At 62.9% G+C, this 112,772-nt stretch carries 110 protein-coding genes, 2 tRNA genes and 1 pseudogene (1 of these 113 running past the window's edge); 54 read left to right on the top strand and 59 right to left on the bottom strand.

Annotated features, from left to right (window positions below):
- A protein-coding gene (locus J1C56_RS00560) for an NAD-dependent succinate-semialdehyde dehydrogenase (RefSeq protein ID WP_214385085.1) crosses the window boundary here: on the bottom strand, positions 1–8 show its start. 1,426 nt of this gene lie to the left of the window's left edge; the window shows 8 of its 1,434 coding nt (coding positions 1–8); it begins with the start codon at positions 6–8; its stop codon lies beyond the left edge, outside the window.
- Positions 9–201: 193 nt separating this feature from the next.
- On the opposite strand from J1C56_RS00560, the gene J1C56_RS00555 reads away from it, so the two are divergent.
- Positions 202–1,113: a LysR family transcriptional regulator gene (locus J1C56_RS00555; protein ID WP_214385084.1), complete on the top strand. Its 912-nt coding sequence runs from the start codon at positions 202–204 to the stop codon at positions 1,111–1,113.
- 3 nt (positions 1,114–1,116) lie between these two features.
- Here J1C56_RS00555 and J1C56_RS00550 read toward each other — a convergent pair whose 3' ends face one another.
- From J1C56_RS00550 to J1C56_RS00540, 3 genes are read right to left on the bottom strand one after another with little or no spacing between them, the layout of a single operon-like run.
- Complete coding sequence (locus J1C56_RS00550) at positions 1,117–1,986, bottom strand: alpha/beta hydrolase (protein WP_214385083.1); 870 nt, start codon at positions 1,984–1,986, stop codon at positions 1,117–1,119.
- A 17-nt stretch (positions 1,987–2,003) separates the two neighbouring features.
- Positions 2,004–2,792, bottom strand: coding sequence for an alpha/beta fold hydrolase (locus J1C56_RS00545; RefSeq protein WP_214385082.1), 789 nt, complete (start codon positions 2,790–2,792; stop codon positions 2,004–2,006).
- Between the two features lie 46 nt (positions 2,793–2,838).
- A complete protein-coding gene (locus J1C56_RS00540) occupies positions 2,839–3,996 on the bottom strand; it encodes an FAD-dependent oxidoreductase (protein WP_214385081.1) in 1,158 nt (385 codons plus the stop codon).
- 229 nt (positions 3,997–4,225) lie between these two features.
- Here J1C56_RS00540 and J1C56_RS00535 point away from each other — a divergent pair, with 229 nt between their 5' ends.
- From J1C56_RS00535 to panD, 12 genes are all read left to right on the top strand, one after another.
- Positions 4,226–5,161, top strand: a complete 936-nt coding sequence (locus tag J1C56_RS00535; RefSeq protein WP_115732409.1) for a LysR family transcriptional regulator — start codon at positions 4,226–4,228, stop codon at positions 5,159–5,161.
- Between the two features lie 310 nt (positions 5,162–5,471).
- Positions 5,472–6,647 carry an ABC transporter substrate-binding protein gene (locus J1C56_RS00530; RefSeq protein WP_214385080.1) on the top strand — a complete coding sequence of 392 codons (1,176 nt, stop codon included), beginning with the start codon at positions 5,472–5,474 and terminating at the stop codon, positions 6,645–6,647.
- A 284-nt stretch (positions 6,648–6,931) separates the two neighbouring features.
- Positions 6,932–7,876, top strand: coding sequence for an NUDIX hydrolase (locus J1C56_RS00525; protein ID WP_214385079.1), 945 nt, complete (start codon positions 6,932–6,934; stop codon positions 7,874–7,876).
- Between the two features lie 51 nt (positions 7,877–7,927).
- Entirely contained in the window at positions 7,928–8,902 is a 975-nt protein-coding gene (nadA, locus tag J1C56_RS00520; protein WP_214385078.1) for a quinolinate synthase NadA, read from the top strand.
- Complete coding sequence (locus J1C56_RS00515; protein ID WP_214385077.1) at positions 8,899–10,437, top strand: L-aspartate oxidase; 1,539 nt, start codon at positions 8,899–8,901, stop codon at positions 10,435–10,437. The genes nadA and J1C56_RS00515 overlap by 4 nt, the downstream gene beginning before the upstream one ends.
- 3 nt (positions 10,438–10,440) lie before the next feature.
- Complete coding sequence (nadC, locus tag J1C56_RS00510) at positions 10,441–11,292, top strand: carboxylating nicotinate-nucleotide diphosphorylase (RefSeq protein WP_214385076.1); 852 nt, start codon at positions 10,441–10,443, stop codon at positions 11,290–11,292.
- Between the two features lie 62 nt (positions 11,293–11,354).
- Positions 11,355–12,353 (top strand): biotin synthase BioB, encoded by a 999-nt coding sequence (gene bioB, locus J1C56_RS00505; protein WP_214385075.1) that lies wholly within the window; start codon positions 11,355–11,357, stop codon positions 12,351–12,353.
- Positions 12,350–13,486, top strand: a complete 1,137-nt coding sequence (locus J1C56_RS00500; RefSeq protein WP_214385074.1) for an 8-amino-7-oxononanoate synthase — start codon at positions 12,350–12,352, stop codon at positions 13,484–13,486. Before bioB ends, J1C56_RS00500 begins: the two co-directional genes overlap by 4 nt.
- Positions 13,483–14,121 (top strand): dethiobiotin synthase, encoded by a 639-nt coding sequence (bioD, locus tag J1C56_RS00495; RefSeq protein WP_214385073.1) that lies wholly within the window; start codon positions 13,483–13,485, stop codon positions 14,119–14,121. The genes J1C56_RS00500 and bioD overlap by 4 nt, the downstream gene beginning before the upstream one ends.
- Complete coding sequence (locus J1C56_RS00490) at positions 14,118–15,383, top strand: adenosylmethionine--8-amino-7-oxononanoate transaminase (RefSeq protein WP_214385072.1); 1,266 nt, start codon at positions 14,118–14,120, stop codon at positions 15,381–15,383. The genes bioD and J1C56_RS00490 overlap by 4 nt, the downstream gene beginning before the upstream one ends.
- A complete protein-coding gene (locus J1C56_RS00485) occupies positions 15,380–16,363 on the top strand; it encodes a beta-ketoacyl-ACP synthase III (protein ID WP_214385071.1) in 984 nt (327 codons plus the stop codon). Before J1C56_RS00490 ends, J1C56_RS00485 begins: the two co-directional genes overlap by 4 nt.
- A 31-nt stretch (positions 16,364–16,394) precedes the next feature.
- On the top strand, positions 16,395–16,847 hold the full coding sequence (gene panD, locus J1C56_RS00480) for an aspartate 1-decarboxylase (protein ID WP_214385070.1): 453 nt from the start codon (positions 16,395–16,397) through the stop codon (positions 16,845–16,847).
- 35 nt (positions 16,848–16,882) lie between these two features.
- Here the strand turns inward: panD and J1C56_RS00475 are convergent, their stop codons facing one another.
- The 5 genes from J1C56_RS00475 to J1C56_RS00455 are packed head-to-tail and all read right to left on the bottom strand — an operon-like array spanning position 16,883 to position 20,868.
- The gene (locus J1C56_RS00475; protein WP_214385069.1) at positions 16,883–17,389 is read right to left on the bottom strand and encodes a GAF domain-containing protein; all 507 of its coding nucleotides are present in this window, start codon (positions 17,387–17,389) and stop codon (positions 16,883–16,885) included.
- A 14-nt stretch (positions 17,390–17,403) separates the two neighbouring features.
- The gene (locus tag J1C56_RS00470) at positions 17,404–18,147 is read right to left on the bottom strand and encodes an ABC transporter ATP-binding protein (RefSeq protein ID WP_214385068.1); all 744 of its coding nucleotides are present in this window, start codon (positions 18,145–18,147) and stop codon (positions 17,404–17,406) included.
- Positions 18,144–18,974: an ABC transporter ATP-binding protein gene (locus J1C56_RS00465; protein WP_214385067.1), complete on the bottom strand. Its 831-nt coding sequence runs from the start codon at positions 18,972–18,974 to the stop codon at positions 18,144–18,146. Before J1C56_RS00465 ends, J1C56_RS00470 begins: the two co-directional genes overlap by 4 nt.
- Entirely contained in the window at positions 18,971–19,876 is a 906-nt protein-coding gene (locus J1C56_RS00460; RefSeq protein ID WP_214385066.1) for an ABC transporter permease, read from the bottom strand. Before J1C56_RS00460 ends, J1C56_RS00465 begins: the two co-directional genes overlap by 4 nt.
- Positions 19,876–20,868: an ABC transporter permease gene (locus J1C56_RS00455; RefSeq protein ID WP_214386595.1), complete on the bottom strand. Its 993-nt coding sequence runs from the start codon at positions 20,866–20,868 to the stop codon at positions 19,876–19,878. The genes J1C56_RS00460 and J1C56_RS00455 overlap by 1 nt, the downstream gene beginning before the upstream one ends.
- Positions 20,869–21,095: 227 nt before the next feature.
- On the opposite strand from J1C56_RS00455, the gene J1C56_RS00450 reads away from it, so the two are divergent.
- From J1C56_RS00450 to J1C56_RS00440, 3 genes are all read left to right on the top strand, one after another.
- Positions 21,096–21,749, top strand: a complete 654-nt coding sequence (locus J1C56_RS00450; RefSeq protein ID WP_214385065.1) for a helix-turn-helix domain-containing protein — start codon at positions 21,096–21,098, stop codon at positions 21,747–21,749.
- Positions 21,749–23,341 carry an ABC transporter substrate-binding protein gene (locus J1C56_RS00445; protein ID WP_214385064.1) on the top strand — a complete coding sequence of 531 codons (1,593 nt, stop codon included), beginning with the start codon at positions 21,749–21,751 and terminating at the stop codon, positions 23,339–23,341. The genes J1C56_RS00450 and J1C56_RS00445 overlap by 1 nt, the downstream gene beginning before the upstream one ends.
- Before the next feature lie 91 nt (positions 23,342–23,432).
- Positions 23,433–24,527, top strand: coding sequence for a M24 family metallopeptidase (locus J1C56_RS00440; RefSeq protein ID WP_214385063.1), 1,095 nt, complete (start codon positions 23,433–23,435; stop codon positions 24,525–24,527).
- A 195-nt stretch (positions 24,528–24,722) separates the two neighbouring features.
- Here the strand turns inward: J1C56_RS00440 and J1C56_RS00435 are convergent, their stop codons facing one another.
- The 4 genes from J1C56_RS00435 to J1C56_RS00420 all read right to left on the bottom strand — a co-directional run bounded on the left by J1C56_RS00435 (position 24,723) and on the right by J1C56_RS00420 (position 30,070).
- Positions 24,723–24,995, bottom strand: coding sequence for an HU family DNA-binding protein (locus J1C56_RS00435; protein ID WP_214385062.1), 273 nt, complete (start codon positions 24,993–24,995; stop codon positions 24,723–24,725).
- A gap of 183 nt (positions 24,996–25,178) precedes the next feature.
- The gene (lon, locus tag J1C56_RS00430; RefSeq protein ID WP_214385061.1) at positions 25,179–27,593 is read right to left on the bottom strand and encodes an endopeptidase La; all 2,415 of its coding nucleotides are present in this window, start codon (positions 27,591–27,593) and stop codon (positions 25,179–25,181) included.
- A gap of 268 nt (positions 27,594–27,861) precedes the next feature.
- Positions 27,862–29,136 carry an ATP-dependent Clp protease ATP-binding subunit ClpX gene (gene clpX / locus J1C56_RS00425; protein ID WP_115733862.1) on the bottom strand — a complete coding sequence of 425 codons (1,275 nt, stop codon included), beginning with the start codon at positions 29,134–29,136 and terminating at the stop codon, positions 27,862–27,864.
- Between the two features lie 301 nt (positions 29,137–29,437).
- A complete protein-coding gene (locus J1C56_RS00420; protein ID WP_214385060.1) occupies positions 29,438–30,070 on the bottom strand; it encodes an ATP-dependent Clp protease proteolytic subunit in 633 nt (210 codons plus the stop codon).
- A gap of 319 nt (positions 30,071–30,389) precedes the next feature.
- Here J1C56_RS00420 and J1C56_RS00415 point away from each other — a divergent pair, with 319 nt between their 5' ends.
- The gene (locus tag J1C56_RS00415) at positions 30,390–31,037 is read left to right on the top strand and encodes a CatB-related O-acetyltransferase (protein ID WP_214385059.1); all 648 of its coding nucleotides are present in this window, start codon (positions 30,390–30,392) and stop codon (positions 31,035–31,037) included.
- Between the two features lie 3 nt (positions 31,038–31,040).
- On the opposite strand, the gene J1C56_RS00410 is transcribed toward J1C56_RS00415, so the two are convergent.
- The 5 genes from J1C56_RS00410 to J1C56_RS00390 all read right to left on the bottom strand — a co-directional run bounded on the left by J1C56_RS00410 (position 31,041) and on the right by J1C56_RS00390 (position 34,713).
- Positions 31,041–31,385, bottom strand: coding sequence for a cupin domain-containing protein (locus tag J1C56_RS00410; RefSeq protein ID WP_214385058.1), 345 nt, complete (start codon positions 31,383–31,385; stop codon positions 31,041–31,043).
- 68 nt (positions 31,386–31,453) lie between these two features.
- Positions 31,454–32,737: an O-acetylhomoserine aminocarboxypropyltransferase gene (locus J1C56_RS00405; RefSeq protein WP_214385057.1), complete on the bottom strand. Its 1,284-nt coding sequence runs from the start codon at positions 32,735–32,737 to the stop codon at positions 31,454–31,456.
- A gap of 145 nt (positions 32,738–32,882) precedes the next feature.
- Entirely contained in the window at positions 32,883–33,404 is a 522-nt protein-coding gene (locus tag J1C56_RS00400; protein ID WP_214385056.1) for a CoA-binding protein, read from the bottom strand.
- Positions 33,405–33,466: 62 nt separating this feature from the next.
- Positions 33,467–33,889, bottom strand: a complete 423-nt coding sequence (locus tag J1C56_RS00395) for a VOC family protein (RefSeq protein ID WP_214385055.1) — start codon at positions 33,887–33,889, stop codon at positions 33,467–33,469.
- Between the two features lie 2 nt (positions 33,890–33,891).
- Positions 33,892–34,713 (bottom strand): enoyl-CoA hydratase, encoded by an 822-nt coding sequence (locus J1C56_RS00390; RefSeq protein WP_214386593.1) that lies wholly within the window; start codon positions 34,711–34,713, stop codon positions 33,892–33,894.
- A gap of 191 nt (positions 34,714–34,904) precedes the next feature.
- On the opposite strand from J1C56_RS00390, the gene J1C56_RS00385 reads away from it, so the two are divergent.
- Entirely contained in the window at positions 34,905–35,351 is a 447-nt protein-coding gene (locus J1C56_RS00385; RefSeq protein WP_214385054.1) for a PaaI family thioesterase, read from the top strand.
- A 30-nt stretch (positions 35,352–35,381) separates the two neighbouring features.
- Here the strand turns inward: J1C56_RS00385 and J1C56_RS00380 are convergent, their stop codons facing one another.
- Positions 35,382–36,227, bottom strand: coding sequence for an SDR family oxidoreductase (locus J1C56_RS00380; protein WP_246591035.1), 846 nt, complete (start codon positions 36,225–36,227; stop codon positions 35,382–35,384).
- 145 nt (positions 36,228–36,372) lie between these two features.
- On the opposite strand from J1C56_RS00380, the gene J1C56_RS00375 reads away from it, so the two are divergent.
- From J1C56_RS00375 to J1C56_RS00360, 4 genes are all read left to right on the top strand, one after another.
- Positions 36,373–36,810 (top strand): winged helix-turn-helix transcriptional regulator, encoded by a 438-nt coding sequence (locus tag J1C56_RS00375; RefSeq protein WP_338001390.1) that lies wholly within the window; start codon positions 36,373–36,375, stop codon positions 36,808–36,810.
- Positions 36,811–37,029: 219 nt separating this feature from the next.
- Entirely contained in the window at positions 37,030–37,494 is a 465-nt protein-coding gene (gene rplM / locus J1C56_RS00370) for a 50S ribosomal protein L13 (protein ID WP_184768877.1), read from the top strand.
- 2 nt (positions 37,495–37,496) lie between these two features.
- Positions 37,497–37,973: a 30S ribosomal protein S9 gene (gene rpsI / locus J1C56_RS00365; protein WP_184768876.1), complete on the top strand. Its 477-nt coding sequence runs from the start codon at positions 37,497–37,499 to the stop codon at positions 37,971–37,973.
- Between the two features lie 115 nt (positions 37,974–38,088).
- Entirely contained in the window at positions 38,089–38,370 is a 282-nt protein-coding gene (locus J1C56_RS00360) for a hypothetical protein (RefSeq protein ID WP_214385052.1), read from the top strand.
- An 18-nt stretch (positions 38,371–38,388) separates the two neighbouring features.
- Here J1C56_RS00360 and J1C56_RS00355 read toward each other — a convergent pair whose 3' ends face one another.
- The gene (locus tag J1C56_RS00355) at positions 38,389–39,462 is read right to left on the bottom strand and encodes a glycerophosphodiester phosphodiesterase family protein (RefSeq protein WP_214385051.1); all 1,074 of its coding nucleotides are present in this window, start codon (positions 39,460–39,462) and stop codon (positions 38,389–38,391) included.
- Positions 39,463–39,651: 189 nt separating this feature from the next.
- Between J1C56_RS00355 and speB the strand changes: the two genes are divergently transcribed.
- The 3 genes from speB (at position 39,652) to J1C56_RS00340 (ending at position 42,501) form a co-directional block, all read left to right on the top strand.
- Positions 39,652–40,608 carry an agmatinase gene (speB, locus tag J1C56_RS00350; protein WP_214385050.1) on the top strand — a complete coding sequence of 319 codons (957 nt, stop codon included), beginning with the start codon at positions 39,652–39,654 and terminating at the stop codon, positions 40,606–40,608.
- A gap of 85 nt (positions 40,609–40,693) precedes the next feature.
- Positions 40,694–41,632, top strand: a complete 939-nt coding sequence (gene argC, locus J1C56_RS00345) for an N-acetyl-gamma-glutamyl-phosphate reductase (RefSeq protein ID WP_214385049.1) — start codon at positions 40,694–40,696, stop codon at positions 41,630–41,632.
- A 2-nt stretch (positions 41,633–41,634) separates the two neighbouring features.
- Entirely contained in the window at positions 41,635–42,501 is an 867-nt protein-coding gene (locus J1C56_RS00340) for an aminoglycoside phosphotransferase family protein (RefSeq protein WP_214385048.1), read from the top strand.
- On the opposite strand, the gene J1C56_RS00335 is transcribed toward J1C56_RS00340, so the two are convergent.
- Positions 42,491–43,585 (bottom strand): COX15/CtaA family protein, encoded by a 1,095-nt coding sequence (locus J1C56_RS00335; RefSeq protein ID WP_246591033.1) that lies wholly within the window; start codon positions 43,583–43,585, stop codon positions 42,491–42,493. The genes J1C56_RS00340 and J1C56_RS00335 overlap by 11 nt on opposite strands.
- A 155-nt stretch (positions 43,586–43,740) precedes the next feature.
- On the opposite strand from J1C56_RS00335, the gene J1C56_RS00330 reads away from it, so the two are divergent.
- Positions 43,741–43,959, top strand: coding sequence for a DUF2842 domain-containing protein (locus tag J1C56_RS00330; RefSeq protein WP_214385046.1), 219 nt, complete (start codon positions 43,741–43,743; stop codon positions 43,957–43,959).
- A gap of 4 nt (positions 43,960–43,963) precedes the next feature.
- On the opposite strand, the gene J1C56_RS00325 is transcribed toward J1C56_RS00330, so the two are convergent.
- Positions 43,964–45,013: a polysaccharide deacetylase family protein gene (locus J1C56_RS00325; protein WP_214385045.1), complete on the bottom strand. Its 1,050-nt coding sequence runs from the start codon at positions 45,011–45,013 to the stop codon at positions 43,964–43,966.
- A gap of 90 nt (positions 45,014–45,103) precedes the next feature.
- Here J1C56_RS00325 and J1C56_RS00320 point away from each other — a divergent pair, with 90 nt between their 5' ends.
- A complete protein-coding gene (locus J1C56_RS00320; RefSeq protein ID WP_214385044.1) occupies positions 45,104–46,312 on the top strand; it encodes a GNAT family N-acetyltransferase in 1,209 nt (402 codons plus the stop codon).
- A gap of 1 nt (position 46,313) precedes the next feature.
- Here J1C56_RS00320 and J1C56_RS00315 read toward each other — a convergent pair whose 3' ends face one another.
- Positions 46,314–48,533: a GumC family protein gene (locus tag J1C56_RS00315; RefSeq protein WP_214385043.1), complete on the bottom strand. Its 2,220-nt coding sequence runs from the start codon at positions 48,531–48,533 to the stop codon at positions 46,314–46,316.
- A 201-nt stretch (positions 48,534–48,734) separates the two neighbouring features.
- Between J1C56_RS00315 and J1C56_RS00310 the strand changes: the two genes are divergently transcribed.
- The 8 genes from J1C56_RS00310 to J1C56_RS00275 all read left to right on the top strand — a co-directional run bounded on the left by J1C56_RS00310 (position 48,735) and on the right by J1C56_RS00275 (position 55,610).
- A complete protein-coding gene (locus J1C56_RS00310; protein ID WP_214385042.1) occupies positions 48,735–49,301 on the top strand; it encodes a polysaccharide biosynthesis/export family protein in 567 nt (188 codons plus the stop codon).
- Positions 49,302–49,307: 6 nt separating this feature from the next.
- Positions 49,308–50,459: a glycosyltransferase family 4 protein gene (locus J1C56_RS00305; protein ID WP_214385041.1), complete on the top strand. Its 1,152-nt coding sequence runs from the start codon at positions 49,308–49,310 to the stop codon at positions 50,457–50,459.
- 97 nt (positions 50,460–50,556) lie between these two features.
- Positions 50,557–52,092: an undecaprenyl-phosphate glucose phosphotransferase gene (locus tag J1C56_RS00300; protein ID WP_214385040.1), complete on the top strand. Its 1,536-nt coding sequence runs from the start codon at positions 50,557–50,559 to the stop codon at positions 52,090–52,092.
- Positions 52,089–53,327: an O-antigen ligase family protein gene (locus J1C56_RS00295; RefSeq protein WP_214385039.1), complete on the top strand. Its 1,239-nt coding sequence runs from the start codon at positions 52,089–52,091 to the stop codon at positions 53,325–53,327. The genes J1C56_RS00300 and J1C56_RS00295 overlap by 4 nt, the downstream gene beginning before the upstream one ends.
- 214 nt (positions 53,328–53,541) lie before the next feature.
- Positions 53,542–53,778 (top strand): DUF1344 domain-containing protein, encoded by a 237-nt coding sequence (locus tag J1C56_RS00290; RefSeq protein ID WP_214385038.1) that lies wholly within the window; start codon positions 53,542–53,544, stop codon positions 53,776–53,778.
- A 512-nt stretch (positions 53,779–54,290) separates the two neighbouring features.
- Positions 54,291–54,527, top strand: a complete 237-nt coding sequence (locus J1C56_RS00285) for a DUF1344 domain-containing protein (RefSeq protein ID WP_214385037.1) — start codon at positions 54,291–54,293, stop codon at positions 54,525–54,527.
- 303 nt (positions 54,528–54,830) lie between these two features.
- Complete coding sequence (locus J1C56_RS00280; RefSeq protein WP_214385036.1) at positions 54,831–55,082, top strand: DUF1344 domain-containing protein; 252 nt, start codon at positions 54,831–54,833, stop codon at positions 55,080–55,082.
- A gap of 276 nt (positions 55,083–55,358) precedes the next feature.
- Complete coding sequence (locus tag J1C56_RS00275) at positions 55,359–55,610, top strand: hypothetical protein (RefSeq protein WP_214385035.1); 252 nt, start codon at positions 55,359–55,361, stop codon at positions 55,608–55,610.
- Positions 55,611–55,788: 178 nt separating this feature from the next.
- Here J1C56_RS00275 and J1C56_RS00270 read toward each other — a convergent pair.
- From J1C56_RS00270 to J1C56_RS00240, 7 genes are all read right to left on the bottom strand, one after another.
- Positions 55,789–55,865: transfer RNA gene (locus J1C56_RS00270), tRNA-Pro, on the bottom strand.
- A gap of 109 nt (positions 55,866–55,974) precedes the next feature.
- On the bottom strand, positions 55,975–56,514 hold the full coding sequence (locus tag J1C56_RS00265) for a MerR family transcriptional regulator (protein WP_214386590.1): 540 nt from the start codon (positions 56,512–56,514) through the stop codon (positions 55,975–55,977).
- A 116-nt stretch (positions 56,515–56,630) separates the two neighbouring features.
- Complete coding sequence (locus J1C56_RS00260; RefSeq protein WP_055971437.1) at positions 56,631–56,954, bottom strand: integration host factor subunit alpha; 324 nt, start codon at positions 56,952–56,954, stop codon at positions 56,631–56,633.
- A 129-nt stretch (positions 56,955–57,083) separates the two neighbouring features.
- The gene (locus J1C56_RS00255; protein ID WP_214385034.1) at positions 57,084–58,055 is read right to left on the bottom strand and encodes a beta-ketoacyl-ACP synthase III; all 972 of its coding nucleotides are present in this window, start codon (positions 58,053–58,055) and stop codon (positions 57,084–57,086) included.
- A gap of 12 nt (positions 58,056–58,067) precedes the next feature.
- Complete coding sequence (gene plsX / locus J1C56_RS00250; RefSeq protein ID WP_214385033.1) at positions 58,068–59,135, bottom strand: phosphate acyltransferase PlsX; 1,068 nt, start codon at positions 59,133–59,135, stop codon at positions 58,068–58,070.
- 105 nt (positions 59,136–59,240) lie between these two features.
- Positions 59,241–59,789: a YceD family protein gene (locus J1C56_RS00245; RefSeq protein WP_420797361.1), complete on the bottom strand. Its 549-nt coding sequence runs from the start codon at positions 59,787–59,789 to the stop codon at positions 59,241–59,243.
- A gap of 16 nt (positions 59,790–59,805) precedes the next feature.
- Positions 59,806–60,348 (bottom strand): ubiquinol-cytochrome C chaperone family protein, encoded by a 543-nt coding sequence (locus J1C56_RS00240; protein WP_214385031.1) that lies wholly within the window; start codon positions 60,346–60,348, stop codon positions 59,806–59,808.
- Positions 60,349–60,460: 112 nt separating this feature from the next.
- Between J1C56_RS00240 and J1C56_RS00235 the strand changes: the two genes are divergently transcribed.
- The gene (locus J1C56_RS00235; protein WP_214385030.1) at positions 60,461–60,997 is read left to right on the top strand and encodes an outer membrane protein assembly factor BamE; all 537 of its coding nucleotides are present in this window, start codon (positions 60,461–60,463) and stop codon (positions 60,995–60,997) included.
- A 159-nt stretch (positions 60,998–61,156) separates the two neighbouring features.
- Here J1C56_RS00235 and J1C56_RS00230 read toward each other — a convergent pair whose 3' ends face one another.
- On the bottom strand, positions 61,157–63,304 hold the full coding sequence (locus J1C56_RS00230) for a sodium-translocating pyrophosphatase (protein WP_214385029.1): 2,148 nt from the start codon (positions 63,302–63,304) through the stop codon (positions 61,157–61,159).
- Positions 63,305–63,490: 186 nt separating this feature from the next.
- A complete protein-coding gene (locus tag J1C56_RS00225) occupies positions 63,491–63,985 on the bottom strand; it encodes a DUF2165 family protein (protein ID WP_214385028.1) in 495 nt (164 codons plus the stop codon).
- Between J1C56_RS00225 and J1C56_RS00220 the strand changes: the two genes are divergently transcribed.
- Positions 63,984–64,295, top strand: coding sequence for a hypothetical protein (locus J1C56_RS00220; protein WP_246591030.1), 312 nt, complete (start codon positions 63,984–63,986; stop codon positions 64,293–64,295). The two genes, J1C56_RS00225 and J1C56_RS00220, sit on opposite strands and share 2 nt — an antisense overlap.
- Positions 64,296–64,344: 49 nt before the next feature.
- Here the strand turns inward: J1C56_RS00220 and J1C56_RS00215 are convergent, their stop codons facing one another.
- The 16 genes from J1C56_RS00215 to J1C56_RS00140 all read right to left on the bottom strand — a co-directional run bounded on the left by J1C56_RS00215 (position 64,345) and on the right by J1C56_RS00140 (position 79,291).
- A complete protein-coding gene (locus J1C56_RS00215; protein WP_214385026.1) occupies positions 64,345–65,313 on the bottom strand; it encodes a glycosyltransferase family protein in 969 nt (322 codons plus the stop codon).
- Positions 65,314–65,366: 53 nt separating this feature from the next.
- Complete coding sequence (locus tag J1C56_RS00210) at positions 65,367–66,116, bottom strand: ABC transporter permease (protein WP_214385025.1); 750 nt, start codon at positions 66,114–66,116, stop codon at positions 65,367–65,369.
- The gene (locus J1C56_RS00205) at positions 66,113–67,051 is read right to left on the bottom strand and encodes an ABC transporter ATP-binding protein (RefSeq protein ID WP_214385024.1); all 939 of its coding nucleotides are present in this window, start codon (positions 67,049–67,051) and stop codon (positions 66,113–66,115) included. The genes J1C56_RS00210 and J1C56_RS00205 overlap by 4 nt, the downstream gene beginning before the upstream one ends.
- The gene (locus J1C56_RS00200) at positions 67,048–68,217 is read right to left on the bottom strand and encodes an ABC transporter permease (protein ID WP_214385023.1); all 1,170 of its coding nucleotides are present in this window, start codon (positions 68,215–68,217) and stop codon (positions 67,048–67,050) included. The genes J1C56_RS00205 and J1C56_RS00200 overlap by 4 nt, the downstream gene beginning before the upstream one ends.
- A 58-nt stretch (positions 68,218–68,275) precedes the next feature.
- Entirely contained in the window at positions 68,276–69,187 is a 912-nt protein-coding gene (gene osmF / locus J1C56_RS00195) for a glycine betaine ABC transporter substrate-binding protein OsmF (protein ID WP_214385022.1), read from the bottom strand.
- A 154-nt stretch (positions 69,188–69,341) separates the two neighbouring features.
- Positions 69,342–70,544 (bottom strand): MFS transporter, encoded by a 1,203-nt coding sequence (locus J1C56_RS00190; protein ID WP_214385021.1) that lies wholly within the window; start codon positions 70,542–70,544, stop codon positions 69,342–69,344.
- Complete coding sequence (gene nusB, locus J1C56_RS00185) at positions 70,541–71,041, bottom strand: transcription antitermination factor NusB (RefSeq protein WP_214385020.1); 501 nt, start codon at positions 71,039–71,041, stop codon at positions 70,541–70,543. Before nusB ends, J1C56_RS00190 begins: the two co-directional genes overlap by 4 nt.
- Positions 71,038–71,502, bottom strand: a complete 465-nt coding sequence (locus J1C56_RS00180; RefSeq protein ID WP_214385019.1) for a 6,7-dimethyl-8-ribityllumazine synthase — start codon at positions 71,500–71,502, stop codon at positions 71,038–71,040. The genes nusB and J1C56_RS00180 overlap by 4 nt, the downstream gene beginning before the upstream one ends.
- Positions 71,503–71,618: 116 nt before the next feature.
- Positions 71,619–72,236 carry a riboflavin synthase gene (locus J1C56_RS00175; RefSeq protein ID WP_214385018.1) on the bottom strand — a complete coding sequence of 206 codons (618 nt, stop codon included), beginning with the start codon at positions 72,234–72,236 and terminating at the stop codon, positions 71,619–71,621.
- Positions 72,236–73,360, bottom strand: a complete 1,125-nt coding sequence (ribD, locus tag J1C56_RS00170) for a bifunctional diaminohydroxyphosphoribosylaminopyrimidine deaminase/5-amino-6-(5-phosphoribosylamino)uracil reductase RibD (protein ID WP_214385017.1) — start codon at positions 73,358–73,360, stop codon at positions 72,236–72,238. The genes J1C56_RS00175 and ribD overlap by 1 nt, the downstream gene beginning before the upstream one ends.
- A 3-nt stretch (positions 73,361–73,363) precedes the next feature.
- On the bottom strand, positions 73,364–73,828 hold the full coding sequence (nrdR, locus tag J1C56_RS00165) for a transcriptional regulator NrdR (RefSeq protein WP_214385016.1): 465 nt from the start codon (positions 73,826–73,828) through the stop codon (positions 73,364–73,366).
- Positions 73,829–73,954: 126 nt separating this feature from the next.
- Positions 73,955–75,256 carry a serine hydroxymethyltransferase gene (gene glyA, locus J1C56_RS00160; RefSeq protein ID WP_214385015.1) on the bottom strand — a complete coding sequence of 434 codons (1,302 nt, stop codon included), beginning with the start codon at positions 75,254–75,256 and terminating at the stop codon, positions 73,955–73,957.
- A gap of 180 nt (positions 75,257–75,436) precedes the next feature.
- Positions 75,437–76,690: a L,D-transpeptidase family protein gene (locus J1C56_RS00155; protein WP_214385014.1), complete on the bottom strand. Its 1,254-nt coding sequence runs from the start codon at positions 76,688–76,690 to the stop codon at positions 75,437–75,439.
- 413 nt (positions 76,691–77,103) lie between these two features.
- Entirely contained in the window at positions 77,104–77,619 is a 516-nt protein-coding gene (gene ldtR, locus J1C56_RS00150; RefSeq protein ID WP_109576855.1) for a transcriptional regulator LdtR, read from the bottom strand.
- Positions 77,620–77,834: 215 nt separating this feature from the next.
- On the bottom strand, positions 77,835–78,227 hold the full coding sequence (locus J1C56_RS00145; RefSeq protein ID WP_214386588.1) for a DUF6163 family protein: 393 nt from the start codon (positions 78,225–78,227) through the stop codon (positions 77,835–77,837).
- Between the two features lie 26 nt (positions 78,228–78,253).
- The gene (locus J1C56_RS00140; RefSeq protein ID WP_214385013.1) at positions 78,254–79,291 is read right to left on the bottom strand and encodes an enoyl-CoA hydratase/isomerase family protein; all 1,038 of its coding nucleotides are present in this window, start codon (positions 79,289–79,291) and stop codon (positions 78,254–78,256) included.
- Positions 79,292–79,435: 144 nt separating this feature from the next.
- On the opposite strand from J1C56_RS00140, the gene hemB reads away from it, so the two are divergent.
- The 4 genes from hemB (at position 79,436) to J1C56_RS00120 (ending at position 82,899) form a co-directional block, all read left to right on the top strand.
- Positions 79,436–80,467: a porphobilinogen synthase gene (gene hemB, locus J1C56_RS00135; protein WP_214385012.1), complete on the top strand. Its 1,032-nt coding sequence runs from the start codon at positions 79,436–79,438 to the stop codon at positions 80,465–80,467.
- A 116-nt stretch (positions 80,468–80,583) separates the two neighbouring features.
- The gene (locus J1C56_RS00130; RefSeq protein WP_214385011.1) at positions 80,584–81,054 is read left to right on the top strand and encodes an RDD family protein; all 471 of its coding nucleotides are present in this window, start codon (positions 80,584–80,586) and stop codon (positions 81,052–81,054) included.
- A 140-nt stretch (positions 81,055–81,194) separates the two neighbouring features.
- Positions 81,195–81,950 carry an arginyltransferase gene (locus tag J1C56_RS00125; protein ID WP_214385010.1) on the top strand — a complete coding sequence of 252 codons (756 nt, stop codon included), beginning with the start codon at positions 81,195–81,197 and terminating at the stop codon, positions 81,948–81,950.
- A gap of 52 nt (positions 81,951–82,002) precedes the next feature.
- Positions 82,003–82,899, top strand: coding sequence for a DMT family transporter (locus tag J1C56_RS00120; protein WP_214385009.1), 897 nt, complete (start codon positions 82,003–82,005; stop codon positions 82,897–82,899).
- Between the two features lie 46 nt (positions 82,900–82,945).
- Here the strand turns inward: J1C56_RS00120 and J1C56_RS00115 are convergent, their stop codons facing one another.
- Together J1C56_RS00115 and parC are read right to left on the bottom strand one after the other, a co-directional pair.
- Positions 82,946–84,106 carry an AI-2E family transporter gene (locus J1C56_RS00115; RefSeq protein WP_246591129.1) on the bottom strand — a complete coding sequence of 387 codons (1,161 nt, stop codon included), beginning with the start codon at positions 84,104–84,106 and terminating at the stop codon, positions 82,946–82,948.
- A gap of 206 nt (positions 84,107–84,312) precedes the next feature.
- Positions 84,313–86,619: a DNA topoisomerase IV subunit A gene (gene parC / locus J1C56_RS00110; protein ID WP_214385007.1), complete on the bottom strand. Its 2,307-nt coding sequence runs from the start codon at positions 86,617–86,619 to the stop codon at positions 84,313–84,315.
- Positions 86,620–86,882: 263 nt separating this feature from the next.
- On the opposite strand from parC, the gene J1C56_RS00105 reads away from it, so the two are divergent.
- Entirely contained in the window at positions 86,883–88,076 is a 1,194-nt protein-coding gene (locus J1C56_RS00105) for a hypothetical protein (protein WP_214385006.1), read from the top strand.
- A gap of 83 nt (positions 88,077–88,159) precedes the next feature.
- Here the strand turns inward: J1C56_RS00105 and aspS are convergent, their stop codons facing one another.
- Both aspS and J1C56_RS00095 read right to left on the bottom strand, forming a co-directional pair.
- On the bottom strand, positions 88,160–89,950 hold the full coding sequence (gene aspS / locus J1C56_RS00100) for an aspartate--tRNA ligase (RefSeq protein ID WP_214385005.1): 1,791 nt from the start codon (positions 89,948–89,950) through the stop codon (positions 88,160–88,162).
- Positions 89,951–90,086: 136 nt separating this feature from the next.
- Positions 90,087–90,503, bottom strand: coding sequence for a GNAT family N-acetyltransferase (locus J1C56_RS00095; RefSeq protein WP_214385004.1), 417 nt, complete (start codon positions 90,501–90,503; stop codon positions 90,087–90,089).
- A gap of 163 nt (positions 90,504–90,666) precedes the next feature.
- Between J1C56_RS00095 and J1C56_RS00090 the strand changes: the two genes are divergently transcribed.
- Both J1C56_RS00090 and rnd read left to right on the top strand, forming a co-directional pair.
- A complete protein-coding gene (locus J1C56_RS00090) occupies positions 90,667–91,923 on the top strand; it encodes an MFS transporter (RefSeq protein WP_420797360.1) in 1,257 nt (418 codons plus the stop codon).
- Between the two features lie 84 nt (positions 91,924–92,007).
- On the top strand, positions 92,008–93,165 hold the full coding sequence (rnd, locus tag J1C56_RS00085) for a ribonuclease D (RefSeq protein ID WP_214385002.1): 1,158 nt from the start codon (positions 92,008–92,010) through the stop codon (positions 93,163–93,165).
- A gap of 43 nt (positions 93,166–93,208) precedes the next feature.
- Here the strand turns inward: rnd and J1C56_RS00080 are convergent, their stop codons facing one another.
- Positions 93,209–93,628 (bottom strand): MAPEG family protein, encoded by a 420-nt coding sequence (locus J1C56_RS00080; protein WP_214385001.1) that lies wholly within the window; start codon positions 93,626–93,628, stop codon positions 93,209–93,211.
- On the opposite strand from J1C56_RS00080, the gene J1C56_RS00075 reads away from it, so the two are divergent.
- Entirely contained in the window at positions 93,612–93,911 is a 300-nt protein-coding gene (locus J1C56_RS00075; RefSeq protein WP_214385000.1) for a hypothetical protein, read from the top strand. The genes J1C56_RS00080 and J1C56_RS00075 overlap by 17 nt on opposite strands.
- Before the next feature lie 219 nt (positions 93,912–94,130).
- On the opposite strand, the gene guaB is transcribed toward J1C56_RS00075, so the two are convergent.
- Positions 94,131–95,633 carry an IMP dehydrogenase gene (guaB, locus tag J1C56_RS00070; protein ID WP_214384999.1) on the bottom strand — a complete coding sequence of 501 codons (1,503 nt, stop codon included), beginning with the start codon at positions 95,631–95,633 and terminating at the stop codon, positions 94,131–94,133.
- Here guaB and J1C56_RS00065 point away from each other — a divergent pair.
- Positions 95,620–95,955 carry a DUF898 domain-containing protein gene (locus J1C56_RS00065; RefSeq protein WP_214384998.1) on the top strand — a complete coding sequence of 112 codons (336 nt, stop codon included), beginning with the start codon at positions 95,620–95,622 and terminating at the stop codon, positions 95,953–95,955. The genes guaB and J1C56_RS00065 overlap by 14 nt on opposite strands.
- A gap of 258 nt (positions 95,956–96,213) precedes the next feature.
- A complete protein-coding gene (locus J1C56_RS00060) occupies positions 96,214–97,623 on the top strand; it encodes an MFS transporter (RefSeq protein WP_214384997.1) in 1,410 nt (469 codons plus the stop codon).
- Here the strand turns inward: J1C56_RS00060 and J1C56_RS00055 are convergent.
- On the bottom strand, positions 97,618–98,340 hold the full coding sequence (locus J1C56_RS00055; RefSeq protein WP_214384996.1) for an RlmE family RNA methyltransferase: 723 nt from the start codon (positions 98,338–98,340) through the stop codon (positions 97,618–97,620). The genes J1C56_RS00060 and J1C56_RS00055 overlap by 6 nt on opposite strands.
- Entirely contained in the window at positions 98,337–99,692 is a 1,356-nt protein-coding gene (locus J1C56_RS00050; protein WP_214384995.1) for a Ppx/GppA phosphatase family protein, read from the bottom strand. The genes J1C56_RS00055 and J1C56_RS00050 overlap by 4 nt, the downstream gene beginning before the upstream one ends.
- 293 nt (positions 99,693–99,985) lie before the next feature.
- Between J1C56_RS00050 and J1C56_RS00045 the strand changes: the two genes are divergently transcribed.
- The 4 genes and pseudogenes from J1C56_RS00045 (at position 99,986) to J1C56_RS00035 (ending at position 101,772) form a co-directional block, all read left to right on the top strand.
- Positions 99,986–100,930 (top strand): lysylphosphatidylglycerol synthase transmembrane domain-containing protein, encoded by a 945-nt coding sequence (locus tag J1C56_RS00045; RefSeq protein ID WP_214384994.1) that lies wholly within the window; start codon positions 99,986–99,988, stop codon positions 100,928–100,930.
- A 113-nt stretch (positions 100,931–101,043) separates the two neighbouring features.
- Positions 101,044–101,117, top strand: a tRNA-Gln gene (locus J1C56_RS00040).
- Positions 101,118–101,265: 148 nt separating this feature from the next.
- Positions 101,266–101,370, top strand: a pseudogene (locus J1C56_RS33405) (hypothetical protein); the annotation flags it as partial.
- A gap of 132 nt (positions 101,371–101,502) precedes the next feature.
- The gene (locus J1C56_RS00035) at positions 101,503–101,772 is read left to right on the top strand and encodes a CoA transferase (RefSeq protein WP_246591028.1); all 270 of its coding nucleotides are present in this window, start codon (positions 101,503–101,505) and stop codon (positions 101,770–101,772) included.
- 308 nt (positions 101,773–102,080) lie between these two features.
- On the opposite strand, the gene J1C56_RS00030 is transcribed toward J1C56_RS00035, so the two are convergent.
- A complete protein-coding gene (locus J1C56_RS00030; protein WP_275945128.1) occupies positions 102,081–106,751 on the bottom strand; it encodes an autotransporter domain-containing protein in 4,671 nt (1,556 codons plus the stop codon).
- A 241-nt stretch (positions 106,752–106,992) separates the two neighbouring features.
- Between J1C56_RS00030 and J1C56_RS00025 the strand changes: the two genes are divergently transcribed.
- Positions 106,993–108,045: a helix-turn-helix domain-containing protein gene (locus J1C56_RS00025; protein ID WP_214384992.1), complete on the top strand. Its 1,053-nt coding sequence runs from the start codon at positions 106,993–106,995 to the stop codon at positions 108,043–108,045.
- A gap of 213 nt (positions 108,046–108,258) precedes the next feature.
- Here the strand turns inward: J1C56_RS00025 and J1C56_RS00020 are convergent, their stop codons facing one another.
- Positions 108,259–109,737 (bottom strand): protein adenylyltransferase SelO, encoded by a 1,479-nt coding sequence (locus tag J1C56_RS00020; protein WP_214386586.1) that lies wholly within the window; start codon positions 109,735–109,737, stop codon positions 108,259–108,261.
- 277 nt (positions 109,738–110,014) lie between these two features.
- Here J1C56_RS00020 and J1C56_RS00015 point away from each other — a divergent pair, with 277 nt between their 5' ends.
- The gene (locus J1C56_RS00015; protein WP_214384991.1) at positions 110,015–110,485 is read left to right on the top strand and encodes a metallophosphoesterase family protein; all 471 of its coding nucleotides are present in this window, start codon (positions 110,015–110,017) and stop codon (positions 110,483–110,485) included.
- Between the two features lie 172 nt (positions 110,486–110,657).
- Positions 110,658–111,086, top strand: a complete 429-nt coding sequence (locus tag J1C56_RS00010) for a GNAT family N-acetyltransferase (protein ID WP_214384990.1) — start codon at positions 110,658–110,660, stop codon at positions 111,084–111,086.
- A gap of 691 nt (positions 111,087–111,777) precedes the next feature.
- Here J1C56_RS00010 and J1C56_RS00005 read toward each other — a convergent pair.
- The coding region (locus J1C56_RS00005) for an ABC transporter ATP-binding protein (RefSeq protein ID WP_214384989.1) at positions 111,778–112,772 on the bottom strand (995 nt) is incomplete at its 5' end.

The following is a 112,772-nucleotide window of genomic DNA, read 5'->3' as shown; positions in this document are numbered from 1 at the left end:
TTGGACATCGGTCGCCTCGGCTTCGCAATTGGCATCAAATTCGACAGTGCGGGCAGCAGCCCGTGTCGTCGTGGGCACAACATCGACGGAAACCAATATATCGACAAGATGGATTTATCTGATAAATTAAGACTGTTTTCTGTATAAGTCAGCATCCAACGAAAAGCTGTGCCGTTCGGGGCCTGCGCCACGGAGACCGCCGTGAAGATCACGATCAAGCAGATCCAGCAGTTCCTGGCGGTCGCCGAGCTCGGCAGCTTTTCGCGCGCCTCGAAGCGGCTTGGAACCGCGCAGCCGGCGCTGTCGCAGGCAATCCGTGATCTCGAAGCGGAATTGTCGGTGCGCCTGTTCGACCGCACCACGCGCCGGGTCGAACTGACCGATGCTGGACGCGAGTTTCAGAACTCCGCAACCAAGGTGATCGAAGAGCTGGAGCATGCCGTCGAAGGCGTGCACATGCTGGCCGAACGCCGACGCGGACGCCTGCGCATCGCCGCCCCGCCGCTGCTCGCCTCGGTCGTGCTGCCGCAGGCCATCGCCGAGTTCCAGAGGAGCTATCCGGGGATATCGGTGCAGCTCGCCGACGTCGGCACCGAGCAGATCGTTGAAAGCGTGCGCAGCGGCCAGGCCGATTGCGGCCTCGGCACCTTCTCGCCGGCCGAGGACGGCATCGAGCGGCTATCTCTGGTGCGTGACAGCCTGATGCTGTTCTGCGACCACCGGAGCTCGTTTTACGGTGCGGACACAGTCAAATGGGCTGGTCTGGCGGAACAGCCGCTGATCACGCTGACCCGAGACAGCGGCATCCGGCTGCTTGTCGAAGTCGGCTTCGAGATGGCGCAGATCCCGTTCAAGCCGGTCTTTGAGGTGACGCAGGTGACGACGGCGATCGCCCTTGTCGAGGCAGGCCTCGGCATCGCCGTGCTGCCCACCTATGCGCTGGCGGCGGCGCGCTTCAGGAAAGTCGCCGGCAAGCCACTGGCCGAGCCGACAATATCGCGCGAAGTGTCACTGATCCACGCCACCGGCCGCTCGGTCTCGCCGGCAGTCTCTGCCTTCGCCGCCGTCGTGCGCCGCTACGCGCAGCAGCTGACGCCGCGCGAAACGGCTTGACGTTCAGCCCTTGATCAGTCGGACCAGAGCCTTCGACAGGACCGTGTCCTCGGTGGCTAGGTCGAGCAGAACGTCGAAATGGTTGCGGCCGGGAATTTGCATCAACTCCGAGGCAAAGCCGGCCTCGCGCCAGAGCCGGTCATACTCCGTCGATTGCCGCCTGAACCCGTCGGGTTCGCCATCGGCATAGGCTACGACTATCGGGCAACCAACCCTGGCAATGTTTGCGGCCGGGCTCAGCCGCTCCGCGGCTGCCGCATCCAGCTTGATCCAGTCCTGCACGAACGAGTTTGCAATCGGCGCGAGGTGGAACAGGCCGCTGATCGGCAGCGCGCCCTTGATGACGTCTTCCGGCACGCCCTCGCCCTCATGCCAGCCACTGCTCAGGACGGCCCCGGTGAGGTGACCACCTGCGGAACTGCCGCCGACATGGATGCGATCGGGGTCGATGCCGTAGTCCTTGCCAGTCCTCCACAGGAAGCCGATGGCGGCGCGCACTTCGCGTACGATCTCGTCAAGGCTGACCTCGGGAGCCAGTCTGTAGTCGACGACAGCGGTTGCAATGCCCTGCTTGGCCAGCATCGCCGCCATGAAGGCGGAATCTTGCTTGGACAGCATCCGCCAATAGCCGCCATGAATGAAGACGAAGACCGGCCGCGGCGTAGCACCCGTGCCATAGATATCGATCGTCTGGCCGCTCGGCTCGTCATAAACGACATCGACATGCGTGGCGTGGCTCCGCATCTCCTCGGAGCGGCTTCGATAATCACGCATTGCAGCCTCGAAGACCTCAGGCGTCACGGAAGCCCGCGCGCCATAGTCGCGGTCGAGGACTTCGCGCGGCCAGTTGGCTTCTTCGGCAAGCACGCTCATGCGCATCAGACTCCGGTTCAGGCGACGAAGGCGCGGATGGTGTCGGCCACCACCTTGGGCTGCTCGAGCGTCGGGAAGTGCGTCCTGCCAGGCAGCTTGTTGGGCTTATACCAGGCGTTTCCGGCGGCAAAATCGAGCTGAGCCTGGGCGTATTCGGGCTCGAAGGGCTGCGAATAGATGTGGGTGATCGGACGCTTTTCGGTCAGCGCCGCCATGCGCTGCATCGGGTTGCCCCACTTGCGGTAGGCCTTGCCGATCTCGCGGCCCGAACGCGCCCACATCTCGAAGCTGTACTGAGCCATCTCGCTGTTGACGTGATTGACGATGTCCTGGTTTTCGGTGTCGCCGATCCAGTAATTGAAGAAGTCGCCGCGGCCGTTCTCCCAGTTGGTGCGATCCTGGATGTGGTCGATCATGCGGAAGAAATCTTCGTTCGGCGTCGTCTGGATCCAGTCGATCACAACCGAGCGCGGGATGCGCGCCGTGCCCAGCCGGTCGGTCACCTCGATGTTGGCCCAGCCGCCATGCGAGGTCGAGACCGGCACAACCTTGTCGATGTTCATCTTGTCGAGGAAAGCGACGACATCGGACGCCTGGTCGTCGGTGGCGAAGTCGCCGTCATGCTCGCGATACTCGCCATGGCCGCGCCAGTCCAGACGGATGACGCGATGGGTCTTGGCGAGCTCGGGCGCCAGCGTCTTGAACAGGCGGTGGTCCTGGCACCAGCCCGACAGAAGCAGCAGCACCTCGCCCTCGCCGGTCTCGTCATAAGAAAGCGTGTTGGCGCCGATCTGGATGGATTTCATCTGAAGTCTCCGAAATCTGGGGCGCTTCGCGCCCGATGTTCACTGGTCACGCGAGCGGCTCGGTGGCGGTCGGCGCATGACGCGCAGTCTTCATGCGCTCGGCGCCGATCTCGCGGCTCTTGCCGGTGATCTTCATCACCTGCGAGCGGACGTCGTCGGGCCAGAGATTCATGTCGCCGAGACGTTCGGCCGTGTCCTGGGTGTGCTCGGTGATCGGCCGTTCGCGCTCTTCCCAGGCGACCAGCGCCTGCTCGATGTCGACCGCATCGGCCACGGCAGCGGCGAGCCCAAGGCCGTTCATCAGCGCGCAGCCGCCGCCCTGCCCGAGATAAGGCGGCATGGCATGGGCTGCATCGCCGAGAATCGCCGTGCGGCCCTTGCTCCACTTCTTGAGCTTGACCACCTCGAAGGCATCCCAGCGCCCGGCGTCGCCGAAACGCGAGACAAGATGGGCGAGATGCGGGAAAGACTCGGTCCACAGCGCCCGGTCGGCCGGAACCTTCAGCGCGTCGGTGTCGTCGGCGGCACAGCACAGCGCGACATAGAGGTCGGTCGCGCTGGCCGGAGTGTAGAGGATACGGCGGGTGCCGGTGAAATATTCGATGTAGCGGTCGCGATCTGCTGTCGGCACGTCGGCGTCGTCGCGCGAAATCAGCATGCGGATCGCGCCATAGCCGAGATGCTTGCGGTACATCATCAGGTCGAGCGAGTCGCGCACCTTGGAATTGATGCCGTCGGCGCCGACAACGAGGTCGGCCTTGCGTCGCGTGCCGTCGGCGAGCAGCAGCTCGCCCTCTGATGTCGCGCCCACCGCTTCCGAATTGGTCATGATCTCGACGCCGCTGCGGCGGCAGGTGTCGACCAGCGAATTGATCAGTTGCTCGCGCAGGATGGTGATCAGCCTGGCGTCGCCCTGACCGTTGATGGGGATTTCCTCCATCGTGGTGTTGTCGTGGTCGCGGGTATGGAACTGCGGCCCGATATGGGCGCCGACAATGGCCTGCTCATAGGCGCCGATCGCCTTCAGCACGCGCAGGCCGTTGCTCCAGATGTAGATGCCGGCGCCGAAGGTACGCAGGTTCGGTGCCCGCTCATGCACGGTCACCGACCAGCCGCGCTGGGCCAATGCTGCGGCCGTGGTCAGGCCGCCAATTCCAGCGCCTGCGATCTCCGCGTGGCGCCCGGCTCCGGTTTTCTCGGTCATGTCTGGATTGTCCTCCCCGTGCGGCAAATCCTGCCGACGTCTGGGGCCCGGGCCGCAACGGGCGACCTCAAGCCGAAATACCTCCGCGCACTGGCAACGCCTCGCGCCGCCAACGCCTCCTCATGGCAAGTTTCCAGCGATTGGACATTCAGACAAGTGAATTCTCTGGAAATTCCTATGAGGATTTGGAATATCAACTCTGACGCAACGACTTGAAGGCAAGGCTCCGATGAAACTCGTCACCAGCCGTCTCACCATCCGCCATTTGCGCATGGTCGTGGCGATCGTCGAAGAGGGCAATCTGGTGCGCGCCGCCAAGCGCCTGAACATGACCCAGTCGGCGGTGACCAAGGCGCTGCAGGAAATCGAGGCGCTGACCAAGGCGAGGCTGTTCGACCGCACCAATCGCGGCGTGGTGCCGACGATGTTCGGCGACACGCTGGCCGAGCACGCCCGTCTCGTCATCACCCAGCTCGCCCATGCCGAGGAACATCTCGCCGACCTGCGCGACGGCACCGGCGGCCGTGTCGCTATCGGCACGCTGCTTTCGGCCTCGGCCGAATTGCTGCCGACCGCCATCGCCCGCCTGCGCAAGGAGCGGCCCAAGCTCGTGGTCAAGATCGTCGAGGGCACCAACGACGTGCTGATCCCGGCATTACGTGCCGGTGAGCTCGACATGGTGGTGGGGCGCCTGTCCGAGCAGCGCGACCGGCTGAATGTCGTGCAGGAGGTGCTAATGGACGACATCGCCTGCGTCGTCGCGCGCCGCGGCCATCCGCTGGCCGAGCGCAGCGAGCTCAACCTCGCCGACCTGATCGGCTGGGAATGGATCCTGCCGCCGCAGGAAACCAGCCTGCGCCGACAGATCGACATCGCCTTTCGCGAGGAAGGCCTCGAACCGCCGTCGCATGCGGTGGATTCCGTTTCGCTGCTGACCAACAGGGCGCTGTTGATCGACGCCGACTATCTCGGCGTGTTCCCCGCCCAGGTCGCGCGCCGCGAGGCCGCCGCCGGCGCCATCGTGATATTGCCGGTGACGTTGCGCGCTACCGCCATGCCAATGGGCATCACCACCCGGACGAATGCCCGCCTGTCGCCGGCAGCCGAGGTGCTGGTGGAGACGCTGCGCCGCACAGCCGCCGACCTCGCGCGCCATGACGTATAAGTAATCGCTATACGATTGGTATTCCCACCCGTCACACCTGGATGACGAGTTTTCCATTTACCGGAATGCTGGTTGGGCCAAGCTTGGCCGATTGGACAACACTGCGGAGGAGCAGCTGTTGCTTGCGGTCTCTATCTTGAACGAAGGTTGTGAGCTGACGCCACAGCCTCGGGAAAGCGTGCGGCCGCCTGCCTGCTGCCCTCCCTTTGAAACACCTTTTTGCCTGCAAAGGCTCAGCACATCTCGCGATCCAGAATTGCGGCAGCTGAGTTGGAGCGGGGGGAAACTTTGGGGAAGAGGAACAAATCTGATGCATTTCAAGGGAATTTTGTCGGCGGCCATCATGGCACTGTCCGTCAGCGCGGCCTATGCCGAAGACCCGCTCAAGATCGGCATGATCACCACGCTTTCGGGGCCGGCCGGCTATCTCGGCCAGGATATCCGAGACGGCTTCCAGCTCGCCATCGAGCAAAACAAAGGCAAGCTCGGCGGCAAGGACGTCGAACTCGTCGTGGAGGATGACGGCCTCAAGCCCGGCAACGCCAAGCAGATCGCCGACAAGATGTTGAGCGACGAGGGCATCAAGCTGTTCACCGGCATGGTCTTCGCCAACGTCGCATTTGCAGCCCTGCCCGATATCCTCGACGGCGATGCGATCTATGTCAGCGCCAACACCGCGTCCGCCACCTTCGCCGGCAAGGATTGCCACCCGAATTATTTCGTCAGCTCCTGGCAAGACGACAGCCAAGGCGAAAGCGCTGGCGCGCTCGCCCAGTCGCTCGGCTACAAGAAGGCCTTCCTGATTGCACCTAACTACCAGGCCGGCAAGGAAACGATGGGCGCCTTCAAGCGCTTCTACAAGGGCGAGGTTGTCGGCGAGACCTACACCGGCCTCGACCAGACCGACTTCGCCGCCGAGATGGCGCAGATCCGTGCCGCCAAGCCCGACGTCGTCTACGAGTTCGAGCCGGGCGGGCTCGGCATCGCCTTCATGCGCCAGTACCAGCAGGCAGGCCTGCTCAAGGACATCCCGATGGTCGTCCATCCGGCGTCCCTCGACCAGGTCATCGTCGGCGCGGTGGGCGACGCGGCAGCAGGCGTGAAGGTCACCAGCCACTGGAACGACGACTTCGACAATCCGGTCAACAAGAGCTTCGTCGCCGCCTGGAAGGCCAAGTTCGGCGACCGGCCGATCACGTACTATGCCGCGCAGGGTTATGACGCGGCATTGTTGATAGGCACCGGCCTCGAAAAGGCAGGCGTCGACGACCTGCCGGCGTTCCGCAAGGCGCTGCTGACCCAGGAAATCCCTTCGGTGCGCGGATCGTTCAAGTTCGGCCCCAACCAGCACCCGGTGCAGGATTGGTATTCGCTGAAGGCCGAGAAGGGCGCCGACGGCAAGATGGTGCTCAAGACCGACACCAAGGTGCTGACCGCCCATAGCGACAGCTACGCTGCCGACTGCAAGATGCCGGCAGCCGACTAGCACTGAGCATTCGACCCGGCATGGTTGCGCTCGACCATGCCGGGTACCCTCGTGCCTTCCGTCAAATCTTCATTCCGCTCAAAGCGATACAAACTCGCGGCCGGCAAGTACGCTGTTACCCTGCGTCACGCATAAATCCCGCCCACAATGTGGATTTTCTTGTTCCTACAGGCCAATAACTGCCAGGCACTGCGTACAGCAGAAGTCGGCGGCAGGTGATTGGGTGTTGACCTTTGATCCGACTGGCCTTCCGATGAGGACGAACCGGAACCAACCAGGGCAAGATGCGGGATACACCAGGGGCTACCCAACAAAGCGCGACCGAGCGCCACGCGATCAGCGCGGACCTGATCGCGGTGCTTGTTGCAGCCCCCAACGGCAACCCGGTGGTGCTGACGATCAAGGAGGCAGCCGCCCTGCCCTCCGGACCGTTCGAACTCGGCCACCGCTCACTGCAATCGGGCCTGCGCAACTGGGTCGAGCAGCAGACAGGGCATCCGCTTGGCTACATCGAGCAGCTCTATACCTTCGCCGACCGAGACCGCGGCAGCGACGGGCCGGCTGGCCGGGTGATCTCGATCAGCTACCTCGGCCTGACCCGCGTCGAGCCGGCGCACGGAACGCCGCCGGGCAGCTGGCGCGGCTGGTATGAGTTCTTCCCCTGGGAGGATCATCGCACCGGCGCGCCAAACATCATCCAGGAGCTCATCGTGCCACGCCTGCGCCAGTGGGCGGACACGGCGGAGCAACAGGACAAGCGCCAGAATCGCCTGCGCCGCGCTGGAAGCGCGTTCGGTTTCGACGGTCGCCCATGGAACGAAGAACTGGTGTTGCAGCGCTACGAACTGCTCTTCGAGGCAGGTCTTGTCGAAGAGGCCGCACGGGCAAAGGACATCGGCGACGCACCTGCAATGCCCGGCAAGCCTATGGTTGGCGACCACAGGCGCATCCTGGCAACCGGCATTGCCCGGCTGAGGACCAAGATCAAATACCGCCCGGTGGTGTTCGAACTGATGCCGCCATCCTTCACCTTGCTGCAGTTGCAGCGCGCCGTGGAAGCGTTGGCCGGACTGCTTGTCCACAAGCAGAATTTCCGCCGTCTCATCGAACAGCAGGATCTTGTTGAAGAAACTGGCGAAATGAGTTCCGACACCGGCGGCCGGCCGGCAAAGCTGTTCCGTTTCCGCCACGCTGTTCTCGACGAGCACGCGGTCGCCGGAACCAAATAATCCAATTGCCGCTTGACAGTGCTTATGCTCATGCTAAGCATATGGATGACGATGTCTGGCATGCCCCTCTCCGCCGCCTCGCTCTATGACCGCGTCCAACGCGTCATTCCCGCCATCGAGTGGCCGGCTTTTTCCGGCGACATCGATGCGATCCTGAAGCTGAAGCGCGAGCGCAACGCCGTCATTCTGGCGCACAACTATCAGACCCCCGAGATATTCCATTGCGTGGCCGACATCGTCGGCGACAGCCTGGCACTGGCCCGCAAGGCGATGGAGGTCGAGGCCGATGTGATCGTGCTCGCCGGCGTGCACTTCATGGCCGAGACGGCGAAGCTGCTCAACCCGTCCAAGACCGTACTGATCCCCGACATGGCCGCCGGCTGCTCGCTGGCGGATTCGATCACGCCGGCAGACATCCGTCTGCTGCGCCAGCGTTATCCCGGCGTGCCTGTCGTCACCTACGTCAACACGTCTGCCGCGGTGAAGGCGGAATCGGACATCTGCTGCACCTCGGGCAATGCCAAGGCGGTGGTGGAATCGCTCGGCGTGCCGCGCGTGCTGATGCTGCCGGACGAATATCTGGCACAGAACATCGCCAAGCAGACCGATGTCGAGATCATCGCCTGGAAGGGCCATTGCGAAGTGCATGAGCGTTTCACTCCAGCCGACATTCGCGAGATGCGCGCGGCCCATCCCGGCGTCACGGTGCTGGCTCACCCGGAATGCCCGCCGGAGGTCGTCGCCGAGGCCGATTTCGCCGGCTCGACAGCAGCGATGTCCGACTATGTCGGCCGGGAGAAACCCGCCCGCGTCGTTTTGGTGACCGAATGCTCGATGAGCGACAACGTCGCCGTCGAGCACCCTGATGTCGAATTCATCCGGCCCTGCAATCTCTGCCCGCACATGAAGCGGATCACGCTGGGCAACATCCGCTCCGCCCTGGAACGCAACGAACATGCGGTGACAATCGATCCCGCCATTGCCGTCCGCGCCCGGTTGGCTGTCGAGCGGATGCTGACGGTATGAGCGACTTTCGCGACCTCGCGGGCCGTTCCATAATCATCGGCGGTGGCCTGGCCGGGCTGATGACCGCGCTCGAACTGGCGCCTGAACCGGTCGTGCTTCTGTCGGCGGCACCGCTCGGCGCCGAGGCATCGAGCGCGCTCGCGCAAGGCGGGCTTGCTGCCTGCATCGGCTCGGACGACAGCCCCGCGCTCCACATTGCGGATACGCTCGCCGCCGGCGACGGCCTGTGCGACGAAGCTGTGATTCGTCGGATCGTCGAAGCAGCGCCCGCGGCGATCGACAGGTTGAGACGTCTCGGCGTCGCTTTCGACCTGATGCCGAATGGCGAGCCGAGCCTTGGCCTGGAGGCCGCGCATAGCCGCCGCCGCATCGTCCACGCGGCCGGCGCCGCAACCGGCAGCGCGTTGATGCGCGCACTTGTAGCCGCCGTCAGGCGAACGCCTTCAGTTACTGTCATCGAGGGTTTCGAGGCCCGGCGGCTCCTTCTGGAAGGCGGCGCCATCGCAGGCGTCCTTGCCGCTGGAATGTCGGGTGCCATTGTGCTGGCCACAAGCCGCGTCGTGCTTGCCACCGGTGGAGTCGGCGGCCTGTTCCATCAATCGACCAATCCGCTCGGCTGCTTTGGCCAGGGCCTGGCGCTTGCCGCGCGCGCGGGGGCCGAACTCGCCGATCTCGAATTCGTGCAATTTCACCCAACAGCACTCGACAGTGCAGCACGCCCGATGCGGCTGATCAGCGAAGCGGTTCGCGGCGAAGGTGCCATTCTGATCGACGAGACCGGCAGGCGGTTTCTCGCCGACATGCCAGGCGCGGAACTTGGCACGCGCGATGCGGTGGCGCGCGGCGTCTATCGCCATCTGGCACGGGGGCACCGCGTTTTCCTCGACGCCCGCGCCTGTCTCGGCACAAACTTCGCCACGCGCTTCCCGGCGATCGCGGGCTATTGCCACGAGGCCGGCATCAACCCTGCAGTCGATCCGATCCCGGTTCGACCTGCGGCGCATTATCATATGGGCGGCATCGCCGTGGACGCGGAGGGCCGCAGCTCGGTGGCGGGTCTCTGGGCTTGCGGCGAAGTCGCCTCGACTGGCCTGCACGGTGCCAACCGGCTCGCCAGCAATTCGTTGACCGAGGCCGTGGTGATGGCCAGCTGGGTGGCAAAGAGCGTTTCCAGCGCGGCGATCCGCCCTGTGGGGCCGGCATTGCCGATTGAAATGCCGAACCGCCCCGATCCGATCGTCGTGCGGAACATCGTTTCGCCCGCGCTTGGCGTGCTGCGCGACGGTGACGGCCTGCGGGACGCGGCTTCCACCCTCTGGCCGCTGGCGAGCGGGACTGATGCCTGCGCGGATCCGGCGGCGGTCGGGCTGATGATGGCTATCTCGGCGCTCGGCCGCATGGAAAGCCGCGGCGCCCATTGCCGAGCCGACTATCCGACGCGGAGCGCTGTCGCGCGCCGCTCGACGCTCACGCTCGACGCAGCATCAAAGATTGCCGCCGAACTCGACCTCAAGCCGCTTGCCCGGAGCGCCTGACACATGAACCTCTCGCCCCTGCCCCAGATCATGCTCGAACCGCTGGTTCGGGCCGCACTGCTGGAAGACCTCGGCCGCGCTGGCGACATCACCACCGACGCCATCGTGCCCGCCGATATCAGGGCGACAGTCGTGCTCGCCGCGCGCCAGCCGGGCGTGGTTGCCGGGCTCGACCTGGCGACACTCGCCTTTCGGCTGATCGATCCTTCAATCGAGATGAAGGTCGCCATGCCTGATGGCAGCAGGCTTGTGGCCGGCGATGTGATCGCCACGCTCAGCGGACCGGCGCGCGGGCTGCTGACCGCCGAGCGCGTGGCGCTCAACTTCCTTTGCCATCTCAGCGGCATAGCCACCGCCACATCCGGCATCGTCGAGGCCGTGCGTGGCCACAAGGCGAGCATCGTCTGCACCCGCAAGACGACGCCCGGCCTGCGGGCGCTGGAGAAATACGCGGTGCGCGCTGGCGGCGGCTCCAACCACCGCTTCGGCCTCGACGACGCCGTGCTGATCAAGGACAACCACATCGCCATAGCAGGCGGAGTGAAGCAGGCGCTCGAGCGAGCCAAGGCCAATGTCGGGCATCTGGTGAAGATCGAAATTGAGGTCGACACACTCGGCCAGCTGGACGAAGTGCTGGCGCTTGGCGTCGACGCCGTGCTGCTCGACAACATGTCGCCTGAGATGCTGGCAACCGCCGTGAAAATGGTCGGCGGACGGGCGATCACCGAGGCTTCGGGCCGGGTCAACCCCACCACCGCACCCGCCATCGCCGCCAGCGGCGTTGACCTGATTTCGGTCGGCTGGCTGACGCACAGCGCCCCGATCCTCGATATTGGGCTGGACACGGCCGCCTGACCGGGGCAATGGTCCCGCCCCGGGTGGGTATGGCAACGATACGTCTTGGCAATGGAGAGCGCATGAACGCCGATTTGCACCTGAACGCAGCTGCGGAACCGCTGACCGGGGCACGCCCTCGGTGGAGCCGCGCGGATGCCCAGGCGATCTACGACCTGCCCTTCAACGACCTGATCTTCCAGGCCCAGACTGTCCATCGCGAGAATTTCGACCCCAACCGGGTGCAGCTTTCGCGCCTGCTGTCGATCAAGACTGGCGGCTGCCCCGAGGATTGTGGCTATTGCAGCCAGTCGTCGCGCCATGAATCCGGCCTCAAGGCGTCCAAGCTGATGGAAGTGCAGCGCGTTCTGGCCGAAGCCAAGAAGGCGCGTGACGCCGGCGCCACCCGCTACTGCATGGGCGCGGCATGGCGCAGCCCCAAGGAGCGCGACATGGACGCGGTCGTCGCCATGATCGAGGGCGTGAAGGATCTTGGCATGGAGACTTGCATGACGCTCGGCATGCTCGATCTCGGCCAGGCGCAGCGGCTGAAAGAAGCAGGCCTCGACTACTACAACCACAACATCGACACCTCCGAGCGCTACTACAACGAGATCATCACCACCCGTACGTTCGCTGACCGGCTGGATACGCTCGCCAATGTCCGCGACAGCGGCATCAAGGTCTGCTGCGGCGGCATCGTCGGCATGGGCGAGGAAAAGGCCGACCGCGTCGACATGCTGGTGACGCTGGCGTACCTGCCAGAGCATCCCGACAGCGTGCCGATCAACATGCTGATCCCGATCGAAGGCACGCCGCTGGGCGATGCCGATCCGATCGAGCCGATCGAGTTCGTGCGCACCATAGCGCTCGCCCGCATCATGATGCCGAAGTCGCACGTGCGCCTGTCGGCCGGGCGCACGGCGATGAGCGACGAGATGCAGGCGCTGTGCTTTTTTGCCGGCGCCAACTCGATCTTCGTCGGCGACACGCTTTTGACCGCCGAAAATCCAGGCGAAGACAAGGACACAGCGCTGTTCCGACGCCTCGGCATCCAGCCGATGGAGCGCGGAGCGGAGTGACGGGACGAGCTTTGCTCGACCGCTACGAGGCCAGTCTGCGCGGGCTGGCCCGGAAGAGCCGGCTGCGCTCGCTGAGCGGCCGCGCCGGGCTCGATTTCGCTTCCAACGACTATCTCGGCCTCGCCGGCTCGAAGCGCATGGCAGACGCGGTTGCCGCAGCACTTGCCAATGGCACGCCGGTCGGCGCCACCGGCTCGCGCCTGTTGCGCGGCAACGGCCCCGAGCACGAAGCGCTGGAGGAAAAGGCGGCGAAGTTCTTCCGTTCCGAACGCGCCCTGTTCTTCGGCGGCGGTTATGTCGCCAACTTCGCCGTGCTCACCACCCTGCCGCAAAAAGGCGACCTGGTCGTGCTCGACGAGCTGATCCACGCCAGCGCCCATGAAGGCGCGCGCGCCGGTCGCGCCGAGGTGGTGGAAGCCAAACACAACGATGCCGACGCGGTGGACGACGCGGTCAAAAACTGGCGCGCCAGTGGCGGTGCTGGCCGTGCGTGGATCGTCGCCGAAAGCCTCTACAGCATGGACGGCGACCGCGCCCCGCTAGACGATTTGATGGCCGTCGCCGATCGGCACGAGGCCTTCCTGTTTGTCGACGAGGCGCACGCGACCGGCGTCTACGGCCTTGGCGGGCGCGGATTGGCGCATCACCTGGAAGGCCGCGACAATGTCGTTGTGCTGCACACCTGCGGCAAGGCGCTCGGCGCCTCGGGCGCGATCGTCACCGCACCGGCCATACTGTGCGACTATCTCATCAACCGCTGCCGCCCCTTCATCTACGCCACGGCGCCCTCACCGCTGATGGCGGTGGCGTCGGCGACAGCACTCGACATCGTTGCCGACGAACCCGAACGCCGCGAGCGGCTGGCGAAGATTGTGGCTTTGGCTGGCGCCAAGGCGGAAGCGCTGGGATTCAAGCCAAGCGGATCGCAGATCCTGCCCATCGTCATCGGCGACAATGCCCGGGCCATGGCGTTGGCGGAGGCACTGCAGGCACGCGGCTTCGATGTGCGCGGCATCCGCCCGCCGACGGTGCCGGAAGGCACGGCACGGCTCAGGATCTCGCTGACGCTCAATGTAAGCGAAGACGATGTTGCGGCGCTGTTTGCGGCACTCTCAGAGGAATGCTCGCGATGACAGCCAGTATCGTCGTGACCGGCACCGACACCGGCATTGGCAAGACCGTGTTCGCGGCAGGTCTCACCGCCCTGCTCGACGGAATCTACTGGAAGCCGGTTCAGTCTGGCATCGAGGAGGAGACCGACAGCGAGATCGTCGCCCGGCTCGCTGGCCTATCTGCGGATCGGGTGCTGCCTGAGACATGGCGGCTGAAGGAACCATTGTCGCCGCATCGCGCCGCCGAGCTCGACGGCGTCGAGATCGATGCTGACGCGCTGGCCCTGCCCGTAAACGAACGGCCGCTTATCATCGAAGGCGCTGGCGGGCTGATGGTGCCGGTCAACCGGCGCACGCTCTACATCGACGTCTTCGCGCGCTGGCAAGCACCCGTCGTGCTCTGCGCCCGCACCGGGCTCGGCACGATCAACCACACGCTGCTTTCCATCGAGGCGTTGCGCAGCCGCGCGGTCCCGTTGCTGGGCGTGGCCTTCATCGGCGACGAAATGGCTGATACCCAGCGCACCATCGCCGAGATGGGCAAGGTGCGCGTGCTCGGCCGCCTGCCGCGGCTCGACCCGCTGACGCCTGAAACGCTTGCTGAGAACATGCACGCGAACTTCAGTGCCACCGATTTCCTGGAGGCCAGTCCATGAGCCGTTCCGCAGTCTGGCATCCTTTCACCCAGCATGCGACGGAGCCGGTGCCGCCTGTCATCGCGCGCACCGAAGGCGCCTATGTCGAGACGGCTGACGGCAAGCGCATCCTCGACGCGATCTCATCCTGGTGGGTCATCACTCACGGTCACAGGCATCCGAAGATCATCGAAGCGATCCGCAACGCCACCGAAACGCTCGACCAGGTGATCTTCGCCGGCCTGACGCACGAACCGGCGGAACAGCTGGCGACTGCGCTGATCGATATGGCGCCTGCGGGACTCGACTGGGTGTTTTATTCCGACAGCGGCTCGACCAGCGTCGAGGTGGCGCTGAAGATGGCGCTCGGCTTCCACCGCAACAATGGTGACGCACGCTCGCGCATCGTCGTCATGGAACACAGCTACCATGGCGACACCATCGGCACGATGAGCGTCGGCGCCCGTGGCGTGTTCAACGCCGCCTACGACCCGCTGCTGTTCGAGGTCGACACCATCCCCTTCCCCGCCCCGGGCCGCGAGCAGGAGACGCTCGACCGCTTCGAGGCGATGACGCGCGACGACAAGGCAGCAGCCCTCATTGTCGAACCCCTGGTGCTCGGCGCTGGCGGCATGCTGATGTATCCGGCCTGGGTGCTGAGCGAACTCAAGCGCATCGCCGAAAAGTCGGGCACATTGCTGATCGCCGACGAGGTGATGACCGGCTGGGGCCGCACCGGCACGATTTTCGCCTGTGAACAGGCCGGCATTTCACCGGACATCCTCTGCACATCAAAGGGTCTGACCGGTGGTTCGGTACCGCTGGCGGCGACGCTTGCGACCGACGCGGTCTTCCGGGCGCATTTCTCGCAAGACCGGGCAAAGACCTTCTTCCATTCCAGCTCGTATACCGCAAACCCGATCGCCTGCGCCGCAGCACTCGCCAATGTCGAGATATGGCGCGACGAGCCGGTGGCCGAGCGTGTGGCGGCGCTTTCGCGCATGCAATCGGAGAAGGTCGCGAGGTTCGCAAACGACGCCCGCTTCGAGAATGTGCGCACGGCTGGCACCATCGCGGCCCTCGACCTGCGTGTCGGCACGGCAGGCTATCTCGCCGAAGTCGGTCCGAAACTGCGCGCGTTCTTCCTTGAGCGTGGCCTGCTGGTCAGGCCGCTCGGCAATGTCATCTATGTGTTGCCGCCCTATTGCGTGACATCAGGCGAACTCGACCGGCTTTATGACGCCGTCGACGAGGCCGCCGAACTTGCTGGCGGCGCCGGATGAGCCGAACGGCACGCATCGCCGGCTTCGGCCACCATGTACCGGGCCGCAAGGTGGAGAACGCCGAGATCGAAGCGAGCCTCGGGCTTAATGCAGGCTGGATAGAAGGCCGCACCGGCATCCGGCAACGCTACTGGGCCGCTCCCGAGGACACGCTGTCCGGGATGGCGGCCAAGGCTGGCGAGATGGCGCTTGAGGCTGCCGGCATCGGTCGAAGCGACATCGGCCTCGTGCTGCTCGCCACGTCGACGCCGGATCATCTCTTGCCGCCGAGCGCGCCGCTTGTCGCTCACAAGCTCGGGCTCGACAATGCCGGCGGGGTCGACCTCGCCGGTGCCTGCGCCGGCTTCATCTATGCGCTGACCTTCGCCGACGGCTTCGTGCGGCTGCACAACAAGCCGGCGCTGGTCATCGCCGCCAATATCCTGAGCCGCCGCATCAACCCGGCAGAGCGGGCGAGCGCGGTGCTGTTTGCCGACGCCGCAGGCGCGGTGGTGCTCGCGCCCTCCGACGATCCCGGCCACGGCATCCTGGGTGCCTCGGTCGCATCAGACGGTGCGGGCTACGGCCTGATCCAGATCCCGGCAGGCGGCAGCAACCGGCCCTTCGCCGACGAGCTCGACATCGCCGAGACGCGCATGACCATTTCAGACGGGCGGGCGGTTTTCGCCAAGGCAGTTGAGATGATGAGCCGTTGCTCGATGGATGCGCTCAAGGCTGCGGCCCTGGATACTGCCGCCGTCAGCCGCTTCGTGCCGCACCAGGCCAATGCCCGCATCTTCAACGCGGTGGGCAAGTCGCTCGGCATCTCCGACGACAGGATCGTCAAGACAATCGCCGACTACGGCAATTCGTCGGCCGCGACGATCCCGCTTTCGCTATCGCTGGCCCACCAGACGGACCCGTTCCAGCGCGGCGAGAAGCTGCTGCTTTCGGCGGCCGGCGCGGGTCTCACCGGCGGTGCGCTGGTGGTTGGAATGTAGCTGGCGCCGACTGGCGTATCAGGGAGGAAGAATGCGCAAGATCGTCGCCGGCAAGCTGCACGGCATCCACGTCACCGAAGCCAACCTCAACTATCATGGCTCGATCCCGCTCGACCCCGACCATTGCGAGGAAGCCGGCCTCCTGCCGATGGAGTTCGTCGAGATATGGAACAAGAGTTCCGGCGCACGGATTTCGACCTATGTGATCCTGGGCGAGCGCGGCTCGCGCTGCTGCATCCTCAATGGCGCAGCCGCACGCACCTGCCAGGCCGGCGACCAGGTCATCATCTGCAATTCGGTCTATGTGAACGAAAGCGAGATTACCGCGCTCAAGCCGCGCGTTCTGACCTTCGACAAGGACAATCGCATCGCTGACCGGCTGACCTATTCGGTCGAGCGCGACCAGTTGGGACGCTACAGCTTTTCGATCCTGGACGAGACCAGCGCGAAGCTTCCTATCCCCGCGCTGGTGAGCAGTCATTGACCGCGTCAGGCCGCAATACAGCCTGACGAAGTTGATTACTGGCGTTCGAGATGCTCGACAGCCAGGAATGCGGTCTTGGCGGCCAGCGACAGGTGATTGGCGGCCTCGACGCGCAGCGGCGTGTAGAAATGCTCCTCGTGCAGCATGTTGACGGTGCCGACCAGCTTGTCGCCGACGAAGACCGGCCAGTTCAGCACCGAGCCGCAGCCGAGCGCCCAGATCGTCTCGTGATCCGGGAAGACGTCGGCGATGTCCTTGATGGTGTTGGCGACGAAGGGCTTACGGGCGATGTGGATCGTGTCGAACCAGTGCGTGCGGTTGATCGGCTTGGTGCCGGAAACCGGATAGGCATCCGGATGGCTGGTGTAGGTGCGGCCCGAAACCTCGGTGGCCCAGTCGAGCTTCATGACGGTGAAGAGCTTGGCGCCGACAACGACGTCGGCCAGAGCCTGCAGCGCCTTCCACACACCCTCGACTTCAGTGGTGGTCGCAATGGCGGCATCGAAGGCGGCCAGCGCCTCGGCGAAATTGGTCTCTGTCATGATGTACCTCTATTTCAAGTCTTGGGATGAGACGCGCTGAAGCGGGTCAGTTCGCGCGAATAGGTATCGACAAGCGCGCCGCGCTTGAGCTGGTCGACGCTGGCAACCTCGACAACGCGGCCATGACGCATGACGGCGAGACGGTCGCACAGGAACGAAACGACAGGCAAATTGTGCGTCACCATCAGATAGGTCAGCCCCTGCTCACGGCGCAGTCGCTTGAGCAGATTGAGGATTTCCGCCTGCACCGACACGTCGAGCGCCGAGGTCGGCTCGTCGAGCAACAGCATCCTGGGCTTGAGGATCAACGCACGGGCGATCGCCACGCGCTGGCGCTGGCCGCCCGACAACTGGTGCGGGAAACGGAAACGGAACCGGCGGTCGAGGCCGACCGACTGCATCACTTCGTCGACGCGCTCGCCGCTGTTGCCGATACCATGAATGGTCAGCGGCTCGCTCAGCGTCGCGTCGACAGTCTTGCGCGGGTGCAGCGAACCATAGGGATCCTGGAACACCATCTGGCACTGCTTGGCGAAGGCGCGGTCGATGCCGTGCGTGCGCTGCTCGCCGAAGACCGAGATCGAGCCAGTCCAGCTCTTGGCCATGCCGGCGATGGCCTTGAGCACGGTGGTCTTGCCCGAGCCGCTCTCGCCAACGAGAGCGAAGCTCTCGCCCTCGGCGACCTCGAAGCCGATGCCGTGGGTGACCTTCGAATCGCCATAGGAGATGTCGAGGTTGTCGATCGCCAGCGCGTTCATGTCGAAGCCCCAGTACGTTCGAGGACAGGGAGCTCGTCGCGGCTTTCGTCGAGGCGCGGGATCGAAGCGAGCAGGCCGCGCGTATAGGGATGCTTGGCGTTCTTGAGTTCGCCGGCATCGCACTCCTCGACCACCTCGCCGCTGCGCATCACCAGGATGCGGTCGCAATAGGCCGAAACGAGGTCGAGGTCGTGGCTGATCAGGATCAGGCCCATGCCCTTGCGCTTGACCAGATCGTCGATGATCTCGAGCACCTGGGCCTGGACAGAGACGTCGAGCGCCGATGTTGGTTCGTCGGCGATCAACAGGTCAGGCTCGGGGATCAGCATCATCGCGATCATGACGCGCTGGCCCATGCCGCCCGAGACTTCGTGCGGGTAGAGCCCGAGCACGCGCTCGGGGTCGTTGATGCGCACCGCTTCGAGCATGGCGAGCGTGCGGCTGCGGATGTCGCTGCGGCCGAGCTTCTGGTGGGTCAGAAGCGCTTCGGCGATCTGGTCGCCGATGGTCATGACCGGGTTCAGCGAGAATTTCGGATCCTGCATGACCATCGAAATGCGAGCGCCGCGGATCGAACGCATCTGCTTTTCCGAAAGCGACAGAAGGTCGGTGCCGTTGAAGGTCATTTCGTCGGCGGTGACCTGGCCGGGCGAACGGATCAGCCGCAGGATCGAGCGTCCGGTCATCGACTTGCCGGATCCACTCTCGCCGACGATGCCGAGGCGTTCGCGGCCAAGCGTCAGCGACAGGCCCTTGACCACGTCGACCGGACCACGCGCCGTCGGGAACGTGACCTTCAGATTTCGGATTTCAAGCAGCGCGTTCATTGCCGATCTCCATGCTTGGGATCAAGCACATCGCGCAGGCCGTCACCGAGGAAACAGAAGCCGAGGCTGACGATTACGATGGCAAAGCCGGGCATCGTCGCCACCCACCACTGGTCGAGAATGAAGGAGCGACCGCGCGAGATCATGGCGCCCCATTCCGGCAGCGGCGGCTGCGCGCCGAGGCCGATGAAGCCGAGGCCGGCGGCCGTCAGGATGATGCCGGCCATGTCGAGGGTGACGCGGATGATCATCGACGACGTGCATAGCGGCAGGATGTGGTTGACGATGACGCGCAGCGACGAAGCGCCCTGCAATTCGACCGCCGCGACGAATTCGGAGTTGCGAATGGTCAACGTCTCAGCGCGGGCAATGCGGGCATAGCCGGGCCATGTAGCGATGGCGATGGCGATGATGGCGTTCTGGATCCCGGGTCCGAGCGCCGCCACGAAGGCCAGCGCCAGGATCAGCTTGGGCATCGACAGGAAGATATCGGTGATGCCCATCAGGATGCGGTCGACCCAGCCGCCGAAATAGCCGGCGACGGCACCGATCACCAGCCCGACTGGCGCGGCAAGCACAGCCACCAGCGCCACGATCATCAGCGTGATGCGCGCGCCGTAGACCACGCGGCTCCAGATGTCGCGGCCGAGTTCATCTGTGCCCATCCAGTTGTCCCAGCTCGGCGGCTTGAGCCGCATGGCGAGATCCTGGCCAACGGGCGAATGGGTGGCGATCCATGGCGCAAACAGCGCCACGAGAATCAGCGTCAGCACGATGACCGCGCCGACCATGGCCAGCGGGTTGCGGGCCAGCGCGCGGCTCAGGCGGTAGCTGCGGCCGAGACGCGCCTGCAGGCGCGAGGACGGCGAATCGTCGAGAAGCCAGTCACGTGTCGTCGCCATCAGCGTGCCCTCGGGTCGAGGACGCGGTAGAGCACGTCCGAAATCTTGTTAATGCCAATGAAGACCGCGCCGATGACCAGCGTCGAGCCGAGCACGGCGTTCATGTCGGCGTTGAGCAGCGCCGTGGTCAGGTAGTTGCCGATGCCGGGCCAGGAGAACACCGTCTCGATCATCACCGAACCTTCGAGCAGACCTGCATAGGACAGGCCGATGACAGTGATGAGCGGCACAAGGATCGGCCGGAAGGCGTGGCGCCACAGCACCAGCCGCTCGGAGACGCCCTTGACCCGCGCGGTGGTGACATATTCCTGCGCCAGCTGGTCGAGCATGAAGGAGCGCGTCATGCGGGCGATGTAGGCAAGGCTGAAGAAGCCGAGCACCGCGGCCGGCAGCGCGATATGCGTCAGGGCGTTGAAGAAAATCTCGGTGTCGCCTGCGAGCAGGCTGTCGATCAGGAGCAACCCGGTGACCGGCTCTATGACCCCATCATAGAAAATGTCGATTCGCCCGGGACCGCCGACCCACTGCAGCTTGGCGTAGAACAGCGCCAGGCCGACGAGGCCGAGCCAGAACGCCGGCACCGAATAGCCGAGCAGGCCAACGACCCGGATGACCTGGTCGATAAGGCTGCCCTGGCGGCTCGCGGCATAGACGCCCATCGGCACGCCCAGCAGCACGCCGATGATGATGCCGATCGTCGCCATCTCAAGCGTTGCCGGAAAGACGCGCTTGAGGTCCTCGACCACCGGCCGCCCAGTCGACACCGACATGCCAAGATCGCCCGTCAGGACGTTGCCGACATAGTGGAAGAACTGGACGATCAAGGGCTTGTCGAGGCCCATTTCGATGCGCGCGGCTTCATAGACGGCGCGCGGAGCCCGGTCGCCGACGACGGCCAGCACCGGATCGATCGGCACGACGCGGCCGATGAAGAAGGTGATGGCAAGGAGGCCAAGGAAGGTGAAGGCAACGGCGACGAGGACGCCAAGCACGCCCTTTACCGTTTTCCAGGCGTGCCGCGCATTGCGCGAGGAGCCGCCGGGCCCTGTTGGAAGCGCCTTTGCGGCGGTGTCGGTTTCTAATGCCACGCGGTCTTTGTTCCTACCACATTGGCCGCGTCGCGGATGCGGCACGGATGTTTTCTGTCGAGCAAAATTCTGCTTGGACTATACAAATAATTTTGCTTAGATCAAAAAAATTTTGATGGGAGCAAAAAAGCGTGTCCTCGGAGGCCAGCAAGAACACGGCATCGGGCCAACCCAAGGTAGGCGCGCTGATCCGTGCCCGGCGGCGCCAGCTGTCGATGACATTGCAGGAATTGTGCGACGCCGCAGGCATTTCCGTGGGTTACCTCAGCCAGGTCGAACGCGACCACGCTACCCCCTCGCTTGGCACGCTCGCCCAGATCGCCCGCAGCCTCGATGTGGGTGTGGATTACTTCATCGCGACACCGAGCATGGAGGACGGGCTGACCCGTTCTGGCGACCGCAACCGATTCTCCGTCGACGGCTCGTCGATCGTCTACGAACGCATCGCCGCCGACTTCACCGGCAACGTGCTCTCGTCTTTCGTGCTGAACGTTCCGCCAGGCTACCGTTCCGAAACGGTCAGCCATGAAGGCGAAGAAATCCTGTTCATCCTCGAGGGCTCGATCACGCAGCGCCTGGAAGATGACGAGATGGTGCTTTCGGCCGGCGACAGCCTGCACTTCCGCGGCAATCGCCCGCATTCCTGGTCAAACGACACCCAAAATTTCGCGCGCATGCTCTGGACCGGCACTTTACCGATGTTCAGGTCGCGCACGGAGCATCCGGCCCTGCGCGGTTCCAGGGCCGACGAGAAGACAACGGGAACCAAAAAGGAGAGAAAATGATGAAACTGTTCAAAGCCGCGCTGCTCGCCGCGGCGCTGGCGATGCCGATGACGCCAGCAATCAGCCTTGCAGCTACGCCGGCCGGCGTGCTCGTGGTGGCTCAGAATATCGACGACATCGTCAGCATCGACCCGGCGGAGGCCTACGAGTTCTCCTCGGGCGAATACGTCGCCCAGACCTATGATCGTCTCGTCCAGTACGATGCCGCCGACACCAAGACGCTGGCCGCTGGCCTGGCCAAGGAATGGACGGCCGACGACGCCAACAAGACCATCACGTTTACGCTGCGCGACGGCGTCAAGTTCACCTCCGGCAATCCGCTGCGCGCCGAAGACGTGGTCTATTCTTTCAAGCGCGTGATCGTGCTCAACAAGGCACCGGCCTTCATCCTGACGCAGCTCGGCTGGACGCCCGAGAATTTCGATTCGATGGTCAAGGCCGACGGCAACAAGGTCGTGATCAAGTATGAGGGCAACTTCGCTTCGGCCTTCGTGCTGAACGTGCTCGCCGCCCGTCCGGGTTCGGTGGTCGATGCCGCAACGCTGCAGGCCAACGAGGCCAATGGCGACATGGGCAATGGCTGGCTGAAGTCCAACTCGGCCGGTACCGGCCCGTTCGTGCTCAAGGCTTTCCGCCCGGGCGAAATCATCAACCTCGCCGCCAACCCCGACTATTTCAATGGCGCGCCCGCGATCAAGGGCGTCATCATCCGCCACGTCGCTGAAGCCGCGACCCAGCAGCTTCTGCTGGAATCGGGCGACGTCGACATGGCCAAGAACCTGACGTCGGACCAGATTGCAACGATCGCCGGCAAGGACACGCTGGTCACCGAGACCTATCCGCAGGCCGCCGTGCACTTCCTGTCGTTCAACCAGAAGACCGAGTCGCTGACGCCGCCGGCCGTTTGGGATGCCGCCCGCTACCTGGTCAACTACAAGGGCATGACCGACACCTTCCTGAAGGGCCAGATGCAGACGCACCAGGCATTCTGGCCGTCGGGCTTCCCGGGTTCGCTCGACGAGACGCCCTACACCTACGATCCGGCCAAGGCCAAGCAGATCCTGGCTGACGCCGGCATCAAGACGCCGATCAAGGTTTCGCTCGACGTCATCAACTCGACGCCGTTCACCGACATGGCACAGTCGCTGCAGGCAAGCTTCGCCGAAGCAGGCATCAACTTCGACATCGTGCCGGGCACCGGCTCGCAGGTGATCACCAAGTACCGCGCGCGCACGCATGAGGCGATGCTGCTTTACTGGGGCCCTGACTTCATGGACCCGCATTCCAACGCCAAGGCCTTCGCCTACAACGAGGACAACTCGGACGGAAACTACCAGTCGACCACCACGTGGCGTAACAGCTGGGCCGTGCCGGAAGAGCTGAACAAGGAGACCAAGGCGGCACTCGCCGAGCCTGACCAGGCAAAGCGCAGCGCGATGTATGTCGACCTGCAGAAGAAGGTGCAGGAGAAGTCGCCGATCGTCGTCATGTTCCAGGCCGCGACCCAGGTGGCGCGTGCCAAGAATGTCGAGGGCTACGTCAACGGCGCGACCTCCGACTTCGTCTACTACCGCCTCGTCAAGAAGAACTGACGAACGGCACTGACAGGGACCGCCCCGTTGCGGGCGGTCCCATTGTCCTTAACTCACCCTACCCCTCCCCAACTCCAAGAAGGCAGAGACGATGTACGAAGAGCGGATGGCGCGGCTGCGCGAGCGCATGGCTGAAACCGGGACGGACCTAGTAGTCGTCGGCCCCTCTTCGCACCTTGTCTGGCTCGCCGGCATGTCGCCGCATGGCGACGAACGCCCGGTGCTGCTGATCGTCGCCAAGGACCATGCCGGTTTCCTGATGCCGGCGCTCAACGTCGACAGCCAGCGCCCCTTCACCAAATTGCCGTTCTACCCGTGGACCGATGCCGACGGCCCCGGCGCCGCACTTGCCAAGCTGCTCAAGGATTGCGGCTCTGACAACGGCAAGCTCAAGATCGCGCTCGACGAAACCATGCGCGCCGATTTCGCGCTGCTGGTCATCGACGCCCTGCCAAGTGCCGAGCGTGGCTTCCTCGCCGATACAGTGAGCTTCCTGCGCGGCCAGAAGGACGAGGCCGAGTACGCGCTGCTCAAGATGAACGCAGTGCTCAACGACGGCGCCATGCGCGCCGGCTTTGCCGCGCTCAAGGAAGGCGTGACCGAGTTGGAAGTGGCACAGGCGATCCGCGACTTCTACGCCGCCAATGGTGCCAAGCCCGAGTTCACCAGCGTCTGCTTCGGCGAAAACGGTGCCTTCCCGCATCATCACACCGGCGACCGCAAGCTCAAGGCGAACGAGGCCGTGCTGATCGACATCGGCGGCCGAAAGGATGGCTACCCCTCGGACATGACCCGCGTCGGCGTTTTCGGCGAAAAGCCGGAAGGCTTCGACGAGGTTCATGGCGTTCTGGAGCGCGCAGTGCAGGCGGCGATTGCCGTAGCAAAGCCGGGCGTGGCAGCCAAGGAAGTCGACAAGGCCGCGCGCGACGTCATTACGGCTGCCGGCTATGGCGACTTCTTCCTGCACCGTACCGGTCATGGCCTCGGCATCGATATCCACGAGCAGCCCTACATCACCGGCACCTCGGAAACGGTCCTTGTGGAAGGCAACGTGTTCTCGATCGAGCCGGGCATCTACCTCCAGGGCCGCTTCGGGCTCAGGCTGGAAGAGATCGTGATCCTGCGCGGCAATCGTGCCGAAGTGCTGTCCGACCTGTCGCGTGAAGTGTTCCGCGTGAAGGCCTGAACCACGCTGGGCGGGCGGCCTGGCGGCACCGCCCAGCAAATCTTTGTCCCACCGACAATGTCAAAGGGGCCGTGGCTTAGCCGCGGCCCCTTTTGTCTTAGTGCGTCCTTCGAGGCTCGCTGCACAATGCGATCGCTCAAAAAAGAAAAGCCGGGCGAACCCGGCTTTTCAAGCATTGCATCGGCTGAAGAGCGATCAGTTGACAGCGTCCTTGAGGCCTTTGCCGGCCGAGAACTTCGGTACCGTGCGCGCCGGAATCTTCACTTCCGCACCGGTCTGCGGGTTGCGGCCAGTCGACTCCGCACGTTTTGACACGGTGAAATTTCCGAAACCGACAAGCCGGACGTCGCCGCCGCTCTTCAGTTCGCCGGTGATGACGGAAAAAACAGCGTCGACAGCGGACTGCGCGTCACCCTTGGAGAGCTTGGATGCCTCGGCGACGGCGGACACTAGTTCGTTCTTGTTCATTCAAATTCCCTTCCATGAGAAAACCGGGACATTAGACTCAGCCGGTAGGACACGGACTTTAGAAAAAAGCTGCGCCACAACCAAGTCGAAAAGGCTCACAAAGCCCGGATTTCTGCGGTTTTTCACATGAAAAAGCCGGGCGCGTGCCCGGCTTTTTCGTTTTTGGCTCAACTTTAGATGCAGCTAATGAGCGAAGCCCTTGCCGGCATCGTCGCCGGCATCCGACTTGGACGCAGCCACATCGACAGGCTCGGTCCATTCGATCGGCTCGGGCATGCGCACCAGAGCGTGCCTGAGCACTTCGCCCATGCGGCTGACCGGGATGATCTCCATGCCGCTCTTCACGTTTTCCGGAATCTCCGCCAGGTCCTTGGCGTTTTCTTCCGGGATCAGCACCTTCTTGATGCCGCCGCGAAGCGCTGCAAGCAGCTTTTCCTTGAGGCCGCCGATCGGCAGCACGCGACCACGCAGCGTGATCTCGCCAGTCATCGCAACATCCGCCTTGACCGGGATACCGGTCATTATCGAGACGATGGCCGTCGCCATGCCAACGCCGGCCGAGGGACCGTCCTTGGGCGTCGCGCCTTCCGGCACGTGCACATGGATGTCGCGCTTGTCGAACAGCGGCGGCTCGATGCCGAAATCGATGGCGCGGCTGCGGACATAAGATGCCGCCGCCGAAATCGACTCCTTCATGACGTCGCGCAGGTTGCCGGTGACGGTCATGCGACCCTTGCCGGGCATCATCACGCCTTCGATCGTCAGCAATTCGCCGCCGACCTCTGTCCAGGCCAGACCGGTGACGACGCCAACCTGATCGTCAGCCTCGACCTGTCCGAAGCGGTAGCGCGGCACGCCGAGATACTCGTCCAAGTTGGCGGCGGTGACCTTCACCGACTTCTTCTTGGTCTTGATGATCTCGGTGACCGCCTTGCGCCCAAGCTTCATCAGCTCGCGCTCGAGGCTGCGGACACCGGCTTCCCGCGTGTAGGTCTGGATGATGCCGCGGATGGCATCCTCGGACACCGAGAATTCCTTCGGCTGCAGCGCATGGTCGCGCACGACCTTGGACATCAGATGCCGCTTGGCGATCTCGACCTTCTCGTCTTCCGTGTAGCCGGCGATACGGATGATCTCCATGCGGTCCATCAAGGGCGCAGGAATGTTCAGCGTATTCGCCGTCGTCACGAACATCACGCTCGAAAGGTCGTACTCGACCTCCAGATAGTGGTCCATGAACGTTGCGTTCTGTTCCGGATCGAGCACCTCGAGCAGCGCCGACGAAGGATCGCCACGGAAGTCCTGGCCCATCTTGTCGATCTCGTCGAGCAGGAAGAGCGGGTTCGACTTCTTGGCCTTCTTCATCGACTGGATGACCTTGCCGGGCATCGAGCCGATATAGGTGCGGCGGTGACCGCGGATCTCGGCTTCGTCACGCACGCCGCCGAGCGCCATGCGTACGAACTCACGGCCGGTCGCCTTGGCGATCGACTTGCCGAGCGAGGTCTTGCCGACACCGGGAGGGCCAACGAGGCACAGGATCGGCCCCTTGAGCTTCTTCTGGCGGCTCTGCACGGCGAGATACTCGACGATGCGGTCCTTGACCTTGTCGAGGCCGTAGTGGTCGGTGTCGAGCACCTCCTGGGCGAAGTTCAGGTCCTGCTTGACCTTGGAGTTCTTGCCCCACGGAATCGACAGGATCCAGTCGAGATAGTTGCGCACAACTGTGGCTTCAGCCGACATCGGCGACATCGAACGCAGCTTCTTGAGCTCGGCATCCGCCTTTTCGCGGGCCTCCTTCGAAAGCTTGGTCTTCTTGATGCGCGCTTCGATCTCGGCGGACTCGTCGCGGCCATCTTCGCCTTCGCCGAGTTCCTTCTGGATCGCCTTCATCTGCTCGTTGAGGTAGTACTCGCGCTGGGTCTTCTCCATCTGCCGCTTGACGCGGCTGCGGATGCGCTTTTCCACCTGCAGGACGGAGATTTCGGCTTCCATGAAGCCCATCGCCTTCTCGAGCCGTTCCTTGACGGACAGCGTGCCGAGCATTTCCTGCTTCTCGGTGATCTTGATCGCGAGATGCGAGGCCACCGTATCGGCGAGCTTGGAATAGTCCTCGATCTGGCTGGCAGCACCAACCACCTCGGGCGAAATCTTCTTGTTCAGCTTGACGTAGTTTTCGAAGTCGGAAACCACCGAACGGGCCAGCGCCTCGACTTCGACCTCTTCCTCCTCGGGCTCGCTCAAGACAAGAGCGTGGGCCTCGTGGAAATCGGGCTTGTCGGTGAAGGACTGAATCTTGGCGCGCGTCGTGCCTTCGACCAGCACCTTGACGGTGCCGTCCGGCAGCTTCAGCAGCTGCAGCACATTGGCGAGCGTGCCGATGTCGTAGATGGCGCCCGGCTCGGGATCATCGTCGGCGGCATTCATCTGGGTCGCAAGCAGGATCTGCTTTTCCTGACCCATCACCTCTTCCAGAGCCTTGATCGACTTTTCACGCCCCACAAACAGCGGAACGATCATGTGCGGGAACACGACAATGTCGCGCAACGGCAGGACTGCGAAGGTACCTTCGCTGGAAGAGCGGGATATTTTGGCCATTGTCCAACCTTTCATTTCGCAGCCGCGCAAGGCCAACCGCGAATCTCATATTAACGACCATGGACGGTTCCGCCTACCGCCGATTACCGCGCGGCATTACAGCACGAAAACCCACCCATCGCCTCTTCTTCGTTAGTTGGAGCTTCGTCGGGTAAACATCAAGGCCAATCACGCTTCCGTTTGCAGGCCCGAACCGACGAGGCTCCAAATGCCAACGGCGCCGCTGGGGCGCCGTTCGCTGGAGCGGTCAAAGGGGAACTGCCAGGCCTCAGGCGCTGACGTTGCCCTTCTTTTCCTTCTGTTCGGAGTAGATGTAGAGCGGCCGGGCACTGCCGGTCACCACCTCTTCCGAAATCACCACTTCCTGGACGCCTTCGAGCGCTGGAAGCTCGAACATGGTGTCGAGCAGGATCGCTTCCATGATCGAACGCAGGCCGCGGGCGCCGGTCTTGCGCTCGATGGCGCGCTTGGCGATCGCCGACAGCGCGTTCTCGTGGAAGGTGAGATCCACATTCTCCATCTCGAACAGGCGCTGGTACTGCTTGACCAGAGCGTTCTTCGGCTCGGTCAGGATCTGGATCAACGCAGGCTCGTCGAGGTCTTCAAGCGTAGCCAAAACCGGCAGACGGCCGACGAACTCGGGGATCAGGCCGAACTTCAGCAGATCCTCAGGCTCGACGAGGCGGAACACTTCACCGCTGCGCCGGTCTTCCGGCGAAGCGACAGTCGCGCCAAACCCGATCGAGGTCTTGCGGCCGCGATCCGAGATGATCTTGTCGAGGCCGGCAAACGCGCCGCCGCAGATGAACAGGATGTTGGCCGTGTCGACCTGCAGGAATTCCTGCTGCGGGTGCTTGCGGCCGCCCTGGGGTGGGACGGAAGCCACGGTGCCTTCCATGATCTTCAGCAGCGCCTGCTGGACGCCCTCGCCCGACACGTCGCGGGTTATCGAAGGATTGTCCGACTTGCGCGAGATCTTGTCGATTTCGTCGATGTAAACGATGCCGCGCTGAGCCCGTTCGACATTGTAGTCGGCCGACTGCAGCAGCTTGAGGATGATGTTTTCGACGTCCTCGCCGACATAACCGGCTTCGGTCAGCGTCGTCGCGTCCGCCATTGTGAACGGCACGTCGATGATGCGGGCGAGCGTCTGGGCGAGCAGCGTCTTGCCGCAGCCGGTCGGGCCGATCAGCAGGATGTTCGACTTCGCCAATTCGACGTCGTTGCTCTTCGAGGCATGCGCCAGGCGCTTGTAGTGGTTGTGGACGGCCACCGACAGCACGCGCTTGGCGTAAGGCTGACCAATGACGTAGTCGTCCAGAACCTTGAGGATTTCCTGCGGTGTCGGCACGCCCTCGCGCGACTTCACCATCGAGGTTTTGTTTTCCTCGCGGATGATGTCCATGCACAGTTCGACGCATTCGTCGCAGATGAAGACGGTCGGACCGGCTATGAGTTTGCGTACCTCATGCTGGCTCTTGCCGCAGAACGAGCAATAGAGCGTGTTCTTGGAGTCGCCGCCGCCGTTGCTGACCTTGCTCATCTTGTCCAAGTCCTTTCACTGCCGCCCGGCCGCTGGTCTGGCTTTGGGGCGCATATGCAATCTAACGACGGACGCCGCCAGCGCCATTCCATGGCCGCCGCAACGAGCTCCGTACAACTCACATTCCAGAAGTCGCTGCAACGAGTCGCGGCACCCTTGAACAACGCTAAGCCGTCGAAGCTCAACGCGGCCTTAACGTAGGCCGACGCTTTCGCTGTGGGAACAGCAAAATGTGTCCGAAATGCCGCAGGGCACCTCAAAAATGCGAGATGTGACCTCGTAGGCAGGTCGCAGCGTCCAATCACGAAGCGGTAGCACCCTCAACAGGGTCGCGGCTTGCGATGACCTTGTCGATCAAACCAAAGTCGCGTGCCTCGTCCGCGGTCATGAAATGGTCGCGGTCGAGCGTCTTTTCAATGGTCTCGTAGTCCTTGCCGGTGTGCTTGACATAGATCTCGTTGAGACGGCGCTTGAGCTTGACGATGTCCTGGGCGTGGCGTTCGATATCCGAAGCCTGGCCCTGGAAGCCGCCCGATGGCTGGTGCACCATGATGCGGGCGTTCGGCGTGGCAAAACGCATATCCTTGTGGCCGGCGCAGAGCAGCAGCGAGCCCATCGAGGCCGCCTGGCCGATGCACAACGTCGAAACCGCCGGCTTGATGAACTGCATGGTGTCGTAGATCGCCATGCCCGAGGTCACCACGCCACCAGGCGAGTTGATGTAGAGGTTGATCTCTTTCTTCGGGTTCTCGGCTTCGAGGAACAAAAGCTGGGCGCAGACAAGCGTCGCCATGCCATCTTCGACCGGACCGGTGATGAAGATGATGCGCTCCTTGAGCAGGCGCGAGAAGATATCGTAGGCGCGCTCGCCCCGGTTGGTCTGCTCGACCACCATCGGAACGAGGTTCATGTATGTTTCGACGGGGTTCTTCATCGACTATCCCTTTTCGTGAGGGGATTCCGGCGCCGGACGGGCAGAATCGGTTCAGAGGCTTTGCCCTGTAAATAGGATGCCGCATAAGCGTTGCGCAAGACCGCTAAGCACGCATGATTTCAGCTACCGCTAACTTTCGCAGCGATAGCTGGCTCAACGCTCGGTACTGGAACTTTCCCCACTTGCTGCGGTAGTGGACCAAATCAGACGATGTCCGGCAGCGGCTGGCGGGCGCATACGGCGCCCCGGCTGGAACGGGCATTTTGAAACCAGTGGTCATAGAGGCAGCAGCTACGACGACCTCCGAGGATTTTACGCGATGAAGAACGACACCAAGCACTGGTCAAAAGTGGAACTCCTGCACGAGACCGTCAGGAACCCGAACATCCATGTTCGCGGCACGCACAGCTACTACAGCGATGCCTGGTCGGGATCGTTCGAAGACAGCGTGGTGCGCTATCTCTATGGCGACGAGTACAGCCTCAAGGCATGGGAGCCCGCCTGGCCGATCGACCAGTTGCATATCGGCGACTACGTCTGCATCGGCGCGGAGGCGGTAATCCTGCTCGGCGGCAACCACACGCACCGTACGGACTGGTTCAGCCTGTACCCCTTCCCAGAGGTCATTCTGGATGCCTATGCCGGCAAGGGCGACACGATCATCGGCGACGGTGCGTGGATCGGCATGCGCGCCATGGTCATGCCCGGCATCACCATTGGCGAAGGGGCGATTGTCGCATCAGGCGCTATCGTCACCAAGGACGTGGCGCCCTACACGATCGTTGCGGGCAATCCGGCCGTGCCGATCAAGACGCGCTTTCCCCAGGCCGTTATCGACAAACTGCTGGCGCTGCAGGTCTACGAATGGCGGGCAGAGAAATTCGAGGCGCTGAAGCCGCTGCTGTGCGCGAACGAGATCGACGCGCTGGCACTGGCGTCCGAGAAATTCGACGCCGGGAGGAACTGAGGCTCAGAGCCGGATCACATACTCCTTGCGAGTCGTTTCAAGCACTTCCCAGCTTCCCTCGAAGCCGGGCCGCAGAACGAAGCTGTCGCCGGCGCGGACGGTGCGGGCCTCGCCTCCATCCTCTGCAATCACCGAGACGCCCGACAGGATATGGCAGAATTCCCATTCGTCATATTCGATGCGCCATTTGCCCGGCGTCGATTGCCAGATACCGGCATAAAGCCCGCCATCGGCCTCCTCGGCATTCCAGGTGCTGAATTTCGGGTCGCCCGAAATCAGCCGGTCCTTTGCCGGAGCGCCTGCTTCCGGCTCGATGCCACTGACGTCGATGGTAAGAAATCTCGGCAAGATTCGACTCCCAAACAGCAAAGGCCCCGGCAGCGTTATCTGCCGGGGGCCAACTCTTGCACAGCCAATCAGGCCTTGGCCAGCGCCTGTTCGAGGTCGGCAATGATGTCGCTGACATCCTCGATGCCGACCGAGAGACGGACAACGTCCGGTCCAGCACCTGCCGCCACCTTCTGCTCGTCGGAAAGCTGGCGGTGGGTGGTCGAGGCCGGGTGGATGACCAGTGACTTGGTGTCGCCGACATTGGCGAGATGTGAGAACAGCTCAAGGCCCTCGACGAACTTGACACCAGCCTCGTAGCCACCCTTGAGGCCGAAGGTGAAGACAGCGCCCGCCCCTTGCGGCGAATACTTCTTCATCAGCGCATGGTTCTTGTCGCTCTTGAGGCCCGGGTAAGAGACCCATTCGACCTTGGGATGGTCGGAGAGCCAGCCGGCGACCGTCAGTGCGTTGTCGCAATGGCGCTGCATGCGCAGCGGCAAAGTCTCGAGGCCGGTGAGGATCAGGAACGAGTTGAACGGCGAGATCGCCGGGCCAAGATCGCGCAGGCCAAGCACGCGCGCGGCAATCGCAAAGGCGAAGTTGCCAAAGGTCTCGTGCAGCACGACGCCGCCATATTCAGGCCGCGGCTCCGACAGCATCGGGTACTTGCCCGACTTCGACCAGTCGAAGGTACCGCCATCGACGATGACGCCGCCGATCGAATTGCCATGGCCGCCGATGAACTTGGTCAGCGAATGGACAACGATGTCAGCGCCATGCTCGATCGGACGGATCAGATACGGGCTCGCCAGCGTGTTGTCGACGATCAGCGGCAGGCCGTGCTTGCGGGCGATGTCGGCCACCTTCTCGATGTCGACGAAGGTGCCGCCCGGATTGGCCAGGCTCTCGATGAAGATCGCCTTGGTCTTGCCGTCAATCTGCTTGTCAAAGCTCGAGATGTCGTTGGTGTCGGCCCAGCGTGCTTCCCAGCCAAAATTCTTGAAGGCGTGGCCGAACTGGTTGATCGAGCCGCCATAGAGCCGGGTCGCGGCGACGAAATTGTCGCCCGGGCGCATCAGATTGTGGAACACCAGCAGCTGCGCGGCATGGCCGGAGGCGGTGGCAAGCGCTGCGGTGCCGCCTTCAAGGGCTGCGATGCGCTCCTCGAGAACGGCCTGGGTCGGGTTCATGATGCGGGTGTAGATATTGCCGAAAGCCTTGAGCCCGAAAAGCGAGGCGGCATGATCGGCGTCGTCGAAGACGTATGACGTCGTCTGGTAGATCGGCGTGGCGCGAGCGCCGGTTGCCGGATCGGGCTTTGCGCCGGCGTGGACCGCAAGCGTGTTGAAACCAGGGGCGCGCTGGGACATTTGTTCCTCCAAGGATATGTCAGTCGAATTCGGTCGCCATCTTTGGCGGAGCCTGTGTCGGAAAGCAAAGACGAATATTCCCGGCAGGCCAATACTTCCCGCACGATTTTTCCAAGCAGGTTAGGCGACTGCCTGATAACGGCGACTATTTTGCGCGGATGCCAAAACTCTGGAAGCCCTCGCGCATCATCGGGCGCTTCGACGAGAGCACACCCGAATTGACGCCGGTCCAGCCGATCTCGCCGGCAAGTCGGGCATATTCGATCTTGGGGCAGCGGTTCATGACGACCTTGATGCCGGCGGCTTCGGCGCGCGCTGCCGCCTCGTCGTTGCGAACGGTCAGTTGCATCCAGATGACCTTGGGCAGCGGATCGAGCTTGAGCACGTCACCGACGATGCCAGGCACCGCTGCGGAGGCGCGAAAGACATCGACCATGTCGATTGGCTGAGGGATGTCGGCCAGGCTCGAATAGGTCATGCGGCCGAGAATTTCCTTTCCGGCATGACCCGGGTTGACCGGAAAGACCTCATAACCCTTGTCGATGAGATATTTGGTGACGAAGTAGCTGGGCCTGACGTCATTGGCCGACGCGCCGACGACGGCGATTGTCCTGACCGAATTCAGGATGCCGGCGATGTAGGCATTGTCGTAGCTGTCGTGATTCATGGCCGCCTCGTTCGACAGGCTTGGATACCGGCTTTCGACGGGGCGCGCAAACGTCCAGCACCTCACGGCAGCGAGATGCTGCCATCCTCGGCGATCGGGAAATCTGGATTGTGGGCCACTTCCCACAAATGGCCTTCGGTGTCGGCGAAATAGCCGTACCAGCCGCCCCAGAAGGCGCGCTGTGCGGGTTTGACAATACGGCCGCCGGCTTTCTCGGCGGTGGCCAGCACCTCGTCGACTTCGGCCTCGGAGCGCGTGTTGTAAGCAAGCGACACACCGGAAAAGCCGCCCTTGCCGCCTGGAATGCCCGCATCGCTCGCCAGTTGCTCGCGCCCCCAAAGGCCGAGCACGATTCCACCCATCTGGAAGAAAGCGACACCGTCGGTGATCGACTGGTTTCGCTTGAGACCCATCGCCTCATAGAAGCGCACGGCGCGGCCGAGATCGTCGACCGCCAGGGTGACAAGCGAAATCCGCTGTTCCAAACCTACTCTCCCTTCCATTCAGCGTTGCGTTTGTCGATGAACGCGCCGATCCCCTCTTCGGCATCGCGTGCCAGCATGTTTTCGACCATCACCCGCGACGCATGATCGTAGGCCTCGGCGAGGCCCATCTCGGCCTGTGCGTAAAACGCCTCCTTGCCGATCTTCAGCGTCAAAGGTGATTTCGAAACAATGGTTTGGACGTATTTCGCAACAATATGAGTCAGGTATTCGCGCGGGACCACGCGGTTGATAAGGCCGAAGTCGCGGGCCGTGGTCGCATCGATCGTTTCGCCGGTCAGCAGCATCTCCATCGCCTGCTTGCGCGAAACGTTGCGCGACAGCGCCACCATCGGCGTCGAGCAGAACAGGCCGATATTGACGCCCGGCGTGCAGAAGGTGGACTGGTCCGAGGCAATCGCCAGATCGCAGCTGGCCACCAGTTGCAGGCCGGCGGCGGTCGCCAGGCCGTCGACCTCGGCGATAACGGGCTTGGGATGCCGCACGATCGACTGCATCAAGACGGAACAACGCGACATGGTGAGCTCGAAGAAGGCGCGGCCGCGATCGTCGTCGCTTCTGTGTGCGGTCACTTCCTTGAGATCATGGCCGGCGCAAAACACGTTGCCCGAAGCCGCAATCACGACGACTCTGACGTCGCTGTCTTCGCGGGCACCGTCCAACTGTGCCTGCAGCGCCGCCATCGTATCGATCGACAAGGCGTTGGCAGGCGGATTGGCGAGAACCAGGCGCAGAACGCCATTGTCCAGGCTGGACCAAACAGGCCCTTCAGGTGTGATGTGCTTGATGGCAACGATTTCTGCCATAGAGTCCCCCAACGTGAACAATGCGGCGAAAGACGAATCGCCAGCGTCGAGCTTGAGCCATATACGTTTGCACACAAACATTGGTTCCCAACTATGTGTCGCGGGCGACCGCACAGGTTCAAACGCAGTCGGTCAAACGCAGTCGGAATGACGCCCGCGGAAATATCGCTGCAAGCCAACGGAAAGAGCTGATGCCCGAGCAGAATGGATTGAAGCCGCTAATGGCCGCGGCCGAGGTCAACGCCCTCCTCAAGGAGGTCTACCCCCAGCTCAACGAACACTATGATTTTTACCAGGTGACAGAGGTCTTCCCGGGTGGCTGCACCGTCAGGCTCAATGCCGACGAGCGCCACCTTCGACCCGGCGGAACGGTGTCGGGACCGTCGCTGTTCACGCTTGCCGACATCGGCGGCTACGTCTGCGTACTCAGCCACGCCGGGCCGGATGCATTGTCGGTGACGACCAACCTCAACATCAATTTCATGCGCAAGGCGGAAGCCGGACCCATCGACGGCCACTGCCGTATCCTCAAGCTCGGCAAGAGCCTGATGGTCTTCGACATCGACATCGTGGCCGGACCGGACAAGCAGACCGTGGCGCACGCCACCGGCACCTATTCCATCCCGCCAAAGCGCTGAACGCGCCGGCGGGATAGCATGTTCGGGGGCCTAAGCGTTCAGACGCGCGGCGATCTCGGCGATCGACTGTTCCAGAGAACGAGGCGGCTTGCCCGAGAGCAGGCCGACGGCATCGGTGACGCCTGATGTCCAGCCCTCGGCGACAGGATGAAAGATCGCTGCCAGCAGTTCGGCGTAGCCGGGCATCAGTCCGCCCGCCACCGCTTCGGCGACGAAGGTGCTGTTGTCGATCGGCGAATAGCGGACCGGCCTCCCCAGGGCATCGGCGAGAAGCCTCGCGGCATCGGCGTAGCTGTAGGCTGCCGGGCCGGTCAGAGCGAAAGCCTTGCCGTCGTGCCGGTTGGTCGTCAGTGCACCAGCCGCTGATGCGGCAACGTCGCGGGCGTCAATGAAGCTCGTCGTGCCCTCGCCTGCGGGAACGCGGATCTCGCCGCGGCGCACGCCATTCGCCCAGTAGGTGGCGAAGTTGTCGCTGAACCAATTGGGCCGCAGGATGACATACGGCGCGCCGGAGCGCTCGAGCTTCAGCTCCAGCTGTCGCAGTGGAATGGCGTCGTTGGCGTCAACGCCGAACGCGGTCTGCAGCACGATCTTGATGTTGCGTGCAGCCGCCTCATCGACCACCGGCCCGAGCATACCGACCGGATCGAGGTAGCCGGTCGGCGACAGGGCAAAGATACGGTCGACACCTTCTAGTGCAGCCGCCAAGGTCCGCGGATCGGCGAGATCGAGCCGAACAGCCTCGGCGCCAGCTGTGGTCGACGCAGCGCTTCGGGTGGCGGCCCGAACCTTCTCGCCCAAGCGCAGCAGTTCGGCGACCAGCGGTGCCCCGACATTGCCGGTGGCCGCCAAAACAAGGATCTTTCCTTCAGACATATCAAGCTCCATCAAGTTTCCATTGGAAAGCGACTTTCCAATGGATGGTTGATAGCGACCTGATACGTTGGTAGAAAGAAGGCACCTTCCGGTAATGAGGTGGTAGCGTTTGCCAGCAGGTTACCTCCAGGAAATCACCCCAGGGATGCCTGCGATGCCCGTCTATGACGTCTATGCCAAGAATTGCCCGACCAGGATGCTGCTCGACCACATCGCCGACAAATGGACGGCACTGGTGCTGTGGAAGATCTCTGGCGGCCCGGTGCGCTTCAACCAGCTTCGCCGCGACGTCGAGGGCATTTCGACCAAGGTGCTGTCGCAGACGCTGAAACGGCTCGGCCGCGACGGGTTGATTTCGCGCGAGGTCTTCGCCACGGTGCCGGTGACGGTGGAATATGCGATCACGCCGCTCGGCCAGACGCTTTCCGAAAAGATCGAGATCCTCGCCGAATGGGCGGAAACCAACATCGAGGCGGTGCTGGCGGCGCAGGAACACTTCGACAAGGCAGCAGGCGACGAGATGGGGGCAACTGCAGCCGGAGCCGCCAATCGCCGGCTGATTCAAGCGGCAGGCATGAGGTAAAATAATACCACTCATCTATGCCTATGTTTTATATACCTTTTTCGTCCCGACGTCTGATTGCTGGCGCTTGACGATGCGAAACCCCTCGCCTATAAGCCCATCCAAAGCAGCGGCCCGCATTGGGTCGCCGTTTTGTTATTGGCTAGGGCTTCTGCCTTTTGCCAATGAAAGCAACAAGAAACGCCTTCTTTTGAAGGTCCGAACCGAAAGCATATAACCATGACAACCTTTTCGCAGAAGCCTGCGGACGTGGTGAAGAAGTGGGTGCTGATCGACGCCGAAGGTCTCGTCGTCGGCCGTCTCGCCTCCATCGTCGCCAACATCCTCCGCGGCAAGAACAAGCCAACCTTCACGCCTCACGTCGACGACGGTGACAATGTCATCATCATCAACGCCGACAAGGTCGCCTTCACCGGCAAGAAGTTCACCGACAAGGTGTACTACTGGCACACCGGTCACCCAGGCGGCATCAAGGAGCGCACCGCGCGCCAGCTGCTCGAGGGCCGTTTCCCCGAGCGCGTCCTGGAGAAGGCCGTTGAGCGCATGATCCCGCGTGGTCCGCTCGGCCGTCGCCAGATGAAGAATCTCCGCGTCTATGCAGGCGCCGAACATCCGCATGTCGCTCAGCAGCCAGTGACGCTCGACGTCGGCGCGCTGAACGTCAAGAACAAGAAGGCCTCGTAATCATGGCTGACCTCAGCTCGCTCGCAGAACTCGGCACCGTGACCGCTTCGGTGCAGCCTGCCGCCCCGGTTCACGTCCAGAAGCTCGACAAGAGCGGCCGTGCCTATGCAACCGGCAAGCGCAAGAACGCCATTGCTCGCGTCTGGATCAAGCCGGGCACCGGCAAGATCATCGTCAACGGCAAGGAATTCGCGGCTTACTTCGCCCGCCCCGTGCTGCAGATGATCCTGAACCAGCCGATCGTCGCGGCTGCCCGCGTCGGCCAGTACGACGTTGTCGCCACCGTCGTCGGCGGCGGTCTCTCGGGCCAGGCCGGTGCTGTTCGTCACGGCGTCTCCAAGGCACTGACCTACTACGAGCCGACGCTGCGCGGCGTGCTCAAGAAGGGCGGCTTCCTGACCCGCGACAGCCGTGTCGTCGAGCGTAAGAAGTACGGTAAGGCCAAGGCCCGCCGCTCGTTCCAGTTCTCGAAGCGCTAAGCGCCTCGGAACCTGCAATTTCGGAAAGGCCGCCTTCGGGCGGCCTTTTTTCTTTTTGCATGCCGTTCTACCGCGCCTGACTTATGATCCTGCTCCGCACCCATCGGAGATAGCCATGTTCCGCATGCTCGCAATGGCAATTGCAGTGGTTTTGGTCGCCCCGGTTTCGACGGCGGACGCCGCCACCAACAAGTTCCTGAAAAGGGCGACGTCGTTCGACAGTTGCTGGATGCGCGCCCATGACAAGGCGATCGAGAAAGGTGCCGATGCGCGAAAGGCCGCGAGGAAGGCGGACAGTCACTGCAAGAAGCTGGGCAAGAAGTTGCTCAAGGAGGGCGGCTCGAAATATTCGCTCAAGGACCGGCGCAAGGCGCTCCGGAAGTCCAGCGCGTATTAGCCTCCGGTCCGTGCGCCGTCAGTTGACCGGCAACTGAGAAAGGTCCGCCTGCCCCGCGACGGAAGCTACGGGTTCTTCGACATCGGCGTAAGGCACACGATAGCCGTTGGCGGCCAGCCAGTTGATCGCAGCCCTCGGTTCGTCGGTCTGGATCATGGTGGCGCCGCGCTCGGCCCAGAAGCCGAAGACTTCGTTGGGAAATCCGGCAGCAACTGCCATTTCGTCGCCGCGCCCGCCCGAGAGAAAACCGCCGGGCTTGTTGACGATGGCGTGGGTGTCGACCCAGATGTGCCAGTTGCCGCGCACGGCTACAGCCTTCACCTTCGCCGAAAACAGCGGCCCACCCGTGTCAGTCATCTTCTCGGCATCGCCGCGCCAGGTGATCATCTCGACAGCATCGACGGCAAAGGCATTGCCGGCAGCCTCGACGAAGGCAGGGTCGCGCACGGCGTCGTCGGCCATGATCGGCATGAACTGGAACCCCTGCCCGACGCGCGCCATCGTCGCTTTGACAGTGGCAACGCGCGCGGCACTCCACAGGTTCGCCTTGACCACGACCTGCTCCTCCATCTCCATGGCGCGCGCCAGCGCAACCATGTCGACGAGGTCTGCGGTTTCGAGCTTGTTGTCGAGATTGACCAGGATCTTGTCCTTCGCGACAGACAGATATTCCCGCAGCGTCGGCACCGGCTCGGCCGTGACATCGCCGGTGCCCTCGACAACGAGGTGGCATTTCCTGAGTTCAGTCATGGCGTAGCCAAGCACCTCGCCCTTGCAGTCGGTGGTGCGGTCAAGCCAGCTGTCATGCATGACGATCAGTTCGCCGTCGGCGGAGCGACGGATATCGATCTCGACCATCTCGGCGCCTAACGAGATCGCATCGCGCAGGGCAGCGATGGAGTTCTCGGCAAACCGCCGCTTGCCGTCCTGCAGGCCGCCTGCCCTATGCGCCACGACCATCACATGGTCTCGCCACTGGTTGGCATTTTCGAAGCGTTCGAGGATCTCTTCGGCGCGAGAACCCGCATGGCCAGATGTCGCCAGGCCGAGGGCCAGGAAGAACGAGGCTGTGCCTGCCAGAACTGCCCGCATGGGAATCGCTCCATGGCTGAAGATGCCTGGAACGACCTAGAAGGCGGCGATGACATGGGCGTGAAAGGTGGATGACACGGCGATGAATGCAGCTGTCACACGCCTTTCGCCTTGGGGCTGGCATGTTGTCCAATGCTTCTGTAGTTCTTGCGCCTCGAAATTACGAAAGACTGAAAAAGGAGTTTGCCCATGGCCTCTTCGTCGATCGATCACGCTTTCACCGCGCGCACCCCCAAGGGGCGCTCGGGTGATCCGACCTATGCAGGGGCTTTGTCCTTCATGCGCCGCAAGTACTCGAAGAACGTCGCCGGCGCCGATGCCGTCGTGTGGGGTATCCCCTTCGACGCGGCTGTCACCAACCGGCCCGGCGCGCGTTTTGGGCCGCAGGCCATCCGCCGCGCCTCGGCGATCTTCGATTGCGACCCGCAATACCCCTTCAACCGCGACCTGTTCGACGATCTCGCCGTCGTCGATTACGGCGACTGCCTGCTCGACAGCGGCAACCACCAGAAGACACCTGCGGCGATCGAGCGCGAAGCGGCAAAGATCCTGAAATCGGGTGCCTTCCTATTGACGCTCGGTGGCGACCACTTCGTCACCTGGCCGGTGTTGAAGGCGCATGCGGCGATCCACGGACCGATGGCAATGGTGCAGTTCGACGCCCACCAGGACACCTGGCCGGACGATGGCAAGCGCATCGACCACGGCTCGTTCGTGGCGCGCGCGGTCAAGGACGGCATCATCGACCCCGACCGCTCGATCCAGATCGGCATCCGCACCCACGCGCCCGACGATTGCGGCATCAAGATCCTCTATGGCCACGAAGTCGAGGAGATGCGCGCCGCCGACATTGCCTATGCGATCGCCGAACGGACCGGCGGCAAGAAGACCTATGTCACCTTCGACATCGACTGCCTCGACCCGGCCTATGCGCCCGGAACCGGCACGCCGGTGGCAGGCGGGCCGTCCTCGGCCAAGATCCTTTCGGTGCTGCGCCAGATGACCCAGATCGATGTCGTCGGCGCCGATATCGTCGAGGTTGCGCCGGCCTATGACCATGCCGATATTACGGCAATCGCCGGCTCGACGGTCGCCATGCATTATCTCGGCCTGCTGGCCGAGAAGAAAGCACGCGACAAGGCCTGAGGCACTGAATCAAGGGCTTGCGGACCTGAGTCCGAATTTGGCCATAACTGGCTGAAATAACGAATTTTTCGACGGACGGCAGAACATGAAACCGAAAATCTTCATCGACGGCGAGCACGGCACGACAGGCCTCCAGATCCGCACGCGGCTCGCTGCCCGCGACGACCTCGCCGTGCTGTCGATCCCGGAAGCCGAGCGCCGCAACGTCGACCTCAGGGCCGAACGGCTGCATGAGGCGGACGTCGCCATTCTCTGCCTGCCCGACGATGCGTCCAAGGAAGCGGTGCACGTCCTTGAAGGAAACAACTCGACCCGCATCATCGACACGTCGACCGCGCATCGCGTCCACCCCGACTGGGCCTACGGCTTTGCCGAGATGGACGCAGCTCAGCGCCATCGCATCGCCGACGCGCGCCTTGTGGCAAACCCCGGCTGCTACCCCACCGGCGCGATCTCGCTGATCCGTCCGCTGGTCGCGGCCGGCACCCTGCCCGCCGACTATCCGGTCAGCGTCAATGCGGTTTCCGGCTATACCGGCGGCGGCAAGCAGATGATCGGCCAGATGGAGGACGCCTCGCGTCCAGACCACATCGCGTCGCCGCACTTCCTCTATGGCCTGCCGCTGATGCACAAGCACGTCGCCGAGATGAAGCAGCACGGCCTGCTCGAGCGGCGGCCGATCTTTGCGCCGTCGGTAGGCCGTTTTGCCCAGGGCATGATCGTCCAGGTGCCGCTGCATCTCGCCGACCTCAATGGCTCGGCGTCGATCGGCGACATCCACGCGACGCTTGTGGCGCACTATGCGGGACAGGACATCGTCGAAGTCGTGCCGCTGGCCCTCAGCGCCAAGCTCGACCGGCTTGACCCGACCGAGCTTGCCGACACCGACGGCATGAAACTCTACGTGTTCGGCACCGAAGGCCAGGGCCAGGTCAATCTCGTGGCGCTGCTCGACAATCTCGGCAAAGGTGCCTCGGGTGCTGCCGTCCAGAACATGGACCTGATGCTCGGGCTCAAGCACTAAGAATGGATCAGGCTGCGATTTCAGGTCATGGGCCGGACCGCTGGCCAGATCGTTGGAATGTCAGCGATCCCCAGCTCATTGCCGAAACCTTCTCCAGCCGCATCTGGAAGGTGCGGTTGGCCGACGGCAAGCCGGCGGTGGTCAAGGCGCTCAAGCCGTTCGACGATGTCGCCGACGAGTTGCGCGGCGCGCATTATCTCAGCTGGCGCGACGGCGTCGGCGCCGTGCGGTTGCTCGGCTTCGAGGGGCACGACATGCTGCTCGAATATGCCGGCGACCAGTTGCTTGTCGATGAATTGAACGAGCACGGCGACCGCCACGCCACCGACATCGCCAACGAGGTGATGGCCAGGCTGTTTTCACCGTCCGACGTTCCTCCTCCCGCCGATCTGCAGCCGCTGCGGGAGCGTTTTGCCAGCCTGTTCAAGAAAGCCGAGCTGGATCGCGATGCCGGGCTGGCAAGCCCCTATCGCGACGCCGCAACCATTGCGGATCGCTTGCTGTCAAATCCGCACGAGCTGCGCGTGCTGCATGGCGACCTGCACCACGACAACATCCTGCGCGGCGATCGCGGCTGGCTCGTCATCGATCCCAAGGGCATCCTTGGCGACCCGGGCTTCGACGCGGCCAACTTCTTCTACAACCCGCTCGACCGGCACGACGATCTCTGCATCGATCCAGGGCGTATCGCCTATATGGCGGAGGTTTTCGCCAAGACGCTGGGCCAACGTCCTGACGCGATCCTGGATCACGCCATCGCCTGGGGCTGCCTGTCGTCGTCCTGGCACGCCGAGGACGACAACGACGAGGACGAGGCGAGCGAGCTGGCCGTCGTGGCGGCTGTCAGGGCGGTCCGCGCTAGCTTCTGACGGCGACGTCGTTTTCGAGCGGATAAGCCCCCTTGCTCGCGCGCCAATGGGCGGTGGCGAAGATCAGCACGATCAGCGCGAAGCCCTGATGCAGCAGCGCCCAATGCATGTGCGCCTGCATCAGCAAGGTGCCGATGCCGATGGCCGCCTGCACCACGATCAGCAGAGCAAGCACCCAGGCGCGGCGCGCATGCGTCGTGCGCGGTGCCTGCGTCATGGTGGCGAAGGCGTGCCAAAGTGCCACGATCAACACCGTGTAGGCGAACATGCGGTGGACGAACTGCACGGTCTTGGGGCTTTCGAAGAAATTGCGCCAGACCGGCTCGATGACCAGCAAATCGCCCGGGATGATGGCGCCGTCCATCAGCGGCCAGGTGTTGTAGCTGAGGCCGGCATGCAGGCCGGCAACCAGGGCGCCGAGATAGATCTGGAACATGACCAGCAGCACCATGATGCCCGCGAAGCGCTGGATGCGCCGCTCCGCCGGCGCCTCGGTGTAGGTCGCAAGGCCGCGCGCGATGTAGGCGACTGCCGTTACGATGATGCAGGCAAAGGTGAGATGGATCGCCAGCCGATACTGGCTGACCGAGACGCGCTCCGACAGCCCCGAGGCGACCATCCACCAGCCGATGAAGCCCTGGAAGCCGCCCAGCGCCAGAAGGCCCACGAGGCGCGGCTTCAGCCGCCGCTCAAGGCGGCCCGAGATCCAGAAGAAGGCCAACGGGATGGCGACGAGGAAACCGACGCCACGGGCGAGCAGGCGGTGCGCCCATTCCCACCAGAATATGCCCTTGAACTCGTCAACGGTCATGCCCTTGTTGATCTGCTCGTATTGCGGGATCTGCTGGTACTTTTCGAACTCCTCCTGCCATTCCGCTTGGTTGAGCGGCGGAATGACGCCGTGGATCGGCTTCCATTCGGTGATGGAAAGCCCGGACCCGGTCATGCGCGTGGCGCCGCCGACCATGACCAGCGCGAACAGGACCAACAGAACGACATAAAGCCAGCCGCGAACGAACGTACGGTTGCGCAACTCCCTGTTGCGCTCGGCAAGCGGTGCGGCAGTGTTGATCATGGCTGACATTACAATCGTTCCCGGCTCATCGAAACCGCAGGACTGGTGGACCATGCTTACCCCGCTGGCAAGTTCGGCCCACGCGACACGCAGTCGCGCCGCCCCTCCCCGGTTGCACCGGCTGGCAAGAGCGACTATGCGAAGCCTCGTCAGAGGATGAAGAAATGCCCGTGCGCGTCAAGAAGCTGATCGGAACCGTGCTGCTGGTGCTGCTGGTCATCGTCTACGCGCTGATCGCAACCATGGTGGCGGTCGCCCAGCTGTCGCAGTCAGGCCCGGTAGCGCATCTGCTGTTCTTCTTCCTCAGCGGCCTGCTCTGGATCCTGCCGGCGATGTGGATCATCAAATGGATGGTCAAGCCGTCCAAGACCGCCAGCCGCTAGAACTTTACACCGTAACAAGCCTGCGACCGCCATTGGTCATCAGTGTCGTCGCGCCAGACAGCATGGCGCGCATCGCGGCAAGATCCTGGTGGCGGCCGTTGACCGAAAGCCTAGGCAAGGCGTGCAGGTGCGCAGCGTGGCCTGATACCAGCACGCCGTGCCGCGTGGTGACCGCCGACGCAAAGCCGGCCTCGCGGGCCAGATGGGTCTCGCGCATTCCAGCGGCTGCCTCATAACCATAGGGATAGGCGAAATGTTGCGGCGCCTCGCCCAGTTCTGCCTCGATCAGGCTGCGTGAGCGGTGCATCTCGCGCAGCGCCTTGCCGGCTTCGAGCCGCTTGAGATTGCAGTGATGGACGGTGTGGGCGCCGATCGTGACCAACGGGTGGCTCGCCGCACGCCTGACTTCGGTCCAATCCATCAACAGTTGCCGGTTCGGAGCCGAGGCGTCGACGCCGGCCTGTTCGGCCAGGCCTCGCAGCACTTGCCGCTGATCTTCTTCCGACACTTCCGACGTCAGCCAATCAGACAGTTCAAGGAAAGCACCTTTGCGATCACGCGACGTGGCGCATTCGAATGTGCGCTTTTCGCCCATGATCGTGGCCGTCACCGGCTTGCCGGCCTCGACGATCGCGTCGAGAACCTCCCACCAAAGGTCGGCTGTGCCTGAGGTGAGCCCCGGCGCGACATAGATGGTGATGGGCGCGCCATGGCTTTCGAGTACCGGCAACGCCTCGACGAGATTGTCGCGGTAGGCGTCATCGGCGGTGAGCGCGGCGAATGGCCCCCCACTCCGGCCAGATCGCAGGCGAGTGACGACCTCATCCATCGAGACGAAGGCATAGCCGAGCCGCTTCATCTCGCCGACAAGCAGGTCGAGGAACTCGGGCGTTATCGTCAGATGACGATTGGGGCCTTCCGGCCGGTCAAGGAAAGCAGTGACCCTGTGCAGCATGAGGATGACGCCGACGCCGCCCACCAACGGCCTGGCCAGGGCGCCAAGACCACCATATCCGATCAGCAGGAAAGCCAGCTTTCGGGCTACGTCGATCATTCCTTCACCTTTGGCGCTTAGGCTCGGTGGCATCGAGCATACCGAGGAATGCTCAATATGTGCCGATCAATAGCCGGCAAGGATTGAAGTATGGTTGACGCTACTGCCCCCAGCGAAAACAACGCCTTGCTCCGTCATGCTGCCATCACCGGCAACGCGACAACAGCAGTTGTCCCCTCGGCTTCCAGTGAAGCGCTGAGCGCCTACGGCAAGTTCACAAGCATCTACGCGCCGGCCCAGAGCCCGGAATGGGTTTCAAGCTGGATCGACGCGAACACGCCTGACGCAGTGCTCGCCACCTTGAGCGCCAATGGGCGCCCGGTGATGTCGGTGGCCCTCGAAGTTGGCCGCGATGGGCCGTTCCGCATCGCACGATTTTTAGGCGGCAAGCATGCCAACGGCAACTTTCCGGCCACGGACAAGAACTGGCTGGCAGCAGCGAACGCCGGCGACATCGACGTCTTGATCCGCTCGATCGGAAAAGCCCGGCCGGATATCGACCTTGTCGCGTTCGACCGCCTGATCGGCGATTTCAACGGCCTGCCCAATCCTTTGCTCAAGCTGCCTTCGTCGCCGAGCCCGAATGTGGCACTTGCCGTCGATCTCGACGGTGGCTTCGAGACCGTGCTGACGCGAACCAACGGCAAGAAGAAGCGCAAGCGGCATCGCAGCCAGGAACGAAAGTACGAAGTCGTTGGCGGCGCACGGCGCACGATGGCGACGACGACTGCCGAGGCCAACGCCATGCTCGATGCGTTCTTCGCGATGAAGGAACAGCGGTTTGGTGCCATGGGCATCACCGATGTGTTCGCCGATACCGAGGTCCGCACCTTTTTTCGCAAGCTGTTCGTCGATGCCCTCGCGCGGGAAAATCCGTCCTTCGTGCTGCACGGGCTCGAAGTCGGCGGCAAGTATCGCGCGGTCACCGGTTCGAGCCGCGCCGGAAATCGCCTGGTTTGCGAGTTCGGCGCCATTGCCGACGACGAACTGGCCTATGCGAGCCCTGGCGAGTACCTGTTCTTCGACAATATATCGGAAGCCTGCGACCAGGGGTTCGACATCTACGACTTCAGCGTCGGCGACGAGCCCTACAAGCGGCAATGGTGCGACCTCGAGATCCAGCATGCCGACGTGCTGATACCGCTAACCGCCAAAGGACGCCTCTATGCGCTCGGTTTGAGGTCGCTGTCGCGCGCCAAGGGCGCCATCAAGAACAATGCCAGGATGTGGGCGCTGATCAAGCGATTGCGCTCAGGCGTGCGCGGCAAGCCGGTCACAGCATCAGTCGAAGAAGACTAGCTCAGGCAGCCGACCGGGTCGGCTGCGGCGTCGTCGGCAAGTCATGGCCGACCGGGGTCACGAGGATGACGTCTTCATAGCCACCGGCACGCAAACCGTCGGCCACATAGGCAATCTCATCGTCATGGTGGAGGAAGCTCACGAGCACTTCGGTGCCGTCGCCGACAAGCCGCCGGATTTCGCCGGCGTCGGCCGGTCCACACTCGACGACGACGAGGTCATAGGCGGTCGTCAGCGATTCCATGATGATCGGCAGGCGGTCGGCGGCCCGCATGGCTCGTGCCGGATCGGCCGTGCCAACCGGCATGACATCGCAGTCGGAATAGTGGTCGGCGCGGATGACGTCGGTGAACTGGGCCTCGGACGCCAGAAGGTTGGTGATGCCTGGATAACGGCCGCCGTCGAGCATCGGCCCTGCCGCGGCGCCTGAGGCCGTCAGGTCGAGCAGCAAGACGCGCAGGCCGGAATCGGCGACTTCGCGTGCTACCAGCACCGCCGTCGCAGCGGCATCATCGCCTTCCGGCGACACGAAGATGGCACGGGCAGCACCACCGGCAATGAGCTTCTCCGCCGCCGTCTCGATGCTGATGCCGCCATGTAAAGGCGCACGCACGGGCTCCAAGGTCGGCTCCTGTGTGGCATCCAAGTCGTGATGCGCATCGACCATCGCCTGCGGCTCGCTATCGTCATCGGCGAGCGGCACTGCGATTGCAGGCTCTTCCGCTTCCACCCAGGCCCGAGGTGCGTCTTCTTCCGGCAAGTTTGCGGCGCGGCGCACCGGCATCGCCACTTGCTCGACCGGTGTGACGCGTGCGCCGGCTGCTGGCCGCATGGCGCGGCCGGAGAACAACTCCTGCAGCAGCGTGAAAATTGCCATCACGAGCAGCGAGCCGACAAAGGCGGCGCCGACAATCGGGATGATCTTGGGGAAGTAGGATTCCGACGGCACGATCGCTGTCGAAAAAACCCGTGCGTCGACCGGCAGATAGTTGCGGTCCTGACGCGATGCGGCTTCGCGGTAGCGGGTGAGATAGGACTCGAGCAGCGCTCGCTGTGCGGCGGCCTCCCGTTCGAGGGCACGCAGTTCGACCTCTTCTTCCGATACGCGCCCGGATTCCACTTTCAGCCGGTTGAGGTCGGCGACAAGCTGCCTTTCGCGAAGGTCTGCGTTGTTGGCTTCGTTGACCAATCCAACAAGAACCTTTTCTGCCTGCGACCGGATTTGCATGTCGAGGTCGGACAGCTGCGAGTTCAGCGCCTTGATGCGCGGATGATTGGGCAAAAGCGTGGTCGAGAGGTCGGCGATATCGGTCCGCAGCTGGATCTGACGCTCACGCAGGCGCTGGATGAGACCGGACGACAGCACCTCCGGAATGGCGTCGATCGAACCGCCGCCCTTCAAAGCCTGGCGCACGCTCTGGGCTGTTGCTTCGGCCGCCGAACGGCTGGCACGGACCCGCGACAACTCGCTGGAGAGTTCGGACAGCTGTTGGGTGGCTAGAGCCGAATTGTTCTGCCCGACAAGCAGGTCAGACTGCGACCGGAAGCTGGCGACACGTGCCTCGGCATCCTTGACGCGCTTGTTCAGGTCGGCGATCTCGGGCTTCAGCCAGTCCGTCGCCTCCGTGCTCGACTCAAGCTTGGAGCCGCGCTGGAAATCGAGATAAGCCTCGGCGATCGCGTTCGGCACCGCTGCGGCAAGTTGGGGATCGGACGAAGAGAACTGGATGACGATGACACGCGATTTCTCGACGCGGTAGACGGTCAGTTTTTCGCGGAAAGCCTTGAGCACGCGCTCTTCGGGCGGCAGCTCGCTCGGATCGCTCTTGAGTCCGGCAATGACCAGAAGGCGAGAAATCGTCGACATCTCCGAAGCGGCATCGAACTCTGGCCGGCTGGCGAGATCAAGTTTCTTGGCCACCGTCTTGAGGATATCGGTCGAACCGATGACCTCGACCTGGCTCGTCACCCCCTCCTCGTCGAGGATCGGCCTTTCGTTCTCGCCGCTGCCGTCGGGCCGCGTGAAGACGGACTCGCGCGTTTCGATCAGCAGGCGGGTCTCGGCGCGATACTGCGGCGTCGCCATCGAGGCCAGCACGAAGGCAAGAGCCGTGACGGCGACCGAAAACAGCACCAGGCGCAACCAGTTCCTCGCAAGACTGGCGAAGAGCTGACGCAGATCGACATCGACATCACCGGCAGTGGATTGGACGCCAGACATGCAGTTCCTACTCCGAGGCTGAGCAGACTGCACGGTAAACAAACATGGTAACCCATGCGTTAACATCGCGGCACGGCACACAACCTCAGTGACGCAAGATGAGCGCGGCCTTTACCCGGCATTAACCCTAACAAGTCGATAACTGTCGCGAACCGATATTCCGCTGCGTGGCGGCAAGCAGTCGAAGGTGTGTCTGCCGAAATGAAAAGCTCCCTTCCCCTTTGCCATGCGCTTCTCGCAGCCATGCTGGTCGTCAGCGGCTGCTCGAGCTATCGGCCCGCGCCTGCCGCCTTCCATGAGGTACTCGACCAGCCCTACCGTCTCGGCGCCGGCGACCGCATACGCGTTACCGTCTTCGAGCAGGAAGGCCTGACCAACACCTATAGTGTCGACCAGTCGGGCTACATCTCCTTCCCGCTCGTCGGCGGCGTGCCGGCGCGCGGTTCCACCGCGCAGGAAGTCGAAAAGGCGCTGGCCGCCAAGCTGCGCCAGGGCTATTTGCGCGACCCCGACGTTTCGGTCGAGGTCGATCGCTACCGGCCGATCTTCGTCATGGGCGAAGTGGGTGCTGCCGGGCAATATTCATATGTCCCCGGCCTGACCGTCCAGAAGGCCGTGGCCATGGCCGGTGGCTACAGCGCCCGCGCCAACCAGGGCAATGTCGACATCACCCGCGATATCAACGGCAAGGTGATAACCGGCCGCGTGCTGACGACTGACCCGCTGTTACCCGGCGACACGATCTACGTCCGCGAGCGGCTGTTCTAAGCCGCCGTGCAGCAGACCTCGCCCCGCCAGCTCAGGATCGTCCACTGCTTCAGGTCGCCGGTCGGCGGCATCTTCAGGCATGTGCGCGACCTGACGGAGGCCCAGGTGGCTGCCGGCCATCAGGTCGGCATCATTTGCGACTCGACCACCGGCGGCGAGCACGAAGAACGCCTGTTCGAGGCAATCCGGCCGATGCTGGCGCTTGGCATCAGGCGCACATCAATGCAGCGTCATGTCGGGCCCGGAGACATCGCGGCCGGCTGGCGCACATACAAGATCATCAAGGAATTGCGGCCGGACGTGCTGCACGGGCATGGCGCCAAAGGTGGTGTCTATGCGCGTGCGTTCGGCTCACTGTTGCGGGTTTCAAGGTATTGCGTGGCCCGCCTCTACTCGCCGCATGGCGGCTCCCTGCACTATGACGAAAAGACGGTGACCGGAAAGCTGTTCTTCGCACTTGAACGCCTGATGGAACGCTTCACCGACCACCTGCTTTTCGTCTCCGACTACGAGCGCCGCACCTTCATCCGCAAGGTCGGCAAACCGCGCGTGCCCAACAGCCTGGTCTACAACGGACTGCGTGATGCGGAATTCGAGCCGGTGGCAGCACAGCCTGATGCAGCCGACTTTCTCTATATCGGCATGATGCGCGACCTGAAGGGTCCCGACCTGTTCATCGACGCCGTGAGCGCTGCGCGGCTGAAGCTCGACCGGGACATCACCGCAGTGATGGTCGGCGACGGCGAGGACCTGCCGCGCTACCACGCGCAGGTCGAGCGGCTCGAACTCGACGGCAAAATTCGCTTCCTCGCGCCAATGCCGGCGCGCCAGGCTTTTGCCCTCGCCCGTTTCGTCGTCGTCCCGTCGCGCGCCGAAGCCATGCCCTACATCGTTCTCGAGACACTTGCCGCCGGCAAGCCGATCATCGCAACCACCGTTGGCGGCATCCCCGAAATTCTCGGACCCCACTCTCCTGCATTGGTAAACCCGGACGCCGGTGAAATAGGCGCAAAGATGGTCGAGGTATTCCAGTCGCCTCCAGCCTATGCCGCAGCGATGCCTGATATCATTGAGCTGAAAGCACGTTTCGGCGTGGAAGTGATGGCCCGCGAAGTCGAGAAAGCATATTTCTCCGCCCTGCCAGCGAGACATCGCTGAAGAGCATTAGAAGGCATTTTTCTTGCTCAAGGGTTTCTTAGCTCATCTTTGATATGTCAATCTGGCAAACGGGCGACCAGCCAACAGATCGACAACGATGAACAATTTCGACCCTAAGCGCCGCTTCACCCCGGAAGCCATCAAGGCGGCTGGCGGCGACAGCAAGGCGTCCGACAAGGCCAAGCTGAGCAGTGTCGCGCAAGAGGTGGCAGCGCAGTATCGTCGCGACACCATGTCTCCGGTCATGGTCAGCGGCATCTTGCGGCTCACCGAGTTCGCCCTGCTGTTCGCCACGGGCCTGGTTCTCTACGCTTATCACGTCGGTTTCCTGGGCCATCTGGGGTGGCAATACCCGCTCGTCATCCTGGCCGCCTCCGTGGCTGCGATCGTCTTTTTCGAAATCATGGACTGCTACCAGCTGCAATCGCTGATGCGGCCGGGCGTCTCGCTGGGACGGATGGCCCTTAGCTGGGCGACCACCTTCGCCCTGATGGCGGTCACTGCCTTCTTCATGAAGGTTTCGGCTGAATTTTCCCGACTGCTGTTCGGCGGCTGGTTCGTCATCGGGCTGGCGCTGCTGGTTTGCCAGCGCCTGATCATGGCGCGCGTCATCCGGCGCTGGGCCCGCAACGGGCGCATGGAACGCCGGGCGGTCATCGTCGGCGGCGGCAAGGCCGCCGAAGTGCTGATCCGCTCCATCGAGCAGCAGCCCTACAACGACATCCGCATCTGCGGCATCTTCGACGACCGCGACGACAAGCGCTCGCCGCCGATCGTCGCCGGCTATCCCAAGCTCGGCACCGTCTCCGAATTGCTGGAATTCGCGCGTATCGCGCGCATCGACATGCTGATCGTATCGTTGCCGCTGACGGCGGAGACCCGGGTACTGCAGCTGCTCAAGAAGCTGTGGGTGCTGCCCGTCGACATCCGGCTGTCGGCACATTCCAACCAGCTGCAGTTCCGGCCGCGCTCCTACTCTTACATCGGCGCCGTGCCGATGCTCGACATCTTCGACAAGCCGATCAACGACTGGGATTCGGTCGCCAAGCGGGCCTTCGACATCCTCTTCAGCCTGCTCGGCATCATTGTCTTTTCGCCTGTGATGCTGGCGACGGCGATCGCCATCAAGCTAGACAGCAAGGGACCGGTGCTGTTCAAGCAGAAACGCCACGGCTTCAACAACGAGGTCATCGAGGTGTACAAGTTCCGCTCGATGTTCACCGAGCTGTCGGACCCCTCGGCGAAAAAGACCGTGACCAAGAACGATCCGCGCGTCACCCGCGTCGGCCGCATCATCCGCAAGACCTCAATCGACGAGCTGCCGCAATTCTTCAATTCGTTGTTCGGCAGCCTGTCGCTGGTCGGCCCTCGCCCGCATGCGATCGCCGCGCAATCGCACAACCTGCTCTACAATGAAGTGGTCGACGGCTATTTCGCCCGCCACAAGGTCAAGCCAGGTGTCACCGGCTGGGCCCAGATCAATGGCTGGCGCGGCGAGATGGACACCGACGAGAAAATCCGCAAGCGCACTGAGTTCGACCTCTACTACATCGAAAACTGGTCTCTCTGGTTCGACATCAAGATCCTGTTCCTGACGCCGATCCGCTTGCTCGACACGGAAAACGCCTATTGAGCGCGATCACCTATGATCTGCCGCCAGCCGCGATCAACGCCAAGCTGATCGGGCTCATCTCCACCGGCGCCATCGCGCTGGGCGTCTTGCTGTCGGGCTTCGTCATCCGCGAGCCAGCGCCTTACGAGCTCTACATGGCCGGGCTGATCGCGGTGTGGTCGCTCTTCGGGCTGCGCATCTCGCGCGCCATCACCCCGCTGGTCGTTCTGATCGTGACGTTCAACATCGGCGGCATGATTGCGATGACGCAGATGGCGGACCTGATGAATACCCCGCTCTATCTCGCGGTGTCGCTGTTTCTCGGCTTCACCGCGATCTTCTTTGCCGCTGTCACCGAGGCCGACCCCAGATTGTTCCGGGTCATCTTCCTGGCCTGGGTGACATCCGCGGTCTTTACCTCCGTGCTCGGCATCCTTGGCTATTTCGGAGCGGTGCCCGGCGCCGAGATGTTCACCAAATTCGGCCGTGCCGCCGGTGCGTTCCAGGATCCGAACGTGTTCGGACCATACCTCACCCTGCCTGGCATCTACCTGCTCTACCGCGTGCTGACCGGCAATCCGCTCAAGATGGCGATCTATGCGGTGCCGCTGCTCATCGTCACCGGCGGCATCTTCCTGTCGTTCTCGCGCGGTGCCTGGGGCCTGTTCGGCGCCTCCGCGATCCTGCTCACCGGCTTCTTGTTCCTGCAAAGCGACAGCGGCAGGTTTCGGCTACGCATCGTGGTGATGAGTATCGCAGCCATCGCGCTGTTGACCGTGGCGCTGCTGGTCGTCTTGCAAATCCCCAGCATCGCCGAGCTGTTCACCACGCGCGCCCAGCTCGTCCAGGATTACGACGGCGCGCGCCTTGGCCGCTTCGCCCGTTATGCCATCGGCTTCCTTCTGGCGACGGAGAAACCATTCGGTATCGGGCCGCTGGTGTTCGGCCAGATCTACGGCGAGGACACGCACAACATCTGGCTCAAGACGCTGATGGACTATGGCTGGCTCGGCTTTGCCAGCTACCTGACGCTGATCGTATGGACCATCGCGGCCGGGTTCCGCATCCTGCTGCGCAACCGGCCCTGGCAGCCCTATCTGCTGTCGGCCTACGTCGTTTTCCTCGGCCATATCGCTCTCGGCACGGTCATCGACACCGACCACTGGCGCCACTTCTACCTGCTGCTCGGCCTGATCTGGGGCTCTATCGCCCTCGAGGCCCGCCACCAGCGCGCCCTGGCCTTGCACGCCGCCTGACTCGCGCTCGGCTGTGGCCGTTGCGCACAAGACTCCCGTTTTGTGAACGGTCCGGCACCGGTTTGCCGGCTCAACTCAGCGTGACCGCTTTGTGAATCAGAGTGACCGATCCGCCTATGGCAATCGGAAAGGTAGGCGCCTATCTCACAGTGGTCAGCGAGACGACAAAACAATAACCGCCGCCTCGCTACCGAAAAATGAAAGGACTACCCCCATGAAGAAGATCATCCTCGCAGCTTCGGCAATCACCCTGATGTCTGGTGCAGCATTTGCTTCGTCAGCCGATGGTGTTGTTGCCAAGTTCGACCCCGCAGTTCGCGTCATTACGCTCGAAAGCGGCCAGAGCTACTCGGTTCCGCGTGACGTTGCTATTCCGTCGATCCAGACCGGCGAGAAGGTATCGATCCAGCTCAACGACGAAGGCGACAAGGTCCAGGGCGTTCTCCGCTAAGCGGAACCTGACACCATCCTTTAAACTACCAATATCTCCGAAAAAGCCACGGGCCCTCCCACCCGTGGCTTTTTTCGTTTGCCATGCGGAAGGCAAGGCCGTCCGCGTCATGGCCGCACCAGGCGCCTAGCGTCTCGGCCGTTGCCCAAGCTGCGAGCCGCTGCCACCAGACGATCGCGCAGCAAGCTTGCATCCGCATGCATGCGCTCCATCCTGCACGGCTCTACGATGCCATCCCATCATCCACACACGATTGGATTGCTCTCGCCCACCGCCGGCCCGGCTGTAGCGAGCAGACTCGCCGTCAAGCTAAGGCTCCTTGCGCACAACAGCGCCGATTTGTGAACGGCCCGGCACCATTTGCCGGCTCAACTCGGCGTGACTGCTTTGTGACTCAGAGTGACTGTCCAGCCTATGGAAATTGGAAAGATAGGCGCCTATCTGTTTGAGGTAAGCGAAACGACAAAACAACAATCGTCGATCCGCTACCGAACATTGAAAGGAATAAAACAATGAAGAAGATCATCCTCGCCGCTTCGGCTATCGCCCTGATGTCAGGTGCCGCATTTGCTTCGTCCACCAATGGCGTTGTTGCTGCGTATAATGAAGGCGCGCGCGTCATCACGCTCGAAAGCGGCCAGAGCTACACCGTTCCGCGCGACGTTGCCATCCCGGCGCTCCAGACCGGCGAAAAGGTATCGATCCAGCTCAACGGCGAAGGCGACAAGGTCAATGCCGTTCTCCGCTAAGGCGGAACTTCGTTGAAGGCCTGACTTACCCCAAGCCAGCCTCAACCTCAGCAAAAGCCATGGGTCCTCCCACCCATGGCTTTTTTGATTCCAAAGCATGCCCGACACGATAGCCGCAGCCCGCGCGAACGGCTGTTCGCCACCATAGTTTCAACGCCGCGCGGCAACATCGTGTGATCAAAACGTGTCTTGAGTTTACCGGTCCTGATGTAACAAGCGCCTGCCCGCGTTCGTAGTTCATGGTGTCAGCAAGGTGTCCCGCGACGAAGCAGCACCTCGCATAACCCCATCAGGAGAACGACCATGAACAAGCTCATCTTTGCTGCGGCCGCATTCGCACTCTTCTCCGGCTCGGCCCTCGCCTCGGACGCCAACGGCGTCGTCACCCGCTTCAACGCCGACACCCGCGTCATCACGCTCCAGGGCGGCGACAGCTACACCATTCCGCGAGATGTCGCCCTGCCGTCGGTCAAGGTTGGCGAAAATATCTCGATCCTCTTCAACGACGAGGGCGACGTTATCCGCAATGTGTTGACCGGCCCCCAGATGATGTAACGCCGCCACGGCAAAACGACCTGAAGCCATGGGCGCGCCCCGCGTCCATGGCTTTTGCGCACCCGGCCTGACCGCTGCCAACCCCGGCCTGAAGATGACCAGGCGGCCGAAAATTCAAGACGGTGCGGCACCGTGACTTCAGCAAAAACGCGTGAGCTATTTGTGCTTGTTGTTTACCGAACCAAATTAACGGCAGGTCGTTTCTTCTCCGCACCAAGCAATTGGAATCTCCCTCCCGGATCCACTCTTTGGTCATAGAGCAATAGGAGAAGTAAAATGAGAAAGCTCATCCTTGCCGCATCCGCCCTGGCGCTCATGTCGGGCGCAGCTCTTGCCACCGAGGTCGACGGCGTCGTTGCAAAGTTCAACCCCGCGGTCCGCGTCATCACGCTCACCAATGGCGAGAGCTATACCATCCCGCGCGACGTCGCGATCCCTCCGCAACTGGCTGCCGGCAAGCGGGTAGCGATCGACGAGCACGACAACGGTGCGAAAATCGACTTCGTGCTGGTAGGTTCGGCCACCTAGCATCCAGCGCCCGTATCAACCCACCTGCCCTGACATCACGCCATGGACGCCACCCAGCGTCCGTGGCGTTCTTAATTTCGGCAGGAAGGTCAGGCCGCGCGACGGAACAAGGCCAACTGCATTTGCAGTGGCCGGCGAACCGTTCGAAACTCAGGTGATTGTTAGGGGAAGGGAAAATTGGTCGGAGTGGCCGGATTCGAACCGACGACCCCTTGACCCCCAGTCAAGTGCGCTACCGGGCTGCGCTACACTCCGGACCGGTCGCGATGTATCTTGATATTGCCGCTTCGGTCAACCCAATTCGGCGGCTTTCCCGCCAAACTTCTTCATTCCAAGACAGAATATTTTCGTAGACCGAGAGGCGTCAGCGAACCTGGTCGAGCAGGCGCTTGCATTCAAGGAGATCGAACAGCGCCTCCTGGAGCAGCGCCCGGTTGTCACGCGAGAGCTTGCCGGCGTCGGCGGCCACTGGACCCTCGTCGTCGCCTTTGCCAAGCCCGAAGAAGCGCCGGCTCGGCTTGGCGCGCGCCTCGCCCACCAGCATCTCCTCATCAGGGCCGCGTGGCTGCGCTGCGGGCGTCAGGGGTGCCTCGGCCTGCTTGCGCTGGGCAATGGCCTCGACGGCCTTCATGTCGCCGCTGCCGATCGCGACAAGGAACTGATTGCCGTTGTCGCGCAACAGCTTCTGCACACCCTTGATGGTGTAGCCCTGCTCATAGAGCATGTGGCGGATGCCCTTGATCAGCTCGACGTCCTGCGGCCTGTAGTATCGCCGGCCGCCACCACGCTTCATCGGCTTGATCTGGGTGAAGCGGGTTTCCCAGAAGCGCAGCACGTGCTGCGGCAAATCAAGGTCTTCGGCCACTTCACTGATGGTGCGGAAGGCGTCGGGGCTCTTGTCCATGGTCGCCACTTTCGCAAAAAACGATTCGTGATCCATTTCAGCCCTTTGCACAACAACATTCAAGCCCGGCGCGAATCACGCACCAGGCTATCAACCGGATTGTAGGGACGAATTGGCTACTTGGCGGCCTTGGACTTGCCGTTCTGGTGGGCACGCAGGATGCGGCTCTTGAGAACGTTGGATGCCTTGAAGGTCATCACCCGGCGCGGCAGGATCGGCACTTCTTCACCGGTCTTGGGATTGCGGCCGACACGTTCGTTCTTGTCGCGAACGTGGAACGTGGCGAAGGACGACAATTTGACTGTCTCGCCGCGCACGATCGCCTCGCAGATTTCGTCGAGCACGGTTTCGACCAGCTGCGCCGATTCGGTGCGCGAAAGGCCGACTTTCCGGTAGACGGATTCAGCGAGGTCGGCACGTGTCAGTGTCTTTCCCCCCATGCGACGGGCCCCATCCTCAAATCTGAAATCAGCAACGCGCCGGAGGTTAAGTAATTGATCCGTCAAGGTCAAGGACCGATACCACGACCTTTTTACGAACGCCGCGCGGGCGCCGCCACGATGCCGGAATCACCACCTGACAAGCACGGCGCCCCAGGTGAAACCGCCACCCATGGCTTCCAGCATCACGAGGTCGCCCTTCTTGATGCGTCCGTCGGCAACGGCGACCGAAAGCGCCAGCGGCACCGAGGCGGCCGAGGTATTGCCATGCATGTGAACCGTGACGACAGCTTTCTCGTCTGCAATGCCCAACTTCTTGGCCGAGGCGTCGATGATGCGCTTGTTGGCCTGGTGCGGAACGAACCAGTCGAGATCGTCGGCCGAAATGCCGGTCTGGGTGAAAACATCCTCGATCACGTCGGTGATCATGCCCACTGCATGCTTGAAGACCTCGCGGCCTTCCATCTTGAGATGGCCGACAGTGCCGGTCGTCGACGGCCCGCCGTCGACATAGAGCTTGTCCTTGTGCGTTCCGTCGGAGCGCAGGCTGGCGGCCAGTACGCCACGGTCGGCAATGCTGCCCTCGCCTTCCTCGGCCTCCAGCACCAGCGCGCCGGCGCCATCGCCAAACAGCACGCAGGTCGAGCGGTCGGTCCAATCGAGAATACGCGAGAAGGTCTCGGAGCCGATGACCAGCACGCGCTTGGCAAGCCCACCCTTGATGTAGAGGTCGGCGGTGGTGACGGCATAAACGAAGCCGCTGCACACCGCCTGCATGTCGAAGGCGAAGCCGTGGCGCATGCCGAGCCGGTTCTGGATTTCGACCGCGGTGGCGGGAAAAGTGTTGTTCGGCGTCGAGGTGGCAAGCACGATCAGGTCGATGTCGTCAGGCGTCAGGCCGGCGTTTTCAAGCGCTGCGCGGGCTGCCGCCTCGCCAAGCGAGGCGGTCGTCTCGTCGTCGGCGGCGATGTGGCGCTGGCGGATGCCGGTGCGCTGGGCGATCCACTCGTCGGAGGTCTCGACCATACCTTCGAAATCGGCGTTCTTCATGATGCGGCGGGGCAGCGCCGAACCAATGCCGCGCACAACTGATCTGATCACGTTGAAAAAATCCTATTCCTGATCTTCGACCGCGGCCGCGGGACGGCCCATTGCAGCATGCGGGTTGCGTGCGTGAAACAGGTCGAGGTCGGCTTCGATGCGGTCGAGCAGCCGGTTCCGGACCATATCATAGGCCATTTCGATAGCAGCGGCGAAGCCGTCGGCGTCCGCGCCGCCATGGCTTTTTACCACGATTCCGTTGAGGCCGAGGAAGACGCCGCCATTGGCGCGGCGCACGTCCATCTTCTCGCGCAGGCGGTCGAAAGCGCCCTTGGCGAAGATGTAGCCGATCTTGGCCATCAGCGTGCGGCTCATCGCTTCGCGCAAATAGCCGGCGATCTGGCGTGCCGTCCCCTCGGCGGTCTTGAGCGCGATGTTGCCGGAGAAGCCTTCGGTGACGACCACGTCAGTGGTGCCCTTGCCGATGTCGTCGCCTTCGACGAAGCCCTGGTAGTTCATCGAGGCCATGTTGGCCTCGCGCAGCATGCGCCCGGCTTCCTTGACCTCTTCCTGGCCCTTGATCTCTTCAACGCCGACATTGAGCAGGCCGACCGTCGGCCGGTCGATGCCGAACAAGGCCCTTGCCATCCCAGTGCCCAGAATGGCGAAATCGGTGAGCTGGTGCGCGTCCGCGCCGATGGTGGCGCCAACGTCGAGCACCACGCTTTCGCCGCGCGCCGTCGGCCACAGGGCCGCGATCGCCGGGCGATCAATGGTCGCCATGGTGCGCAGGCAGAATTTCGACATCGCCATCAGCGCGCCGGTGTTGCCGGCGGACACGCATGCGTCTGACGTGTTGGCCTTGACTGCCTCGATCGCCTTCCACATCGACGACTTCCAGCGGCCGTGGCGAAGCGCCTGGCTCGGCTTGTCGTCCATGCGCACGGCAACTTCGCAATGCACGAATTCGCTGACGGCCGCGAGGCGCGGCTGCTTTGCAAGCTCGGGACGGACCACTTCTTCGCGGCCATAGATGATGAAGCGAATATCGGTGCGCCTGGTGGCGACCTTGGCCAGGGCAGGAATGATCACGGAAGGACCGTGATCGCCACCCATGGCATCAATGGAAATCTTGATCACGCGTCGGTCATCTCACTGTTGGCGTAGCTGGGCACGCAAAAGTCCGGCGAAAGTAACGGTTTTGGATAACCGCACAACCGGGATTACGCGAAACGGCGGGCGTTTTCAAAGCTTCTTGGATATTAGGCGGAGCTTTTTCTGGAATTCGCTCTCGACCGGCTGAATGTCGTCGGAGCTACTGGCGACAGCGACGCCCGACTTGCGCGGATAAGGATCGATCGCAAGGCCAAAGAACTCCTCAGCCAGCGCTCCGGCATCGATGGTATCGCCGGTGAAGGTTTCAGGCCCGTCGGGACCTTCCGCGTCGAGCAGGATCTCACCGGCAACATTGAAGCCATGCCTGGCGAGCCTGGAATCCTCGGGCAGGAACACCCCTTCGACGTCTTCATCGATTGTCGCTTCGACCGGCTCGAGCGTGACGATGCAGGCCTGGGTGATCTGCGCCTGGACCCGGCCGCTGACCTTGACACCGTTGCGCTTCCACCTGGTGACCAGAAGATCGGCCTTGTAGCGCTCGACCGACGTCAGGCCATGCACTTCGGCCAAGGCCGCACGCTTGGCCGCGTCGGCGTCGACGACAACCGGCATGCCCTTTTGCGGCAGTCTGGCGACATTGACCTTGAAGGAAACCGGGCTTTGGGTCTCGTCAGGCATCATGGGGTGGCCTCCTTCAGGCTGCCAGCGGCGCCGGATATGTCAGTTTGCCGGCACATATGTCTTCCGAGGGCTGATCGGCAAGGGCGCGATTCGCCGCAAAGACATATTCGGCAAGTGCGGCGGCTTCCGGCCATTCCTTCTCTTCAGGGCGGACATTGCGCAAAAGCGCTGCCGCAAATGCCGCATGATCATCGCCTTCGAGCGCGTTCTTGTAGGATTCGGTACGGCCATAGAACATCTTGGCCAGCTTCTTCATACGCTTTGGCACGCCGACGTCGCTGATGCCAAGCTCGCGCAGCGAGTGGTCGACATCGAGGAAGAACTCATCGATCAGGCGCTGGGCAATGTCAGCCGACGCTCCCGGCTCGCCACGCAAGCGATGCTGAAACAGAAACATGTGCAGCGAAAGCATCTCGAAACGGCCAAGCGGCGTGTCGGGAACATTCCAGGCGGAATAAAATGGTTCCTGCCGCGCGGCCGCCACGATTCGTGTATAGAGCGCCTCGGTGATGGCGCGATTGGCTTGGCGTTCACGGCCAAACAGACGCTGGAACATATGAGGGCGGTCTCCCGGGGACCCGTTTCGCTTAGTGGCCTTGTTGCATCGGCGCGCAAGCTGGTTTACCGGTTTTGCGGCTTCGCGCAAGCAGGGGCCCTGGCACGACAGGATGGAGTTGTTGTTGCACTCGCTGAAATTCAAGATGCCATTTTCGTTGCGTCCGGCTGGCGCTGTGTCACTGATCGTAGTGGCTGCTGCCGCGCTTTCGGCGTGCAACACCTCGAAGACGTTCGGTGACCTGACCCCCAGCGAGACGCTGACCCAGGGCTATGTCATCGACCAGCAGTCGATCGACTCCGTGCCGGTGGGCTCGAGCCGCGAGCAGGTTCTGCTGGCACTCGGCACGCCGTCGACGACAGCGACCTTCGACAACGAGGTGTTTTACTACATCTCCCAGACGCGCCGGCGCGCCGTCGCCTTCGCCAAGCCAAAGCTGATCGAACAGCGCGTGCTCGCCGTCTATTTCGGCGCCGACGGACGCGTCTCCAACATCGCCAACTACGGCATGCAGGAAGGCAAGGTGTTCGACTTCATTTCGCGCACGACGCCGACCGGCGGCAAGGACCAGAACTTCCTCGGCCAGCTGCTTTCCGGCGCGGGCAAGATGGGTTCGAGCGCGGCAAGCAGCATCTTCGGCGGCAGCTAATCCGCCGACTGGGATTCAAGAATCTCAGGCAACAGAACCCGCGGGAGCGATCCCGCGGGTTTTTCTTTGGGCAAATTGCAGCCCATAAAAAACCCCGCCCGCAAATGTTGCGGACGGGGCGTTTATCTCTGTCTTAAAGAGGCAAGGATGCCAGCAGGATCAGCCGCCGCTATGTGCGAGCACGGCGAGCAGCAGAAGTGCCACGATGTTGGTGATCTTGATCGCCGGGTTCACCGCCGGGCCAGCGGTGTCCTTGTAGGGATCGCCGACCGTATCGCCTGTCACCGACGCCTTGTGAGCCTCGGATCCCTTCATGTGCTTGACACCGTCCTTGTCGGTGAAGCCGTCTTCGAACGACTTCTTGGCGTTGTCCCAGGCGCCGCCGCCGGAAGTCATCGAAATCGCAACGAACAGGCCGTTGACGATGACGCCGAGCAACGAGGCACCGAGCGCCGCGAAAGCCGAGGCTTTCGAACCGGAGATCAGCAAGACGCCGAAATAGACCACCAGCGGTGCCAGCACCGGCAGCAGCGAGGGGATGATCATCTCCTTGATAGCCGCCTTGGTCAGGATATCGACGGCGCGGGCGTAGTTGGGCTTGGAGGTGCCCTTCATGATGCCCGGATCCTCGCGAAACTGCTTGCGCACTTCCTCGACGATCGAGCCTGCCGCGCGCCCGACGGCGGTCATGGCGATGCCGCCGAACAGGTAAGGAATGAGGCCGCCGAAGATCAGGCCGGCGACGACATAGGGGTTGGACAGGTCGAACGACACAGTGCCGATGTCGGCGAAATACGGGAACTGGGTCGGGTTCGCCGCGAAGTACTGCAGATCGTAGCTATAGGCGGCAAACAGCACGAGAGCACCGAGACCGGCCGAGCCGATGGCATAGCCCTTGGTGACGGCCTTGGTGGTGTTGCCGACCGCGTCGAGCGCGTCGGTGGAGTGGCGCACTTCCTTGGGCAGGCCGGCCATTTCGGCGATGCCGCCGGCATTGTCGGTGACGGGGCCGAAGGCATCGAGCGCCACGATCATGCCGGCGAGGCCGAGCATGGTGGTGACGGCGATTGCAGTTCCGAACAAACCGGCAAGCTGGAACGTCGAGATGATGCCGCCGACGATGACGATCGCCGGAAGAGCCGTCGATTCCAACGAGACAGCGAGCCCCTGGATGACATTAGTGCCGTGGCCGGTCACCGACGCCTGGGCGATCGAGTTGACCGGGCGCTTATTGGTGCCGGTGTAATACTCAGTGATGACGACGATGAGCCCGGTCACCACGAGGCCGACGAGGCCGCAAATGAACAGGTTCTTGCCGGTGATCAGCACACCGCCGCCGGTGCCGATCTCACCCCAACCGATGGTCAGCGACGTTGCAGCGCCGAGACCGACGATGGACAACAGGCCGGTAACGATCAGGCCCTTGTAGAGCGCGCCCATGATCGAGCCGTTGGCGCCAAGCTTGACGAAGAACGTGCCGATGATCGAAGTGATGATGCAGGCGCCGCAGATGGCGAGTGGGTAGAGCATCACGTTGGACAGAACTTCAGTGCCGCCAAAGAAGATGGCACCGAGCACCATGGTAGCGACGACAGTCACCGCATAGGTTTCGAACAGGTCGGCGGCCATGCCGGCGCAATCGCCGACATTGTCGCCGACGTTGTCAGCGATGGTCGCCGGGTTGCGTGGGTCATCCTCGGGGATACCGGCTTCGACCTTGCCGACGAGATCGCCGCCAACATCCGCACCCTTGGTGAAGATACCGCCGCCGAGACGCGCGAAGATCGAAATCAGCGAGGCGCCGAAGCCGAGAGCCACCAGCGAGTCGATGACGACACGGTCCGCAGGCGCATGGCCCATTGGACCGGTCAAAACGAGGTAATAGACGGAGACGCCAAGCAGCGCGAGGCCCGCCACCAGCATGCCGGTAATGGCGCCGGCCTTGAAGGCGACGTCGAGGCCTGCAGCGAGACTGTTGGAAGCGGCCTGTGCGGTGCGCACATTGGCCCGGACCGAAACATGCATGCCGATGAAGCCGGCTGCACCCGAAAGCACGGCTCCAATCAAAAAGCCGATCGCCGCGGTTGCGGAAAGCAGCCACCAAGCGAGCAGGAACACTACGACGCCGACGATGGCGATGGTGGTGTATTGGCGGGCCAGATATGCCTGCGCACCTTCTCGGATGGCGGCGGAGATTTCCTGCATGCGCGCATTGCCCTGGTCGGCCGCGAGAACCGACTGAGTCGCCCATATGGCGTAAAGGACAGATAGCAGGCCGCAGGCGATGACGACGTAAAGCATTGTCATTGCCAATTTCTCTTCCCTGATTGTGCCCGGAATTCCCCTCCCCGGGCTAGTGAACGAGACCGGCAGCCTCTACGCGGTTTCCGGCCCCGCACGGACAATCCGAAACAGGGCAACTCACGTCAAGATATCGCTAAGGTTTTTCTCGGCTTTCGCCGCCTCGTTGATGAACACAGTCGATCTTTTGGATCAGGCCAGATCGTGATCCGGCTGATTGACGAAGATCAGTACCGCCAGCATCGTCATGTAGAATTTGAACGCAGCTTCCTGTCCGTTCCAGGTGCTTGACTGCCACATGGCGAACCATTCGCCGCCGACGACCATGAAGCCGAGGAACCAGACCAGGAAACCCATGGTCGCGCCGATGACAACGAAGCCCTTGGCGTCGTCGAACTGCCTGCCCGAACCCTTGCGCGCCTGCCAGAGCTTCAGCGCCGCGATCAGGAACAGCACGCAGGTCAGCGCTTCGCCGCAGATGATCAGCCAATAGCCAATGCTCCATAGCGTCGGATTGGTGATCGAGCGATACATCAGCGCATTGCCGGGGAAAGTGGTGTCCATGCTCAACACGTGCTGGACGAAGGCGAAGTTGGAGCCGTAGTCGGTGATATTGCCGAACGCCACAAGAAAGGCGAAAGCTGCGAGACAAAGACACATCACGATCTTAGAGAGGCGCCAAACCATGGCAAAAACTCCTTCAAATGACAGACCGGGGCATCAGCCAGATCAATCACCGAGTCTCGGCAACAGCGCAACAGGCCAGAAGATTGATGTCGCGCTGACAGGCTCCGCCAGAATCCATGCCGGCAAGGTCGGGCTAGACGGAGTGCTCAATACGCTGAAGCTTTCGCCCGAATGCCACACGGGCGATGTTGTGACCGTGTCGGCAGGGGGCGACGTTCACAATTTTGCCGTGCTGCGCCGCCGCTGGATTGTCGATGCAACCAGCAACCGGCTCGAGATCACGCTCGATTACCCCGTGCGTGGCCGGTAGGGCTTTGGACGTTGCAAACGGAAGTGGAGCCCGAAATCGAAGGCATGCGCTACTGGCCGTGCCCCCTGTAAAAAGGTTGGCCCGTCCCCTGAAAGCGTGCCTGCTCTGTCCCCAGCCAATCCGATATCTGCTGGTCGGTCGGCCCCTTCAGGTCTGGCAGACTACCTCTGAACATCACCGTGTTGCCCAGCCTGGATGCCTTGAACTGCCGCGGCGTGAAATGTTCGCCGTGCTTGCCGATGTATCGTGCATGGCAGGCAAAACTTGAAACCCGGACTTCTCCGCGCTCAAGACAGGCGACCCAGCGTGCCGCATCTTGACTGGTTATCCCTGTTGCCCAACCTCTACCGGCATAGAATGCTTTTATCGCCGCATGATCGCGTTCGGAATAGTCGCAGGATTGCACCAAGGCGAGATACGCTTGGCGGAACGGCCGCTCGGCTAGCCACGCGCGACGGGTAGTCGCCGCGCCCCAATTCTCGTGCATGGGAATGAGATCGTGCCAGCGAGCTTGTTGCTCGGATTGGCTCGCCCACAGATTTCCATATGCCGACACATACCCAATCCTGTGATCCTGTTCAGCAATAGCCAGTAGTTGTTGGATCACCCCGAGATAGTTCGGCGAAAGGACGAGATCGTCTTCAAGAAACAAGGCCTTTTCGGCGCCGCGGGCTTCAAACAGGTGGCGCTCGGCGCGCTCATAGTTCAGCGCAATCCCGAGATTTTCCGGAGCTTGCCGAATCTCGCCCCATGGAATGATGCGTCGAAAGATCGAAATGCACCGTTCAATGTCCCGCGAATCTGCTTTTATACGGCGGCTCTTGGGGTTCCAGCTACCGTCCTGAAACAGAACCACATGATCCGTCTCGCCGATCTGGGAACGGAGGCTATTGAGCGTTCGACGCAGGTAGTGCGGCCTATCGAAAGACAGGATCGCAATCGGAAAGCCGATTGGTTCCTGGGGCCGTCGGGCCTCAGGCCAGCCGGCCAATCGCGCGAAAACGTCAAACCACCTCAAGCCGAGACGTCTCCATCCTTTACTCGCGGCAACAAACCCGATTGCGGCGGATTCTAGGCTGCCACCTGCCCCATGCGCTTCGCCGCCATGCGCTCCAATGCCGATAGCGCGTCGTAGATCAGCACGGCAAGGGCCGCGACGATCAGGCCGCCCTGCAGGACGAAGGCCAGGTTGTTGGATTGCAGTCCTGCAATGATGACCTCGCCGAGGGTCTTGGCGGCAACCGTCGAACCGATTGTTGCGGTGGCCAGGCTGATGACAACCGAGAGCCTGATGCCGGCGAGTATGACCGGCACGCTGAGTGGCAGTTCGACCTTGAGCAGGCGCTGCCAGCCGGTCATGCCGGCACCACGTGCGGCCTCGACGATGTTGGCCGGAGTGGTGGTGAGGCCCGTCAGGGTGTTCTCAAAGATCGGTAGCAGGCCGTAGAGGAACAGTGCGATCAGCGTCGGCTTCTCGCCAAAGCCGACGGCGGGAACGGCCAGCGCCAGCACCGCGACCGGCGGAAACGTCTGGCCAATGTTCACCAGGCTGCGTGACAAGGGCAGGAATTCGACGCCTACGGGCCGGGTTACCAGGATGGCGAGCGCAACCGCAACCACGATCGCAGCAGCGGTGGCGATCGCCACAGTGCGCAGATGCTGGATCGCCAGCGACATCAGGCTGCCCTGGTTGTAGATCGCCGGGGCGCCATTCTGCGTCAGTGGCTTGAGCAGCGGCTCGAACCACAGCGGATTGGTCAGGAACGCGATCAGCAACGCCAGCAAACACAGACGCAGCAGGAGCGGAATCCAGGCCTTCATTGAGGCCTCGCGGCGCGCTTCAGGAGGCCTTCGACGGTCACGCGGCCAAGGGCTGCACCGTCCTCGGACGTCACCGGCATCGCTGCCCGTCCCGACCACAACAGTTCGGCCAGCGCGTCGCGTTGGCTCGCGCCGGCACGGATTCCCTCGCCCGACGCCTGACCAGGCTCGACCGCATCACCGACCGCGCCAAGCGACAAAAGCTTGAACGGACGGTCGCTCGTGCCGATCAACGTTTCGACGAAATCGTTGGCAGGCCTGGCCAGGATTTCGGCCGGCGTAGCGTATTGGACGAGCCGGCCGGCATCCATCACCGCGATACGATGACCGAGATGAACCGCCTCCTCCATGTCATGGGTGACGAGGATGATGGTCGTGCCGAACCGTTTCTGGATCGCCAACAGGTCTTCCTGCGCCTTGGTGCGGATGATCGGGTCGAGCGCACCGAAGGGCTCGTCCATCAACAGCACGTTGGGCTCGGCGGCGAGAGCCCGGGCGACGCCGACGCGCTGCTGCTGGCCGCCCGACAATTCGTGCGGATAGCGTGGGCCGAAGGCGGCAGGGTCGAGCTGGAGCAGTGACAACAACTCGTCGACACGAGCCTTGATGCGCGCGGCATCCCAGCCGAGCAGCGAAGGAACGGTGGCGATGTTCTGCGCCACCGTGCGGTGCGGAAACAGGCCATTGCCCTGGATGGCGTAGCCGATGCTGCGGCGAAGCTCGTGGCCGGGCACCGAGCGGTTGTCCGTGCCGTCGAGCTTGATCGTGCCGGAAGTCGGCTCGACCAGGCGGTTGATCATGCGCAACAGCGTCGTCTTGCCAGAACCGGAGGTGCCGACGATCACGGTGACCGTGCGTGGCTCGATGACCATGGATACGTCGTCGACAACTGTCGTTTCGCCGTAACGCTTGGTGATGTGTTCGATTTCGATCATGCAGCGGCCACTTCAGTGGATTTGCGGGTCGCGATGTATTCGACCACCGCGTCGAGGATGATGGCTGCGGCAAAGGCCAGCGCCACAGTTGGGACCGCGCCGAGCAGGACGAGGTCCATTGCCGTCTGGCCGACACCTTGGAAGACAAAGACGCCGAAGCCGCCGCCGCCGATCAGCGCGGCAATAGTCGCAAGGCCGATGTTCTGGACCAGAACGATGCGGATTCCGGTGAGGATGACCGGAAACGCAAGCGGGAATTCGACATTTTTGAGCCGCTGCCACCCGGTCATGCCCATGCCGCGTGCCGCGTCGTTGGCTGCGCGCGGCACGCCGGCAAGGCCGACGACAGTGTTGGCGACCACCGGCAGCAGGGAATAGAGAAACAGCGCGACAAAGGCCGGTGCGGCGCCAATGCCACGAATGCCAAGCGCAGAGGCACCGGGAATGTTGGCCGCGACCCAGCCGAGCGGCGCGATCATGATGCCGAATAGCGCGATGGAGGGGATCGTCTGGATGATGTTGAGCACATTGAGCACCCCTGCCCGCAGCGCCTCGACTCGGTGACAAAGGATACCGAGCGGCAGGCCGACAAGAACCGCAGCAACCAGCGAGCCGAGCGCGAGTTCGACATGGCGCCTCGCCTCGTTCCAGAAACTGTCGGCGCGGTTGGCGTATTCCTTGAGGATCGACAGACTGTCCCAGGCACCGGAAGCGAGCAGCAGCCAGATCGCTGCCGCAGCTGTGCCGAGCGCGACGACACGCCCAACCGGCGACAACTGCAGCCGGGTCAGGACATCGGCAAGCAGCAGGGTGAAGGCAAAGATCAAAACCCAGAAGCCGGAGGCCGGCGATACACGGGCGAAGGTGTTGCCTTCTGGGGTCAGATGGCTACCGGCAACACCGATGAGCAGTGCCAGCGAAAGAAGCGCCACGACGCTGGCACCAAGTCGTACAACCAGCGGCGTCTTGAACAGGGCAACGAGACCCGCGGCAAGTAGAACGGCGAGAAGAACCAGCCCCAGTGGCTGCGGCAAGGCCTCAAGTATCGAACGTGGCTCACCGGCAACGATGCGATTGGCGCGAAAAGTGGCGAATGGCGCCACGAAGGCGCCATAGGCGGTGATCGCGGCGATCACCACGCCCAGCTTGTCGAACCTGATGCTCACGACTGCGACGCGTCCCCGGTTCCGTCGGCGCGCCCCTGACGAGGCGCGCCTGCGAAGCTTACTTCAGAAAGCCGTTCTTCTTCAGGAAATCTTCGGCAACGGCCTTGGCCGGCTCGCCGCCGACCTGAACGCGGCCGTTGAGCTCCTGCAGCGTGACGAGATCGAGCTTTTCGAACACCGGCTTGAGCAGGGTCTCGATCTCCGGGTGCTGCTTGAGCACGGCTTCGCGAATGATCGGCGCCGGCTGATAGACCGGCTGCACGCCCTTGTCGTCGCTGAGAACGACCAGGCCAGACGGGGCGATACCGCCGTCGGTGCCGTAGACCATGGCGGCATTGGCGCCGTTGGTCTGGTTGGCGGCAGCGCCAATGGTGGCAGCGGTGTCACCGCCCGAAAGCGTAATCAGCTGCTCGGGCTTGAGAGTGAAACCGTAGGTCGTCTGGAAGGCAGGAAGGGCAGCAGCCGAGTTGACGAATTCGGACGACGCGGCCAGCACGACAGTGCCACCGCCGGCAACGTATTTGCCGAAATCGCTCAGCGTGGCGAGCTTGTTGGTCTCGGCCACATCCTTGCGCAGCGCGATCGCCCAGGTGTTGTTGGCCGGCGACGGCGACAGCCAGACGATCTTGTTGGCGTCGTAGTCGAGCTTCTTGGCGGTCTCGAACCCCTTGGCGGCGTCCTTCCAGAGCGGATCATCGGCCTTTTCGAAGAAGAAGCCGGCGTTGCCGGTGTATTCGGGATAGATGTCGATCTCGCCGGCGGTAATCGCCTTGCGCACGACGGGCGTCGCACCAAGCTGCATGCGGTCTGTCGTGGCGATGTTGTTGGCATCGAGCACGGCCTTGATGATGTTGCCGAGCACGCCACCTTCGGTGTCGATCTTGGAAGACACCACCACTTGCGCGCTTGCGGCGCCGGTGGCGAGGCCGAGCGCAATGATCGCTGCGGCGATTGTTCTGGTTTGACGCATAGTGAAGCCCCTTCTCGTTTCCGGAATTCGGTGCCGCATATGAGCATGGCGGCCAGCTTCCGTCGGGGCATACGGTTTCACAATGCGCCCGGCATGCGCAATATTTTTTTGTAGTTCGAAGAAATCGGCAGCCGTGATTGCCGACATCCTCCTGTCAGATGGTTTGGCGCCGGCGTGTCAGTGACAGAGTCGCAAGCGCCCCCAGGCTGACCGCGCAGACCGGGAAGACGATCCAGTTGAGCATTTCCCAGCCATAGGCGTTGTAGACCGCACCGGACATCAGCGAGGCGAAGGCGACAGCACCGAACAGGACGAAGTCATGGAAGCCCTGGACCTTGCCTTTTTCCGACGGGCGATAGGTGTCGGCGACAATCGCGGTCGAGCCGATGAAGCCGAAATTCCAGCCAAGGCCAAGCAGGATCAACGCTGTCCAGAATTGCCACAACTCTATGCCCGAAAGAGCAACGACGGCGCAGCAGATCAACAGCAACAGGCCAAGAGCCACGATGCGTTCCGCACCGAAGCGCTGGATCAGCCGGCCCGTGAAAAAGCTCGGGCCGAACATCGCCATGACATGCCAGGAAATGCCGAGCGTGGCTTCGTCGGGCGAGAAGCCACAGCCCACCATGGCCAGCGGCGCTCCGGTCATGACAAAGCTCATCAGCGTGTAGGTGCCGACACCGCAGATCAACGCTGCGGCGAAACGCGGCTGGCTGACGATCTCCATCAGCGGACGCGCGTCGGCCTGGTCGACGGCTGCAACGGCACCGGCGCTTGCCTTGACGCGCAGAAAAGCGAGGATCACGGCGCCGACGGCCGAAAGCCCGATGATCGAGGCAAAGGAGCCGGCGAACATGATGGGGGCGAACAGTTCGCGGGTGAAGATGACGATCTGTGGCCCCAGGATGGCGGTGATGATGCCACCGGCAAGCACAAAGGAAATGGCATTCGCCTTGAATTCAGGCGGCGCATTGTCGGCGGCGGCAAAGCGGAACTGCTGCACGAACGCGTTGCCGACGCCGATGACCAGCAGGCCGAAGGCAAACAGCCAGAACTCGGAGCGGAACAGGGCAAGCGTCGCGATCGCGCCACCGGCCGCGGTGACGGCCGTTCCGAACATGAAGCCGCCACGCTGGCCGAGGCCGCGAATGATCGCAGCCGCAGGCAGCGCGCCGAGCGCCATGCCGACGCTGAAACCGGTGACAGGTGCTGTCGCCAGCGACTTGTCGGTATCGAGCAGATAGAACCCGGCGAGCCCGCCGATGGACAGGGCTATCGGGGCAGCGGAACCGATAATGGCTTGCGATGCGGCGAGAATATAAGCTGTTCGCCGCGCTTCGCGTTCGCCACCGGTCATAGTGCGTCCTTGCCCTTACCTTCGCCGCGCAGCTTGCGGGAGACACGGTCGAGTACTGCGTTGACGAGCTTGGGCTCGTCGTCGGCATAAAAAGCCTTGGCGATGTCGACATATTCCGAAACGATCACCGCCACGGGAACATCCTGGCGCTTCATCAGCTCATAGACGCCGGCACGCAGGATGGCGCGCAGCGTCGAATCGAGCCGCGACAGCGGCCAGTCTTCGGTCAAAGCCTCGCGGATGACGGGATCGACAAACTTCTGGTTCTCTACGACGCCGGCAAGAATGGCCCGAAACCACTGGGCGTCGGCCTCGCGGTAGAGCGCGCCGTCGACTTCCTTGCCAAGGCGAAACGCCTCGTACTCAGCGGTGATTTCGAGCAGGCCGCTGCCGGCCACGTCCATCTGGTAGAGCGCCTGGACGGCGGCCAGACGGGCGGCGCCGCGCTTGTTGGCATGGCGGACGGGCGGCTGGCCGTTGTCTTCAGGAGGCGTCACGAGCGTGCTGCTCCAAGTTTTTCGCGTATGGCAATCATAGTAAGGGCTGCACGCGCGGCAAAGCCACCCTTGTCGCCTTCGCTGCGGCGGGCGCGGGCCCAAGCCTGATCGTCGTTTTCGACGGTCAGGATGCCATTGCCTACCGCGATCGATTCCGCGACCGACAGATCCATCAGCGCGCGGCAGGATTCATTGGCGACGATATCGAAGTGATAGGTCTCGCCGCGGATGACGGTGCCGAGCGCGACGTAACCGTCATATTCGGTGCCCTCGTCGTCGGCTGCATCGAGCGCAAACGAGATCACGGCCGGGATTTCGAGCGCACCGGGGACTGTCACCACATCATAGGATGCGCCGGCCGCGTCCAGGGCAGCCTTGGCGCCGTCCAGCAGCGCGTCCGAAAGGTCGTCGTAGAAGCGCGCCTCGACGATGAGGAGCTTCAGTTTCTTGTCGTTGGCCATGTAAAATCTCCGGCAGGAGCGGCTGACTTAGGCCGAACCGGGTGAGTTCGCAAGCGAAGTGTTAAGCACTGTGGCAGGAAACCGCTGTCCAAACGACCGGCGGTTGGTGCCTCGCCTCAGAGCCCTTCCCTGGCCGCTTCGGCAAGGCGCGCCGCATAACGCGCCATGGTATCAATCTCGAGATTGACCCGGTCGCCGACCTTGCGCTCGCCCCAGGTCGTCACCTGCAGCGAATGATGGATCAGCAGCACGTCGAAGCGCGTACCTTCGACCTTGTTGACGGTCAGCGACGTACCATCGAGTGCAACCGAGCCCTTGGGCGCGATGAACCTGGCCAGTTCGCGCGGTGCCTCGAGGCGGAAGCGTACCGCCTCGCCCTCGTCCTCGCGCGCGACGATCTCGGCCATGCCGTCGACATGGCCGGAAACGATGTGGCCGCCGAGCTCATCACCGATCTTGAGTGCGCGCTCCAGGTTGATCTTCTGCCCAGCCTTCCAGCCGCTCGCCGTGGTGAGGCGCAGTGCCTCTTCCCAGGCCTCGACCTCGAACCAGCGCGCGTTGGATGTTGCTTCCGGTAGCGTGACCACAGTCAGGCAGACGCCGGAACAGGAAATCGAGGCACCGACATCGATGGTCTTGGGGTCGTAGGCGGTCTCGATGCGCAGGCGCACGCCCTGGTCGAGCTGTGTTGCAGACGCGACTGTGGCCACGTCGGTAACGATCCCGGTAAACATCAGATTTCCCTTATCCACTCAGCAAAGCTGTCCTCACCGAAGCGCGCTTCGCGCACCAGTTCGAACCCTGCAGGTATATGGTCGCGGCCAATGGGGGCTGCAATACCGTCGGCGCCGATGGCCTCGGGGCCGTAGAACAGTGCGATGCGGTCGACCAGCCCCTCGTCGAGGAAGGCACGAGCCGTGTCGGCGCCGCCTTCGACGATGATGCGCGACATGCCCTGGTTGCCCAGATCCTCGAGCAACTCGGGAAGTGCCACGCGGCCATCGTAGGTCTCGGTGGCCAGGAATTTCACGCCGGCACGCTCCAACTCCGCCCTTTTGGCGGCGTGGCCCTCCGAACAGGCGGCGACCAGCATCGGCACGTCACCAGCCGAGCGCGCAAGCTTCGAGGTCGCCGGCAAGCGAGCGAGCCTGTCGAGTACGATACGCGCCGGCGAACGCGTCCGGAGCCCGGGCAAGCGTACAGTCAATTCAGGATCGTCGGCGATGGCGGTGCCGATGCCGATCAGGATGGCATCGCATTCGGCGCGCATGACATGGACCTGGCGGCGGGCGATCTCGCCGGTGATGCCGATCTGCCCCTCGCCGCGGCGGCCGATCATGCCGTCGGCGGAAAGCGCAAGTTTCAGAATCACTTCCGGGCGCTTTCTCATCGAGCGATTCATGTAGCCGGCGAGCTGATCGGCGGCCTCGCGGGCAAGCACGCCCTCCTTGACCTCGATGCCGGCACCGCGAAGGATCGCGTAGCCCTTGCCGGAAACACGCGGATCCGGATCGCTGGCTGCTCCGACAACGCGCGTTATGCCGGCGGTGACCAGAGCATTGGCGCAAGGCGGGGTGCGGCCGTGATGGGCGCAAGGTTCGAGCGTGACATAGGCGGTGGCACCGCGCGCCAGTTCCCCCGCCTCCGCAAGCGCTTCTGCCTCCGCATGCGGCCGCCCGCCAATGGCGGTGACGCCGCGGCCGACGATGACAGGTCCATTGCCGTCGTCGCGGACGATGAGCGTGCCCACTGCCGGATTGGTAGAGGTCAGTCCGAGATGCTTGCGCGACAGCCTGAGTGCAGCTGCCATGTAGCGGCGATCAATCCCGTCCTGCTCGGATGCACTGCTGCTGGCCATCGTTCAACCGGCGTCCTCGTCGCCCTTGAGTTCCCCCAGCACGTCATGGAAATCCTTGGCCTCACGGAAATTGCGATAGACCGAGGCGAAGCGCACATAAGCGACGTCGTCGAGAGTCTTCAGCGCCTCCATCACGAGACGGCCGATTTCGCCGGAAGGAACCTCGGTTTCTCCGGAGCTTTCGAGCTGGCGGACGATGCCGGTTACGGCGCGCTCGATGCGTTCGGGGTCGACATTGCGCTTGCGCACGGCGATCTCGACCGACCGGGCAAGCTTGTCACGGTCGAACGGCACCTTGCGGCCAGTCTTCTTGAGCACGACGAGGTCGCGCAACTGCACTCGCTCGAAGGTGGTGAAGCGGCCGCCGCAAACCGGGCAGATGCGACGCCTGCGGATCGCGGCACCATCCTCGGCGGGACGGGAGTCCTTCACTTGCGTGTCTTCAGACTGGCAATAGGGGCAACGCATCGTTCAGCCTTGTCATTCGAATCCTCGACCGGGAAAGGCTTAATGCATCATCCCGGAAAGCAGAAGCCCCATGCCGGGGTGTCCGGCACGGGGCTTCCAATTGTGAAGGCTCTTTATGGCCTCGACTTAGCCGAGATAAGGATAGAGCGGGAAGCGTTCAGTGAGGCTGACGACCTTCTGCTTGACCGCTGCCTCTACGGCGGCGTTACCTTCATCCGAATTGGCGACCTTCAAGCCGTCGAGCACTTCGGTGATCAGCTGGCCGATCTCGCGGAACTCGGCCTCGCCGAAGCCGCGGGTGGTGCCCGCCGGCGTGCCGAGGCGGACGCCCGAGGTGACGAAGGGCTTTTCCGGATCAAACGGAATGCCGTTCTTGTTGCAGGTGATGTTGGCGCGGCCCAGAGCTGCCTCGGCGCGCTTGCCGGTGGCGTTCTTGGGACGCAGGTCGACCAGCATCAAATGGTTGTCGGTGCCGCCCGAAACGATGTCGAGGCCGGTGTCCTTGAGGCTCGCGGCCAGCGCCTTGGCGTTGGCGACGACATTTGCCGCGTAGGTCTTGAACTCGGGCTTCAGCGCCTCGCCGAAGGCAACGGCCTTGGCGGCGATGACATGCATCAGCGGGCCGCCCTGCAGGCCGGGGAACACGGCCGAGTTCATCTTCTTGGCGATGTCCTCGTCATTGGTCAGGATCATGCCGCCGCGCGGGCCGCGCAGCGACTTGTGGGTGGTGGTGGTAACGACATGGGCATGCGGCAGCGGCGACGGGTGCACGCCGCCGGCAACCAGGCCAGCGATATGGGCCATGTCGACCATCAGATAGGCGCCGACTTCATCGGCGATCTCGCGGAAACGCTTCCAGTCCCAGATGCGGGAATAGGCAGTGCCGCCGGCGAGGATCAGCTTCGGCTTGTTCTCGCGGGCAAGGCGCGCAACCTCGTCCATATCCAGCAGGTTGTCGTCCTTGCGCACGCCATAAGAGACGACCTTGAACCACTTGCCGGACATGTTGACCGGCGAACCGTGGGTCAGGTGACCGCCCGAATTCAGGTCGAGGCCCATGAAGGTGTCGCCCGGCTGCAGCAGCGCCAGGAACACAGCCTGGTTCATCTGGCTGCCCGAGTTCGGCTGGACGTTGGCGAACTTGCAGTCAAACAGCTTCTTCGCACGCTCGATGGCGAGTTCCTCGGCAACGTCGACGAACTGGCAGCCGCCGTAATAGCGCTTGCCCGGATAACCCTCGGCGTACTTGTTGGTCATGATCGAGCCCTGCGCCTCGAGAACGGCGCGGGACACGATGTTTTCCGAGGCGATCAGCTCGATCTCATGGCGCTGGCGGCCAAGTTCATTGCGGATCGAGCCGAAGATTTCGGGATCGGCCTCCGAAAGCGGGGTTCCAAAGAAGGATTCGAGTTGTTTCGAAGCGGCCATAGCTGAAGATCCTTACAGTCCGGAGGGGCATCGGGGAGGTCCGGGGCGCCATTAACACACTTGCCCCAGCGTCGCCACGTTTGCCGCGCGAAATTTCGTGGTCGCTTTGCGCCAAAAGCCGGCTGCAACGAAAAAGGCCGCCCCAAAAGGACGGCCTTTTTGCAAGTCGCGGTAGCTCGTTCAGAGCGCCGAAGTGATCTGCAGTTCGTCGACGCCGTCGAGGCCATAGATGTCATCGCGGAACTGGACGACGCCATCGCCGGTCGACCATGCCGAGACATAGGTGAAATAGACCGGCACCGGATTGGTGACCGGGATCGGCGTGTTCTCGCCCGACTTGATGGTCTGCTCGAAATGCGAGCGGCTCCAGCCCGGCGTGTCGCGCAGGATCCATGTGACGAGGTCGCGCACGTTCTGGACGCGGACGCAGCCCGAGGAGTCGAAGCGCATCAGCTTGCCGAACAGGCTCTGCTGCGGCGTGTCGTGCATGTAGACGCCATCCGGGCTCGGGAAATTGATCTTGACCGAAGCCATGGCGTTGTTGGCGCCAGGGTCCTGGCGGAAGCGGTACTTCGCCGCCTCTTCCGTCGACCAGTCGACATTCATCGGATCGACCTCGCTGCCATCAGGCGCGAACAGGCGGATCTTGTTGTCGGTCAGATAGTTCGGATTCTTGCGCATCAGCGGGATGATGTCCTTGCGGACGATCGACACCGGTGCGTTCCAGTACGGGTTGACGACGATCTCGTTGATCTTCGAATTGACGATCGGCGACTGGCGGTCGACCTTGCCGACGATCGCAGTATGGCGCAGCACGACGCGGTCGTTCTCGACCGCTTCGACCTGGGCAGCCGGAATGTTGACGTTGACATAGCGCTGGCCGAGCGTGCCGGCCTGGGCCTGGATGCGGCCGAGGTTGGTCTCGAGCTGGCCAAGGCGGATCTGGGCGGAAATGTTCATCGCCGCGTAGGTGTACTGGCCCATCACGCCGTCGTCCGGCAGGCCGTGGCGTGCCTGGAAGCGCTTCAAGGCGGCATCGACGTAGGTATCGAACGAATCGGAAAGGCCTGCGCGTGGCGACAGGTCGCCTGAAACCATCAGACGCTTACGCAGGGCCTGGACATCGGGATCCTCGACGCCAAGCCTGAGCTTCTTCGTGGCCGGAACGATCGGCCAGCCGCCCTGGGCGACGATGTTCTGGTACTGGGCAATCGCCTGCTGGGTGAAGGCGGCGGTCTGCTGGGTGAACACCGGAAGCGTGCTGGCAACCTTGGCGCCCTGGCTGACGCGGGCATCGAACTGGTCATCCCAGTTGCCGCGGCGCGACGAGCCGAGAACTTCGCCGATCACGTCCTGAGCGCTGGCTGCGCCCGACAAGGCTGCCATGGCGATCGCGCCGGCACCGGTGAGAAAGAAACGGCGGTTCGTTTTCATGGACGTTCCAGACATATTCGCGCAACACAACCGGCAGGAAATCTCCCGCGACGATATGACGGCCATACTTAACAATTAGCCAACCATAACCCGGCATCACCAAGGCGCGAGACGCGACTTCATCGCACGGGTTGCTGACGGCCGAACAGGCAGATCTGGCACATCACAGCTTCCCGATAGTCATTTGAATATGGCGGCAACATGGCTGGGCCGCCTTCTATCGCTTGCCGCTGAGCTAAAAAAGGAAGAGCCGGTGCATTTCTGCAACCGGCTCTGCGACTGGGGGTCGTTCCTTTGGAAGGATGGGAATAGGGCAGTAAGGCAGAAGGGCAGTCAGAATGAAGCGTGCCACCGGGGGGCATGTTGACCCATTGCCCTGCTGCCTTACTGCCCTATTCCCCTTCCCTGCACACTTACATCCGGTAGGCGATGGTGTCGTTCCAGAAGCGGTCGAGACGCTGCAGGGCGCGGTTCATCTGCTTGAACTCGTCGGTGTTGATGCCGCCGACATGCTCGATCGAGCCGACATGGCGATCGTAGAGGCCAGCAACCACCTCGGCCACATCCTGGCCCTTGGGCGTCAGGCTGACGCGGACCGAGCGACGGTCGATGCGCGAGCGCTGGTGATTGATGAAACCGAGCTCGACCAACTTCTTGAGGTTGTAGGAGACGTTCGAGCCGAGATAGTAGCCGCGTGAGCGCAATTCGCCGGCGGTCAGTTCTGCATTGCCGATGTTGAAGAGCAGCAGAGCCTGGATCGCATTGATGTCGCTGCGGCCGTTGCGATCGAACTCATCCTTGATAACGTCAAGAAGACGGCGATGAAGTCTTTCAACAAGCTGCAGAGATTCCATGTAAAGCGAGCGGATCGCTTCGTTACGGTCCTCGGAAACCATGGCGGGCTTGGCCACCTGACGCGAATTGATCATTGTCTTTGCCTCTCTGTTTTCGCCTGGTGACTTTTTTGTTTGATGTCACCTTGATCGCGAACTTATCGAATACCCATAAAATTCGACTTAAACGTCAGGCTTAACAAGGGCTTACCGACCACTGGTTTCGAAAGAGGGTTAATGAACCCCCTTCCGAGTAAGAATAATTAACCTTGTATTTTACGGGATGGCCGCCAACGCGCTGAAAGCGTTGGCTAGTGCGCGGCGCGGCGCCTTTTCAGGTGCAGGACAATGCGGAAGGCCGCGTAGATCAATGCCACCACGATGTGGGAGACAATGATCAGCGGCCGGCTTCCGAACAGTTCGGGGAAGCCGGCATACATGACGATTTCGGTTACGGCGCAAATGAACCAGATGACCGGCCCCCAGGATGACAACATCCACAGGCCGATGGCGGCAAAGGGGAAGAACACCGAAAGCGTCACCGCCGCGACCTGCCAATGGATCGGCATCAGGTCGAAGCGCCAGAGCGAGCCGTCATAGAGACCGATGAGACGAACCCAGTAGAGGATGCCGAACAGCAAGCAGTAGGCAGCCACCACGCGCAGGAACAAGGCGAAGGCGTTCTCTATCGCCGAGGGGTGCATCTCGCGCAGGCGGCTTGCGCTGTCGATCACAGGGCGAGTTCCCTGTCGCCGAGCGTTTCGAAATAGCGATCAATGTCGAGGGGATCGACATCCTCAAGTCGGGCCGGCCGCCATTGCGGCACCGAACCCTTGTCAATGAGCACGGCGCGGATGCCTTCATAGAAGTCGCGGCCGGCCAGCATGCGGTTGAGGATGCGGAATTCCATCCGCATGCAGTCTTCCATTGACATGGTCAGGCCCGCCCTCACCTGCCGGAACGCGACCGACAAGCTCGTGGGCGAACGCTGCAGGATGGTCGCAAGCGTCTTCTGGGCGAACTCGCTCGAATCCGTTTCCAGGCTGGCAATGATGTCAGACAGCGTCGGCGCGGAGAAATGCCTGGCGATCGCCTCAAGCGTTTCGCGCTCGGTCTCGCGCTTGGCCGGGCGGAAGAAGTTGCGCAGCATCGCCTCCGGCTCGCCGGTTTCGCACAGGCGCTCCAGCAGCCCGATCTGGCCGTCAGCAGAAATCGTGTGTGTCGCAAGGCCCGACCACAACGCGTCGCCATAACGGATCCGGTTGCCGGTCAGCGCCAGATACATGCCAAAATGGCCGCCGAGGTCGGGCAGCAAATGGCTGCCGCCAACGTCGGGGAAGAAGCCGATGCCGACTTCCGGCATGGCGAATTGCGCATTCTCGGTCATCACCCGGTGCGAACCATGAAAGGAGATGCCGACGCCACCGCCCATGACGATGCCATCGATGAGCGAGATGTATGGCTTGGGATAGCGCTGGATCTGGGTATTGAGGCGGTATTCATCGGCGAAAAAGTCGACCGGAGCATTTCCGGCGAGGCCGGCGTGATAGACCTGCAGGATATCGCCGCCGGCACAAAATGCCCTGCCCTCGGCCTTGACGACGACAATTGCGACGTTGGGGTCAACCTGCCATGCGGTGAGTGCTCTGGACAGTGCCAGGACCATCTTGTGGGTCAGCGCGTTCAGCGCCTGCGGCCGCGTCAGGGTGACGATGCCTGCGGCTCCGGAGCGCTCGAAGCGGATTTCGTCGTCGCCGCCAAAGTCCATGTCCACTGGAATCCCTCGCATTCAGGCTGAGTGTGCAGAGCTAATGTGGAGCGCATGGGTGCGTCAATGCCGCAGGTCCCATCCTGCATCTTGGTCTTGGGCAAACCGGCATGCTAAAAACTGCACAATTGCCGGAGAATGCCGATGAACAAGTTCACCCCAGCCAAGCCAGCAGGCGCACGCAGCGTCGACGAGATCACCGGCAGCCGCCGCCTGCGCCGCATGCGCAAGGCCGACTGGTCGCGCCGCCTCGTCCAGGAAAACCGCCTGACGGTGGACGACCTGATCTGGCCGATTTTCATCATCGACGGTGAGAACCGCAAGGAAGCCATCCCGGCGATGCCCGGCGTGTTCCGCATGTCGGTCGATCTCGCAGTCAAGGAAGCGGAACGGGCGGCAAAGCTCGGCATTCCGGCACTCGCCACCTTCCCCAATGTCGAGATGGGCCTGCGCGACCAGACGGGCGCGCATATCCTCGAGCCCGACAACATCATCAACCGTGCAACCCGCGCCATCAAGGCGGCAGTTCCAGAGATAGGCATCATCACAGACGTCGCGCTCGACCCGTTCACCAGCCACGGCCATGACGGCATTTTGCGCGACGGCATCATCGTCAATGACGAAACGGTAGCCCAGGTCGCAGCCGCAGCCGTGCTGCAGGCCGCGGCCGGCTCCGACATCATTGCGCCTTCCGACATGATGGACGGCCGCATCGGCGCTATCCGCGACGCGCTCGACGACAACGGCTTCCACGACGTAGCGATCATGTCTTACGCGACCAAGTTCGCTTCCGCCTTCTATGGCCCCTACCGCGAAGCCATCGGTACGCAGGGTCTGCTCAAGGGCGACAAGAAGACCTACTACATCGACCACGCCAATTCAGACGAGGCAGTGCGCGAGGCCGAGCAGGACCTCGCCGAGGGCGCGGACATGCTGATGGTCAAGCCCGGCCTGCCTTATCTCGACATCATCCGCCGGCTCAAGGACGAGTTCCGCGTGCCGACCTTCGCCTACCAGGTGTCGGGCGAATACTCGATGATCAAGGCAGCCGGCGCCAATGGCTGGATTGATGGCGAAAAGGCGATGCTGGAAAGCCTGCTCGCCTTCAAACGGGCCGGCTGCGACGGCATCCTGACCTACTTCGCGCCCGAAGTGGCTGAGATGCTGAAGGGCTGAGGCTGGGCCTGACCCGACAGGATTTGTCACAGCTAGCGCCGGGATTCTTGAATCCGGCGCTGCAATTCCCATTTGTTTTGCTGCGCGGGCAATCTCGTCCGCCAATAGAGGAAGCTATGACCGCACGCGTTCTGGACGGCGAAATCATCAACAGCAGGCTCGACGACAGCCGCGCCTATGACGGCGTACGCACCCGCCGCATCCTGGCGTTCCTGATCGACTATCTGATCGTCGGTCTTCTGATGATCCCCTTCGCCATCGTCATCTTGTTTCTCGGCATCCTGACCCTCGGCCTCGGCTGGATGCTGTTCGGCGTCCTGTTTCCAGCGGTTGCACTGCTCTACATCTGGATGACGCTGGGCGGACCAAACCAGGCAACGACCGGCATGCGCATGATGGGCATCCGGCTCGACCGGCTCGACGGCAGGCCGATCGATGGCCTCCTGGCGGTGGTTCACTCCGTCCTGTTCTGGGCCGGCAACGTCGTGCTGACGCCGCTTGTCCTCCTGGTTAGCCTGTTTTCAGACCGCAAGCGCACGCTGCATGACCTGCTGCTCGGCACCGTGGTCAGCCGCAGCGACAGCTAAAATTGCCATTCGGCGAGTCAAAACGGGCACTTGCGCCAAAATGTGAAGGCAAAGACTCTCCTTGCCTTCACATTCATGTTGAATTTTTCGCAGGCAGCGCCAAGCTAGGGAACATTGATTGGGAGTCTTCCTGACGCTCGATGACGCAGCATCCGACCCATTCTCCGCAATTCTTCCTGACGGCGCCGTCCCCCTGCCCCTATCTTGAGGGACAGTTCGAACGGAAAGTCTTCACCCACCTGGTCGGCGACAAGGCGCCGGAGATGAACGACCTGCTGACCCAGGGCGGCTTCCGGCGTTCGCAGAACATCGCCTATCGTCCGGCCTGTGAAACCTGCCGCGCTTGCGTTTCCGTTCGCATCCTGGCTCAGGAGTTCAAGGCAACGCGTAACATGCGCAGGGTGATCGAGCGCAATTCTGACCTCGTCGGAGCCATGCACAACGCCGAGCCCTCGACAGAGCAGTATTCGCTGTTCCGTTCCTATCTCGATGCCCGCCACCGCAAGGGCGGCATGTCCGACATGACCGTGCTCGACTACGCCATGATGGTCGAGGACACGCATGTCGTCACCAAAGTGATCGAATACCGTCGCCGCGGCCCAGACACGTTCATTACCGGCCAGGGCCAGGGCGAGTTGATGGCGGTGGCGCTGACCGACCAGATGTCGGACGGCCTGTCGATGGTCTATTCCTATTACAATCCGGAAATGGACGAACGGTCGCTTGGCACCTTCATGATCCTCGACCATATTGCCCGCGCGCGCGCCTTGGGCCTGCCCCACGTCTATCTTGGCTACTGGGTCAACGGTTCGCGCAAGATGAACTATAAGGTACGCTTCACACCTCAGGAGCATCTCGGCATGAAGGGCTGGGAACGTTTCGAAGGCGACATCTGAGCCCGTCCGGCCCGTTTTCCACGCTGCCGTCGACCATCTGGCAGGGAAATACGTGGCAAACACCCAATCGAACCACTCCAAGGGATTGTTGCTGACCGGCCTCGGTGGCTTGGCGCTGACCGTCGACATTCCGCTGATCAAGCTTGCGGATGGCAATCACTGGTCGATCCTGATGATGCGCAGCGGCGTGACATTCGTCGCGGCCATCATCATCTGGCTGGTCTGGCGCTCGTTCAGCCGCAACGCGCCGCAGCTCGTTCCCGGTCGCGCCGGGCTGGTGGTCGCCGGCCTCTATGGCCTCGGCTCGATCGCTTTCATTACGGCGGTCTACAACACCTCGACGGCCAACCTGGTGTTCATCCTGGCCTTCAACACAGTATTCGCCGCCGTACTGTCGTGGCTGTTCCTCAGGGAAAGGCCACGCCCCGCGACCATGCTTGCCATGCTGGCGATGGTCTGCGGCGTACTCATCATCGTCAGCAGTTCGATCGGAACCGGCCATCTGTTCGGTGATCTGATGGCGGTATGTTCGGCCTTCTGCATCGCATCGGCCATCACCATTTCACGCTCCAGCGACAAGGACATGGGCTTCACGGCCCTGGTCGGCGTACTCCTGCCAGGCCTGGTCGCGGCCGTCATGGTTGCCAAAACCGGCTTTCACGTCGAAGCGCCGTGGTGGATCATCTTCAACGGCGCGGTGATCATGCCGATCTCGTTCTTCTGCCTCGCCAACGGCCCGAAATACATCTCCGGGCCGGAAGTCGCGATGTTCTACCTGCTCGAGACAGTGCTGGCGCCGATCTGGGTATGGATGATCTTCGCCGAGGTTCCGACGCGCAACAGCCTGATCGGCGGCGCCATCCTCATCGTCACGCTTGTCGCCCACTCGGCCTGGCAGCTTTCCGAGGGCCGCAGGCGCAAGGCAAGCCTTGCAAGGCAGCCGGCGTAACCGCTGCCTTTGTCGCGACCGGGACCGGCTTGGCGGTTGCTCGCCCCTACCCGGCCTGCTTGGTCGGCACGTCGCTGCGGATGGCTTCGATGGTGCGCGGCGTGTCGCTCTCGGGCAGCGCATTGGCAGCCGCAAGCATCGCCGCCTCGTCGGTAAGCTCGATCTCGCGAATCCACTCACGCCAGATGGCGACCAACAGTGCCATCAGCACCGGTCCAATGAACAGGCCGAGCAGGCCCATTGTCTTGACGCCACCGATGAGACCGAAAAAGGTCGGCAGGAACGGGAGCTTGATTGGTCCGCCGACAAGCTTGGGGCGCAGCGTCTTGTCGACGATGAAGAGCTCTGTCGCGCCCCAGGTAAACAACACCGCGCCCGCAACCGGCGAGCCGCTGGCGACCAGATAGATCGACACCAGCGTGAAGCACAACGGCGCGCCGCCAGGGATCAGTGCCATGAAACCGGTGATCACGCCCAGCGTCACCGGCGACGGCACACCCGCGACCCAGTAGGCGACGCCGAGCACGACGCCCTCGCCGATGGCAATGACAGTCATGCCCATGACCGTGGCACTGATCGTTTTGGGTACCACGCGCGAGATCCGCTCCCAGCGCATCGGCAGGATACGCTCGCCGAGGCGGTCGAGTTGGGCAACGAAGGATTCGCCGTCGCGATAGGTGAAGAACAGGGCGATCAGCATGAACAGCAGCGTCAGAAGGATACCAAAGGCACTGCCGCCGAAGGCGAGCACGCCGCGGTAGATGCTGCCGATATTGGCGCCGCTGACGAGCTGGATCAGTTCGCCAATGGCGCCGGGATGGCCGACATTGCGCGTCCATTGCTCGTTCAGCCATTCGCCTGCGACTGGCAAATTGGTAATCCATCCTGGCGTCGCCGCGCCATGGCGATTGGTCTCCACCGCCCAGCCGACCCAATCGCGAATCTCATTGACGGCGTAGGTCGCAGCAAAAGAGATCGGCACGACAAGGAAGGCGACGATGAAAATCAACGCCAGCGTGGCGCCGATGGTCCTGTTGCCGTCAACCGCCGTCAAAAGCCGGCGATAGAGCGGCCAGCTGGCGAAGGCGATGACGAGTGCCGCCAGCACCGGCACCAGGAAGCCGTGGAAGAAATAGATGCCCGCCGCAACGATCAGCACCAGCAGCCAGCGCGCGGCCGAAAGCGGCGGCACCAAAGCGGCACGCATCGGCTGGGACGGACCGAACAGCCTCGGCTCTCGCTCCGGTTTGCGGGGATTGGTCACGTTCAAGAGCCTAAATCTCCTCGGCCCCGAAATGGACCCGCTTAAGCCCGGCGCTGACTTCAACGCAGGTGAGGAGATCATAGAGCCTAATCCAGTGCCGCGCACCAAAACTTTGCCGCGCTGCACTCGCTCAATGGCTCACCACGCCCCTAGCCGAAACGGCCGGTGCGAGGAAACCCCTTGGGCACCATGCGTCCCGCAGTAGCGCGCGTGCCAATCCATTCGAGCAGTTCCTCGCGCGACCGGGTGAAGGTGCGTTCGGCCGAATCCAGCCAGCTGAGCCCGCTCTCCATCGTGAACGTCTTCACGTCGAGCACGCCGCCGTCCTTGTACTTCTGCAGCCTGACGCCCTTGCCGCGCGTCATTTCAGGAATCTGCTCGAGCGGGAAGACGAGCATCTTGCGGTTCTCGCCGACGATGGCGAGATGATCACCCTGGAGCGTGATGCAGCGCTTGGCTTCATCAGGCGTCTTGATGTTCATCACCTGCTTGCCCTTGCGGGTATTGGCGACGACCTCTTCCTCGGGAACTGTGAAGCCGTTGCCTTCGTGGCTGACCAAAAGCAGCTTGCGTTTGGGCTCGTGGACGAAAGCGGTGACGATGTCCTGGTCGTTGTCCATGTCGACGATGATGCGGATCGGCTCGCCATGGCCGCGACCGCCCGGCAGCCGGTCGGCGCCGATGGTGTAGAACTTGCCGCCGGTGGTGAAGACCAGAATCTTGTCGGTTGTCTGGGCAGGGAAGGCGAGCTTGAGGCTGTCGCCTTCCTTGAACGTGAGTTGCGAGTAGTCGGCGAGATGCCCCTTCATCGCGCGCAGCCAGCCCTTCTCCGAGACGACGACCGTTACCGGCTCCTTCTCGATCATGGCGTGTGCGATATCGGTGAGGTCATGATCCGGCGCTTCGGCGAAGACTGTGCGGCGGCGGCCAAGCTTGGTGTCGGGACCGTAGTGCTTGCGCACCTCGCTCACTTCCCACTTGATGGTCGCCCACTGCTTGGCGTCCGACGCCAGCAACGATTCGATCTGCTTCTTTTCAGTGCTGAGCGCATCGAATTCCTTGCGGATTTCGAACTCCTCGAGCTTGCGCAGCGCCCTGAGGCGCATGTTGAGGATGGCTTCGGCCTGATTGTCCGTCAGATCCCATCGCGCCATCATCGTGCGCTTGGGTTCATCCTCCTCGCGGATGATGCGGATCACCTCGTCGATGTTGAGGTAGGCGATCAGGTAACCGGCAAGGATCTCAAGCCGCTTCTCGATCTCGCCGAGACGGAACTTCGAGCGGCGAACAAGCACCTCGCGGCGGTGGTCGAGCCATTCGCGCAGCACGCTCTTGAGCGACAGCACGTTCGGCACCTTGCCGCGCGACAGCACGTTCATGTTGAGCGGGAAACGGCTTTCAAGCTCGGTGAGCTTGAACAGCGATTCCATCAACAGGCCCGGATCGACGGTGCGGCTCTTCGGCACCAGAACCACGCGGATGTCTTCGGCCGACTCGTCGCGGATGTCCTCGAGCAGCGGCAGCTTGCGGGCCATCAACAGCTCGGCGATCTTTTCGATCAGCCGCGACTTCTGCACACCATAGGGAATCTCGGTGACAACGAGGTTCCAGGTACCCCTGCCCTGGTCTTCCTGCTGCCACATGGCGCGCATGCGGAAGCCGCCACGGCCTGTCTCGTAGGCGTTGACGATCGAGGCCCAGTCATCATCGACACTGCCGCCGGTGGGGAAATCGGGACCACGAACCTTGCAGCCGAAGCGCAGTTCGGGATCATCCTTGATGCGCTCCCACTCGCCGGGCGAGGTCATCAGGTCGGTGACCGCGGCATCCGGATTGTCGATAAGGTGAAGGGCAGCACTGCACAGCTCGGCGGCGTTGTGCGGTGGAATCGACGTCGCCATGCCGACAGCGATGCCGGACGAACCGTTGGCGAGCAGATTGGGGAACGCACCTGGCAGGACGACAGGCTCTTCGTCTTCCTCATTGTATGTCGGGCGGTAGTCGACGGCATCCTCGGTGATGCCTTCGAGCAGCGACACCGACACTTCGGTCATGCGCGCTTCGGTGTAACGCATGGCGGCGGCGCTATCGCCGTCGATATTGCCGAAATTGCCCTGCCCGTCGACGAGCGGGTAGCGAACCGAGAAATCCTGCGCGAGGCGCACCAGCGCATCATAGATCGACTGGTCGCCATGCGGGTGAAACTTACCCATGACCTCGCCGACGATACGGGCGCATTTGGCAAAACCCTGATCGGGGTTGAGCCTCAGCAGCCGCATGGCGTGCATGATGCGGCGATGGACCGGCTTCAGTCCGTCGCGTACGTCGGGCAATGCCCGGTGCATGATGGTCGACAGCGCATAGGCCAGATAACGCTCTTCGAGCGCCTTCTTCAGATCGACCGGTTCAATGTTGTCGCCGCTACCGTTTCCGGGCGGCAAAAGCCCTTTTCCCATGGGGTTGGACTAGCGGAACGGGCGATTCGCGACAAGGGCATTCGGCAAAAGCAAGGGCTACCCGGATCTCAGTGCGACAAATCTGCCCGCTCGCTAAAGTAGCAATCACGCGAGCAGTTGGTCATTCACCATTTTTGCGCGTGTTGCTCAGCAGTGATTGCCTTTTGGATCGAATTGCGGCCATTGTCGTCACGTCGCCTTCTTCCGGTCCAGTTCGTGGCTGACGTAAGGCTGAATCATTTCACAAGTCTCAGGGATCTATGATGACGCAACACCGCTCTGCATTCCGCAAGCTCGCACTCACGACCTTCCTGTTCTCGCTTCCGCTCAATGCAGCATTCGCCCAGGATGCCACTGCGGTCGCCGAGCGGCTCAAGTCAGTGCTCGCCGGCCAGAACCTGACGCTCGCCTGGACCAGCGTCACAGGCGATGCCTCGGAAGCCGTGCTCGAGGGAACGAGCATCCAGATGGCTGGCGAAGGCAAGCCGTTTTCCATCGGCAAGCTCACGCTCAGCGGCATCACCGAAGAGAATCGCGGCTTCAAGATCGAGACCATCACGACCGAGCCCTATAGCCTGAACGAAGGCCCGACCAAGGTCGAGGTCAGCCCGCTGACGCTCGGCAATGTCACGCTGCCGGCCTCCGACTCGACCGACCTGCTGGCATCGTTCCTGATGTACGAGACCGCGAATCTCGACAATGTCAGCGTCAAGATCGGCGACAAGCAGGCCTTCCAGATGACCAACTTCGCAGCCGAGGTGACCCCTCCGGCCGACGGCAACGCCATGGAGTTCACCGGCTCGGCCGAGAAGTTCACGGCTGACCTGACCCTGGTCGAAGACCCGCAGTCCAAGGCTGCCATCGAAGCGCTCGGCTATCAGAACATCTCGGGCGATTTCCAGATGGAAGGCACCTGGCAGCCGACCGACGGCCGCATGGCGCTGTCGAGCTACGACGTCACCGTCGACAACGCCGGCACGCTCGGCATGACCTTCGACCTCGGCGGCTACACCGTCGAATTCCTGAAGTCGGTGCAGGAACTGCAGAAGAAGATGGCAGCCCAACCGGAAGGCACTGACAACTCGGCCCAGGGCCTGGCCATGCTCGGCCTGATGCAGCAGCTGACCTTCAACGGCGCGACCGTCCGCTTCGACGACGATTCGGTGACCAACAAGGTGCTGGAATACCTCGCCAAGCAGCAGAACATGACGGCGAAGGACATCGCCAACCAGGCCAAGGCGATCGTGCCGTTCCTGATGATGGAACTGAACAATCCGGAACTGTCGACCCAGGTGACCACGGCTGTCACCGCCTATCTCGATGCTCCCAAGTCGATCGAGATCGCAGCCAAGCCGGCCTCGCCGGTTCCGTTCGCATTGCTCGCCGCCAGCGGCATGTCGAACCCCAAGGACCTGCCCAAGACGCTCGGCCTGACGGTCACGGCCAACCAGGACTGATCCTGGCGGCCACGTCCCGAAACGAAGCCCGGCAGCGATGCCGGGCTTTTTGTTGAGTCGAAAGAGTCGCTTGCGCGGACTGCTTAAGCTTCTTTCTTGGCCACCGCGACGCGCAGCGACAGCTCGCGCAGCTGCTGGGGCGTTGCTTCCGACGGCGCGTTCATCAGCAGATCCTGCGCCTGCTGGTTCATCGGGAACAGCGTCACTTCACGCAGGTTCTTGGCGCCGACAAGCAGCATGATCACGCGGTCGACGCCGGCAGCCATGCCGCCATGCGGCGGGGCGCCGTATTGGAAGGCACGGTAGAGGCCGCCGAACTGCTCCTCGACTTCCTCGCGCGACTTGCCGGTCAGCTCGAACGCCTTGACCATCAGTTCGGGCAGCTGGTTGCGGATCGAGCCGGAGGCGATTTCGAAGCCGTTGCAGACCATGTCGTACTGATAGGCCTTGATCGTCAGCGGGTCCTGGTTGTTCAGCGCATCCAGGCCGCCCTGCGGCATCGAGAACGGATTGTGGGCGAAGTCGATCTTCTTTTCTTCTTCCAGCCATTCGTAGAACGGGAAGTCGATGATCCAGCACAGCTCGAAGCGGTCGCGGTCGACGAGGTTGAGCTCCTCGCCGGCGCGGGTGCGGGCAGCACCGGCGAAAGAGACGAACTTCTTGGGGTCGCCGGCGACGAAGAAGGCGGCGTCGCCGTCCGACAGGCCAAGCTGCTGGCGTATCGCTTCGGTGCGCTCTTCACCGATGTTCTTGGCGATCGGACCAGCGCCTTCGAGCTTGTCGCCTTCCTTGCGCCAGAAGATGTAGCCGAGACCCGGCTGGCCCTCGCCCTGCGCCCAGGAATTCATGCGATCGCAAAATGCGCGGCTGCCACCGGTCTTGGCCGGGATTGCCCAGACCTCGACCTTGGGGTTGGCAGCGATCATGCCCGCGAACACCTTGAAGCCCGAACCATCGAAATGCTCGGTGACAGGCTGGATCTCGATCGGGTTGCGCAGGTCGGGCTTGTCGGTGCCGTAGGTGCGCAGCGCCGTGTCATAAGGAATACGGCGGAACTGCTGGGTGACCGGCTTGCCGTCGGCAAACTTCTCGAACACGCCGCGCATCACCGGCTCCATCGTGTTCCAGACGTCTTCCTGGGTCACGAAGCTCATTTCGAGGTCGAGCTGGTAGAATTCGCCCGGCAGGCGGTCGGCGCGCGGGTCCTCGTCGCGGAAGCAGGGCGCGATCTGGAAGTAGCGGTCGAAGCCTGCAACCATCAACAGCTGCTTGTACTGCTGGGGCGCCTGCGGCAGCGCGAAGAACTTGCCCGGATGGATACGCGACGGCACCAGGAAGTCGCGCGCGCCTTCCGGCGACGACGCCGTCAGGATCGGCGTCGAATATTCGGTGAAGCCCTCGCCCGTCATGCGGCTGCGCATTTCGGCGATGATCTTGGTGCGCGCAACGATGTTCTTGTGCAGCGTTTCGCGGCGCAGATCGAGGAAACGGTACTTGAGGCGGATGTCCTCGGGATACTCCGGCTCGCCGAACACCGGCAGCGGCAACTCCTTGGAGACGGACAGAACCTCGATTTCCTTGGCAAAGACTTCGATCTCGCCGGTCGGCAGGTTGCCGTTGACGGACTCGGCCATACGCGCCTTGACCTCGCCGTCGACGCGGATGACCCACTCGCCACGCACGGTCTCGGCGACCTTGAAGGCAGGCGAGTCGGGATCAGCGACGATCTGGGTCAGGCCATAGTGATCGCGCATGTCGATGAACAGCAGGCCGCCGTGATCTCGCACGCGATGCACCCAGCCGGACAGGCGAACGGCTGAGCCGACGTCGGATTTCCTCAATTGAGCGCAGGTGTGGCTGCGGTAACGATGCATGGCAATATTCCGGTTCGGGCTGTTGTCAAAAAGGCGCCGGAGCGTCCGATGCGCCCGGGCCGAAATTTGGCGCGAAAAGCGCATGGGTACCCGGTTTTGTCAAGGTAAAGCCACTTCGGGCCGATCGCTGGTCGCCCTAAAAGCGCTTCTTCAGCCATACCCTGGAGTGCCCGGCCGGATAATCGTCGATGCGGCCGAACTCTTCGTATCCCAGCCGCTTGTAATACTCCGGAGCCTGGAAGGTGTACGAATCGAGATGAACACCGATGCAGCCGCGCTGCCGTGCCGTTTCCTCAGCCTGCCCGAGCAATCGCTGGCCAAGCCCCTCGCCGCGATGAGCGCGGCTGACCCAGAGCCATTCGACAAACAGCCATGTGTACTCGGACGACCCCTTGAGACCGCCTGCAACCGCGCCATTATCACTGCGAGCCACAATCCAGAGATCCTGGTCGTTGTGGGGACCTCCCGCATCGTAGTTGTAGGCGTTCAGCCCGTCGCCGATGAACCTGGCTGTCTCGTCGTCAATGCTGGTGCTCACGGTCAATGTCGTCATCGCGGCCTCGTTCGTCCCTGGCGGTCCCGTGGGCGGCCATAGGCCGCGCGCGCACGCTAACCGCCTCCGTGGCGACAACGTTGGCGCAGTCGACGGAATATGTCGCACCAGCGGCTGACTGCCATTGACCGATCGGGCAAACTGTAGCCACCTCAGCTTTTGTATCGCGTGCCTGATGTCCTCCATACGTCCCCTCATCCCGCTCCTGATCACCGCCGGCATCCTGCTCGGCGGCAACGGCCTGCAAAGCACCTTGATTGCGCTGCGCGGCGCGCAGGAGGGCTTTCCGGCGTCGACCATCGGGTTGATGGGCACGGCCTATTTCATGGGCTTCCTGCTCGGTTGCCTTTTCATCTCGCGCATCATGAAGGCCGTCGGCCACGTCCGGGCTTTCGCGGCACTCGCCGCCATTGCCGCCTCGGCAACGCTGACGCTGGTGCTCGTCATCGACCCGGTGATGTGGTCAGTGATCCGCTTTGCCACCGGCTTCTGCTTCGCCGGGCTGTTCACCGTGATGGAGAGCTGGCTCAATTCCGGCGTCTCCAACCATGACCGCGCCCGAATTCTGGCCATCTACCGCATCATCGACATCGGCTCGGTGACCGGTGCGCAGTTCATGATCCCGGTCTTCGGCGCGGGCGGGTTCACCATCTTCGCCATCATGTCGATAATGATAACGCTGTCGCTGGTGCCGGTCTCGCTTGGCGACCGTTCCAATCCGACGCCGCCGGAAGACGTCAAGCTCGACCTCAAGCGCGCCTGGCAGATCTCGCCGCTTGGCAGCATCGGCTGCATCTTCGTCGGCGTCACCAACAGCGCCTTTCGCACCTTGAGTCCGATCTATGCCGAGCAGATCGGCCTGTCGGTCACCGACGTCGTCACCTTCGTCAGCGTCGGCATCATCGGCGGCGCGCTCGTCCAGTATCCGCTCGGCTACATGTCCGACCTGTGGGATCGCCGTAAGGTGCTGCTCGTCACGACAGTCGGCGCGATGGCCTCAGCGTTGATGCTGGTGTTTCTCGCCGGCGAATCGCCATTGGCCAATTTCGTGTTTGTCTTCATCTTCGGCTCATTTGCCATGCCGCTCTATTCGCTGTCGGCGGCCCACGCCAATGACCGCGCCGAAAAGGGTGAGTTCGTGCTGATCAACGCCGCCTTGATGTTGTTCTACTCTGTCGGCGCCATCGCGGGGCCGTTGGTGGCCTCGATCGTGATGGAGCAGTTTGGCCCGCATTCACTGTTCAGCTTCAGTGCGGCCGTCTACCTCGTGTTCGTGGCGGTCATCATCTACCGCATGGGCTCGCGCTCGCCGGTTCCGGCCGGCCACCGCGGCCGTTTCATTGCTCTGCTGCGGACATCGCCCATTTTCGCCCGGCTTGCCGGCCGAAATGGTCCCTCCAACGGCACAGATGACGGCTAGACATCCCCATCAGACGTGCAAGTGCTTGACGAAAGGGCGCCCGGCTGAAATGGAAAGATAACGCGTTCTGATAAAAGCAATATTATGCATGTAATAACGACCCAGGACGAACTCGAAACCGTCGTTGCCGCTCTCGAAAAATCCAACTTCGTCACGGTAGACACCGAGTTCATTCGCGAAACCACTTTCTGGCCCGAGCTCTGCCTGATCCAGATGGCAGCACCCGGCGTTTCCGCGTTGGTCGATCCTCTGGCGCCAGGCCTCGATCTCAAGCCATTCTTTGCACTGATGGCCAACGAAGCGGTCACCAAGGTTTTCCATGCCGCCCGTCAGGACATCGAAATCGTCTTCCACCTTGGCGGGCTGATCCCGCATCCGGTGTTCGACACTCAGGTCGCGGCCATGGTCTGCGGTTTCGGCGACAGCGTCTCCTACGAGCAGATCGTCCAGAAGATCACCGGCGGGCGCATCGACAAGTCGTCGCGCTTCACCGACTGGCGCCACCGGCCGCTGTCGGAAAAGCAGCTCGATTACGCTCTCGCCGACGTCACCCACCTGATCGACGTCTATCAGCATCTCGTCGCCGAGCTTGAGCGCGAAGGTCGCGCGCACTGGCTCAACGAAGAGATGGAGGTGCTGACCTCACGCGAGACCTACGACCCACATCCCGAGGACGCCTGGAAGCGGCTCAAGATGCGGCTGCGCAAGCCGCAGGAGCTTGCCATCGTGCAGGCGGTGGCCGCCTGGCGCGAGCGCGAGGCGCGCGAACGCAACGTGCCACGCGGGCGCGTGCTCAAGGACGACGCGATCTACGAAGTCGCCCAGCAGGCGCCACGCGATGCAGTAGGCCTGTCACGGCTGCGCACCACGCCAAAGGGTTGGGAGCGGTCGTCATCCGCTACGGCGCTGCTAACTGTCGTCAACGCAGCGCTCGACATGCCGCGCGAGCAGATGCCCAAGCTGCCCAAGACATTTCAGCCGCCGGAAGGCTCGAGTGCTGCCTCCGAGTTGCTCAAGGTGCTTTTGCGCCTGGTATCGGAAAAAGAAGGCGTCGCGCCCAAGGTGCTGGCCTCTGGCGACGACATCGACCGCATCGCCGCCGAAGGCGAGGCCGCCGACGTCCCTGCCCTTCAGGGCTGGCGCCGATCGGTGTTCGGCGAAGCTGCGCTGAAACTCGTACGTGGCGAACTCGCCATACGCTTCGACAAGCGCAAGATCGCGGTGTTCGAGGTCGAGGCCTGAAGGGCACGGGCCTGATTGACCAGGCCCGCCCTTTGTTCGGCAGTTAGACCGCGCCTGCGAGATGCAGTGCAAACCAGATCCACAGTAGCGCCAGCAGCAGCGCGCCCAGAATGAAGGCCCTGCTGCGAAACTTGACCCTGTTGCTGGTCAGGTGAAACCAGGCGTGCGCATAGCGCGTGGTCACGAATAGCCACGCCAGCACGAGCGCGACGTAAGAAACGCCCGATGTCACATAGAGCGACAGGCAAACGGTGTAGAACAGCACCGGCAATTCGAACTGGTTGATGATGTTGTTAGCAGCGGTAACGCTGGATTCGGGCTCGGCTGTGCGCGTCTTGAACTGATTGACACGTGCTTCACCCGAGCGAACTGCATGCCTGCGTCGGGCTGAAAGTACGGCATAGACGATGTAGACCAGCAGGACCTGCGCAAGCAGGGGCCAAAAAATGGCGGCCTGGTTCATAAGCATTACCTCAAGCAAATCGATAAAATCACAAGATTATCCGCCACAACACTTCATTCTGATTAATGGAGAGTTTACTGGCGAGGGCGAGACTGGGCGTGAAGCATTGTCCCATGATCGGCCAAACATGATGCTGCCTGCAACCGCCAACTTCTCAACGACAAGCTGGCGCATGGTCTCCGACATGGCTGTGAAGCGCGGCAACCGGTCGCCGGTTTTCAGAATCGGGCTGGCCAGCGTCAGCGACAGCAACGCCGGAAAGATCAAGTCGAACGTCAGATAGTGCCAAACGAGAATGATCTCGGCGCCGAGGCGCCCGAGCGCGGCAACCCAGGCAAAACCCTCGCTCTAGGAGACCCCCTGGAAACGCAGATCGAGCGACGGCAAGCCGCCGCTCAGACTGCGGAAATAGAAGAACTCCGCTGCGTCATCACCGCGAATACCGCCGCGGTGGCGAAGCTCAGCGCGACGGCGTGACGCCGCAGCCGCACAATCGTCTGGCTTACATGCCGCCGGGATAGTTCGGGCTTTCGCGAGTGATGGTCACGTCATGGGCGTGGCTCTCGCGCAGGCCGGCATTGGAGATGCGCACGAAGGTGGCGCGCTCGCGGAAGTCCGCCAGGTTGCGACCGCCGACATAACCCATCGCGGCCTTCAGGCCACCCGCCAACTGGTGCAGGACGCCGCCAACAGGGCCCTTGTATGGCACCTGGCCCTCGATGCCCTCGGGCACCAGCTTGAGTGTGTCGCGAACCTCGGCCTGGAAGTAGCGGTCGGCCGAGCCGCGCGCCATCGCCCCGACCGAACCCATGCCGCGATAGGCTTTGAACGAGCGGCCCTGGTGCAGATAGACCTCGCCCGGGCTTTCCTCGGTGCCGGCAAGCAGCGAGCCGATCATCGCAGCGCCTGCGCCGGCGGCCAGCGCCTTGGCCAGATCGCCCGAATATTTGATGCCGCCGTCGGCAACGACCGTGACGCCGGACTTCTGGGCAGCCTCGACGGCCGACATGATGGCCGAAAGCTGCGGCACGCCGACACCTGCGACGATGCGCGTGGTGCAGATCGAACCCGGTCCGATGCCGACCTTGACGGCGTCGGCGCCGGCATCGATCAGCGCCTGGGCGCCGTCGGCGGTGGCGACGTTTCCGGCCATGATGCGGACCGAGTTGGAAATCTTCTTGGCGCGGGCGACAGCGTCGAGCACGCGCTGCGAATGGCCATGCGCGGTATCGATGACGAGCAGGTCGACGCCGGCGTCGATCAGGCGCTCGGCGCGCTCGAAGCCGTCATCGCCAACACTGGTGGCGGCGGCTGCCCGCAGGCGCCCCTGCGCGTCCTTGGAGGCGTTCGGGTTGAGCTGCGACTTCTCCATGTCCTTGACGGTGATGAGGCCGACGCAATTGCCGTGCTTGTCGACGACGAGCAGCTTTTCGATGCGGTGCTGGTGCAGCAGGCGCTTGGCCTCGTCCTGCTCGACCGTCTCCTTGACGGTGATCAGGTTCTCGCGCGTCATGAGCTCGTAGACCTTCTGCGCCGGGTCGGAGGCAAAGCGCACGTCGCGATTGGTCAGGATGCCGACCAGGCGACCGGTCTTCTGGCCACCGGTGCCACCATTTTCGACGACCGGGATGCCCGAAATGCCGTGCGTGCGCATCAAGGTCAGCGCATCCGCCAGCGTGGCGTCCGGGCCGATGGTGACCGGGTTGACCACCATGCCCGATTCGAACTTCTTGACCTGGCGGACCTGTTCAGCCTGTTCGACCGGGGTGAAGTTGCGATGGATGACACCGATGCCGCCAGCCTGGGCCATGGCGATGGCGAGGCGAGATTCTGTCACCGTGTCCATGGCCGCCGAAATGATCGGCACGTTGAGGTCGATATCGCCGGCAATGCGCGTGCTGATGTCGGTTTCGCCGGGCATGACCTCCGAATGGCCGGGCTGCAGCAGCACGTCGTCAAAGGTCAGCGCCAGAGCGCCGGTGGAGGATTCAATGATTTTTGCCATGGCCAACCTCGGAATGCGTGAAAGGACGCTGGAACCATTGGTATGCAGCGTCGACTCGTCTTTTCCCTTTCAGGATTGGCGCTGGCTGGTACCACGTCTTCGAAGCGATGAAAAGTGTGCCATCAAGGCCAATCGACGCAGCCGTGGACTGCGGGACTTGCGCCGTCTCATATTCTCGGCAAGGTGCAGAAAAGATGAGATGCAGCCGCAAATTGCAGGGGTGCGACGCGAGCCTTTCACCTTTGCCGGCACGACCCGCGAATGTTTCGGTATCTGGATCGTCAACGTTCAGCGTCGAGCTGATTCACAGGGCGGGGCGTGACCCGGCAGCCATCGCGCGCTTCTTCGAACTCCTGCGCGACAAGCTCGGAGACAGTGGCGGAACCGACTTTTTTTGCCGACACATCCAGCGACACCGGAACGCGTCGACGAGACCTTGCGTTATGCCCGCGAGGTCGGCGGTTCGAACTGACTGGCCTTGAGAAGCGTCAGGTCCTGGCAAAGGACAGACCGGTGCATTCATGCTAACGCTCGAAAACGGCTGAGTTGCAGCGGCCGCGACTTCATGCCGGACGCTTTCGTGAACAGAACCACCCCGCTGATCCTTGCCGTCGCCCTGTTCATGGAAAACATGGACTCAACGGTCATCGCCACCTCGTTGCCGGCGATCGCCACCGACATCGGCACGAGCCCCATCGCGCTCAAGCTGGCGCTGACTGCCTACCTCGTTTCGCTCGCCATCTTCATCCCGATCAGCGCCTGGATGGCCGACCGTTTCGGCGCCAAGCTCGTCTTCCGCGTGGCGATCGGCGTGTTCATGCTCGGCTCTATCGCCTGCGCCATATCAGGCTCGCTCGGCGAGTTCGTGCTGGCGCGATTCCTGCAAGGCATGGGCGGATCGATGATGACGCCGGTGGCGCGCCTGGTGCTGGTGCGCACCACGGAAAAGAGCGGGCTGGTCGCGGCCATGGCGACGCTGACCATTCCAGCGCTTGTCGGCCCATTGATCGGCCCACCGGTCGGCGGCTTCATCACCACCTTCTTTGCCTGGCACTGGATCTTCCTGATCAACATTCCGATCGGCGCGATCGGCATCTGGCTTTCCGGTCGCTTCCTGCCCGAGATACCACCCGAAGCGACACGGCCGATCGACGTGCCCGGCTTCTTCCTTTCGGCGATTGCAGCATCAGGCGTCGTCTTCGGTCTGTCGGTGGTCAGCCTGCCGGCGCTACCGCCGATCATCGGCGCCGTCACCATCGTGATCGGCCTTGCAGCCGGGCTGCTCTATGTCCGCCACGCCCGCACCGCGCCCTACCCGTTGCTTGAACTCAAGCTGTTTTCCAATCCTGTTTTTCGTACCGCCATTTTCGGCGGGTCGCTGTTTCGCGTCGGCGTCGGTGCATCTCCCTTCCTCTTGCCACTGCTGTTCCAGCTCGGCTTCGGCCTGTCGCCGTTCCAGTCGGGCATGATCACCTTCGCCACCGCCGCGGGCGCGCTGTCGATGAAGTTCGTCGCGCCGAGGATCTTGCGAACGGTGGGCTTTCGTACCGTGCTGGTGATCGCGTCAGTGGTGTCGGCCGGCCTGATGGCCGCCAACGCGCTGTTCACGCCGCAAACGCCTTACCTGGTGATCCTGGCGGTGCTGTTCCTGGCAGGCTTCCTGCGCTCGCTGTTCTTCACGTCGTCGAATGCGCTGGTGTTCGCCGACATCGAGGCGGCACAAAGCGGCCAGGCCACCGCGATTTCGGCGGTGGCGCAGCAGACCTCCGTGGCGCTGGGTGTTGCAGTCGGCGGCGGTGCGCTCGAAATCTGGTCGCTGGGCACCGGCCAGGCGATCGGCGGCGCCGGCTTTACCTTCGCCTTCCTGACAGTTGGCATGATCGCGCTGTTGCCGGCCTTCATGTATGCGCGCATGGCACCCGATGCCGGCAAGGCCATCTCCGGTCATCGCCTGTCGCAGAATACGGCAGACGAGCCGCAGCAGCTATGAAGCTTCGGGCTCGCTCTTACCCTTGAAGTCCTTGGCGAGCAGATAGAGCTCGGCCGATTCGTCACGCGACGCCGGTGGCTTGACGTGATGGACGGTGCGGAAATTCTTCTTGAGCAGGTTCAAAAGATCGGCTTCGGTCCCGCCCTGGAACGTCTTGGCGAGGAAGTGACCGCCCGGCTTCAGCACTGAAATGGCGAAATCGGCGGCAACCTCGCACAGATGCATGGTGCGGATATGGTCGGTGCGGCGATGCCCGGTCGTCGGCGCCGCCATGTCGGAGAGCACCAGGTCAGGCGCGCCACCAAGCGCCTCGGTCAGGCGTGCCGGGGCGTCGTCGTCGAGGAAATCCATCAACAAGACAGGGGCGCCTGGAACAGCGTCCATTTCGAGATAGTCGATGCCAACGACATGCGGGTTCTCGGCCGTCGAGTTGGTGCGGGCTGCCGCTACCTGGCACCAGCCGCCGGGCGCCGCACCCAGATCGATGATCTTCATGCCAGGCTTGAGCAGATGGTGCTTGTCGTCGATCTCGATCAGCTTGTAGGCCGCACGCGAGCGGTAGCCATCGGCCTTGGAACGCTGGACGTAAGGGTCGTTCATGTGGCGCTCGAGCCAGCGGCGCGACGATTCCTTGAGCCCGTGTTTCTTCTTGATCTTGGTGCGCAGCACGCGCGTGGCGCCCGCCGCAACTCCAGGCTTTGTTGGTTTCTTGGTCATATGCGCTGTCCGTTCCGCCAGTTGCGGCGCCATACGCCGTCGTCGGCCATCAATTCGCTCAAAATACCCTCGCGCAAGCCGCGATCGGCGACACGCAGCCTTTCCGACGGCCAGACCGCGCGAATGGCCTCAAGGATGGCGCAACCCGCCAGAACGAGGTCGGCCCGGTCGGCGCCGATGCAAGGGTTTGCCACGCGCTGGTTGAAATCCCAGCCGAGCACCTTTTCGACCATTCGGTCGACGCTGGTGCCATCCATCCACAAACCATCGACGCGGCGGCGGTCGTAGCGGTCGAGTTCGAGATGCACACCGGCCAGCGTGGTCACTGTGCCCGAGGTTCCCAGCAAATGGAACTTCGGGCTCGACACGATATGGCTGAGGCGGTCGCGCCCGTCAAACGAGCGCAGGCGGGCAGCCACATCCTCGACCATCGCGGCAAAGATCTCTCGTGTCACCGTGCGGCCACCGAAACGTTCGGCAAGCGAAACCACCCCGACCGGAAGCGATGTCCACGACACGATGTGATTCGCCAGCCGCGGCGAGCGGTGGCGCGAGACATCGATCAAAGCGATCTCGGATGAGCCGCCGCCAATATCGAACAGCACCACGCCGTCGGTATCGCGCTCGACCAGCGAGCCACAGCCGGACACGGCAAGCCGCGCCTCGGTCTGTCGGTCGATGATCTCGAGCTTCAACCCCGCCTCGCGTTCGACGCGGTCGATGAACTCCGCGCCGTTTGCCGCCGTGCGACAGGCTTCGGTGGCGATCAGGCGCGCCTTCTTGATCTTGCGGTTGCGCAGCTTGTCGCTGCAGACCTTGAGTGCCTCGACCGCGCGGTCCATGGCCGGCTGGCCAAGACGGCCCGAGGCCGACAGCCCCTCGCCCAGCCGCACGATGCGCGAGAAAGCGTCGATGACACGGAACTGCCCGGGCCGGCCGGGCACGGCAACAAGCAACCGGCAATTGTTGGTGCCGAGGTCGAGCGCTGCAAAAACCGGCAGCTCCGAGGTCGGCACGCGACGCGCCTGCTCGGCCTGCTCCGGCGTTGCCGCAGGGCTTGGTCTTGCCGGAGGTGTATTGGGCTTGAGCGAGGGCGGGCTGGCCGTTTCAGCCTGTCCGCCACCAACCACTGGCAACACGCCGTCACGTGCAAAAACCTTGCGGCCGCGACGGCGCTTGCGCCTTTTCCTGGTCTTTGCCTTGTGTTGCGCAGCGTCCCCTTGGCCGTGACCGTTGACCGGTCGTGCGGCGGCCTGACGGCCCTTTTGGGATCGGCCAGCGCCTTGACGCGACGGCCCATCCCCGGAGACACCCGCATCCGACGCGTCAGCGCCGGGCTCGCGGTCCTTCACCTTGCAACTTCCTTCTGGCGCCGCGCGAACCTTTTCGGACGCTGCACGCGCATCTCATCTTGTGTTGGCACCAGACTATCAGCGCGAGGCCGGATCACCAAGGCCCGCATGTCGCGAATTTTGGCCCGTGCTCGTCGCCCCCGGCCGTTTCCCTGGCGAAAACCGCGGCTCGGGTTGAATAGCCGGCTTCGATGAGGCAAAGCTGACAATCCAGCCGGTCATGCGAGCGGACGCATAGCCACAAAAAGAGGTACTGAGACGCCAGACCGAAAGGAGCGGGCAAGCGCTGCCGCATGAGAATCAAGGACTACATCTGGCCCGTCATCGGGCTCGGCGCCGTCGCCGTTTCTGCCTGGCTGCTCTACCACGAGTGGCGTGAAATCTCCCTCGACGATGTCTGGGCCGGCCTGACCGCCATTCCCGTGCATGGATGGCTGCTGTCGGCCCTCAGTTCGATCGTCGCCTACGCCGCGCTTGCCGGCTATGACCACATCGCGCTTCTGCATCTCGGCAAACGGGTGTCGTGGTTCTTCGTCACCGTCTGCTCCTTCACCACCTATGCGCTGTCGCACAACATCGGCGGCTCGGTGTTTTCGGGCGCCGTCATCCGTTACCGCGCCTATGCCACCAAGGGGCTGAGCGGCCAGGATGTCGGGGTTCTGGTCGGTATCTGCTGGTTCACCTTCGTGCTGTCGAGCGTGTTCGTCGGGGCGGTCGTGATTTTGCTCGAACCGGGCCTGCTCGACCGCTACACCGAAGGCAGCCACGAGGGCTGGTGGATCGCGCTCGGCATCGCCATGCTGCTCAGCGTTGCCGCCTATATCTTTGGCAGCTGGCTGCATCTCAAGCCGCTCGCCATCCGCAGCTTCCGCCTGCATTACCCGGCGCTGCCGATCGTCGCACGCCAGCTGATCATTGGACCGCTGGAAATCCTGGCTGCGGCCGCGATCATCTATTTTGCCCTGCCCGCAGAAAACAACCCGGGCTACCTGATCGTGCTCGGCATCTTCCTGTTCTCTTTTGCGGTGGCACAGGCGTCGCACGCACCGGGCGGCCTGGGCGTGCTCGAGGTGGTCTTCCTCACCGGCCTGCCGGAAATGGACCCGGCCACGGTTCTCGCGGCACTGCTGGTTTTCCGCCTGTTTTATCTCATCATTCCGCTCATCCTCGGCATTGTCGCGGTGCTTGCGTTCGAGCATTCGCAGTTCGGACGCAGCGGCAAGCAGGACGAAGCCTGAAAACCGAAATTGCCGCTGCCGATGGGGTTGACTATTTCCCGGCGGCGGCTAAAAGGCGCGCACCGGCGGCGTTGTCGAGACAGCGCCGCGGCCGAACCAAAAATCGGCCCTGCTGGGGAATAGGTTAACGGTAGACCCACGGACTCTGACTCCGTTAGTCCTGGTTCGAATCCAGGTTCCCCAGCCAACACGCCTTCCAAAAGCTTTGAAATCCGCGGGATTGATGACCTTTCGTAGGGTCATCGTTCATGTCGAATCGGCCTTCCGCAAGTGGTGCCCACAACTGATGTCCAGAGCTGGTGTCCACCCGGCTTGGAGGAGTGGAGCACGGGCGGATGGGACTGCGCAGGCATCAGATTGAAAACCTGGTCCTAAGGGGACGAGTCTTCTACTGGCGCGCCCGCGTTCCCGTCGGTTTCGCGGAGTCGACCGGAAACGGCCGGCTTTCACTGAGCCTTAGGCTCTCGGACCGTAAGAAGGCATCCGTGGTGGCGCGGCCTGCACCGTGTTGGGTCTGGTCGATCCCGCCAACCCAGCCCGTGTCGGCAATCGCAAGGCGCTGGCCGAGTGTCTTGTCGGAAAAGACGCGCCTGCGCACCAAGCAGAACCTCATTGCCGCCTTGGAAAGCGCCGGCGTACCGGGCGGGCCGATCAATACCGTCAAAGAGGCCATTGCGGCCCCACAGGTCCTAGCCCGCGGTCTGAAGATCGAACCGGAAGGCCTGCTTGGGCTGCGCACTCCTATCCGGTTTTCGCGAAGTCCGCTGGTGCTGGACAAGGCAGGGCCGATCCTCAGCGGCTGCATTTGGGAATTTGCTGCGAGGGAAGGAGAAGAACGTTAAGAATGAGCATGCGTCGGCCCCGCCAGGTGGAAACCGCGATACTTCCTAGAATAGCTCGTCCCCAAACGGGCGACCGCCGATATGGTTAGTAGCCGTTCGCTGAGAATGTCCGCAACGGGGGGCCGAGAGCAGAACGGCAACTTCCGGTGTTCTCTTGCGGGTTGCGGACATCAAGTTTGGCGCAAACCGTACCGTATGCTGATATTTCAGCCCAGCAGCACCGACACCGGTAACGGCACACAGCGCAGAACGAGGCAGATTGGCAGGCACGATCTATCGGGTATGCGCAAATTCCCGCGCAACGGCCTTCACCAGCGATAACGAAGGACGCCCTTTCCGGCATAACTTGTCGACACATCCGAGAATTCACCCTCGAACGTCCCGGCGAGCGAGAGGCCATTGCGCCAGGCAAACTCGGCCGAGGCGCTGACCAGCGCCGCATTGTCGCTTTGCACCGCGCCGTTGACGACGAAGCCGGCGCCGGGTAACGCTTGGAAGCTCGCCGCGACAGCATTGCCCGGGTTGAAGTCGTGCGCCCAGGCCGCGCGCCCGCGCAGGGTCAGCGCCATGTCGTCATGGGTGAACGTACGGTCGAGTCGCACACCCAATTCAGTGCGCGTCGCCGTCACATCCCTGGCCGCATAGCTGAGCCCGAATATGCTCGTGCCTTGCTCGGCGTAGCCAGGCATGAAGATGCCGGTGACCTGGCCTGCCACGTAAGGCGTCACGCCCAGCGCCGGCATCGCGTGGCGATAACCCGCCTCGATGCGGCCGGATACCGTGCTCGTAGCGAAGTTCGCCCGCAGCGACAGCGCATCGCTGCCGAGGCGCTCGGTGGTCACGTCTTGCCAGCCATAGGCGAGCGCACCCGTCACGTAGCCCGACCCCATCTGATGACGGACGAACGCGCCCGCCTGGAACATATCCGAGTTCCCCGAGCCCTGGCCGCCCGCAATGTCGAAGCTGGTGCCGCCCCCTGCCACTGCAAAGCCGATCAGCGTGTCGGGCGAGAGGCCATAATCGGCGCCAACCGCCATGCCGTAGGCCTTGCTCGTCGCCGTGTTGGAACCGGTGTCGACGTTGCCGTCCGTGGTCCGCGCGCCGCCGAATCCTGCCGCCCACCAGCGTTGGTCAAAGCGCGAAGGCTGAAGCGGCGCCGCTTTGTTGGGTGCCGCCAGCGCGGCGTCGATACCCGTTTGCGCCGGGGTCGGGCGCACTTCGCCATAGGCCAAAGGCGCGCCGCCGCCCGGAGCGACGACGCCGCGTTGGCCGATGAAGGGATCGGTCAGCAGGCCGACGAACAGGTTCATCGCTTCGAACGTCGCCTGCCGCGTGCCGGTCGCCACTTCCCCCGAAGCCTGCGCCAGCCCGGCCGCGGTCAGGCCGCCGAAGGCAATCGGAATGCTGCCGGTGCGATCGAAATGATCGGCCAGCGCGTTGGCGACGCTCCGCTGGTTGCTGGTGAGGCCGGAGCCTGGCGGCTGCGAGAAATCAAGTTCGAGATCGAGATAGGCGTTGGTGGCATCGTAGGAGAGCGACGACGCGAACGTTGCCGGCAGGTTGGTGTTGGCGATCGAACCGAACGTCCCACTGACGCCGGTGTCCGAATGAACGATCGTGTATTGCTTGGCGACATTGGCGCCGAGCGCGAAGCTCGCCGCGACATTGGCACCGCCGAGGGTGGCGGTTCCGCTGACATTGACGCGGTCGGCCGTTGCCGGGGCGATCTGGACCGCATAGGTGGCGCCTGCCATGAAGGTCAGGTCTCCGTCGACCGTCAGCGTGCCGATCGCATTGCCCGGCGACAGCGTGCCGTTCACCACGGTCGTGCCGACAGTGCCGGAGCCCAGCAGCGTCGCGCCGCCGGCGACGCTCAGCGCGCCCCCAAGCGTACCATTGACGGCCAGCGTTCCGGCCGAGACGGTGGTTGCGCCGGCAAAGGCGGCGCTGTTGCCGGTGAGTTCGGTCCTGCCGCTGCCGATCAGGTCGAGCGCGCCATTGCCCGAGATCACACCTGAGAAGGTGATGTTGTCGGAACGGTCGAAGGCCAGCCGGCCGAGATTGACGACGTCTCCGGCAATCGAACCGGTGGTGCCGCCGGCGCCGATCCGCAGCGTGCCGCTGCTGACGACGGTGCCGCCGGCGTAGCTGTTTGCGCCGGTCAGGACGAGCGTTCCGCTGCCGAGCTGTTCGAGGCTGCCTGTCCCCGAGACCACGCCGCCAAACGTCACCAAGTCGGAGCGGTCGAAGGAGAGCGCGCCATTATTGGCGACGTTGCCGACGATCGCACCTGTCGTGCCGCCGCCGCCGATGCGCAGTTCGCCCGCGTCGATGAAGGTGCCGCCGACATAGCTGTTGTCGGCGGTCAGGCGCGTGACGCCGCCGCCGATCTGGCGGACGCTGCCAGTGCCTGACATGACGCCGGCGACATCCGCCGTGCCGGAACGATTGACGACCAGCACGCCGTTGTTCGACACGTTGCCGACGACCGTGCCCGTGACGCCGCCATTGCCGAGTTGCAGCGTGCCGCCTGTTATGGTGGTGCCGCCGGTGTAGCTGTTGGTCCCCGTCAGGACGAGCGTGCCGCCGCCGGCCTTGACGAGGCCTGTGCCGGTGCCATCCTGGATCACCGAGCCGATCGTCGCCTCGACGCCGGTGTCGATGTTCAGCGTTCCCTGGCTGCCGCTCGCCGGAGCGATGGCCAGCGCGCCGCCATTGAGTTCGTAGCCGGTGGTCGAGAACTGCAGCGTATCGAAATCATGGGTGCCGACGACAGTGACGGCACCGCCGGCGGCGCCAGCAAACACCCCGACCGAGCCGCGCCAGTTGTCGTTGATGTCGGCTTGTCCGGGTTCGCCGGTCCAGTTGGTGTTGGTAGCGCTCCAGGTGCCGGCGCCACCGTCGACGATGCCGTTGCCGGTAATATCGGTGCCATCCCAGAACCGCATCGTCTGGCCGGTGCCGAGCACCGCGAGGTTGACCTGGTTCTGCACCGACATGCGCAACTCGCCCGTAACAGGCGTGAACCCGCCGGTGCCGTTGATGTCGACATTGTCGAAGTCACCGGAGAGGCTGCCGCCGTAATTGTAGAGACGATAGTAGCCCGCGGAAGCCACGCGTGCGTCGAGCGTGCCGCCAAGCGAGAGGTCGTTGGTGACCTTGACGAGATCGTTGCCCGCGCCGCCGACGATGCCGGGCGCATTCAGTTCGAAGATCGAGGTCGAGCCGGCATTCAGTGTCAGGGCACCGACAGTAAGCGTGCCGGGGCTCGCGCCTGCCGCCAGGGTCGCGCCATTCCCGACGGTCACGTCACCGGTCAGCGTGCCGGTGCCCGACAGCGTGGCGCCCATTGCCACGTCGACGGATCCGCCGAGTTTGCCGTCGACGGCCAATGTGCCGGCCATGACCTGGGTGGGCCCTGAAAACGCCGCGCTGTCTCCGGTCAGCGTGACCGCGCCGGCGCCGGTCTTCGTCAAGTCGCCGCTGCCCGAGAGCTGGCCTGCATAGGAGCCGCCATTCGCCTGATCGAACTGGAGCGCGGTGCCGTTGCCGACATCGATGTTGCCGTTAAGGCTCGTCGTGTCGCCAACCAGCGAGCCGCCGGCAAGCGTGATGCCGCCAAGGGAGGTGTTGGCGCCACGCAGCGTGAGAAGGCCGGCCCCGGTTTTGGTGAGCGCGCCGGCCCCGCTGACGCCGCCCGAGCTGGTGACGCTGGCGCCCGCCCCCGTCTCGATCGTGCCGCCGCCCGCGCCGAGCACGATGCTCCGGCTGCTCGAGATGGCACTGCCGGCATTCAGCAGCGTGCCGCCGTTGAAGGTCAGCGCACCGCCTGTGGCGCCGAGGTTCGCGTCACTGGTGATCGACAGCTTGCCCTGGGACAGGGTCCAGGCCGTCACCGCCGTCGTGGTGCCGGTCAGGGTCCAGGTGCTGGTGCCGGCCTTGTCCAGGATGCCAAAGCCGCGATACTGGGCGGCGGCGCCGACAGAGGAAACATCGAAGCTGCTGTCCGTCGCACCCCCGATTGCCAGCGTGTCGCTGCCGCCGCCGACCACATTGCCCTGGATCACCGAACCGGCCCGCAGCTCCAGCCGGTTGTCGTTGCCGCTGAACCTGATTGCATCGTTGCGCCCGCCGGCGCTGTCGACCCGGAAGCCGCCGGCGATCGTGCCGGCATTGATGATTGTCGCGCCGCCGCCCGCGGCAATGCCGATGCCGCCCTGGCCGGCATTGAAATAGCGATCCTGATAGGAGCTCCGGCCGCCATTGCCGCCACTGACGATGCCGGTGTTGATGACCGTGCCCGTGCCGGTGATGACGATGCCGCCACCACCGCCGCCGCCGCCGGAGGAGCCCCCGAAAGCGGACTCACCGCCATTGCCGCCCTGGATCGTTGCCGCGGTGGTCAGCACAGCTGTTCCCGACAGGACAATGCCCGCGCCGCCGCCGCCACCGCCGGCGAGCCCGGCGGCGCCGATGCCGCCATTGCCGCCGGTGATTGTCGCGGCGCCGAAAAGCGTGTCGGAGGAGACGGTTGTCGCGGCACCGCCGCCGCCGCCGCCGCCGCCATTCGTGCGGCTGCCGCCACCGCCGCCGCGCCCTTGGCTCTCGATGCCGCCGCCACCGCCGCCGCCGGCGCCGCCTAAGCCACCGCCGCCATTGCCGCCGCCAAACCCGCCATTGCCGCCATTTCTCGCGTTGACGCCTCCGGCGCCACCGCCGACCGGCCCGGCGCTGCCTTGCCCATCGCTGCCCAGCCCGCCGTCGTTCAGCCCGGGACTGCTGCCCAGCCCGCCTGCCGACCCGGTTCCGTTCTGCCCGTCGGCGCCGACGATGACCTGCGCGGCACCCGTCGTTGCGGTTGCCGCCAGGAGCAGAAGCGCCAGCGGCAGCGCGGTGCTGGTCCTGAGCAGGCCCAACCGGCGGCGTCCCGACGTCTCAGGCATCAGCCAATGTGCTGCCAAACCAGCAGATGCGAACATGTCGGATTCCCCCAAGCCTCAAATGTCGATGACGCCTGCGTTTTGCACGACCGTGCCCCCCAGGATTCGTTTCGCGAACTTATCGAGGCGGTCTTGGCCGTAAAGCCGAGAGGGTAAGAATGAGAGTGGATGTCAAAAAATGGAGACGCCTTGCAAACTCCATCCCGCCAAGCCATCCTGTTGTATCAACAGAACAATGGAGACGGCAGTGGAGCCACCGGCAGAGCACGTACGGGGCGCGATGCCTGCCAAGTTCCGCCTCGACGTCTCTGTTACCCCTGACAACACGCGCGAATTCGAGCTCTGGCGCAGTGGTATATCTCCGCTCTACTTGGTGGATGCGTGCGATGCGCGCGCGCGGACCTCCTTCGGGGCTGAAATGACGAGCTACCAGTTTGCCGACATTGCCGTCGCACTGGGTACGTCCTCGGCAGCCACCTACAAGCGCACCACAAAGACCATTGCGCAGAGCGGGATCGATACTATCTGCCTGCTGCTGTATGCGGACGGTGGATGTGACCTCGACCTCGAGGGCCGCTCGGTCGAGGTTCGGCCCGGCGACGTGTGCCTTCTGGACATGACAAGGGCAAACGCATTGCGGGCGCCGGGCTTCAAATCTCTCACTGTCATGCTGCCGCGAACATTGATCACGCCGTTTCTGGCCGATCCCGACGGTTTGCACGGACAGGTTCTGCCGAAATCCGCTCCGCTCAACACCGTGCTGGCAAGCCATTTGTGGACCTTGTTGGCGCAGGCACCGGCGCTCAGCGTGCCGGATGTCCGTGCAGCAGGGCGTGCGATCGCGGCGATGGTCGCCGCGTTCGCCGGAGCGTCCGCCGATGGTCGAAATTCGATTGCGCGGGCCGCCGTCGTCGTCTCGTTGCAGGCCGCCCGACGGATCGTCGAGACGAACCTTCAAAACCCGGCACTTGGACCCGAATTCCTCTGCCAGCAACTCGGCGTGTCCAGGGCGAAACTCTACCGGCTGTTCGAGCCGCTGGGCGGCGCCAGCCACTTTATCCAGCAACGCCGGATGAGGCAGGCTTATCACGATATCATCGACCCCGCGTGCCGGCACGAGCGCGTCGGGGAGATTGCCGCTCGCTACGGTTTCAGCAGCATTTCGGTCTTTAGCCGGGCATTCCGCCAGGCATACGGCGCATCGCCTTCGGAACTTCGCGACGGATTCTGGCGAACCGGGAACGCCGAGCCTGGATTGTGCGGCGACAGTGTTTTCGAAACCATGAACCGCTGGTTGCTAGGCACCGAAACGGTCCGTCGATCAGTGCTTTGATAGGTCGTCGATTCATGCAGGCAGCGGCATCGATCCGATGCGATGCACGCCACGAGTGAGCGGTCGTTGTAGATGTAACTGCCCGGCCTGTATTCGGTCAACAATGGGCTAGAGCTGAATTGGCTCAAGGATTTCGACAGCAGACAGTCCGGTTTCGAGCCTCTGATGTGGGATAGCTGCCGGCAAAAAGCGCGTCGATCCCAGAGGTCGCAATTACGTACCGCAGAATGTCTGCAGGACGCGCTCTTCGTCTGCTGGTGGCCGCGCGTATTCCTCCATCTCGGGCTGCTCGTCGAACGGGCGCGCCAGGACGGCGAGCAGGCTATGGAAAGGGCCAAAATCGCCTTCATCGGTGGCGGAGGCGATGGCAGCTTCGACACGGTGATTGCGTGCTATGTACTTCGGGTTCACTGTGCGCATCCGAGCAGTGCGGTCGGCTGCATTCTCCGGCTCGAGAGCCAGCCGTTCGCGCCAGCGCGAAGCCCAGCCATCGAAAGCAGTAGGGTCGATGAAGTGGTTGCGTACTCGGCCGGCGCCGTCGACCCCATGAGCGAGATCGCGAAATGTAAGGGTGAAATCCGCCGCGTTGCGCGCCATCAGGTCAAGCAGTCCGGCAGCAAGGTCAAGGTCGCCCGGCTGTTCGGTAAACAGCCCGATCTTGTGGCGCATGCCTTCATGAAACGCAGCCTCGTAGCGTGCCTGGAACGATCCGATCGCCGCTTTCGCCTGCTCAAAGCCCTCATCGTCTCCGCCTGCTTCGCTTCCCAGAATGGGCAGCAGCGCTTCGGCCAGTCGCGCCAGGTTCCAGACGGTGATGCGCGGCTGGTTTGCAAACGCGTAGCGGCCTTGATGGTCGATGGAACTGAACACAGTCGCCGGATGATAGGCGTCCATGAACGCACATGGACCATAATCGATCGTGTCGCCAGAAATTGCGACGTTGTCGGTATTGAGAACGCCGTGGATAAAGCCGACCAGCATCCACTGCGCCACCAGCTTCGCCTGCGCTGCTACAACGGCATTGAGGAACCCAAGGTAGCGACCTGGGACTTCGGCGAGATGCGGATAGTGCCGCGCAATTGCGTAGTCCGCTAACGCCCTCAAGCCGTCGATGTCTTCCCGTACGGCAAGGTACTGGAACGTGCCGACGCGGATGTGGCTGGCGGCAACGCGCGCTATCAGCGCTCCGGGAAGCCTGGTCTCGCGGTAGACGTGCTCGCCAGTGGCAACCAGCGATAGGGTTCGCGTGGTTGGGATGGCGAGTGCGTGCATCGCCTCGCTGACGATGTACTCGCGCATCATCGGTCCGAGCGCAGCGCGCCCATCGCCATTGCGGGAAAACCGGGTCGGACCGGAGCCCTTCAATTGAATGTCGCGCAATTGGCCGCTGGTATCGAGCAACTCTCCGACGAGGACGGCACGACCGTCGCCAAGCTGCGGCACGAAGTTGCCGAACTGGTGACCCGCATAGGCTTGGGCGATGGGGCGCACGTCTGCGGGGAAGCGGTTTCCGGCCAGCATTTCGATGCCGTCAGGACTACGCAACCAGCCGATGTCGAGGCCTAGTTCCGTCGCCAGTGTTTCATTCAGTTCAACCAGACGCGGTGTCGAAACCGAGGATGGATCCGGACGGGCGTAAAGCCGTTCGGGGAGGTCGGCGGCATAGGTGTGTTGGAACCGGGGACTGCGCATGACATCTCGGGGCTTGTTCAGGTTACCAGCTAAATAGGGATGCCGCGGGTCGCGGACCAACAATTTGAGAGGGGCTGTTTTCTGATATTGGCATCCAGCCAGCAAGCTGCTGTCAGTTGTCGCCGTAGCGCCATTCCATATCCAGAAGGAAGCGAGCGGCCGAGGGTCTGATGCGTACTCTTGACGTAGTCCTCGTTCTGGATCCCCAAGGGAGGACCAACGACTCCGAAGTCAGCATTCTCGCCAATGCCAGCGAGAACTGATAGTTCTGGGCTCTATGAACACGCTCGGTGTGATCTCAGATACTCACGGCCTTCTGCGCGAGGACGCTGTTGCGCTTCTCCAGGGCGTCGACCACATCGTCCATGCGGGCGACATTGGAAACCCCGCCATCATCGAGAGATTGGAGCGTGTTGCGCCAGTCTCGGCAATTCGCGGCAATGTCGATGTCGAGCCGTGGGCGTCTATGTTTCCAGATACCCTTCAAGTGACGCTGTTCGGGCAGAAGATATTCGTGATCCACGACCGAAAGGATATGACGTTTGCTCCAGCCGTGATGGGCATCAATCTCGTGATTTCTGGTCATTCGCATCGTGCCAGTATCGAGAGCTGCGATGACGCTATTTATCTCAACCCGGGCAGTGCAGGCCCGCGCAGGTTCAGGCTGCCCATCACCTTGGCAATGGTCCAGATCATCCACGGGCGAATGGTGCCCAAAATTTACGAGATTGCCTCAGATCTTCGCTGAAGCCGTCAGCATGTCTGACAAGGGGCCGATTCCGGACCGGCAACTTCAGGGTAACAATCGTCAAAAGCGGACGCTCGAGTTGACTTCAGAAATGTTGTCATCTGCCACTTAGTGGACTTACAGTTTGCGGCCCGTAGCAGGCCCCCTGGTATTATTGGTAGTGTAGGAAATTATGCGCATTCGGTCGGCGATTATCGATGACTACGAGGCGCTTTGCGCCATCGATTCCGTTGCTGAGACGAGCCTGGAGCGCCGTGATCAAATTCGCAAGTGGCTCGGATCGGCGTGCTGTCATGTTGCTGAGACAAATGGCCGGGTAGCCGCTTACGGCGTGCTGACAAAGCACTTCTTTGGCCAGCCTTTTGTCGAGATGGTGATGGTGGGCCGAGAATTCCGTCGTCAGGGATTGGGCGCTTCGATCGTCAAGCATTTCCAATCGATTATCCCTGACCGGAAACTATTCAGCTCCACCAACATGTCCAACAGACCAATGCAGATGCTGTTTGCTAAGTTGGGCTTCAGCCCGAGCGGATACGTCGACAACCTTGATGAAGGTGATCCGGAGATCATTTTCTACCACGCCGCCCCTGAGCGGGAGTAGCACGGGCTTCCGTTTTCTACCCCGTTTGAGAACATTCCGTTTCGGGGCCGTTTGTAGACGGTCTGCTTCCAGCCCAAAAACACTCGAAAGCAGACATTTTTCCGTGGCTGGATTCGCTCAGTGAAGGGGATACTCGATACAGCTTATTCGCACGGCGCCAACAAGAATGGTGATCGGAATGCTGAAGCGAGCGCACTAGACCGAAGGGAGGCCTCGAGCGGTGACCTGCGTTCGGACCTCGTCGATTCGCGTCTGCGCGAGCCGCACTTTCATAATTCAGGTCGTCGACCTCGAATGACTTGGCGACCGTGTTGTCGATCCCTTGCCGTGGCGTTTTGGACGGCGTGAGGTAGAGAGCCGTCGTCTTGGATAGCGGTGTTCGCAGGCCCGATCCCAGATCCGACTTCTCGTGCAGAACGGCTGCGTCGCCCAGAATGAAGCCGGCATTCGCATCAGTCCTGATCTGCCAATTCAAGCCGAGGAGCACGTTGCGGATGATGTCGCGGCCCTTTGGGTCGCGAATGAGATCGGTGAACGGTAACTCGGGGATGTTCGTCCCGGGAACCGGCAGTGCGTTTACCGAGATGGGGAACCTCGAACGCACTGCCGGCTGACGCCTGGAGTTGGGATCACGCGGCGCGCCGGGAGTGGTAGCGCGCCGCGGAAAACCAGGCGTTTCTTTGCGACTGGGTCAGGAGGCCAAGGCATCAACGCGTGTTGCCGCAACCTCCGCCTCCAGCAGAGCTGATCGCTTGCCGCGGTGGAGATCCTTGGCAAACACGCATGCCGCATCGTGTCCCGGGGACAGCTTCAAAGCGGGCGGCACCTGCTGCTTGCAGTCATCGACCGCCATGGGGCAGCGGGTTCGGAACCTGCAGCCTGACGGTGGATTGGTAGGGCTCGGCACCTCACCCACCATCAGCGGGACCTTGCGCTGTCTCTCGGCGATGGGATCGGCCTCGGGCACCGAGGCCAGCAGCATCTGCGAGTAGGGATGGCTCGGATGGTCGTAGAGCTCCTGCGACGGGCCATGCTCGACGATCTTGCCGAGATACATGACATAGACGCGCGAGGCTGCCTGCCTGACGAGTTCGAGGTCGTGGGCGATGAACAGGCAGGCCACGCCCAGGTCTTTCTGCAGCCGCAGGAACAGGTTCATCACCTGGGCCCGGATCGAAAGGTCCAGCGCGCTGACCGGTTCGTCGCAGATCAACACCCGTGGATTGACCGCAAGGGAGCGAGCAATGGCAACGCGCTGGCGTTGGCCACCGGAAAGCTCGCGCGTATGGCGGTCCTTCACGACATCGGCGAGGCCGACCTGGTCGAGAAGCTCCTTGGTGCGGCGGTCGCGGTCGGCCCTGGACTTGAGCCCGTCGATCTGCAGGGCTTCGTCGATGGTTTCCCCGACTGTCTGGCGATCGTTGAGGGACGAATACGGATCCTGGAACACGTATTGCAGCGCCCTGCGGCTGTCCCGGAGAGCCGAGCCCGAAAGCGTGCTGAGGTCGACGCCATCGAGCAGCACACGTCCGGCGGTTGCCTTCTCGAGCCCGACGATGGTGCGCCCGAGCGTCGACTTCCCGCAACCAGACTCACCGACCAGGCCAACGATTTCACCCGGATAGAGTTCGATGGAAACGTCGTCGACCGCATGCACAAACTTGCCGCGCTGGACGCTCTTGAACC

The sequence above is a fragment of the Aminobacter anthyllidis genome (assembly GCF_018555685.1).
Taxonomy (GTDB): Bacteria; Pseudomonadota; Alphaproteobacteria; order Rhizobiales; family Rhizobiaceae; genus Aminobacter; species Aminobacter anthyllidis.
The sequence above is the reverse complement of the archived record's forward strand: the minus strand, read 5'-3'. Positions and strand labels throughout refer to the sequence as shown.

Excerpts from the sequence above, each read along its gene's own strand:
- J1C56_RS00550 (WP_214385083.1), bottom strand. The coding sequence starts at position 1,986 with ATGAGCGTGCTTGCCGAAGAAGCCAACTGGCCGCGCGAAGTCCTCGAC.
- J1C56_RS00545 (WP_214385082.1), bottom strand. The coding sequence starts at position 2,792 with ATGAAATCCATCCAGATCGGCGCCAACACGCTTTCTTATGACGAGACC.
- J1C56_RS00540 (WP_214385081.1), bottom strand. The coding sequence starts at position 3,996 with ATGACCGAGAAAACCGGAGCCGGGCGCCACGCGGAGATCGCAGGCGCT.
- J1C56_RS00535 (WP_115732409.1), top strand. The coding sequence starts at position 4,226 with ATGAAACTCGTCACCAGCCGTCTCACCATCCGCCATTTGCGCATGGTC.
- J1C56_RS00530 (WP_214385080.1), top strand. The coding sequence starts at position 5,472 with ATGCATTTCAAGGGAATTTTGTCGGCGGCCATCATGGCACTGTCCGTC.
- J1C56_RS00525 (WP_214385079.1), top strand. The coding sequence starts at position 6,932 with ATGCGGGATACACCAGGGGCTACCCAACAAAGCGCGACCGAGCGCCAC.
- nadA (WP_214385078.1), top strand. The coding sequence starts at position 7,928 with ATGTCTGGCATGCCCCTCTCCGCCGCCTCGCTCTATGACCGCGTCCAA.
- J1C56_RS00515 (WP_214385077.1), top strand. The coding sequence starts at position 8,899 with ATGAGCGACTTTCGCGACCTCGCGGGCCGTTCCATAATCATCGGCGGT.
- nadC (WP_214385076.1), top strand. The coding sequence starts at position 10,441 with ATGAACCTCTCGCCCCTGCCCCAGATCATGCTCGAACCGCTGGTTCGG.
- bioB (WP_214385075.1), top strand. The coding sequence starts at position 11,355 with ATGAACGCCGATTTGCACCTGAACGCAGCTGCGGAACCGCTGACCGGG.
- bioD (WP_214385073.1), top strand. The coding sequence starts at position 13,483 with ATGACAGCCAGTATCGTCGTGACCGGCACCGACACCGGCATTGGCAAG.
- J1C56_RS00490 (WP_214385072.1), top strand. The coding sequence starts at position 14,118 with ATGAGCCGTTCCGCAGTCTGGCATCCTTTCACCCAGCATGCGACGGAG.
- J1C56_RS00485 (WP_214385071.1), top strand. The coding sequence starts at position 15,380 with ATGAGCCGAACGGCACGCATCGCCGGCTTCGGCCACCATGTACCGGGC.
- panD (WP_214385070.1), top strand. The coding sequence starts at position 16,395 with ATGCGCAAGATCGTCGCCGGCAAGCTGCACGGCATCCACGTCACCGAA.
- J1C56_RS00475 (WP_214385069.1), bottom strand. The coding sequence starts at position 17,389 with ATGACAGAGACCAATTTCGCCGAGGCGCTGGCCGCCTTCGATGCCGCC.
- J1C56_RS00470 (WP_214385068.1), bottom strand. The coding sequence starts at position 18,147 with ATGAACGCGCTGGCGATCGACAACCTCGACATCTCCTATGGCGATTCG.
- J1C56_RS00465 (WP_214385067.1), bottom strand. The coding sequence starts at position 18,974 with ATGAACGCGCTGCTTGAAATCCGAAATCTGAAGGTCACGTTCCCGACG.
- J1C56_RS00460 (WP_214385066.1), bottom strand. The coding sequence starts at position 19,876 with ATGGCGACGACACGTGACTGGCTTCTCGACGATTCGCCGTCCTCGCGC.
- J1C56_RS00445 (WP_214385064.1), top strand. The coding sequence starts at position 21,749 with ATGAAACTGTTCAAAGCCGCGCTGCTCGCCGCGGCGCTGGCGATGCCG.
- J1C56_RS00440 (WP_214385063.1), top strand. The coding sequence starts at position 23,433 with ATGTACGAAGAGCGGATGGCGCGGCTGCGCGAGCGCATGGCTGAAACC.
- J1C56_RS00435 (WP_214385062.1), bottom strand. The coding sequence starts at position 24,995 with ATGAACAAGAACGAACTAGTGTCCGCCGTCGCCGAGGCATCCAAGCTC.
- lon (WP_214385061.1), bottom strand. The coding sequence starts at position 27,593 with ATGGCCAAAATATCCCGCTCTTCCAGCGAAGGTACCTTCGCAGTCCTG.
- clpX (WP_115733862.1), bottom strand. The coding sequence starts at position 29,136 with ATGAGCAAGGTCAGCAACGGCGGCGGCGACTCCAAGAACACGCTCTAT.
- J1C56_RS00420 (WP_214385060.1), bottom strand. The coding sequence starts at position 30,070 with ATGAAGAACCCCGTCGAAACATACATGAACCTCGTTCCGATGGTGGTC.
- J1C56_RS00415 (WP_214385059.1), top strand. The coding sequence starts at position 30,390 with ATGAAGAACGACACCAAGCACTGGTCAAAAGTGGAACTCCTGCACGAG.
- J1C56_RS00405 (WP_214385057.1), bottom strand. The coding sequence starts at position 32,737 with ATGTCCCAGCGCGCCCCTGGTTTCAACACGCTTGCGGTCCACGCCGGC.
- J1C56_RS00400 (WP_214385056.1), bottom strand. The coding sequence starts at position 33,404 with ATGAATCACGACAGCTACGACAATGCCTACATCGCCGGCATCCTGAAT.
- J1C56_RS00390 (WP_214386593.1), bottom strand. The coding sequence starts at position 34,713 with ATGGCAGAAATCGTTGCCATCAAGCACATCACACCTGAAGGGCCTGTT.
- J1C56_RS00385 (WP_214385054.1), top strand. The coding sequence starts at position 34,905 with ATGCCCGAGCAGAATGGATTGAAGCCGCTAATGGCCGCGGCCGAGGTC.
- J1C56_RS00380 (WP_246591035.1), bottom strand. The coding sequence starts at position 36,227 with ATGTCTGAAGGAAAGATCCTTGTTTTGGCGGCCACCGGCAATGTCGGG.
- J1C56_RS00375 (WP_338001390.1), top strand. The coding sequence starts at position 36,373 with ATGCCTGCGATGCCCGTCTATGACGTCTATGCCAAGAATTGCCCGACC.
- rplM (WP_184768877.1), top strand. The coding sequence starts at position 37,030 with ATGACAACCTTTTCGCAGAAGCCTGCGGACGTGGTGAAGAAGTGGGTG.
- rpsI (WP_184768876.1), top strand. The coding sequence starts at position 37,497 with ATGGCTGACCTCAGCTCGCTCGCAGAACTCGGCACCGTGACCGCTTCG.
- J1C56_RS00360 (WP_214385052.1), top strand. The coding sequence starts at position 38,089 with ATGTTCCGCATGCTCGCAATGGCAATTGCAGTGGTTTTGGTCGCCCCG.
- J1C56_RS00355 (WP_214385051.1), bottom strand. The coding sequence starts at position 39,462 with ATGCGGGCAGTTCTGGCAGGCACAGCCTCGTTCTTCCTGGCCCTCGGC.
- speB (WP_214385050.1), top strand. The coding sequence starts at position 39,652 with ATGGCCTCTTCGTCGATCGATCACGCTTTCACCGCGCGCACCCCCAAG.
- argC (WP_214385049.1), top strand. The coding sequence starts at position 40,694 with ATGAAACCGAAAATCTTCATCGACGGCGAGCACGGCACGACAGGCCTC.
- J1C56_RS00340 (WP_214385048.1), top strand. The coding sequence starts at position 41,635 with ATGGATCAGGCTGCGATTTCAGGTCATGGGCCGGACCGCTGGCCAGAT.
- J1C56_RS00335 (WP_246591033.1), bottom strand. The coding sequence starts at position 43,585 with ATGTCAGCCATGATCAACACTGCCGCACCGCTTGCCGAGCGCAACAGG.
- J1C56_RS00330 (WP_214385046.1), top strand. The coding sequence starts at position 43,741 with ATGCCCGTGCGCGTCAAGAAGCTGATCGGAACCGTGCTGCTGGTGCTG.
- J1C56_RS00325 (WP_214385045.1), bottom strand. The coding sequence starts at position 45,013 with ATGATCGACGTAGCCCGAAAGCTGGCTTTCCTGCTGATCGGATATGGT.
- J1C56_RS00320 (WP_214385044.1), top strand. The coding sequence starts at position 45,104 with ATGGTTGACGCTACTGCCCCCAGCGAAAACAACGCCTTGCTCCGTCAT.
- J1C56_RS00315 (WP_214385043.1), bottom strand. The coding sequence starts at position 48,533 with ATGTCTGGCGTCCAATCCACTGCCGGTGATGTCGATGTCGATCTGCGT.
- J1C56_RS00310 (WP_214385042.1), top strand. The coding sequence starts at position 48,735 with ATGAAAAGCTCCCTTCCCCTTTGCCATGCGCTTCTCGCAGCCATGCTG.
- J1C56_RS00300 (WP_214385040.1), top strand. The coding sequence starts at position 50,557 with ATGAACAATTTCGACCCTAAGCGCCGCTTCACCCCGGAAGCCATCAAG.
- J1C56_RS00290 (WP_214385038.1), top strand. The coding sequence starts at position 53,542 with ATGAAGAAGATCATCCTCGCAGCTTCGGCAATCACCCTGATGTCTGGT.
- J1C56_RS00285 (WP_214385037.1), top strand. The coding sequence starts at position 54,291 with ATGAAGAAGATCATCCTCGCCGCTTCGGCTATCGCCCTGATGTCAGGT.
- J1C56_RS00280 (WP_214385036.1), top strand. The coding sequence starts at position 54,831 with ATGAACAAGCTCATCTTTGCTGCGGCCGCATTCGCACTCTTCTCCGGC.
- J1C56_RS00275 (WP_214385035.1), top strand. The coding sequence starts at position 55,359 with ATGAGAAAGCTCATCCTTGCCGCATCCGCCCTGGCGCTCATGTCGGGC.
- J1C56_RS00265 (WP_214386590.1), bottom strand. The coding sequence starts at position 56,514 with ATGGACAAGAGCCCCGACGCCTTCCGCACCATCAGTGAAGTGGCCGAA.
- J1C56_RS00260 (WP_055971437.1), bottom strand. The coding sequence starts at position 56,954 with ATGGGGGGAAAGACACTGACACGTGCCGACCTCGCTGAATCCGTCTAC.
- J1C56_RS00245 (WP_420797361.1), bottom strand. The coding sequence starts at position 59,789 with ATGCCTGACGAGACCCAAAGCCCGGTTTCCTTCAAGGTCAATGTCGCC.
- J1C56_RS00240 (WP_214385031.1), bottom strand. The coding sequence starts at position 60,348 with ATGTTCCAGCGTCTGTTTGGCCGTGAACGCCAAGCCAATCGCGCCATC.
- J1C56_RS00235 (WP_214385030.1), top strand. The coding sequence starts at position 60,461 with ATGGAGTTGTTGTTGCACTCGCTGAAATTCAAGATGCCATTTTCGTTG.
- J1C56_RS00230 (WP_214385029.1), bottom strand. The coding sequence starts at position 63,304 with ATGACAATGCTTTACGTCGTCATCGCCTGCGGCCTGCTATCTGTCCTT.
- J1C56_RS00220 (WP_246591030.1), top strand. The coding sequence starts at position 63,984 with ATGGCAAAAACTCCTTCAAATGACAGACCGGGGCATCAGCCAGATCAA.
- J1C56_RS00225 (WP_214385028.1), bottom strand. The coding sequence starts at position 63,985 with ATGGTTTGGCGCCTCTCTAAGATCGTGATGTGTCTTTGTCTCGCAGCT.
- J1C56_RS00210 (WP_214385025.1), bottom strand. The coding sequence starts at position 66,116 with ATGAAGGCCTGGATTCCGCTCCTGCTGCGTCTGTGTTTGCTGGCGTTG.
- J1C56_RS00205 (WP_214385024.1), bottom strand. The coding sequence starts at position 67,051 with ATGATCGAAATCGAACACATCACCAAGCGTTACGGCGAAACGACAGTT.
- osmF (WP_214385022.1), bottom strand. The coding sequence starts at position 69,187 with ATGCGTCAAACCAGAACAATCGCCGCAGCGATCATTGCGCTCGGCCTC.
- J1C56_RS00190 (WP_214385021.1), bottom strand. The coding sequence starts at position 70,544 with ATGACCGGTGGCGAACGCGAAGCGCGGCGAACAGCTTATATTCTCGCC.
- J1C56_RS00180 (WP_214385019.1), bottom strand. The coding sequence starts at position 71,502 with ATGGCCAACGACAAGAAACTGAAGCTCCTCATCGTCGAGGCGCGCTTC.
- J1C56_RS00175 (WP_214385018.1), bottom strand. The coding sequence starts at position 72,236 with ATGTTTACCGGGATCGTTACCGACGTGGCCACAGTCGCGTCTGCAACA.
- ribD (WP_214385017.1), bottom strand. The coding sequence starts at position 73,360 with ATGGCCAGCAGCAGTGCATCCGAGCAGGACGGGATTGATCGCCGCTAC.
- nrdR (WP_214385016.1), bottom strand. The coding sequence starts at position 73,828 with ATGCGTTGCCCCTATTGCCAGTCTGAAGACACGCAAGTGAAGGACTCC.
- glyA (WP_214385015.1), bottom strand. The coding sequence starts at position 75,256 with ATGGCCGCTTCGAAACAACTCGAATCCTTCTTTGGAACCCCGCTTTCG.
- J1C56_RS00155 (WP_214385014.1), bottom strand. The coding sequence starts at position 76,690 with ATGAAAACGAACCGCCGTTTCTTTCTCACCGGTGCCGGCGCGATCGCC.
- ldtR (WP_109576855.1), bottom strand. The coding sequence starts at position 77,619 with ATGATCAATTCGCGTCAGGTGGCCAAGCCCGCCATGGTTTCCGAGGAC.
- J1C56_RS00145 (WP_214386588.1), bottom strand. The coding sequence starts at position 78,227 with ATGCACCCCTCGGCGATAGAGAACGCCTTCGCCTTGTTCCTGCGCGTG.
- J1C56_RS00140 (WP_214385013.1), bottom strand. The coding sequence starts at position 79,291 with ATGGACTTTGGCGGCGACGACGAAATCCGCTTCGAGCGCTCCGGAGCC.
- hemB (WP_214385012.1), top strand. The coding sequence starts at position 79,436 with ATGAACAAGTTCACCCCAGCCAAGCCAGCAGGCGCACGCAGCGTCGAC.
- J1C56_RS00130 (WP_214385011.1), top strand. The coding sequence starts at position 80,584 with ATGACCGCACGCGTTCTGGACGGCGAAATCATCAACAGCAGGCTCGAC.
- J1C56_RS00125 (WP_214385010.1), top strand. The coding sequence starts at position 81,195 with ATGACGCAGCATCCGACCCATTCTCCGCAATTCTTCCTGACGGCGCCG.
- J1C56_RS00115 (WP_246591129.1), bottom strand. The coding sequence starts at position 84,106 with ATGCGTGCCGCTTTGGTGCCGCCGCTTTCGGCCGCGCGCTGGCTGCTG.
- parC (WP_214385007.1), bottom strand. The coding sequence starts at position 86,619 with ATGGGAAAAGGGCTTTTGCCGCCCGGAAACGGTAGCGGCGACAACATT.
- J1C56_RS00105 (WP_214385006.1), top strand. The coding sequence starts at position 86,883 with ATGACGCAACACCGCTCTGCATTCCGCAAGCTCGCACTCACGACCTTC.
- aspS (WP_214385005.1), bottom strand. The coding sequence starts at position 89,950 with ATGCATCGTTACCGCAGCCACACCTGCGCTCAATTGAGGAAATCCGAC.
- J1C56_RS00095 (WP_214385004.1), bottom strand. The coding sequence starts at position 90,503 with ATGACGACATTGACCGTGAGCACCAGCATTGACGACGAGACAGCCAGG.
- rnd (WP_214385002.1), top strand. The coding sequence starts at position 92,008 with ATGCATGTAATAACGACCCAGGACGAACTCGAAACCGTCGTTGCCGCT.
- J1C56_RS00075 (WP_214385000.1), top strand. The coding sequence starts at position 93,612 with ATGGCGGCCTGGTTCATAAGCATTACCTCAAGCAAATCGATAAAATCA.
- J1C56_RS00080 (WP_214385001.1), bottom strand. The coding sequence starts at position 93,628 with ATGAACCAGGCCGCCATTTTTTGGCCCCTGCTTGCGCAGGTCCTGCTG.
- J1C56_RS00065 (WP_214384998.1), top strand. The coding sequence starts at position 95,620 with ATGATTTTTGCCATGGCCAACCTCGGAATGCGTGAAAGGACGCTGGAA.
- guaB (WP_214384999.1), bottom strand. The coding sequence starts at position 95,633 with ATGGCAAAAATCATTGAATCCTCCACCGGCGCTCTGGCGCTGACCTTT.
- J1C56_RS00055 (WP_214384996.1), bottom strand. The coding sequence starts at position 98,340 with ATGACCAAGAAACCAACAAAGCCTGGAGTTGCGGCGGGCGCCACGCGC.
- J1C56_RS00045 (WP_214384994.1), top strand. The coding sequence starts at position 99,986 with ATGAGAATCAAGGACTACATCTGGCCCGTCATCGGGCTCGGCGCCGTC.
- J1C56_RS00030 (WP_275945128.1), bottom strand. The coding sequence starts at position 106,751 with ATGTTCGCATCTGCTGGTTTGGCAGCACATTGGCTGATGCCTGAGACG.
- J1C56_RS00025 (WP_214384992.1), top strand. The coding sequence starts at position 106,993 with ATGCCTGCCAAGTTCCGCCTCGACGTCTCTGTTACCCCTGACAACACG.
- J1C56_RS00020 (WP_214386586.1), bottom strand. The coding sequence starts at position 109,737 with ATGCGCAGTCCCCGGTTCCAACACACCTATGCCGCCGACCTCCCCGAA.
- J1C56_RS00015 (WP_214384991.1), top strand. The coding sequence starts at position 110,015 with ATGAACACGCTCGGTGTGATCTCAGATACTCACGGCCTTCTGCGCGAG.
- J1C56_RS00010 (WP_214384990.1), top strand. The coding sequence starts at position 110,658 with ATGCGCATTCGGTCGGCGATTATCGATGACTACGAGGCGCTTTGCGCC.